At 62.9% G+C, this 109024-nt stretch carries 118 protein-coding genes, 1 tRNA gene and 1 pseudogene (1 of these 120 cut by a window edge); 57 read left to right on the forward strand and 63 right to left on the reverse strand.

The features are described 5' to 3' along the window. Window positions 1-198: 198 nt before the first annotated feature. The 3 genes from D3242_RS13770 (at window position 199) to D3242_RS33505 (ending at window position 5738) form a co-directional block, all read left to right on the forward strand. Entirely contained in the window at window positions 199-1260 is a 1062-nt protein-coding gene (locus D3242_RS13770; protein WP_064982189.1) for a YihY/virulence factor BrkB family protein, read from the forward strand. Window positions 1261-1529: 269 nt separating this feature from the next. Continuing rightward, window positions 1530-5528: a GAF domain-containing protein gene (locus tag D3242_RS13775; protein ID WP_394811848.1), complete on the forward strand. Its 3999-nt coding sequence runs from the start codon at window positions 1530-1532 to the stop codon at window positions 5526-5528. 48 nt (window positions 5529-5576) lie between these two features. Next, on the forward strand, window positions 5577-5738 hold the full coding sequence (locus tag D3242_RS33505; protein ID WP_155772687.1) for a hypothetical protein: 162 nt from the start codon (window positions 5577-5579) through the stop codon (window positions 5736-5738). A 371-nt stretch (window positions 5739-6109) separates the two neighbouring features. On the opposite strand, the gene D3242_RS34360 is transcribed toward D3242_RS33505, so the two are convergent. Next, a complete protein-coding gene (locus D3242_RS34360; protein WP_032920686.1) occupies window positions 6110-6397 on the reverse strand; it encodes a hypothetical protein in 288 nt (95 codons plus the stop codon). Between the two features lie 350 nt (window positions 6398-6747). Here D3242_RS34360 and D3242_RS13785 point away from each other — a divergent pair, with 350 nt between their 5' ends. Beyond that, the gene (locus D3242_RS13785; RefSeq protein ID WP_019859938.1) at window positions 6748-7380 is read left to right on the forward strand and encodes an outer-membrane lipoprotein carrier protein LolA; all 633 of its coding nucleotides are present in this window, start codon (window positions 6748-6750) and stop codon (window positions 7378-7380) included. Window positions 7381-7506: 126 nt separating this feature from the next. Continuing rightward, window positions 7507-8523: an ATP-dependent DNA ligase gene (locus D3242_RS13790; RefSeq protein ID WP_064982191.1), complete on the forward strand. Its 1017-nt coding sequence runs from the start codon at window positions 7507-7509 to the stop codon at window positions 8521-8523. Between the two features lie 27 nt (window positions 8524-8550). Here the strand turns inward: D3242_RS13790 and D3242_RS34265 are convergent, their stop codons facing one another. Beyond that, window positions 8551-8682: a hypothetical protein gene (locus D3242_RS34265; RefSeq protein WP_020628965.1), complete on the reverse strand. Its 132-nt coding sequence runs from the start codon at window positions 8680-8682 to the stop codon at window positions 8551-8553. A gap of 144 nt (window positions 8683-8826) precedes the next feature. Here D3242_RS34265 and D3242_RS34270 point away from each other — a divergent pair. The 4 genes and pseudogenes from D3242_RS34270 to D3242_RS33275 all read left to right on the forward strand — a co-directional run. Beyond that, window positions 8827-9036 (forward strand): annotated as a pseudogene (locus D3242_RS34270) (SOS response-associated peptidase family protein); the annotation flags it as partial. A gap of 82 nt (window positions 9037-9118) precedes the next feature. After that, a complete protein-coding gene (locus tag D3242_RS34275; protein ID WP_244748429.1) occupies window positions 9119-9310 on the forward strand; it encodes an SOS response-associated peptidase family protein in 192 nt (63 codons plus the stop codon). Window positions 9311-9494: 184 nt separating this feature from the next. After that, complete coding sequence (locus D3242_RS34365) at window positions 9495-9710, forward strand: hypothetical protein (RefSeq protein WP_064982228.1); 216 nt, start codon at window positions 9495-9497, stop codon at window positions 9708-9710. Between the two features lie 376 nt (window positions 9711-10086). After that, a complete protein-coding gene (locus D3242_RS33275) occupies window positions 10087-10287 on the forward strand; it encodes a hypothetical protein (protein ID WP_147377461.1) in 201 nt (66 codons plus the stop codon). A gap of 1042 nt (window positions 10288-11329) precedes the next feature. Here the strand turns inward: D3242_RS33275 and D3242_RS13810 are convergent. Continuing rightward, window positions 11330-11611, reverse strand: coding sequence for a hypothetical protein (locus tag D3242_RS13810; RefSeq protein WP_027047929.1), 282 nt, complete (start codon window positions 11609-11611; stop codon window positions 11330-11332). A gap of 526 nt (window positions 11612-12137) precedes the next feature. Here D3242_RS13810 and D3242_RS13815 point away from each other — a divergent pair. Next, on the forward strand, window positions 12138-12329 hold the full coding sequence (locus D3242_RS13815; RefSeq protein ID WP_064982193.1) for a hypothetical protein: 192 nt from the start codon (window positions 12138-12140) through the stop codon (window positions 12327-12329). A 632-nt stretch (window positions 12330-12961) separates the two neighbouring features. Here D3242_RS13815 and D3242_RS13820 read toward each other — a convergent pair. The 4 genes from D3242_RS13820 to D3242_RS13835 all read right to left on the reverse strand — a co-directional run bounded on the left by D3242_RS13820 (window position 12962) and on the right by D3242_RS13835 (window position 14775). Beyond that, complete coding sequence (locus tag D3242_RS13820; RefSeq protein ID WP_019859949.1) at window positions 12962-13186, reverse strand: hypothetical protein; 225 nt, start codon at window positions 13184-13186, stop codon at window positions 12962-12964. A gap of 75 nt (window positions 13187-13261) precedes the next feature. Then, entirely contained in the window at window positions 13262-13483 is a 222-nt protein-coding gene (locus D3242_RS13825; protein WP_064982195.1) for a DUF768 domain-containing protein, read from the reverse strand. Between the two features lie 69 nt (window positions 13484-13552). Beyond that, window positions 13553-14329 (reverse strand): class I SAM-dependent DNA methyltransferase, encoded by a 777-nt coding sequence (locus tag D3242_RS13830; protein WP_064982196.1) that lies wholly within the window; start codon window positions 14327-14329, stop codon window positions 13553-13555. A gap of 221 nt (window positions 14330-14550) precedes the next feature. Further along, the gene (locus D3242_RS13835; RefSeq protein ID WP_064982198.1) at window positions 14551-14775 is read right to left on the reverse strand and encodes an ATP-dependent DNA ligase; all 225 of its coding nucleotides are present in this window, start codon (window positions 14773-14775) and stop codon (window positions 14551-14553) included. A 112-nt stretch (window positions 14776-14887) separates the two neighbouring features. Here D3242_RS13835 and D3242_RS13840 point away from each other — a divergent pair, with 112 nt between their 5' ends. Then, window positions 14888-15052, forward strand: coding sequence for a hypothetical protein (locus D3242_RS13840; protein WP_019859952.1), 165 nt, complete (start codon window positions 14888-14890; stop codon window positions 15050-15052). Window positions 15053-15262: 210 nt separating this feature from the next. Here the strand turns inward: D3242_RS13840 and D3242_RS13845 are convergent, their stop codons facing one another. Then, entirely contained in the window at window positions 15263-15673 is a 411-nt protein-coding gene (locus D3242_RS13845) for a hypothetical protein (protein ID WP_019859953.1), read from the reverse strand. A gap of 645 nt (window positions 15674-16318) precedes the next feature. Here D3242_RS13845 and D3242_RS13855 point away from each other — a divergent pair. After that, entirely contained in the window at window positions 16319-16540 is a 222-nt protein-coding gene (locus tag D3242_RS13855) for a hypothetical protein (protein ID WP_019859955.1), read from the forward strand. Between the two features lie 493 nt (window positions 16541-17033). Here D3242_RS13855 and D3242_RS13860 read toward each other — a convergent pair whose 3' ends face one another. The 3 genes from D3242_RS13860 to D3242_RS13870 all read right to left on the reverse strand — a co-directional run bounded on the left by D3242_RS13860 (window position 17034) and on the right by D3242_RS13870 (window position 18529). Continuing rightward, entirely contained in the window at window positions 17034-17333 is a 300-nt protein-coding gene (locus D3242_RS13860) for a DUF982 domain-containing protein (protein WP_064982199.1), read from the reverse strand. A gap of 139 nt (window positions 17334-17472) precedes the next feature. Continuing rightward, window positions 17473-17982: an Hsp20/alpha crystallin family protein gene (locus D3242_RS13865; protein ID WP_064982201.1), complete on the reverse strand. Its 510-nt coding sequence runs from the start codon at window positions 17980-17982 to the stop codon at window positions 17473-17475. A gap of 79 nt (window positions 17983-18061) precedes the next feature. Next, window positions 18062-18529: an Hsp20 family protein gene (locus D3242_RS13870; protein ID WP_064982203.1), complete on the reverse strand. Its 468-nt coding sequence runs from the start codon at window positions 18527-18529 to the stop codon at window positions 18062-18064. Window positions 18530-18767: 238 nt separating this feature from the next. On the opposite strand from D3242_RS13870, the gene D3242_RS13875 reads away from it, so the two are divergent. After that, the gene (locus tag D3242_RS13875; RefSeq protein ID WP_120145507.1) at window positions 18768-19019 is read left to right on the forward strand and encodes a hypothetical protein; all 252 of its coding nucleotides are present in this window, start codon (window positions 18768-18770) and stop codon (window positions 19017-19019) included. A gap of 243 nt (window positions 19020-19262) precedes the next feature. On the opposite strand, the gene D3242_RS13880 is transcribed toward D3242_RS13875, so the two are convergent. The 4 genes from D3242_RS13880 to D3242_RS13895 form a co-directional block, all read right to left on the reverse strand. Further along, a complete protein-coding gene (locus D3242_RS13880; RefSeq protein WP_064982205.1) occupies window positions 19263-19484 on the reverse strand; it encodes a hypothetical protein in 222 nt (73 codons plus the stop codon). 626 nt (window positions 19485-20110) lie between these two features. After that, complete coding sequence (locus D3242_RS13885) at window positions 20111-20419, reverse strand: DUF982 domain-containing protein (RefSeq protein WP_120145502.1); 309 nt, start codon at window positions 20417-20419, stop codon at window positions 20111-20113. Between the two features lie 224 nt (window positions 20420-20643). Next, complete coding sequence (locus D3242_RS13890) at window positions 20644-20913, reverse strand: usg protein (protein ID WP_019859963.1); 270 nt, start codon at window positions 20911-20913, stop codon at window positions 20644-20646. 23 nt (window positions 20914-20936) lie between these two features. Continuing rightward, entirely contained in the window at window positions 20937-21281 is a 345-nt protein-coding gene (locus tag D3242_RS13895; protein WP_020628966.1) for a hypothetical protein, read from the reverse strand. A gap of 340 nt (window positions 21282-21621) precedes the next feature. Between D3242_RS13895 and groES the strand changes: the two genes are divergently transcribed. Genes groES through D3242_RS13920 form a run of 5 tightly spaced genes read left to right on the forward strand, consistent with a single transcriptional unit; the run spans window position 21622 to window position 24588 of the window. Further along, window positions 21622-21936: a co-chaperone GroES gene (gene groES / locus D3242_RS13900; protein WP_064982230.1), complete on the forward strand. Its 315-nt coding sequence runs from the start codon at window positions 21622-21624 to the stop codon at window positions 21934-21936. 55 nt (window positions 21937-21991) lie between these two features. Further along, window positions 21992-23620, forward strand: coding sequence for a chaperonin GroEL (groL, locus tag D3242_RS13905; RefSeq protein ID WP_064982207.1), 1629 nt, complete (start codon window positions 21992-21994; stop codon window positions 23618-23620). Window positions 23621-23678: 58 nt separating this feature from the next. Then, window positions 23679-23909 (forward strand): hypothetical protein, encoded by a 231-nt coding sequence (locus D3242_RS13910; RefSeq protein WP_019859969.1) that lies wholly within the window; start codon window positions 23679-23681, stop codon window positions 23907-23909. Window positions 23910-23942: 33 nt separating this feature from the next. Next, complete coding sequence (locus D3242_RS13915; RefSeq protein ID WP_394811847.1) at window positions 23943-24314, forward strand: DUF982 domain-containing protein; 372 nt, start codon at window positions 23943-23945, stop codon at window positions 24312-24314. Window positions 24315-24339: 25 nt separating this feature from the next. Continuing rightward, the gene (locus tag D3242_RS13920) at window positions 24340-24588 is read left to right on the forward strand and encodes a DUF982 domain-containing protein (RefSeq protein ID WP_081295965.1); all 249 of its coding nucleotides are present in this window, start codon (window positions 24340-24342) and stop codon (window positions 24586-24588) included. Here the strand turns inward: D3242_RS13920 and D3242_RS34470 are convergent. Next, window positions 24583-24987 carry a DUF6538 domain-containing protein gene (locus tag D3242_RS34470; RefSeq protein WP_425374456.1) on the reverse strand — a complete coding sequence of 135 codons (405 nt, stop codon included), beginning with the start codon at window positions 24985-24987 and terminating at the stop codon, window positions 24583-24585. The genes D3242_RS13920 and D3242_RS34470 overlap by 6 nt on opposite strands. Beyond that, window positions 24958-25033 (reverse strand) — tRNA-Ile (locus D3242_RS13930). The genes D3242_RS34470 and D3242_RS13930 overlap by 30 nt, the downstream gene beginning before the upstream one ends. Window positions 25034-25168: 135 nt before the next feature. Between D3242_RS13930 and D3242_RS13935 the strand changes: the two genes are divergently transcribed. Then, window positions 25169-25879 carry an SIMPL domain-containing protein gene (locus D3242_RS13935; RefSeq protein WP_019860435.1) on the forward strand — a complete coding sequence of 237 codons (711 nt, stop codon included), beginning with the start codon at window positions 25169-25171 and terminating at the stop codon, window positions 25877-25879. Between the two features lie 300 nt (window positions 25880-26179). Here D3242_RS13935 and D3242_RS13940 read toward each other — a convergent pair whose 3' ends face one another. Both D3242_RS13940 and D3242_RS13945 read right to left on the reverse strand, forming a co-directional pair. Next, window positions 26180-26566, reverse strand: coding sequence for a hypothetical protein (locus D3242_RS13940; RefSeq protein WP_027047253.1), 387 nt, complete (start codon window positions 26564-26566; stop codon window positions 26180-26182). Window positions 26567-26770: 204 nt separating this feature from the next. Then, window positions 26771-27217 carry a YcgN family cysteine cluster protein gene (locus tag D3242_RS13945; protein WP_019860437.1) on the reverse strand — a complete coding sequence of 149 codons (447 nt, stop codon included), beginning with the start codon at window positions 27215-27217 and terminating at the stop codon, window positions 26771-26773. A gap of 198 nt (window positions 27218-27415) precedes the next feature. Here D3242_RS13945 and D3242_RS13950 point away from each other — a divergent pair, with 198 nt between their 5' ends. Both D3242_RS13950 and D3242_RS13955 read left to right on the forward strand, forming a co-directional pair. Beyond that, window positions 27416-29683, forward strand: coding sequence for an OmpA family protein (locus D3242_RS13950; RefSeq protein ID WP_064980436.1), 2268 nt, complete (start codon window positions 27416-27418; stop codon window positions 29681-29683). A gap of 314 nt (window positions 29684-29997) precedes the next feature. After that, entirely contained in the window at window positions 29998-30516 is a 519-nt protein-coding gene (locus D3242_RS13955) for a TIGR00645 family protein (protein WP_019860440.1), read from the forward strand. Between the two features lie 81 nt (window positions 30517-30597). On the opposite strand, the gene D3242_RS13960 is transcribed toward D3242_RS13955, so the two are convergent. From D3242_RS13960 to D3242_RS13970, 3 genes are all read right to left on the reverse strand, one after another. Then, on the reverse strand, window positions 30598-31464 hold the full coding sequence (locus tag D3242_RS13960) for an SDR family oxidoreductase (protein ID WP_064980438.1): 867 nt from the start codon (window positions 31462-31464) through the stop codon (window positions 30598-30600). Between the two features lie 101 nt (window positions 31465-31565). Next, complete coding sequence (locus D3242_RS13965; RefSeq protein WP_038648811.1) at window positions 31566-32201, reverse strand: helix-turn-helix transcriptional regulator; 636 nt, start codon at window positions 32199-32201, stop codon at window positions 31566-31568. Between the two features lie 8 nt (window positions 32202-32209). After that, entirely contained in the window at window positions 32210-33082 is an 873-nt protein-coding gene (locus D3242_RS13970; protein WP_064980440.1) for a S1C family serine protease, read from the reverse strand. A 225-nt stretch (window positions 33083-33307) separates the two neighbouring features. Here D3242_RS13970 and D3242_RS13975 point away from each other — a divergent pair, with 225 nt between their 5' ends. Then, on the forward strand, window positions 33308-34258 hold the full coding sequence (locus D3242_RS13975; protein WP_064980441.1) for a S1C family serine protease: 951 nt from the start codon (window positions 33308-33310) through the stop codon (window positions 34256-34258). A gap of 3 nt (window positions 34259-34261) precedes the next feature. On the opposite strand, the gene D3242_RS13980 is transcribed toward D3242_RS13975, so the two are convergent. Continuing rightward, window positions 34262-34687 carry a VOC family protein gene (locus D3242_RS13980; protein WP_064980443.1) on the reverse strand — a complete coding sequence of 142 codons (426 nt, stop codon included), beginning with the start codon at window positions 34685-34687 and terminating at the stop codon, window positions 34262-34264. 66 nt (window positions 34688-34753) lie between these two features. Here D3242_RS13980 and D3242_RS13985 point away from each other — a divergent pair, with 66 nt between their 5' ends. After that, window positions 34754-35359 carry a TetR/AcrR family transcriptional regulator gene (locus D3242_RS13985; RefSeq protein WP_064980445.1) on the forward strand — a complete coding sequence of 202 codons (606 nt, stop codon included), beginning with the start codon at window positions 34754-34756 and terminating at the stop codon, window positions 35357-35359. Window positions 35360-35432: 73 nt separating this feature from the next. Here D3242_RS13985 and D3242_RS13990 read toward each other — a convergent pair whose 3' ends face one another. After that, complete coding sequence (locus tag D3242_RS13990; protein ID WP_064980446.1) at window positions 35433-36392, reverse strand: LysR family transcriptional regulator; 960 nt, start codon at window positions 36390-36392, stop codon at window positions 35433-35435. A 107-nt stretch (window positions 36393-36499) separates the two neighbouring features. On the opposite strand from D3242_RS13990, the gene D3242_RS13995 reads away from it, so the two are divergent. After that, a complete protein-coding gene (locus D3242_RS13995) occupies window positions 36500-37132 on the forward strand; it encodes an FMN-dependent NADH-azoreductase (protein ID WP_019860448.1) in 633 nt (210 codons plus the stop codon). 54 nt (window positions 37133-37186) lie between these two features. Here D3242_RS13995 and D3242_RS14000 read toward each other — a convergent pair whose 3' ends face one another. Beyond that, window positions 37187-37486 (reverse strand): AzlD family protein, encoded by a 300-nt coding sequence (locus tag D3242_RS14000; protein WP_038648827.1) that lies wholly within the window; start codon window positions 37484-37486, stop codon window positions 37187-37189. Then, a complete protein-coding gene (locus D3242_RS14005) occupies window positions 37483-38217 on the reverse strand; it encodes an AzlC family ABC transporter permease (protein WP_019860450.1) in 735 nt (244 codons plus the stop codon). Before D3242_RS14005 ends, D3242_RS14000 begins: the two co-directional genes overlap by 4 nt. A gap of 170 nt (window positions 38218-38387) precedes the next feature. Between D3242_RS14005 and D3242_RS14010 the strand changes: the two genes are divergently transcribed. Both D3242_RS14010 and D3242_RS14015 read left to right on the forward strand, forming a co-directional pair. After that, on the forward strand, window positions 38388-38846 hold the full coding sequence (locus D3242_RS14010; RefSeq protein WP_064980448.1) for an Lrp/AsnC family transcriptional regulator: 459 nt from the start codon (window positions 38388-38390) through the stop codon (window positions 38844-38846). A 144-nt stretch (window positions 38847-38990) separates the two neighbouring features. After that, the gene (locus D3242_RS14015) at window positions 38991-40193 is read left to right on the forward strand and encodes an MFS transporter (protein WP_064980450.1); all 1203 of its coding nucleotides are present in this window, start codon (window positions 38991-38993) and stop codon (window positions 40191-40193) included. 53 nt (window positions 40194-40246) lie between these two features. Here D3242_RS14015 and D3242_RS14020 read toward each other — a convergent pair whose 3' ends face one another. Together D3242_RS14020 and D3242_RS14025 are read right to left on the reverse strand one after the other, a co-directional pair. After that, window positions 40247-41380, reverse strand: coding sequence for an NAD(P)/FAD-dependent oxidoreductase (locus tag D3242_RS14020; protein WP_019860453.1), 1134 nt, complete (start codon window positions 41378-41380; stop codon window positions 40247-40249). Between the two features lie 37 nt (window positions 41381-41417). Beyond that, complete coding sequence (locus tag D3242_RS14025) at window positions 41418-42086, reverse strand: peroxiredoxin (protein ID WP_038648836.1); 669 nt, start codon at window positions 42084-42086, stop codon at window positions 41418-41420. Between the two features lie 146 nt (window positions 42087-42232). On the opposite strand from D3242_RS14025, the gene D3242_RS14030 reads away from it, so the two are divergent. After that, entirely contained in the window at window positions 42233-43939 is a 1707-nt protein-coding gene (locus D3242_RS14030) for an AfsR/SARP family transcriptional regulator (RefSeq protein ID WP_064980452.1), read from the forward strand. A gap of 49 nt (window positions 43940-43988) precedes the next feature. Here the strand turns inward: D3242_RS14030 and mocR are convergent, their stop codons facing one another. Next, window positions 43989-45458 (reverse strand): rhizopine catabolism transcriptional regulator MocR, encoded by a 1470-nt coding sequence (gene mocR / locus D3242_RS14035; protein ID WP_019860457.1) that lies wholly within the window; start codon window positions 45456-45458, stop codon window positions 43989-43991. A gap of 118 nt (window positions 45459-45576) precedes the next feature. Between mocR and D3242_RS14040 the strand changes: the two genes are divergently transcribed. From D3242_RS14040 to D3242_RS14070, 7 genes are all read left to right on the forward strand, one after another. After that, window positions 45577-46674, forward strand: a complete 1098-nt coding sequence (locus D3242_RS14040; protein ID WP_244748378.1) for a Gfo/Idh/MocA family protein — start codon at window positions 45577-45579, stop codon at window positions 46672-46674. Continuing rightward, a complete protein-coding gene (gene iolE, locus D3242_RS14045) occupies window positions 46671-47570 on the forward strand; it encodes a myo-inosose-2 dehydratase (protein ID WP_019860459.1) in 900 nt (299 codons plus the stop codon). The genes D3242_RS14040 and iolE overlap by 4 nt, the downstream gene beginning before the upstream one ends. A gap of 257 nt (window positions 47571-47827) precedes the next feature. Then, window positions 47828-48784 (forward strand): rhizopine catabolism ABC transporter substrate-binding protein, encoded by a 957-nt coding sequence (locus D3242_RS14050; RefSeq protein ID WP_019860460.1) that lies wholly within the window; start codon window positions 47828-47830, stop codon window positions 48782-48784. 155 nt (window positions 48785-48939) lie between these two features. Further along, window positions 48940-50037 carry an ABC transporter permease gene (locus D3242_RS14055; RefSeq protein ID WP_064980456.1) on the forward strand — a complete coding sequence of 366 codons (1098 nt, stop codon included), beginning with the start codon at window positions 48940-48942 and terminating at the stop codon, window positions 50035-50037. After that, window positions 50037-50831, forward strand: a complete 795-nt coding sequence (locus tag D3242_RS14060; RefSeq protein ID WP_019860462.1) for an ATP-binding cassette domain-containing protein — start codon at window positions 50037-50039, stop codon at window positions 50829-50831. The genes D3242_RS14055 and D3242_RS14060 overlap by 1 nt, the downstream gene beginning before the upstream one ends. A gap of 114 nt (window positions 50832-50945) precedes the next feature. Continuing rightward, window positions 50946-51179, forward strand: a complete 234-nt coding sequence (locus D3242_RS14065) for a hypothetical protein (protein ID WP_027047260.1) — start codon at window positions 50946-50948, stop codon at window positions 51177-51179. Window positions 51180-51315: 136 nt separating this feature from the next. Next, window positions 51316-52482 carry an extracellular catalytic domain type 1 short-chain-length polyhydroxyalkanoate depolymerase gene (locus tag D3242_RS14070; protein ID WP_064980458.1) on the forward strand — a complete coding sequence of 389 codons (1167 nt, stop codon included), beginning with the start codon at window positions 51316-51318 and terminating at the stop codon, window positions 52480-52482. 53 nt (window positions 52483-52535) lie between these two features. On the opposite strand, the gene D3242_RS14075 is transcribed toward D3242_RS14070, so the two are convergent. Together D3242_RS14075 and D3242_RS14080 are read right to left on the reverse strand one after the other, a co-directional pair. Then, on the reverse strand, window positions 52536-53138 hold the full coding sequence (locus D3242_RS14075; RefSeq protein WP_019860465.1) for a general stress protein: 603 nt from the start codon (window positions 53136-53138) through the stop codon (window positions 52536-52538). Between the two features lie 25 nt (window positions 53139-53163). After that, a complete protein-coding gene (locus tag D3242_RS14080) occupies window positions 53164-53913 on the reverse strand; it encodes a DUF4142 domain-containing protein (protein WP_064980460.1) in 750 nt (249 codons plus the stop codon). 429 nt (window positions 53914-54342) lie between these two features. On the opposite strand from D3242_RS14080, the gene D3242_RS14085 reads away from it, so the two are divergent. From D3242_RS14085 to D3242_RS14095, 3 genes are read left to right on the forward strand one after another with little or no spacing between them, the layout of a single operon-like run. After that, window positions 54343-54801 carry a (2Fe-2S)-binding protein gene (locus D3242_RS14085; RefSeq protein WP_019860467.1) on the forward strand — a complete coding sequence of 153 codons (459 nt, stop codon included), beginning with the start codon at window positions 54343-54345 and terminating at the stop codon, window positions 54799-54801. A 2-nt stretch (window positions 54802-54803) separates the two neighbouring features. Beyond that, window positions 54804-56168: a c-type cytochrome gene (locus tag D3242_RS14090; protein ID WP_064980462.1), complete on the forward strand. Its 1365-nt coding sequence runs from the start codon at window positions 54804-54806 to the stop codon at window positions 56166-56168. Continuing rightward, entirely contained in the window at window positions 56161-58455 is a 2295-nt protein-coding gene (locus D3242_RS14095) for a xanthine dehydrogenase family protein molybdopterin-binding subunit (protein ID WP_081295860.1), read from the forward strand. The genes D3242_RS14090 and D3242_RS14095 overlap by 8 nt, the downstream gene beginning before the upstream one ends. Window positions 58456-58481: 26 nt before the next feature. Here the strand turns inward: D3242_RS14095 and D3242_RS14100 are convergent, their stop codons facing one another. Both D3242_RS14100 and D3242_RS14105 read right to left on the reverse strand, forming a co-directional pair. After that, window positions 58482-60920, reverse strand: a complete 2439-nt coding sequence (locus D3242_RS14100) for a GcvT family protein (RefSeq protein WP_064980464.1) — start codon at window positions 60918-60920, stop codon at window positions 58482-58484. Between the two features lie 129 nt (window positions 60921-61049). Continuing rightward, window positions 61050-61340: an HlyU family transcriptional regulator gene (locus D3242_RS14105; protein ID WP_019860471.1), complete on the reverse strand. Its 291-nt coding sequence runs from the start codon at window positions 61338-61340 to the stop codon at window positions 61050-61052. A gap of 368 nt (window positions 61341-61708) precedes the next feature. Here D3242_RS14105 and D3242_RS14110 point away from each other — a divergent pair, with 368 nt between their 5' ends. Then, a complete protein-coding gene (locus D3242_RS14110; RefSeq protein WP_223217867.1) occupies window positions 61709-62362 on the forward strand; it encodes a CmcI family methyltransferase in 654 nt (217 codons plus the stop codon). A 6-nt stretch (window positions 62363-62368) separates the two neighbouring features. Here D3242_RS14110 and D3242_RS14115 read toward each other — a convergent pair whose 3' ends face one another. Next, the gene (locus tag D3242_RS14115; RefSeq protein WP_245435299.1) at window positions 62369-63199 is read right to left on the reverse strand and encodes a TylF/MycF/NovP-related O-methyltransferase; all 831 of its coding nucleotides are present in this window, start codon (window positions 63197-63199) and stop codon (window positions 62369-62371) included. Window positions 63200-63216: 17 nt separating this feature from the next. After that, on the reverse strand, window positions 63217-63855 hold the full coding sequence (locus tag D3242_RS14120) for a TetR/AcrR family transcriptional regulator (protein ID WP_038648867.1): 639 nt from the start codon (window positions 63853-63855) through the stop codon (window positions 63217-63219). A gap of 179 nt (window positions 63856-64034) precedes the next feature. Here D3242_RS14120 and D3242_RS14125 point away from each other — a divergent pair, with 179 nt between their 5' ends. Both D3242_RS14125 and D3242_RS14130 read left to right on the forward strand, forming a co-directional pair. Further along, window positions 64035-64712, forward strand: a complete 678-nt coding sequence (locus D3242_RS14125) for a PspA/IM30 family protein (protein ID WP_064980468.1) — start codon at window positions 64035-64037, stop codon at window positions 64710-64712. 61 nt (window positions 64713-64773) lie between these two features. Beyond that, window positions 64774-65034, forward strand: coding sequence for a YiaA/YiaB family inner membrane protein (locus D3242_RS14130; RefSeq protein ID WP_019860476.1), 261 nt, complete (start codon window positions 64774-64776; stop codon window positions 65032-65034). A gap of 70 nt (window positions 65035-65104) precedes the next feature. On the opposite strand, the gene D3242_RS14135 is transcribed toward D3242_RS14130, so the two are convergent. The 9 genes from D3242_RS14135 to D3242_RS14175 form a co-directional block, all read right to left on the reverse strand. Further along, window positions 65105-65779: a PadR family transcriptional regulator gene (locus D3242_RS14135; RefSeq protein WP_064980470.1), complete on the reverse strand. Its 675-nt coding sequence runs from the start codon at window positions 65777-65779 to the stop codon at window positions 65105-65107. Window positions 65780-65999: 220 nt separating this feature from the next. Beyond that, window positions 66000-66614: a GyrI-like domain-containing protein gene (locus tag D3242_RS14140; protein ID WP_064980472.1), complete on the reverse strand. Its 615-nt coding sequence runs from the start codon at window positions 66612-66614 to the stop codon at window positions 66000-66002. A gap of 101 nt (window positions 66615-66715) precedes the next feature. Next, on the reverse strand, window positions 66716-67108 hold the full coding sequence (locus D3242_RS14145; protein WP_027047266.1) for a thiol-disulfide oxidoreductase DCC family protein: 393 nt from the start codon (window positions 67106-67108) through the stop codon (window positions 66716-66718). A gap of 13 nt (window positions 67109-67121) precedes the next feature. After that, window positions 67122-68180 (reverse strand): DMT family transporter, encoded by a 1059-nt coding sequence (locus D3242_RS14150; RefSeq protein ID WP_064981625.1) that lies wholly within the window; start codon window positions 68178-68180, stop codon window positions 67122-67124. Window positions 68181-68206: 26 nt separating this feature from the next. Beyond that, entirely contained in the window at window positions 68207-68476 is a 270-nt protein-coding gene (locus tag D3242_RS14155; protein ID WP_064980474.1) for a putative hemolysin, read from the reverse strand. 102 nt (window positions 68477-68578) lie between these two features. Continuing rightward, the gene (locus tag D3242_RS14160; protein WP_027047268.1) at window positions 68579-68872 is read right to left on the reverse strand and encodes a GYD domain-containing protein; all 294 of its coding nucleotides are present in this window, start codon (window positions 68870-68872) and stop codon (window positions 68579-68581) included. 183 nt (window positions 68873-69055) lie between these two features. Beyond that, a complete protein-coding gene (gene rpoD, locus D3242_RS14165; RefSeq protein ID WP_019860483.1) occupies window positions 69056-71080 on the reverse strand; it encodes an RNA polymerase sigma factor RpoD in 2025 nt (674 codons plus the stop codon). A 366-nt stretch (window positions 71081-71446) separates the two neighbouring features. Further along, a complete protein-coding gene (gene dnaG, locus D3242_RS14170; RefSeq protein WP_027047269.1) occupies window positions 71447-73381 on the reverse strand; it encodes a DNA primase in 1935 nt (644 codons plus the stop codon). A 140-nt stretch (window positions 73382-73521) separates the two neighbouring features. Continuing rightward, window positions 73522-73890, reverse strand: coding sequence for an RcnB family protein (locus D3242_RS14175; protein WP_019860485.1), 369 nt, complete (start codon window positions 73888-73890; stop codon window positions 73522-73524). A gap of 387 nt (window positions 73891-74277) precedes the next feature. Here D3242_RS14175 and D3242_RS14180 point away from each other — a divergent pair, with 387 nt between their 5' ends. The 3 genes from D3242_RS14180 (at window position 74278) to D3242_RS14190 (ending at window position 77621) form a co-directional block, all read left to right on the forward strand. Then, window positions 74278-75942 (forward strand): Na/Pi cotransporter family protein, encoded by a 1665-nt coding sequence (locus tag D3242_RS14180; protein ID WP_064980476.1) that lies wholly within the window; start codon window positions 74278-74280, stop codon window positions 75940-75942. Window positions 75943-76073: 131 nt separating this feature from the next. Further along, on the forward strand, window positions 76074-76283 hold the full coding sequence (locus D3242_RS14185; protein ID WP_019860487.1) for a DUF2061 domain-containing protein: 210 nt from the start codon (window positions 76074-76076) through the stop codon (window positions 76281-76283). A 153-nt stretch (window positions 76284-76436) separates the two neighbouring features. Next, entirely contained in the window at window positions 76437-77621 is a 1185-nt protein-coding gene (locus D3242_RS14190; protein ID WP_019860488.1) for an MFS transporter, read from the forward strand. Between the two features lie 2 nt (window positions 77622-77623). Here D3242_RS14190 and D3242_RS14195 read toward each other — a convergent pair whose 3' ends face one another. Next, a complete protein-coding gene (locus D3242_RS14195; protein ID WP_064980477.1) occupies window positions 77624-79843 on the reverse strand; it encodes a heavy metal translocating P-type ATPase in 2220 nt (739 codons plus the stop codon). A gap of 112 nt (window positions 79844-79955) precedes the next feature. On the opposite strand from D3242_RS14195, the gene D3242_RS14200 reads away from it, so the two are divergent. Both D3242_RS14200 and D3242_RS14205 read left to right on the forward strand, forming a co-directional pair. Next, entirely contained in the window at window positions 79956-80375 is a 420-nt protein-coding gene (locus tag D3242_RS14200; protein ID WP_064980479.1) for a MerR family transcriptional regulator, read from the forward strand. Between the two features lie 62 nt (window positions 80376-80437). Then, window positions 80438-81469: a DmpA family aminopeptidase gene (locus D3242_RS14205; RefSeq protein WP_064980482.1), complete on the forward strand. Its 1032-nt coding sequence runs from the start codon at window positions 80438-80440 to the stop codon at window positions 81467-81469. Window positions 81470-81491: 22 nt separating this feature from the next. Here the strand turns inward: D3242_RS14205 and D3242_RS14210 are convergent, their stop codons facing one another. After that, window positions 81492-82049: a GNAT family N-acetyltransferase gene (locus D3242_RS14210; RefSeq protein WP_019860492.1), complete on the reverse strand. Its 558-nt coding sequence runs from the start codon at window positions 82047-82049 to the stop codon at window positions 81492-81494. Window positions 82050-82095: 46 nt separating this feature from the next. Continuing rightward, window positions 82096-82806: a DNA helicase gene (locus D3242_RS14215; protein ID WP_019860493.1), complete on the reverse strand. Its 711-nt coding sequence runs from the start codon at window positions 82804-82806 to the stop codon at window positions 82096-82098. 365 nt (window positions 82807-83171) lie between these two features. On the opposite strand from D3242_RS14215, the gene D3242_RS14220 reads away from it, so the two are divergent. Then, complete coding sequence (locus D3242_RS14220; protein ID WP_064980484.1) at window positions 83172-84170, forward strand: hypothetical protein; 999 nt, start codon at window positions 83172-83174, stop codon at window positions 84168-84170. 40 nt (window positions 84171-84210) lie between these two features. Here the strand turns inward: D3242_RS14220 and D3242_RS14225 are convergent, their stop codons facing one another. Next, window positions 84211-85002, reverse strand: a complete 792-nt coding sequence (locus tag D3242_RS14225; protein WP_064980486.1) for an alpha/beta fold hydrolase — start codon at window positions 85000-85002, stop codon at window positions 84211-84213. 101 nt (window positions 85003-85103) lie between these two features. On the opposite strand from D3242_RS14225, the gene D3242_RS14230 reads away from it, so the two are divergent. Beyond that, on the forward strand, window positions 85104-86027 hold the full coding sequence (locus D3242_RS14230) for a LysR family transcriptional regulator (RefSeq protein WP_038648900.1): 924 nt from the start codon (window positions 85104-85106) through the stop codon (window positions 86025-86027). An 83-nt stretch (window positions 86028-86110) separates the two neighbouring features. Here the strand turns inward: D3242_RS14230 and D3242_RS14235 are convergent, their stop codons facing one another. The 6 genes from D3242_RS14235 to D3242_RS14260 form a co-directional block, all read right to left on the reverse strand. Then, complete coding sequence (locus D3242_RS14235; protein ID WP_064980488.1) at window positions 86111-86818, reverse strand: GIN domain-containing protein; 708 nt, start codon at window positions 86816-86818, stop codon at window positions 86111-86113. A gap of 48 nt (window positions 86819-86866) precedes the next feature. Then, on the reverse strand, window positions 86867-87430 hold the full coding sequence (locus tag D3242_RS14240; RefSeq protein WP_038648904.1) for a DUF1700 domain-containing protein: 564 nt from the start codon (window positions 87428-87430) through the stop codon (window positions 86867-86869). After that, window positions 87427-87753: a PadR family transcriptional regulator gene (locus D3242_RS14245; RefSeq protein WP_027047270.1), complete on the reverse strand. Its 327-nt coding sequence runs from the start codon at window positions 87751-87753 to the stop codon at window positions 87427-87429. Before D3242_RS14245 ends, D3242_RS14240 begins: the two co-directional genes overlap by 4 nt. A gap of 177 nt (window positions 87754-87930) precedes the next feature. Then, a complete protein-coding gene (locus D3242_RS14250) occupies window positions 87931-88623 on the reverse strand; it encodes an SDR family oxidoreductase (RefSeq protein WP_196774162.1) in 693 nt (230 codons plus the stop codon). A gap of 160 nt (window positions 88624-88783) precedes the next feature. After that, entirely contained in the window at window positions 88784-89461 is a 678-nt protein-coding gene (locus D3242_RS14255) for a helix-turn-helix transcriptional regulator (RefSeq protein WP_064980489.1), read from the reverse strand. 180 nt (window positions 89462-89641) lie between these two features. After that, a complete protein-coding gene (locus tag D3242_RS14260; RefSeq protein ID WP_019860500.1) occupies window positions 89642-90091 on the reverse strand; it encodes a GatB/YqeY domain-containing protein in 450 nt (149 codons plus the stop codon). Window positions 90092-90362: 271 nt separating this feature from the next. Here D3242_RS14260 and carA point away from each other — a divergent pair, with 271 nt between their 5' ends. Then, complete coding sequence (carA, locus tag D3242_RS14265; RefSeq protein ID WP_064980491.1) at window positions 90363-91568, forward strand: glutamine-hydrolyzing carbamoyl-phosphate synthase small subunit; 1206 nt, start codon at window positions 90363-90365, stop codon at window positions 91566-91568. A gap of 2 nt (window positions 91569-91570) precedes the next feature. Here the strand turns inward: carA and D3242_RS14270 are convergent, their stop codons facing one another. The 3 genes from D3242_RS14270 to ypfJ form a co-directional block, all read right to left on the reverse strand. Next, on the reverse strand, window positions 91571-92491 hold the full coding sequence (locus D3242_RS14270) for an aldo/keto reductase (protein WP_064980493.1): 921 nt from the start codon (window positions 92489-92491) through the stop codon (window positions 91571-91573). Beyond that, the gene (locus tag D3242_RS14275; RefSeq protein WP_064980494.1) at window positions 92488-93753 is read right to left on the reverse strand and encodes a TCR/Tet family MFS transporter; all 1266 of its coding nucleotides are present in this window, start codon (window positions 93751-93753) and stop codon (window positions 92488-92490) included. The genes D3242_RS14270 and D3242_RS14275 overlap by 4 nt, the downstream gene beginning before the upstream one ends. 154 nt (window positions 93754-93907) lie before the next feature. Next, window positions 93908-94828, reverse strand: a complete 921-nt coding sequence (gene ypfJ / locus D3242_RS14280; RefSeq protein ID WP_019860504.1) for a KPN_02809 family neutral zinc metallopeptidase — start codon at window positions 94826-94828, stop codon at window positions 93908-93910. A 180-nt stretch (window positions 94829-95008) separates the two neighbouring features. On the opposite strand from ypfJ, the gene D3242_RS14285 reads away from it, so the two are divergent. Then, window positions 95009-97078, forward strand: coding sequence for a hypothetical protein (locus D3242_RS14285; protein WP_064980496.1), 2070 nt, complete (start codon window positions 95009-95011; stop codon window positions 97076-97078). A 128-nt stretch (window positions 97079-97206) separates the two neighbouring features. Here the strand turns inward: D3242_RS14285 and D3242_RS14290 are convergent, their stop codons facing one another. Beyond that, complete coding sequence (locus D3242_RS14290) at window positions 97207-97395, reverse strand: hypothetical protein (RefSeq protein ID WP_019860505.1); 189 nt, start codon at window positions 97393-97395, stop codon at window positions 97207-97209. A 90-nt stretch (window positions 97396-97485) separates the two neighbouring features. After that, window positions 97486-97938: a manganese-binding transcriptional regulator MntR gene (gene mntR / locus D3242_RS14295; protein WP_064980498.1), complete on the reverse strand. Its 453-nt coding sequence runs from the start codon at window positions 97936-97938 to the stop codon at window positions 97486-97488. A 229-nt stretch (window positions 97939-98167) separates the two neighbouring features. Between mntR and D3242_RS14300 the strand changes: the two genes are divergently transcribed. The 3 genes from D3242_RS14300 to D3242_RS14310 all read left to right on the forward strand — a co-directional run bounded on the left by D3242_RS14300 (window position 98168) and on the right by D3242_RS14310 (window position 101197). Beyond that, entirely contained in the window at window positions 98168-99532 is a 1365-nt protein-coding gene (locus D3242_RS14300; protein ID WP_019860507.1) for an Nramp family divalent metal transporter, read from the forward strand. Between the two features lie 54 nt (window positions 99533-99586). Beyond that, a complete protein-coding gene (locus tag D3242_RS14305; RefSeq protein WP_019860508.1) occupies window positions 99587-100429 on the forward strand; it encodes a protein-L-isoaspartate O-methyltransferase family protein in 843 nt (280 codons plus the stop codon). 117 nt (window positions 100430-100546) lie between these two features. Further along, the gene (locus D3242_RS14310) at window positions 100547-101197 is read left to right on the forward strand and encodes a dihydrofolate reductase family protein (protein ID WP_064980500.1); all 651 of its coding nucleotides are present in this window, start codon (window positions 100547-100549) and stop codon (window positions 101195-101197) included. A gap of 60 nt (window positions 101198-101257) precedes the next feature. On the opposite strand, the gene D3242_RS14315 is transcribed toward D3242_RS14310, so the two are convergent. After that, window positions 101258-102127, reverse strand: a complete 870-nt coding sequence (locus tag D3242_RS14315) for a LysR family transcriptional regulator (protein WP_081295904.1) — start codon at window positions 102125-102127, stop codon at window positions 101258-101260. 93 nt (window positions 102128-102220) lie between these two features. Here D3242_RS14315 and D3242_RS14320 point away from each other — a divergent pair, with 93 nt between their 5' ends. Continuing rightward, window positions 102221-102820, forward strand: coding sequence for a LysE family translocator (locus D3242_RS14320; RefSeq protein WP_064980504.1), 600 nt, complete (start codon window positions 102221-102223; stop codon window positions 102818-102820). Window positions 102821-103034: 214 nt separating this feature from the next. On the opposite strand, the gene D3242_RS14325 is transcribed toward D3242_RS14320, so the two are convergent. Next, the gene (locus tag D3242_RS14325; protein WP_019860513.1) at window positions 103035-103829 is read right to left on the reverse strand and encodes an SDR family NAD(P)-dependent oxidoreductase; all 795 of its coding nucleotides are present in this window, start codon (window positions 103827-103829) and stop codon (window positions 103035-103037) included. Window positions 103830-104041: 212 nt separating this feature from the next. Between D3242_RS14325 and D3242_RS14330 the strand changes: the two genes are divergently transcribed. Then, complete coding sequence (locus tag D3242_RS14330) at window positions 104042-104497, forward strand: MarR family winged helix-turn-helix transcriptional regulator (protein ID WP_038648928.1); 456 nt, start codon at window positions 104042-104044, stop codon at window positions 104495-104497. A gap of 104 nt (window positions 104498-104601) precedes the next feature. Here the strand turns inward: D3242_RS14330 and D3242_RS14335 are convergent, their stop codons facing one another. After that, entirely contained in the window at window positions 104602-105780 is a 1179-nt protein-coding gene (locus tag D3242_RS14335) for an MFS transporter (RefSeq protein ID WP_064980505.1), read from the reverse strand. 206 nt (window positions 105781-105986) lie between these two features. Here D3242_RS14335 and D3242_RS14340 point away from each other — a divergent pair, with 206 nt between their 5' ends. Next, window positions 105987-106343: an ArsR/SmtB family transcription factor gene (locus tag D3242_RS14340; RefSeq protein WP_064980507.1), complete on the forward strand. Its 357-nt coding sequence runs from the start codon at window positions 105987-105989 to the stop codon at window positions 106341-106343. A 33-nt stretch (window positions 106344-106376) separates the two neighbouring features. Here the strand turns inward: D3242_RS14340 and D3242_RS14345 are convergent, their stop codons facing one another. Next, entirely contained in the window at window positions 106377-106847 is a 471-nt protein-coding gene (locus tag D3242_RS14345) for a nucleoside deaminase (RefSeq protein ID WP_019860517.1), read from the reverse strand. Window positions 106848-107071: 224 nt separating this feature from the next. Here D3242_RS14345 and D3242_RS14350 point away from each other — a divergent pair, with 224 nt between their 5' ends. After that, window positions 107072-107830: a metallophosphoesterase family protein gene (locus D3242_RS14350; protein WP_064980509.1), complete on the forward strand. Its 759-nt coding sequence runs from the start codon at window positions 107072-107074 to the stop codon at window positions 107828-107830. Window positions 107831-108043: 213 nt separating this feature from the next. After that, window positions 108044-109024, forward strand: partial view of an SH3 domain-containing protein gene (locus tag D3242_RS14355; RefSeq protein ID WP_081295861.1) — the 5' portion only. The gene runs 21 nt beyond the window's last position; only the first 981 of its 1002 coding nucleotides appear in the window; the start codon lies at window positions 108044-108046; its stop codon lies beyond the right edge, outside the window.

The following is a 109024-nucleotide window of genomic DNA, read 5'->3' on the forward strand; positions in this document are numbered from 1 at the left end:
CAACGCTCGCCTGCCGAAAATCATTCTGCAGCCCGACGACGTGGTCGCTCTTTGAGGCGTAGCGGGAACAGCTTTGCCGCTCACGACGTTGAGGACATGAGTCAGGGCATTAGGAGGCGAATTGGTGGAAGCGCTCGACCGCAACCCAGGCCCGGGTCGTGGCAGCCCACTGGTCGCTCGCCATAGAGTTCTGGCCGAATGTGGCGCAAAGTGAGGACAGCACCCGGCAATGATGCGTCGTTGATCGACGGAGAAGCCGCAAGTCGCGCTGCATCAACAACTGAACAGAGCAAGGCGGCTCTGAGATCAGAGGATGGCGATCGCGGGCGAGACGCGGCGTGGCCATCCCAGATACCAGCCCTAGGCTGGAAGGATATTTTCTGGCGCCTGTGGGAGGAATTCAACAAGGACCGGGTTCTGCTCGTCGCGGCCGGTGCCACGTTCTACTTGCTGCTGGCGCTCTTCCCGGCTTTGGCTGCGTTCATTTCAATTTATGGCTTTGTCGCGGACCCGGTTACGGTTGCGGACCATGTCGCATATCTCGGCGGATTGCTTCCGTCAGGGGGGCTGGACCTCATTCGAGGTCAGCTGCAAGCCTTGGCCATGCAGAAGCCCGGTGCTCTTGGCATAGGCTTCTTCATCGGCCTTGCTATCGCACTGTGGAGTTCCAACAGCGGCATGAAGGCCCTCTTTGATGCGATGAACATCGCCTATGAGGAACGGGAGAAACGCAGCTTCATCACGCTCAACCTGATGTCGATTCTGTTCACCGTCGGAGCGTTGCTTATCGGCATCGTGCTGCTCCTGACCGTGGGCGTCGTTCCCGCACTTTTGCGCTATTTCTATCTTGATGCGTGGACAGAGACGCTTGTCGCAGTATCCCGGTGGCCGATCCTGGTCGCCGCGATGCTGACCGGAATATCCCTGCTTTATCGCTTCGGACCGAGCCGCGAACGCGCCAAGTGGCGCTGGCTGAGTTGGGGCGCCTTGATTGCGACCGCAGCATGGATCGCAGCGTCGTGGCTGTTCTCGTTCTATCTGCAGCATTTTGCCAACTACAACGCCACCTACGGGTCGCTCGGCGCTGTTGTCGGTTTGATGATGTGGACGTGGATTTCCGTCATCATCCTCATTGCTGGCGCAGCCATCAATGCCGAGATGGAGCACCAGACAGCGGTGGACTCGACCACCGGCCCTCCACTGCCCATGGGCAAGCGGGGTGCCGTGGTAGCGGACACTTTGGGCAAAACCGCAGACTGACTATCTAACGAACACGCACTGTCAGCGAGAATGCGTGTTCGGGTCCTGTCAGCGCCTGGTCTGCTGGGTCACCTGAGACAACGTGCTTTCAAGGAAAAATTGAACAGCGATGTCGATACCGCGTCTGCTTTCATGCGGCGCCCGCTGCCCTACCTTGCCGTGCAACCAAAACCGAGTTCCGCCGTTTTGTCCGGTTCGATATTTCGGGGGATATCTTGGGACCATCCAGCAAGGACAGGGCGAGCGCCGCGTTTCGCAGCGCCGGAGACATGGCTGAGCGTATCGGTTCGTTTGGTTGGGGCGCTACATCTATCGGGCCGGTCTCTTCATGGCCCACAGAGCTGAAGACACTCGTCGATCTCATTCTAGGCTCTGCACAACCTATGTTCGTCGTCTGGGGCCAGGACCGCATCTGGCTCTACAACGATGCCTTCATCCCTATCCTTGGCCGCAAGCACCCGACCGCTCTCGGGCTGCCCAGCCAACAGGTCTGGGCAGAGGCATGGGAGACGATCGGCCCGATGTTTGATCTGGTTTACCAGGGCCAATCTGTACATATGGACGACATTGAGATCCGAATCGACAAGCACGGTGCGCCGGAAGAGACCCATTTCGCGTTCTCCTACAACCCCATAACGCAGCCGGAGACTGGGACGACCGGCGGTCTGTTTGGCGTCTGCACGGAAACCACGGATCGATTTCTGGCCGAAAAGCGCGAACGCCTCGCTGCTGAACGTCAGATCCATCTGTTCGAACAAGCACCAGGCTTCATCATTATCATGCGCGGTCGCGACCATGTCGTTGAATTCGTGAATGACGCCCATCGCCAGGTTTTCAACAGCGGTGATTGGCTCTCGAGACCCATTCGAGATGCCGTTCCCAGCCTGGAGGGACAAGGTTTTTTTGAACGCCTCGACGACGTCTTCCGCAGCGGTACGACGTTTGAAGCGCAGGGCCTTCCGGTCCGATTTCGCCGCTCGGCGGATAGTCCGGAGGAGACGCGCCACCTGACGTTTATCTACGCTCCCCTCTACGACGGCGGGAACCTCATCACAGGGATATTCTGCGAAGGGTTTGACGTCACCGAGACATTTCGTGCGAGAAAGCGGAGTGCTGCGCTCGCTGAGCTTGGGGACCTCGTGCGGCTGGTCGAAGACCCTGACGACCTGGCCTACGCCGCAGCCGAAATCATTGGACGGGAACTGGATGTAAGCCGGGCCGGATATGGAACGATCGATCTCGCGAACGAGACCATCTCCATCGAACGCGACTGGAACGCCCCGGGGATCAAGAGTTTGGCCGGGGTGCTGCATTTCCGCGACTACGGCACGTATATCGATGACCTGAAGCGCGGCATCACTGTTGTCCTTGAGGATGCTGACACAGATCCGCGGACAAGCCAGAACCCAGAGGCACTGAAAGCGATCAGCGCTCAATCCCTGATCAACATGCCGGTCACCGAACGGGCTGGCTTTGTGGCCCTGCTCTACCTCAATCACAACAGGCCCAGATCCTGGTCGACAGAAGAGATCGAATTCGTTCGCGAGATGGCGGAGCGAACGCGTACCGCAGTCGAACGACGGCGCGCGCAGGCGGAGTTGCGACAGAATGAAGCTCGCTTGCGCTTCCTCGACGCACTGGGGAAAGAAACCTCGAAAAGTTCGGACGCGGACGCGGTGCTCGAGATCACGACTAGGATGCTTGGCGAGTATCTCGGCGTCGCAATCTGTGCCTATGCCGATATGGAGCCTGACCAGGACCACTTCACGATCCGGGGAGACTGGCACCGGCAAGGGTCTTCGAGCATCGTCGGCTACTACAGTCTTCGGGATTTTGGCCAGCTCGCCGTGGGCAAGCTCCATCAGGGCCTGCCTCTGATCGTCAACGACAATCACGTCGAGTTGCCGCTCGAAGAAGCCGCGACGTTCCAGGGCATCGGCATCGCCGCCACCATCTGCATGCCCCTTGTCAAGGAGGGGCGCCTGACCGCGCTGATGGCGATCCACGACAGCGCTCCGCGGGTCTGGACTCAGAATGAGCTTGCACTTCTCACAGAGGTAACGGAGCGGTCGTGGGCGCATATAGAAAGGGTGAGGTCGGATCAGAGCGCTGCCGAGACCGCGGAACGCTTGAGCCTGGCTACCCAGGCGGCCGCAATCGGCATCTGGGATTACGACCCGGTCGCTGACCATTTGCGGTGGGACGCACAATGCCGGGCGTTGTTCGGCATTACGTCGGACGATGAGGTTACCTATGAGGGCTCCTTCATCGCCGGCCTCCATCCAGATGACCGTATCCGGGCAGATGAGGCGGTCCGGCGAGCAATCGCTCCAGACAGTCTTGAAGGATTTAACATCGAGTACCGAACAATTGGCCTGGAGGACAGGATAGAGCGTTGGGTGGCGGCGAGCGGCCATGCCATTTTCGAAGCCAGCAAGGCCGTTCGATTTATCGGCACGGTTATCGACATTTCGGATCGCAAAAAAGCAGAGCGCCACCTCAAGATCATGAACGATACCGGCGCGGCGGTCGCTGCGGAACTCGATCTCGACAAGATCGTGCAAATCACCACCGATGCCGGCGTCGAGCTTTCCGGAGCCCAGTTTGGGGCTTTCTTCTACAACGTGCTCGACGCTCAGGGCGGCAGCTACATGCTCTATGCCCTGTCAGGCGCTCCGCGCTCGGCCTTCCAGAATTACCCCATGCCACGTGCGACCGCGGTGTTCGAACCGACTTTCCTCGGGAAAGGCGTCGTTCGGTCGGACGATATCCTCAAGGATCGGCGGTACGGCAAGAATGCGCCGCACAAGGGCATGCCGGAAGGCCATCTCCCGGTTCGCTCCTATCTGGCCGTGCCAGTCGTGTCGAACTCCGGCGAAGTGCTAGGCGGTTTGTTCTTCGGACACGCGGAGACCGGCAAGTTTGGTCCTGAACACGAAAGTGCCCTTCTGGGCATCGCCGGCCATGCCGCAACCGCGATCGACAATGCCCGCCTCTTCCAGTCAGCCGAACGCGAGCTGTCTGAAAGGCGGCGTGCCGAGGCCGCACTGCAGACGCTCAACTCCACGCTGGAACAACGCGTCATCGACGAAGTGGCGGAACGTTCGAAGGCAGAGGAACAGCTGCGGCAGGTTCAAAAGATGGATGCGGTCGGTCAGTTGACAGGTGGCATTGCGCACGACTTCAACAACATGCTTGCCGTCATCATCGGTGGGCTCAATCTGCTTCAGCGCAAATTGTCCAAAGGTGAGACAGACGTCGGTCGGTTTGTCGAAGGCGCCATGGATGGGGCCCACCGCGCCGCCGCCCTCACCCAGCGGCTGCTGGCCTTCTCACGACAACAACCGCTCAAGCCGGAGCCTATCAACGCCAACCGCCTGGTCGGCGGAATGACCGAGCTGTTGATGCGCACACTTGGGGAAACGATCAAGGTCGAGACGGCGTTCGGAGCCGGCCTCTGGCAGGTCAAGGCCGATCCCAGTCAGCTTGAAAGTGCCCTGCTCAACCTGTCGGTCAACGCACGCGACGCCATGCCCAACGGCGGTAAGCTGACCATCGAGACGTCGAACGCCTATGTCGATGAGCGATACGCTCGTGAGTCCGCCATTGCGGCCGGACAATTCGTGCTGATTGCAGTTACCGATACCGGCACTGGTATGACCACGGACGTCCTCGCCAAGGCCTTCGATCCCTTCTACACGACCAAGGGCGTTGGCAAGGGCACCGGGCTTGGCCTCAGCCAGGTTTACGGTTTTGTCCGGCAATCTGGCGGCAACGTAAGAATATACTCCGAGCCCGGCGTTGGCACGACGATCAAGATCTATCTGCCACGGCATTATGGCGGCACCGAGCAGGATTCTCCCGAGCTCAAATCAAGGTCGATAGATGGCGGCGTGCCAAGCGAAATCGTCATGGTGGTTGAAGACGAGGATCGCGTCCGCGCAGTATCGGCCGAAGCATTGCGCGAACTTGGCTATACGGTCGTCGAAGCCAGTGGTCCTAACGAAGCGATCAAGATGATTGAAGCTGGACAGCAATTGTCCCTGCTCTTCACCGACGTGGTTATGCCGGAGATGTCCGGACGTCAGTTGGTGGATATCTTGCGCAGGGGCAATCCCAAGCTCAAGGTTCTCTACACCACGGGCTACACGCGCAACGCCATCGTGCACAACGGAATCCTCGATCCTGGAACGCAGCTTTTGCCTAAGCCTTTCAGCCTTGAAGACCTTGCCGAAAAGGTGAGGACGATTCTCGACGATCCTTCATAGTGCCCACCAGCCGAGCTGATCTCGAAGCTTGACGCGCTCGGCGCTTCCATGGCCGCCGGCGATCTCCCATTGCCCGAACAGTGCCGGATCGTGACCGAGGAAGCCTGGAAGCTGAGCCAGCTTCTGGAATGTTTGCACAACAGCTTTGATGTCTTGCCACGGGCCCTTGAAGATCTCTGCAAGGCAGTCCTCGTTTCCATCAACCAGTGATCTGGCAGGAACGCCTCCGCGGCACCCCCGACGCCGAGTGCCTAATGTTGCAATATTTGAGTGGCCGGAATTGCGTGTGTGACTCGGATATAAAAGGCCGGGCTACGTGGCGGCTCTCCAACGGTTTCTGCTGAAACGGTGATCCAAACTGATTGCCCTCGCTTCGGTGGGGGAATCGACAGGAATCTTTGTCTCGGCACAGTTACCGCAGACGGACTTTCGACGCTGCTGTTCATAAGTCAGCTTGTTAAGAGGCCTCCGCGTTTTGGCTCTCCATCATGAGCATCCAAAGTTCGGCAAGAACAGCCTGCGCACGCTTTTCATGTCGGAACCAAAGCGATCGCACAATGTTAAGCTGGCGAAGGGCCGTCTTAATTAGTTGAGGATCTTAAATGAAAGCCGTCATACTTGGTGCTTTGGCACTGTGCCTTCTCGTACCGTCCGTGGCCTCGGCCGACACGATCGTAGTCCAGACTCATCGACATCACCGACACCATCACTGGAACAATGACCGCGTGGTTGTCTACCGTGAAGGACATCGTCTCCATCACCGCCGCCATGGGGATATTGCATTCTACGACCACGGCCGCCGTCATCACCGCTCCGACGCCGTCATTATCCGAGGGCCGATGGATAGATCGCACCATCGTCACCGCCACGTTGTCATTCAGCAGGAGGACAACAACGGATATTGACCGAAGCCTTTTGGCCCGGCTCTCAAACTGGAGAGCCGGGCATCACGCACGTACGATTTAGTGAGTGGAGCGGCCGCGAAAGCAGCACGAAACCGACTCCATGGCGCTGGTCACCATGTTCTTCGCCGGGAGCTTGGGTGCGCAGCAGGGCGGCGGCTCAATAGGCGGCGGTTGCTGGCGGAGCGGTCCGAGAGCCATCCAGCTGTCTTCGGCACGCCAGCGAAGCCGGGCATTGTATCGCAATCGGCAAGACCAGATTTGCGCTGGAGCCCCATCTGTTTCGATCAAGCACCCGCTTGAAGTTGGATACGTGAATGGAAAAGATCAGGAGATTGCTGGCTTTCTGCTTTGTGGTCGTCAGCGCTAGCGCGATAAATTTCGAACTTACCCCTGCGGTCTCGGCCGCGCCTGTAGATGCGGTGGCGATTGCCGACCACTTCTCATCCGTAAAATCCATGTCCGGGGACTTCGTCCAGTCTGACCCAAGAGGTGAAAAGACCAGCGGTAGATTTTTTCTCCAACGCCCGGGAAAGATTCGGTTCAATTATACCGGCCAATCAGGGATCAGCTTAATCGCAGATGGACAATCCGTCGTAATCTACAACAAAAAGCTGAAGACATCGCGCCTCTATGCTCTTTCGAAGACGCCGCTCAAGCTTCTACTGGACGACAAGGTCAAATTCTCTGGCAATCGCCTCAAAGGCATCAAAGACGATGGCGCCCAGGTTACCATCAAGCTGGCCGACAAGTCGGCCTTCGGAAACTCGAACATCACTATGGTCTTCGATAGGAAATCACTCGATCTGCGCAGATGGAGCATCACCGACGAAAGAGGACAGAGCACGACAGTCACTCTCTCGAATGTGAGGGAAGGCGTTCGTGCCCCTCCAGGCACCTTCATGATCAACTACGCTGCAAATCGTGAATTCAACACCACAACGAAATAGCTGCTAGTCTTTTGCGCTTGTCACTCCACGTCGATCGAGGAGAGGCCCGCCGAAATCGCTCGACAGCCAGTCAATGGAACGAAAAGCGGGCGTCGGCAACCTGCCCCATCGCAATACGGAAGAGCAATGGTAACGGCATCTGACGTCGAGTTTCCCTTACCCTTGAACACGCAGCCTATGGAGGCACGCACGGCGGAGGCGTTGCCGCGAGAAGACGGTCTCTGGCAGTACGAACCGAAATGGGATGGCTTCCGCTGCATCGGCTTCAAGAGCGGCAAGGCTGTCGACCTCAGGGCAAAATCCGGCAAACCGCTCGGTCGCTATTTTCCAGAACTGATGGCGGCCTTGAGTGCGCTTGCGGCAACCGAATTCGTCATCGACGGTGAAATCATAGTGGAGATCGAGGACCGTGCCTCTTTCGACGCGCTGCAGATGCGGCTTCATCCCGCAGAGAGCCGCATCCGCAAGCTCAGTCGAGAAACTCCCGCGCAGCTGGTCGTCTTCGACATGCTTGTGGCCCCGGGAGGTCGGCTGCTGGTCGAACTGCCATTGCACGATCGGCGCGCAGAAGCTGAAGACTTGGTTGCCAAGGCAAAGACCAAGACCTTGCGGCTTTCGCCGGCCACCACGAGCCTGGCGACGGCGGACAAGTGGTTGAAGGGTGCTGGTACCGGCGGTGCCACGGACGGCGTCGTGGCCAAGCTGCTCAACGATCCCTACAAGCCGGGCGAACGTGCGATGGTGAAGGTAAAGCCCCTGCGCACGGCCGACTGCGTAGTGGGTGGGTTCCGCTATCAAAAGGGCAAACGACAGGTTGGATCGCTGCTGCTCGGGCTATACAATGGCGATGGTCTGCTCGACCATGTCGGCTTCACATCAACCATCGCCAATGACGAGCGTGCGGTGCTGACGCAAAGGCTGGGACATCTGCTTGGCGGATCCGGCTTCACCGGCAAGGCGCCGGGCGGCCCGAGCCGCTGGAGCACCGAGCGTAGTGGCGAATGGGAGCCGGTCAGACCGGAGCTGGTCGTGGAGGTTCGCTTCGACCAGGTCACCGGCAACCGCTTCCGGCATGGAACGAAGCTTTTGCGCTGGCGCCCGGACAAGGAGCCAAGCCAATGTACGTTTGGGCAGATAGAATAGTCGAAGCCTACTGGTGCGCCGGGTGCACTATCGATGTGGCTGATCTTCGCGCATGGCGTTATAGACAAGCAGGCCCGCCGCTAATGACACGGCAGCGCCGACCATATCGCTGCCCGTCAGCCCTAAATAATAAACGAAAGCGAATGTCAGCTCGGCCATGGGTTCCACCAAAAGGGTTCTCCGAGACAACCCTTAAGGATCGCTAATGTTCCAATCGTTTGAGTCGAGGTCAGCGCCGTCGAAAACGGCAGCCATAGCTTGTGCGAGGGCCGCTGGTGGCTTGTTCTGTTCTGGGAAAAAGAGATGCCTAAGGCGGCCATGTTCAACGCCAGGATTGAAGGCATCGATACCGCAGCGGCCTTCCGGGACGTATTCAAGTCGAAACGCTGCCTGATCCCGGCCGATGGCTTCTACGAATGGACGATCTCGTCGGCCGGCGGCAAGAAAGATCCTTGGCACATCTACCTGCCGGACTACGCGCCTTTTTCGTTCGTCGGGCTCTGGGCGTATAACACTAATCTCGATGTCGCCAGCTGCACAATCATCCCCAGCCGGCCGGCGAGCCGAATGAAAAACCCACGACCGGCAGCCGGCAATCCTCGACCAGGCCTATTACGACGCATGGCTCGACCCGGGGACGCCGAAGGAATATCTGAAAGATATCCTCAGCCACGACATCGACGGCCAGTTGCAGTTCAACCGAGTTGGGCGCGACGTCAATTCGACCGTCATAAACAGGCAGCCGAATGATCACCCTGCCCTGGTCGGACCGATCAATCCGCTATGAGCGACCCATCAAGCTTGCCGAAGGCATGACGGCGGCGCGGCAAAGTGGACGGATCGAAAATCATGTCTGCGAGTTTGACGTGTGCGGGAAGCGCGCGCCGTTCGGATTTGCAAAGCCGACAACCATCACATTGGTCTGTTTCGAACATCGCGAACACGGCGACAGCTATTTGGCGGGGGGTGAGATGATCAGTCGACCAAGAGAAGCGAACGATTATCCAGACCGAGTCATCGACTGCCAGGAGGCGATGGAGCCCGGCTTCCAGGCCATCGTTGATTGCATGCTGCGGTCACTGAAGCGGCTGATCGCAGCGGACAATATGACTCAGAAAGAGAACGCGAGGACGGAAACACAGCTCGCAATCGCTCGGGCCATGATGCGCGCCGGCAGGCCATTTTAGGGTCCTAATCGGGATTCCGATGAATGGCGGTGGTGCTGGGGTGAGGCTTAGGAAGGAGCCGGGCCACAAGCTTCCCGACGGTGAAGCAGGCATCATCGAAAAATGCGAGATGTAGGCTCGCCGAGAATAACCCCAACGAAATCTCAGCGAGCCAGCCGCCCCGGCATGAGGGACATAACAGGGCGACTAAATTGCTTTACGAGCCCGCCCTCCAAAAAGTTGCCTGAAATCGTCAAGCGCATCCGAAAGGGAGCCTTTAGCTTACCCCCTGGAACATTTCGACGCGTGCTGGATTAACACGGCATCCGTTGGTTGGTGGCAGGACCAGAGTGTGATTTCGATAACCCCCGATGGTTCAGAAGAGAAACCCCCACGGATGGGCATCCTTCCAATCATCGCGGCTACCGTTTTTGTTATGGCGGTGGGATGGTCTGTCTTTGAATTGTTCATCGAACTGCCAAAAACGCAATGGAACAGTCAGACGGAAGAAAGCCCCGGCTCGGCGTTCAATGGCGTACCAAGCGACCAAAACCCTAAGTTCGGCAAAAGTGCCCCTTCAAGGCTGGGCGGCGATTGAAGCTCTTGCCGACGCGGGTGGCCTCGGCCGCATCAGAAACCATACGCGGCGCCGAATGTTCCATCGCGCACCGTCAACGCTTCTTCGGCGTCGGCTTGATCTCCTCGACCCGCACCTGTCGCCGATCTACTTGGCTGGTGCGAGTGCTTGTACGAAAATTCTGATTCCGATGAAACCCATCGGCTCCTCCATTCGTTTTGAGCACCGGTTTTGCCCGAGTGGAAGAGACGAAGTGCCATGCCCTTGTCCGATGAACTGCGCGATGTAGCGATCGAGTTTCACTGTCCGGTCTGTTCATATCCGACGGTGAGAAAGGGATCCTGGCTGAGAACGGTCGGCAGCTTCAAATGCGAAAGCTGCGAGACGAAGGTGAGGATTGGCTACGAAGACAAGCTGGCGATTTTTGAGCGCCACCTGAGAAAACGATAAACCGCTGGTTCGTTGAGATGTTTCTCTGGTTGATTCCTGCTGATCGAAGCCTCCGGCAGTGGTTCGTCCGTGTGGTCGATGGCGACGAAGAACTGACCCGATCATTCGAATTGGATTCGTTCGCCCTGGCGTACGCCGAAGGCCAACGACGACGCCTCGGGCTTCCTGTCTCCGATCGGCTGTAGCCAACGTTGGGGAATGGCCGGTGCGGTGGGGGCGTTGGGGCACGACGGACACCGCACCGGCCATTGCGGTGGGGGCTCGGGTTCCTCCCCGCGTAATTGACTTACCCCTACGTAAGCCATCCCGCAATTAAGCCTGTTGACCTACGCCGCAGGCGGCCGCGCCAGGTCCTGTTCCCATTCCATCGGATGAACGGAGGATCGTCGCCGGTGATACCTTAGGCCGAACCGCCTCCAAACCAGTGAATGAACTCGACTTCCTTGCCGGTCACTTCTCGCACCGTCTTCAACAGAGTCTCATGCAGAACACGCGTTGCCCGGTAGTGATCACATGTAGGCGATATCAGCGGCTTCATGATGCTCTTGTGCAGCGCTTCCTCTGCTATTACTCGAAGGCGGACCTTGGGCCCGCCTTCGACGTCCGGCTAGATTCAGCCGCCCATCTTCTTTGCCATGGCGCAGAAATCTGCGTGCGACTTGTTGAGCGTGGTATCGCCGCAATCTTTCAACACCGCTTTCTGTTCATCGGGTTTCATGGCCGCCCATGCGGTCTTGAAATCCTTTTCCGTCTTCAATGTTTTCATGCCGGCATCGGTGAAGAACGGCGACATCTTTGCCGGATCGTCGAGTGCAGATGTGTTGCCAGCGGCAAGAGCCGAACCGGTCATCATGGAAAGGGCAATCGCGCCCACTGTGAGCTTCTTGATGTTCATCTGAGTATCCTCCTGTCACGATTCAACAAGACGTGACCTATAAAAGAAACGTCCATTTGCCCGAACCGGTTCCCGGCTGCGCCCTTACGAATTGGCAATTACTAATCGCGCCAACGCTTGCCGGTTGGTCGCCGCAGACAGCCGCCTTTAGGTGTCCCCTGTCAAAATCACGCTGAGTTCACGCCAGCGGGACGAAGCTTGATCGTGAAATCGGCCGGCCGGGCCTGCCTTAGAAGCCAGAACGAGCGAGCAGGTCGGATCGAGTGCCCTCGCCAAATGTGGGGTCGTTGAAGCGCGGCGCGTTGCTGGGGTGGAAACTCGCTAAGAAGGCAAAATGGCATGGTTGTCATAGAGAAGCAGTTAACAAGGTCTGGTGTTGCGGGTTTGGTTCCGAGGCGCTGGAACATTAGACCTCGCTAAAGGTTGCCAGAGCGGGCGGCGTTCCAACACTTCAGCAAGTCCCGCGATCCTTGGCCGTCTGCCGCTGCCGTAAAATGGGCGGCGGTTCGTCAATCGGAGAGATGCGATGCCCCTGTCCAATGAACTGCGCGACGTGGCGATAGAGTTTCAATGTCCGGCCTGTTCACACTCGACGAAAAAAATGGGTTCGTGGGTAACAACGATCGCCAGTTTCAAATGCGACGGCTGCAAGGCGAAGGTGCGCATTGGCTACGAATACAAGCTGGCGATGTTCGAACGCCACCTAAGACAACGGTGATTTCACGCCGCCGGAAGATCTTACCACCGCTTAGCCTAGCACTGCCCTGGGCTTCGACGTGATCTCCTGGACCCGCACCTTGTCGCCGATCTCCTTCGCCGTATCGAACGTTGCGGCTTGTCTTGTCGTTGCAGGCTTGTCGACCATCGCTGCCCCGTAACGTCGAAAGCCCGCACTCCTCTGGCGGAGAGAGCGCGGGCCGATCGGATACCGATCTTCGGCAAGAAGGCGATTGAGGGCACCCCACCTGCCGCGCTGATCAACTTTCAGAGACAGCTAATGTTCCCGGAGACGATAGCGCGCCTCATTCGCCAATATTCGAGGGTATGTGTGCCGTGCGAGGGTTCAACCTGCGACGGCTTATTCAGACTTTCTAATTTAATATTTGACCGTCGGCGCCAAGATCGTAGGCGCCACTGTCGTGCACCGAAGGAAAAGCCCGGTTGCGCCCCCCGCGCCGGGCTTTTTCCTCTATCCCCAGAAGAGCGGTGATCTATGGGCAAGACTAAGGTCTTGCTCCTTGCCCAGCGAAGGTCTGACGTTACCACTTTGGTTCCGGTAACATTCGTTGGACGTTCCGTATTTTAGCCAAAACTGATGTATTCTGATTCAAGTGGGCGGCGCTAAAACGCTTAGGCCGAGCCGCCCCCAAACCAGCGGACAAACTCGACTTCTTTCCCAGTCACTTCTCGCACCGTCTTCAACAGCACCTCATGCAGGGTTCGCGTTGCGCGGTAGTGATCGCATGTAGGTGAGATGAGCGGCTTCACGATGCTCTTGTGCAGCGCTTCCGCTGCTACCAGGAAGCTTTCGATTTCAGCTTGGGATAACTGCTTGGAAGGTTTGGTTCTGGCCATTGGCGATCTCCGTTTGAATGAAGGGTCGCCGCAACGGGAGGATTATATTCCTCTGATCGAGCTCTCTGACAAGGGCTAGTCGGTCAGGCCGGGGTCGTAATGCACAATCGCGTCGAGGATAGTGCGGTAGAGGCTGTCGACCTCTTCGTCGATCTCTGCCCGCTTGATGCCGAGCGCCTTAGCGTCGGCGATCAGCTTATTGGTCAGTTCGTCGACCGAGATGACGTCGGCCTTGGTCGTCTCAGGGACGTTGTTGGCCAGCCATTGATCTAGGAAGTTGATTCCGCGCGAGCTCATCGAGAATTAAGCTCGCGAGCGGTCTTCGGTTCCGTTAGTCGATTTCGATGATCTTCCTGGCGCGCTTCACTATCGTTTTCTGGCGACCACTAAGAAATTCTGAGCAAAGCGTGCTGGGACGCCAGCTCTCCTGCATATCGTCTCAACAGGCCCGACCAACATTTCGCAAAGCGTCGGCAACAGCCACCCGGGTCGCGGCAAAAACCCATAACCGATGACCCGTTCGACGACAAACCCGTTGGAAACGAGCATTTGGCGATATGCGTGGATGCTCAACGTACTGCGAACCACGCGCCCCTGAAATCGGTTGAGAAAGCGGTAGACCAGCCCCATCGGCGAGGTTGCGTTCATGTGGATGTTCGAAACCAGCAACCCACCGTCGTTCAAATGCTCATGAATTGCCGACAGTGCGTCCCGCTTAAGAGTGTCTTCAGCGTTCAAGAAGAATCGAAAAGCTGTAACCACGTCGAATCTTCTCGAAAGGGGGGCAACCGTCAGATCGGCTTTCACCAGCTTGACGTTGCCCGGGACCCGCGCGCAAGCAAGCATGGATTGAGAGACGTCAACGCCAACGACCTCACCGAACAATGGACCTGCAACAGCTGCGACGCGGCCCGTGCCGCACGCGAAGTCGAGGCAGCTGCGAACCGGCCCGCCAAGAGGGCTGAGAATGCCTTCCACCAGGGGGCGTTCGATCCGCGACCACAAGGCAGCATAGTAGCCGGAACGGAAGGTTTCGGCGTAATCGGTGCCGTAGCCTGGCTTCTGATGGCTCGATCGGTAATCGGTATAAGCGCTCCCCTCGAGTGACCGCTCGGTCAATACATCACCATGAGAACCGCCCATCACAACAACCTCCGTTTTGGGCTTGCTAATAGATTTCACTCGTCCTGATCGATCGTCATCCGTTCACATGACGCAGACCTTACAAAGATGTAAGGAAAGGGAGCAGAATTCCGACTATGGATGGTGGATCATTGCTACCTCGCGTGCTCATTCCTCCCGAAAGTCCTGCAGCGAGGCGTGGCGGAGGTCGTCTTCCCCCCGCAGATGCTTCACACGGCCGATCAACCCGGCTTAACCCACTGCGTCGCTGGCCGCTTCATGGCCTTTGGCGCCGGCCCTGCGTACTCCTGGACACGTTTCCACAGCCGCTCCCGGATGGCGCGGCTGGAGTTGACGAAAGCCGAGCCAACATAGCGGCCGGTCTTGCGATCGGCCATCAGGGCAAATGCCGGCTTGCCGGCCTCACGCTCGACGCCGAGCAGCTCGTATTCGTCGAGGGTCGGCATCAACGGCGGTATGAACTTCAGACGTATGCACTGACTCGTAAAAGCCGCGATTCAATTAGCATATGCTAAAATGATTCCGGAACTTTTATTGCGACACGAGGTTCGATCGGCCATGACGAAGCTATCAGACCTTGTGCCACTCATTCCCGGCCAGCTGCACGGTGGCGTCCTCATCCGCGAAGAGGGCCATTTCTACAACTGCCCGAACTGCGGCCAGAAGGTCGATCAGCGCGACTTACGCCAAGTCTTCTGGCATGAAGAGGGCACGAGCCTCTAGACCCCGAAACCGTTGCGACGATTCTCGAGTTTTCTCGGAAAAAGTAACAAGCCGGGTACCGCCGATCACAGGGCAAAGAAAGAGCCCGCCCGCAATGGGAACCGAGGGCGGGCCAACAGCTGGCTACGGATCAACCCATCATAGGTCAACGGGCAGCGAAGGGTTGGTTGCCAAAGGGTAGCATCGTCGCTCAAGCCGCTTCTGGCGACCTCAGCGGGTGGCTGGAGATAGCCCCGACACCGATCGCACGCTCGTGCTGGAGAAAACCACAAAGGCAAATATCAGCACAGCAGTAGCCACCATCAGCGAGCCGGCAGCGACGACCGGCTCAAGCGCTGAATACCCTCCATGCAGCATCAGATACAGCGCAGGCAGCATGATCACCAGTCCGACGTTATAGAGACCGTAGTGGATCATTGCGATTTTCCGCTCCGCCTTAGCCGGGTTGAGCGCGTAGTACCCACCGAATATAGCGCTGGTGACCCATCCGAGCAGATTGATGTGAGCATGGGCCGGGAAGGAACCGTGGTCGCCGGAGATTGCCATCTGCAAGCCGGCGCCGATCCCCAGGATAAGCCACACAACAGCCGTTTTAAAAAAGAGATTCGAAACCTTAGGCATGACACTTCTCCCCAAAAAGCGCTGAAAATCAACGCGCGATATTAAGGGGCTGCTAAAATAGCAATGCAATCAAAAACAACGCCAATCCGGCGGTGCGTGCTGTTGCGCAACCGCGCCTAGGCCTGTCCAAGCCCCTTCCCTGGCTCGGATGGCTGGAGCAGAGCGCCACCATATTGCGTCCATAGATGTTCGCAGTCCCATACCCTCAAGCTAGGCGTTCCAGGTTCCCCGTACAGGACCATTGCACTGCGAACATCGTAGCCAAGCACGGACGCGTTGGCGACGAATTGGATAGCGCACCCCAAGCTGATGCCGCCGATCCGTGTTTCCTTTTTACTGGTGAGATCGATCACGCCGAAGATTTCCGCATCTGCTCCTTTGCCGGCCAATACAGCCGTCGATCTCGCGTCGTCCAAGGCAAGAAGCATCGCGGAATCCCCCGTAACTACCACCTCCTAACTTGTATGGGCGAAATTTGTTCCGCGCAGGGGTCAGGGGCATCCTCGGGCTCACTTGGTTGACCTGTTTCAGGCTCAAGTGCCACCGCTGGAAATACGCGGGTTTGAACAGCTCACAACGCCACAAATCAACGGAACTGGTTGCTCATAAGCGCGTTCCTCTGAGGGCCTAAACCGGAGCGTAAACATGGACGACGACCTGCGGCTGAAACTCAAGGACTTGAGTGCGAGCATGCAAAGCAGGGCTAGCGAACTAGCGTTGCCCGGTGGGAACACGGATATTTCCGCGCTGATGTCCGGAATCGCAGTCACATTGGAGGCGCTTGTGGTGATCGCCGAAGAAACGCGGGTTCCCCGTTCTGGGCCGAGTTTAGAGCCCGGCGAGGATGGCAAGGTGACTAAGCAATAGGACGAACACCGGTAGGGCGTCTCCTTCAAACACTATAAGCTTGGAATCGCATCCCTGATGGTTGCCGAAAGTCCGCCGATGGCGCTGCCATGAAAGCCATCGAAAGCCGATTGATTGCCGCCTAGTGCAGCCTGTACGACGCATTTCATGCAACAGATATGCAACGGATTGGCTGATTAGCGTTTAAAATCAAAGAGTATCAAAACACTCTGACTTCGTTAGTCCTGGTTCGAATCCAGGTTCCCCAGACTAAATTACACCCAGGCGGTGGTCCTTTGAAACACAAAAACCGCCCCGGTTAGACCGGGACGGTTATAGATTTATGATAGAATTGGTGGGCTCGGAGGACATATTAAGATCATTGATTTTATTGGCTTTTTCGTGGGCCAAAATCAGAAATCTTCCCGTATCGTTCCGTGTGATTCCGTTATCGACCTCGTCCAGTCTAATTTCACTGGCCTATACGCGCACTAGAAAAGTCCTGAACAGAAGGTCAGAGACTGCGCCCAGAAACGGACAGCTTTTGATCAGCCCCGGCCAGTGGCGAAAAATCGGATCTGGCCAGCACCCCGGCTATCCTGGCAAAGCTGACAAATGCCTGTCGCGCCTCTTCGGTTGTCATCTGCTCGGCGATTGCGGCGTTGCAGCTCCTCACCGCGCAGTTGTATACCGGCCCCCGACGGGCCGTCGGCCATTGATTCAAGTATACGAGCGCCTCCCGCACCGATCCGATGTCGTGTATCACGTCAGCGGTCTTAACCTGCACGGGGGCAAGGAAAGCCAGACTGGTCATTTGTTAACTCCCTGGGGTTGCAAGGTTGATTCAGCATCCCATGACGGCTCTTTCATTTGAGGCTGTTGGACGTCATTTGACGTTCCTCGCCATCTGCGAGGACCGGGGCTCATCGAGCCCCGGCCTTGCTTCGCGACCGTCATTTGTTGCCGTTGATTGCGATGCGCTTGGTGTTTGCCTGCGCCTTTTTGGACTTGGGCAATGTCACGGTGAGCACACCGTTCTTGAACGTCGCCGCCACCTTGTCGTCTTCAACCTCACGGCCGAGACTAAAGCGCCGCTCAAAACGCCCATAATAGCGTTCGCTGAACTGGCGGTCCTTGTCCTCGGTCTCCGCCTTCTTCTCGCCGCGAAGTGTCAGAACACCATCATCCAGCATGACCTCGACGTCGTTTTCATCGAGGCCAGGGATTTCGGCCGTCACCCGGATTTCCTGATCGGTTTCCGAGAACTCCACGCTTGGCCAAGTGCCGTTGAGAGGGGCCATGCGGCCCAGCGCCGAAGGCGTGTCAAAACCGCGGAACACCTCGTCGAATAGCCGGTTGACATTGCGGTGCAACGACAGGAACGGATCCATGTCGTCACCGCGATAAATGCTCGGTGCCTGGCTGCCGCCACGGCTCCAGGGAATCAAGTCACGTACGCTCATTTGATCCTTCTCCTTTCCGTGTTGGGTCGCACCCGGACCCCACCCACGACAGGACGGGGTGCGGGCCGACCGCCAAAGATCAGGCCGCCGCGCTTTCAATGCGCTTGGACGCCGCCTTCTTGTCGGTCTCGACATTGATCGCGATGCGGCGCGGCTTCATCTCCTCGGGAATTTCTTTCTTGAGGTCGATGATCAGCAGACCGTTTTCGAGCTTTGCCCCGACAATGGTCACATGATCGGCTAGTTCGAAGCGGCGCGCGAACGACCTCAACGCCAAGCCATGATGGAGGTACTGAACCTCGTCGTCCTCTGTCTTGGCGCCCTCGATCACGAGCATATTTGGCTCCTGCGTGATCGTAAGCTCATCTTCCCCGAAACCGGCGACCGCGAGGACAATGCGGTAGGTGTCTTCGCCGAGCTTGGCGATATCATAGGGCGGCCAGTTGTCCGCGTTCTGTGGCGGGCTGGCGTTTTCGAGCAGGTTGAAGATGCGGTCAAAGCCGATGCTCGACCGATAGAAGGGGGAAAAGTCCAGGTTCGTTCTCATAACTACATCCTCCTTGGAGCAACATAGGTACGAGGGAACGCCAAGAAGCATGGCGCTCCCTGACACATCGGCCCCTTGTGCGGCGACCGACGAGGAATGAGTTGGGAATTGACTTCCGCTGCGTCAAGAGGGACCGCCAAGGCAGTTTCGCGACCGCCTTCGAAATGGCTGGTGGCAAGCGCTCCATCGAATACCCATCTGCTTCGCTGGTATTTCGAACGGAGGAAAAAGGATGCCCATGACACGCCAAGACGTTGTCTCGGTTCTCGGACCCGTGGACAACGCGACGATTGCGGAAATCATCGCGTCCGGTGCCTCGCTTGAGGAGTTGAGAGAGGCATGGGCCTGGGCCTTCGGTGACGAGGCGTTGATGAGCCAGGGACGACCGCTGCCGGGAACACGGGTGGCAGCGCTAATCGACCTGATCGAGCCCGATGACGAAGGCGACGTGGCAGATCCGGCCCGGGCGCATCCGGGCGTCGGTAGTTGATCAGAGATGCATGGATCGCCACGCTATTCCAACGATTCCAAGCGCGCCGTTTAAGGTCTTGAGGATGCTCGCAGATTTGGACGGCCTCGCCCGACAACGGTGTGTCGTTGGCATGACAGTTTGCGAGGCCGTCGCTGCAAGTGTCTTGCCAGCCCTTATTCCTGAAAGACTGCGAAGACGACTATTGGCCGACAGTGTAGGCCGCCCAGGAGTAGGCCAGAGCGGCCCTCACTAGCCATCAGATCATTTGCAAGCAGCCAGTTCCTTCAATGCCTTTTCGGCATCGGCCTTGCTTGTATACGTCTTATTGCCGGCATCGGTCAGTTTTGTGCCGTCCGGTTTTTTGGTCACCACCTCACACTTCTTGGTCGCCGCATCCTTAGCCACCCAGTACTCCGTGGCTGCAAATGCAGGGATGCTGAAAATGGCGACAAGAGCACTGGCGATTGCGACTTTGCGGATCATTGCTAACCTCCATTCAATGCCAGCCCAAAAAGGGCACATTGCATTTTGATCGCCAACGATTTTGGCGCCATTTTGACATCAAGACCCGACGCATCGCGCAGGCCTCAGGGGTGACACGCCTTGGGGCAACGACCGGAACCATCATGCGCTTCAACGGGAGCGTTTCATCCGTCGCCCCTGCCGTGCTGTAGCAAGTGGCCTGCCTCGATCCGGCTGGCACTTCAGCAGCAAGCACGATCGCAAGACCAGCTACTAATCCTTGGTCGGGGGCAGCTTTGGCACACAGTCAACAGGTTCGCCGCAGCGCGAGGTATCGGGCAACGATCTGAAATTTGCCTTCTCTGTCAGTCTGCCGGACCAGTTTCGCAAACAAGAGCGCGAAACATGCCATCGTGAGGACAATGATGATCAAGCGAATAAACGGCAATGGCGTAGTCTCCGCTCGTGTTCATGAGGCGAAGCGCAAACTGCCGACGAGTTTGGCGAGTTCGCTCAGCTTTCGATGTCCAGCTTCCCTATCGATCGGAGATGCCCACAATCGTCCAGGATCCTAGTCGATTCCTCACCCCGTGGCACCGCTGACGTTATCGATCGGGTGCGCGGCACGACCGCCGCCGCACGCGAGATCAACCGCCAGCGCGACGGCCTGCACCGCCAATCTTGGGCCCTGTCATCCAAGGCGGTGCCGCGGGAACATCCTCAATGACACCAACCCTGCGTGCCCAAGTCGTAAATGTCTTGTGTGCCGCATCGACGGACTTTCGACCGTCATATGCGGAGTAGCAAGTGTCACTCGCCGCTGCGTGAAGCAGGCCGCGCCTTTCGAGCGGCCATTCCTCAAGAAACTCTATCGCATCCATGACACAAGCGATCCTTCGGAGAGCGAAGCTATCATCTCGTACGAAGATCGCCTGTTCGAACATTCCATCTTCCATGGTGACCTCCCTTCAAACAGTGTGGCAACCGATCCTGCCTCGCCTCTGCGTGGCAAGGATCCGGCAAGTCGACGAGCTTGGACGCCATAGCAAACAAGACGGAATTCGGCCCGACATCCGCCAAGCTGCGCTCGACATAGAAAGAGATTGGAAAGACCTCTTTTGGGTTCAAGGGGTGTCGGCAGCCGGACGGGGTGGCGCTGGTCGCCACGATTGGGCGCCGGCTATTGAATGGTAAAAATGCCGTCTACCGCCTGCCATTCGGAAGGCCGGATCAAGCGGTGATGGGCAACGCGCACGGAATGGAGCGCGCCTTCGAGTTCGCGCTCCCAGTAATTCAGAAACCCTTTCAGAGTGGGGAATTCCGGTGCGAGATCGTATTCCTGCCAAACGTAGAGCTGCAAAAGGCTTGGATGATCGGGGAGATGGTAGTGGATCTCCGCGGTTGTGAGACCGTAGCCCTCCATCTGCAGCCGGAATTCCCTGCTGACCATGCGTCTCTCCTTCCTTGTTGCATTCAGGCGTCAAGGTTTTGCGGGCGTTCTCGGTCCCGCCGTTCCTTGAAGTCACTGGCAAGCTCGGCGCGACTATCGTCCAGTCGGCGAAGTGCATCCATGACGGCGTCGAACGTCACCGGGCAAGGAGCACCCGGTGGCTTTCGCAGCGCGGGCATTGATTCGACAGCGCAAGCATCCGATGCCCATGAGGCAAGAATGGCGCGCTTTTCCTGAGTGTCGAGCGTGCGGTCGTCCACCACCTCATCGGGGTGATTAAAGTGCCGCGCCGGAAACAGCAGGCGGTCAAGCGAAGGATCAGAGGCCTCAGGGGCGATCAAGGGCATTTTCGACAAGGTTCGTTCCATCGATGGTCTCCGTTTCCTGACAATCTCCTTGGCACCGTTGGTGTTGCAGTGATCCCTTTCGGGACTCCAACCGCAAAAAATTTCGATGAGTTCGGGTCGAATTTCAAGACCTGGAATCGCGCGTCCCAGCGAAAATAGCTTCATGAATTCATGTCCCTAGCACTCTCGAATGCAGAGCGCCAAAATTTTTCTGGCGAGCCCTTGAAACTCGAAAATTCCAAAACTAGCTCGATATGCGCGCGATGCCTGAGAAAGGGGTCGCGACGCCCTGCACCGGTCCGATATTGCCGGTCCGGTGTGGAGGAACCTCAAAAATCTGTTTGTCCTGAAGGAGAACGACATGACGTTCCGTCCATTGCACGATCGTATCCTGGTTCGCCGCATCGAGGCCGAAGAGAAGACGGCCGGCGGTATCATCATCCCCGACACTGCCAAGGAGAAGCCGCAGGAGGGCGAAGTCATCGCCGTCGGCCCGGGTGCGCGCGACGAGAGCGGCAAGCTCACGCCGCTCGATGTCAAGGCCGGCGACCGCATCTTGTTCGGCAAATGGTCCGGCACCGAGATCAAGCTCAATGGCGAGGACCTGCTGATCATGAAGGAAAGCGACGTGATGGGCGTGATCGAGCAGATCTCGGCGGTCAAGAAGGCCGCCTGACCGAGGCTTCAACCGCAATCCAGTCAATGAAGCTGCCTATTGAAGGAGTGATCCAATGGCTGCCAAGGAAGTGAAATTTCATTCCGACGCCCGTGAGCGCATGCTGCGCGGCGTCAACATCCTCGCCGACGCGGTGAAGGTGACGCTCGGCCCCAAGGGCCGCAACGTCGTCATCGACAAGTCGTTCGGCGCCCCGCGCATCACCAAGGACGGCGTCACCGTCGCCAAGGAAATCGAGCTTGAGGACAAGTTCGAGAACATGGGCGCGCAGATGGTCCGCGAAGTCGCTTCGAAGACCAACGACATCGCCGGGGACGGCACCACGACCGCGACCGTTCTCGCGCAGGCGATCGTCAAGGAAGGCGCCAAGGCCGTTGCCTCGGGGATGAACCCGATGGACCTGAAGCGAGGCATCGACAAGGCCGTCGAGGCGATTGTCCAGGAGTTGAAGACCAACGCCCGCAAGGTGACCAGAAATGATGAGATCGCCCAGGTTGGCACCATCTCGGCCAATGGCGATGCCGAGATCGGCCGCTTCCTTGCGGAAGCGATGCAGAAGGTCGGCAATGAGGGCGTCATCACCGTCGAGGAAGCGAAAACCGCGGAAACGGAGCTGGAAGTCGTCGAAGGCATGCAGTTCGACCGTGGCTACCTCAGCCCCTACTTCATCACCAACCAGGACAAGATGCGCGTGGAGCTGGAAGAGCCCTATGTGCTGATCCACGAAAAGAAGCTGTCCAATCTGCAGGCGCTGCTTCCGGTGCTGGAGGCTGTTGTGCAGTCGTCCAAACCGCTGCTGATCATCGCCGAGGATGTCGAGGGCGAGGCGTTGGCGACGCTGGTCGTCAATAAGCTGCGCGGTGGCCTCAAAGTCGCCGCCGTCAAGGCGCCCGGCTTCGGCGACCGCCGCAAGGCGATGCTGGAGGACATTGCCATCCTAACCGGCGGCACCGCGATCTCGGAAGATCTCGGCATCAAGCTTGAGAATGTCACGCTCAACATGCTGGGCCGCGCCAAGAAGGTGTCGATCGAGAAGGAGAACACCACCATCGTCGACGGCGCCGGTTCGAAGGACGAGATCCAGGGCCGCGTCAGTCAGATCAAGGCGCAGATCGAGGAGACCACCTCCGACTACGACAAGGAAAAGCTGCAGGAGCGGCTGGCAAAGCTCGCCGGCGGCGTCGCCGTCATCCGCGTCGGCGGCTCGACCGAGGTCGAGGTCAAGGAACGCAAGGATCGCGTCGACGATGCCATGCATGCGACGCGCGCTGCGGTCGAGGAAGGTGTGTTGCCAGGTGGCGGCGTGGCGCTTCTGCGCGCCGCCAAGGCACTGGACGGCGTGCAGGCCGAGAATGAGGACCAGAAACACGGTATCGAGATCGTGCGCCGCGCGATCGAGGCGCCGGTGCGCCAGATCGCCGAGAACGCCGGCGCGGAAGGCTCGATCATCGTCGGCAAGCTGCGTGAGAAACCGGAGTTCGGCTGGGGCTGGAACGCGCAGACCAACGCCTTCGGTGACCTCTACAACGAGGGCGTCATCGATCCGGTGAAGGTGGTGCGGACCGCACTCCAGGATGCGGCATCGGTTGCCGGCCTGCTGGTAACCACGGAAGCGATGGTTGCCGAGAAGCCGAAGAAGGAACCCGCCGTTCCGGCAATGCCGGCTGGTGGCATGGACTTCTGATGGTAACGGCTGTGTCCGCGCCCGGTGGGCGCGGACACCCTGACAAATGGGTAGAGCCATGAACGTGATGAACTTGAACGTAATCCCCCCGCCGTCGCGTGCGGCCACCGATCTGAACTACGAAGCAGACCTGAAGGTTGCGCTTGACCCGATACTGGTCGAGTTGCTCGACAGAGCAGAGGCCGCGGGTTGGGACCGGCGCAAAGCGGCATACACGGTGATGTTTCTGGCTGCGCGGAATCTTACCGACAGCAAAGGCCCTCCTGGAAACGGGAGTTCGGCAGGCTAAGGCGCGACGCACGCAATCTATCGCGCACGCGCCGTGGGAACGGCTTCCGATCGACTGAGCCAATCACGTGAAACGGAGGAAAGCATGGAACACAATCAATTTCAGCATCCCGTGAGGGTGCTCGTGGGTCTTGGGTTTCCGACCAACATTCAAAGCGTAAAAGACGCCTTTGTCCTGCTGGATGAATGGCCGCCATCGAAGCGAAACCCTGCTCATGGCGTGGCGCTCAATGCCTGTCGGGCAGCCCTCGCCGGCGAGGTGGATGCCGAAACCGCTCGCAGCACTTTTATTGCCTTCGCCCGCCGCATGGATCTGCTTGTACCGGACGCAGGCGACATCGTCGCGGCCAAGGCAGTCGGCGCTTTCGGAGCCGCTTCGACAGGCCCCTACAACAAGCCGATGTAATCTGTCCGTGGGAACGGAGAAAGCTATGAGGGATATTCGATTTTCCGAACCAGTGAGACTGCGCGTGAGACCCTCAAGGGAGCGGGTGGTTGCCAGCAGTTGGGAAGCACTTGAGTGCCTTCATGACCAATGGCCAGAATGGGCGAGAGGACCAAGCTATCGAGCTGCCTGCCGCACTTGCCGCGACTCCTTGGACGGATGGCGGGCTCCGCAACAAGCAAGAAGGGCATTTTTGAAAGCGGCCCGTCGTGCAGGTTTGGTCCAGGCCTCATAGGTGCAGCCGGGCAGCATCGAAAAGCTGTTCGCGCGTGACGCGACGGCTTGCCGCCGCGCTTGGCGCTTTGCCCAGACGCGCATCAGCGAAAACCTTGTCCGTTTCCGCTGCCTTCCTCCTCGCCCTATCGGAAGCGACACGAAAGTCCGTGGTGTTGAGGCTCCGGGTTACCTGTTGCTTGCCGCCAAGCAGCGAGCGGACCTCTTCGGGTATCCTGCGCACGTAAAAATAGGCGCTTTTCTTTCGTACAAGACCAGCGACTTTGCCACGCAAACCACCAAAATGTTGGAGCCGATGTTGGAACCATACAGGGCGGAAAGCGCTTTGGAAACAGCAGTTTGTAGGATTTACACAGGGTCTAGAGGACGATGGTGGGCCCGGAGGGACTCGAACCCCCAACCAAGCGGTTATGAGCCGCCGGCTCTAACCATTGAGCTACAGGCCCCACGTGGGCTGGATTAATGTCTTTCGCTTTCCGGCACAAGGCTTTCCCGACGGGCTTTCGCGGAACGCCCAAATCAACCCATAATCGCGCCCTACGCGACCTCTTGCGACTGGATCGCAGACCAAGGAGATTTTCATGACCAGACATCTTTTGCCCCTCGCGCTCGCCGCTGCAATCGCTTTTCCGGCGATGGCTGGAGCCGCCGATTCGCCGACGCCCGCCCGCATCATTGTTTCGGGTGAAGGCGAAGCGACCACCCCTCCCGACCTGGCTTTGCTATCGCTCAGCGTGATGCGCGAAGCCAAGACGGCGCGGGCCGCACTCGATGCCAACAACGACGCCATGGCCGCCGTGATCGCGGCGATGAAGGCGGCAGGCATCAAGGATCGCGACCTGCAGACGGCGGGCATCCAGATCAACCCGCGCTACAACTACACCAACAAACCCGATGGCAGCCAGGAAGGCGAGCTCGTCGCCTACCAGGTGACCAACACGCTTTCGGTCCGCGTGCGCGACATCGACAAGACGGGCGAGATCCTCGACAAGGCTGTTTCGCTCGGTGTCAACCAGGGCGGCGGCATCGCCTTCACCAATGACGATCCGGCGGCCACCGTCACCGAGGCGCGCAAGAAAGCGGTGGCCGACGCCGTGGCCAAGGCCAAGACGCTTGCCGCGGCGGCCGGCGTCAGCCTCGGCAAGGTGCTCGAGATCACGGATCAGAACATCAGGCCGGCACCGATGCCGATCAACGCCAAGGCTTTCGACGCCGCGGCAGGCGCCGCGCCGGTGCAGGCCGGCGAGAACGCCTATAACGTCCAGGTGACCGTCACCTTCGAACTGAAGTAACCAGCTCCGACAATCCCTGGCCGGGCTCTTCGCCCAGCCATGGATTGTCGGCCGGCGCATCCATGAAAAACCCCGCGGGATCGCTCCCGCGGGGGTTTTTCGAGCCGCACCCGCCCGATGGGACAGGGGCTCCGCTAGTCCAGACTGACCCCGTAGGGGTCATGTCTCCAGGCTCATCTTCGAAGAAGATGATGCCTCCAGACCGACCTTCATAGAAGGTCGTGTCTCCAGACTGACCCCGTAGGGATCACGTCTCCAGGCTCACCTTCGAAGAAGATGATGCCACTCCGATTTGCAGCCTCAGCGATAGATAACCGGGCAACCGCGTTGGTTGGCGAACACGACGACGACGCGGTCGCCGTCCTGGCGGCCCATGACCTTGACCACGCGGCGGTTGACGTCGACGATGCGGGCTCGGTAGAGGCCCATGCGCTCCGCCTTGTCGAGGGCGCGATCCGGCGAACAGCCGCGGCGCCAGCCGTCGCGGCGCCAATCGTCACCGCGCCAGTCGTCACGGCGCTCATCGCGGCGATGCCGATAGCCGTCGTCGCCGGCGTAGACGCCGAAGCGCGGATCCTGGTTGTTGCCGAAGCCGAGATAGAGGCTGTCGGCATGGGCGGGAATGGCTGTCAGCGCGCCGAGGCCGACCAGGGCCGAGAGGGCTGCCGTTTTCACCGTGTTGAACATGGTCTTCTCTCCTTGTTGCGGGCTTGTGCCCGTCCTCTTGAAAGCGATGATGGGAGAATGCACCAGCCTGTCTGAACTGTTTACGAACCCGCCGTTCATCTGCGGTTCATATGGCGGGAAAGGAAATCTTCGCCAGGTTTCGAGCAATGCGCGCTCAAAACGTTGTTGCTCGTATTCCTTGTTCGGAGCTGTGCGGAACGGACCTCAAGGCTCGTGGTCGAGCATATAATCAAAATAATCTTCAGGCTCGGCCAGGTCGGTCTCGCTCGCCTTCACCCGGCCGCGCATCGAGATGCCGGCCTCGTGTACGGTCTCGGCGCTGCCCGACACCAGCCGGTGCCACCAATAGAGATCGCGGCCCTCGGCCACCAGCCGGTAGGCGCAGGTGCTTGGCAACCAGCTGATGGTGCGCACATTCTGCGGCGTCAGCCCAACGCAATCGGGGACGCGCGCCAGCCGGTTGGCGTAGTCTGAACAGCGGCAGGTCTGCGCGTCGAACAGCCGGCAGCCGACGCTGGTCCAGTAAATCTCGCCGGTGTCCTCGTCCTCGAGCTTCGACAGGCAGCATTTGCCGCAGCCATCGCACAGCGATTCCCACTCGGCCGGGCTCATCTGCTCCAGCGTCTTTGTTTTCCAGAACGGCGTTTCCATTTTGGGGATGTGGCCCCAGCCATCGCCAAGGTCAAGCGCGACAACGGTTGAAATGCGGCCGCAACCGGGCCGAATGACACGAAGTTGCCTTCAAAAGGCCGGCCAAACGCCCTTTACGGCGTCTATCCCCGCCAAACTGGAACCAATCGGGCTAAGATCGGTTTCGGCAAGGATGGGACCCCACAAGGAGAGTTTTCGATGAAACGCCAACCACGGATTCTGGCAGGCACCGCACTTGGCCTGTTGATGGCATCCGCGCCGTTGGGCGCGTTCCCGCTTCAGGGAAGTGCCGCGTTCGACCCCACGCAAGGCGGTGGAACGCCGCTGATCCTGGCACAGGACGCACCGACCGACGAGGCACAGCCGACCGACCAGGAGCAGCCGCGCAAGAAGAAGCGCGATCAGCAGGCCCAACAGGCGCCGGCCGAGCAGGCAGCCCCGGCTGCCGAACAGCCTGCTCCACCCGCCGAGGAGCAGCAGCCCCGCAAGAAGAAGCACGAACAGCAGCAACAGGCCGAACAGGCGCCGGCCGAACAGGCAGCCCCCGCCGAAGAGCAGCAGCCACGCAGGAAGAAGCGCGACCAGCAGCAGCAGACAGAGCAGGCGCCGGCCGAACAGGCAGCCCCCGCCGAAGAGCAGCAGCCACGCAGGAAGAAGCGCGACCAGCAGCAGCAGACAGAGCAGGCGCCGGCCGAACAGGCGGCACCCGCAGAAGAGCAGCAGCCGCGCAAGAAGAAGCGCGACCAGCAGCAACAGACCGAGCAGGCGCCGGCCGAACAGGCGGCACCCGCAGAAGAGCAGCAGCCGCGCAAGAAGAAGCGCGATCAGCAGCAGCAGACCGAGCAGGCGCCAGCCGAACAGGCTCCGGCTGGTGAGACACAGCCCGCCAACGACAACCAGCCAGTCAAGCCCGGCAAGAAACACAAGCAGGAGCAGCAGAAGGAGGCGCCTACTGCCCCGGCGGTGACGCCGGAAGCCGCACCCACGCCGAAGGAAGCTCCGGCCGGCCAAGCCGTGACGCCGAAGGTTGAACCCGCGCCTGCCGGCGAACAGCCCGCGACCCAGGGCGAGCAGCCCCAGGACAAGACAAAGAAGCACGGCAGGAAGCCCGCGGGCGAACAGCCCGCCAATGGCGAGCAGCCGGCGACAGGCGAACAACCGCAGACGGGCAAGCAGCCCGCGACGGGCGAGCAACCGGCCAATGGCGTGAAGCCGGCAACCGGTGAACAGCCCGCCAATGGCAACACGGCCGCGCCTGCCCAGGGGGAAAACCCCGTGCAGGGCGAAGCGCCCGCCGACAAGAACGCTGCACCCATCCTCGACAGCCAGAAGGATGCCCAGCGCAAGGGCGGCGGCCGCAAGCATGGCGACCAGAACGGCCAGCAGAATGGCGAACAGCAGAATGGTGGCCAGAACGCCCAGCAAGGCGGCGACCAGGGCCAGAAGCCGGTGGTTGCTCCTGTCGACCAGGGTCCGCCTCCAACCGACGACAAGGCAGCCCAGCAGGAGATCAAGCCTGAAAAGCTCGTCCCGGTAACGGAAGAGAAGGGCAAGCGCCTCGACCGGGCGCCCGACGAGAACATCCGCGACCGCCGTCGTCCCAAGGGCGTCGACGTGCTCAAGGAGATTGGCGACCGCGTCATCATCCAGCTCGGCGGCCAGACGATCGTCCAGAGCAATGAGGGCTCGCGGATGAACCGCGGCGCCAAGGACGTCTATTACGAGGATCTGTCGCAGGGCCGTACACGCGAGACGGTCCAACGCGACAATGGCGTCCAGATCGTCACCATCCGCAACCGTTACGGCGATGTCATCCAGCGTTCGCGCATCACGCCGGATGGGCGCGAATATGTGCTGAGCTATGTCGACGAGCGGAACTATCAGGATGACGGCGACTGGCGCGATCCCGGCGACGACCTGCCGCCGATGCGGCTCAACATCCCACGCCGGCAGTACATCCTCGATTCCGAGGATGTCCAAAGCGATGACGACTACTACACCTTCCTCGACCAGCCGCCAGTGGAGAGGGTCCAGCGTCTCTATTCGATCGACGAGGTCAAGCGTTCGGCCCGCGTGCGCGACATCGCACGCCGCGTCGACCTCGACACGCTGAACTTCGAATTCGGCTCCTCCTCGATCTCCGACACCGAGGTGCAGAAGCTCGAGGGCGTCGCTAGCGCCATGGAGAAACTGCTGAAGAAGAACCCGGCCGAGACCTTCCTGATCGAGGGCCACACCGACGCCGTCGGCACGCCGGAAGCCAACCTTGCCCTGTCGGACCGCCGCGCCGAAGCGGTTGCCGAAGCGCTGACCAATGCCTTCGGCATCCCACCGGAGAACCTGACGACGCAGGGCTATGGCGAGCAGTATCTGAAGGTCAACACCTCGGCGCCCAACCGCGAGAACCGGCGCGTCGCCATCCGCCGCATCACCTCGCTGGTGGCACCGGTCGCCAGCAACAATTAGGTCATGATTTCAAAACCATGACCTGGTTTGCGGACTCAAGGCGAGAAGCACCCATCCCCGACTCGATCGGGGATGGGAGAGCTTCGGATCCCGGCACCGGGCTCAAGAAGATTTGTACCGGCATCGGAACCGGCTCATTGAATCACAGGCTTGCTGACCCCAGATTCAGGGCTGGGCGTTCCCTGCCCCGTCCCGACTCCAGCGGGACGCATTGAGCCCCGCCGGCCCTCTCCGGCGGGGTTTTTTGCTATCTTGCAAAAAGCATCGGCCTGGCCGAAATACAGCCACCGACCAGGGAACAACCGGAACCATTCATGAAGCGTCTCGAACTCGCCATCGAATCGATCATCCTTGCCTCGCGCTGGCTGCTGGTCGCCTTCTATATCGGGCTCGGCCTGGCACTGGCCGTCTATGCCTTGTCCTTCGGCAAGAAGCTCTACGAATTCATCACCACGGTATTCATGCTCGGCGACACCGACACCATCCTGAAGATGCTCGGCCTGATCGATGCCGCCCTGGTCGCCTCGCTGGTGGTGATGGTCATCATCTCGGGCTACGAAAACTTCGTCAGCCGCTTCGACGACCAGGACGGCGGCGGCGTGCACTGGCTGGGCACGATCGATGTCGGCTCGCTGAAGGTCAAGGTCGCCTCGACCATCGTCGCGATCTCCTCCATTCACCTCCTGCAGGTGTTCCTCAACTCATCCTCCTATTCGACCGACCAGCTGATGTGGCTGACCATCATCCACCTTGCCTTCGTCGTCTCGGCGCTGATGCTGGCCTATATCGACAGGCTGATGGGTTTGAGCAAAGGCAAGAAGGAAGAGGTGTGAGGCTCCCTTCTCGCCCGTCACTATACGGAGAGAAGGTGCCGGCAGGCGGATGAAGGGCAGCGCCGGCGGGCGTGGTTCCAGTCAGTAAATGCTTCTGACCTTCGTCTCCGAATTCGCAAACACCTCGTCCGGCACGAAAAAGTCGCCGGCCAGCGGTCCGGTCGCGCCGGGCGCATAGATTGCAAAGTCGCTGACGCCCTCGGCGCGCAGCACCTCTTCGTCGATGTAGAAATTGCCTGATGTCTCACGCGAGGGCCGCATGAAGATGGCATGCGCGGCGTCGGCCATAATGTCGGGCGAACGGCTCATCGCCGCGACCGTCGCACCGCCGAGCAGGTTGCGCACCGCCGCCGTGTCGATGGTCGAGATCGGCCACAGCGAATTGACCGCGATGCCGTCCTTGGCGAACTCCGCACTCATCCCGAGCGTGCACATCGACATGCCGAACTTGGCCATGGTGTAGGCGACATGGTTCTTGAACCACTTGGCCTTCATGTCGAGCGGCGGCGCCAGATTCAGGATGTGAGGATTATTGGCTAACTTCAGGTGTGGAATGCATATTTTGGAGACCAGGAAGGTGCCGCGCGTGTTGATCTGGTGCATCAGGTCGTAGCGCTTCATGTCGGTCTCCAGCGTGCCGGTGAGCTGGATGGCGCTGGCATTGTTGACGCAGATATCGATGCCGCCGAATTTCTCGACCGTCTTTGCAACAGCCTCGGCCACCTGCGCCTCCTCGCGGATGTCGCAAAGCACAGGCAGCGCCTTGCCGCCGGCCTGCTCGATCTCCTGCGCCGCGCTGTAGATCGTGCCCGGCAGCTTGGGATGCGGTTCGGCGGTCTTGGCGGCGATCGTCACATTGGCGCCGTCGCGCGCCGCCCGCAGCGCGATCGCCAGCCCGATGCCGCGCGACCCGCCGGAGATGAACAGCGTCTTTCCCTTGAGCGACATTCCTTGCGCCTCCCTTGCTACATGGCAGGCGCGAACCTTTGCGCGGCGGGCGACCACAGCGCAAGGCCCGAGATGCCCGGATGTGGGTTACGCAGCGGAGGCTAAACCAGCACCAGCCCCTGCCGCATCGCAATGGCGATGGCGTCGGTGCGGTTGGCCGCCCCCAGCTTGATCAGGATCGCCGCGACATGGAATTTCGCCGTGTGCACGGAAATGTTGAGCCGCCGAGCGATCACCTTGTTGGGCGCGCCTTCGGCGAGCAACGCCAGCACTTCGGCCTCGCGCGGCGACAGCGCTGGACGGGCGGCATGCTCGTCCAGGACCTCATCCTCGAACGGCTCGTCCTGGCCGGCATGGAAATCCTCATGGCGCCCGCTTCTGCCCTCGCCCGTGACGCGATAGCCGGCCGCCGCCAGCCGCACCGCCGCGGCGATCAGCAGATCGTCGGCGCTCGCGGGCATGACCGCGAACACCTCGCCGGCGGGCCGCTCGCCGCCGGTGCGTCCTGACAGCAGCACGCGCGGTATGGAGGCCGGCGCGGCATCTCCGCTCCTGTCATCGATGATGGCGACATCGGCCCTGCCGCCGCCGGCCACCACTGGCAGCAGGTCGTCGCTGGCGGCAAGCGTGGCGGCCAGGCGCTCGGCGCGCGCGGCATCGCCGAGCGCAACCAGCACCACCAGCCGCCGCGAAGCGGCGCTGTTGCTCACGATCCGGTCGCCGGCGAGCGTTTCCATCGATCCTCTCAGCTCAGCGGCTTTTCGCCGATGGTCAATGTCACATCGCGCTGTTCACCGCCACGCACAACGCCAAGCGTCACGGAAGCACCGGCGCTGTCAGGGCCGAGCCGACGGATCAGGTCGCGCGGGCCATGCACGGCCTCGCCGTTCCATGCCACGATGATGTCGCCCAGCGACAGGCCGGCGGCCTTGGCCGGACCGGCGTCGTCTAGGCTCATCACCATCGCACCATGGGCGTCGCGGTCGCGCACCGGATGCAGGCCGGCGCCGAGATAGCCGCGCGCGACATGGCCCTTTTCGCGCAATGTCGCCACTGCCCGCTCGATCGTCTCATAGGGCATGACCAGCGCACGGCCGCGCGGCCCGAACAACAGCATGCCGATCAGCGCGCCCTTGGCGTCCAGCACCGGGCCGCCCTCGAAGCGGCCGCCGGCGCCGACAGCCAGATGGATGCGGCGGTCGATCGTGCCGCCGCGCATCGAGCGCCAGGCCGGACCGACTTCGCCGACCGAGCCCGACACCGCCAGCGCCGAACCCTGGCTGTTGCCGATGGCGATGGCGATATTGCCAGGTCGAACGGCATCGGCCCTGGCAAGGACAGGCGCGCCAGCCGCATCCGCGGGCTTCAACAAGGCAACGCCCGTCGACGGATCGCGGCCGACCAGTTCGGCCTTCACCGTCACGCCCGAAGCCAGCATCAGCTCGATCTCCTCGCCGGCCTCGACAGCCTCCTCGGCGGTGACGAAATAGCCGTCGCTCCAGTGGAAGGCGCTTGCCGTGCGATGGTGATGGGTGGCGAAGCTAGCCATTGCCGGCGCAGCCTTCCCGGCAAGGTCGGCAACGGCTTGCGAAAACGCATTCAGATTGAAATCACTCATCGATGTCTCCTGGGGTTCGTCATGTCCCAGATATCGCCCGACGGCGCCCCTGGAGGTACTCGCCTGACGGCTAGTTGGCGGTTTGACTGGCCATCTGGTCAGGTCGCGGCCGTTCCAGCCGCTCCGCACATATAGTGCGTGCCGCCCAAAAGTGCTCAGCGGTTTCGGGATAACGGCACGAACAGGAAAAAATCACGATCAAGCCTGAAAACACGGAGCCCATCCATGGCCCTCGCCGCCGCCAAATTCCAATCTGACGAGACGTTGCTCGACGCCTATTCGATGACGGTCGCCGATGCGGTCGACCGCATCGGTCCGGCCGTCTGCCGCATCGAGCGCATTGGCGGCCAGGGTGGACATGGCTCGGGCTTCGTCATCGCGCCGGACGGGCTGGTCGTCACCAATTTCCATGTCGTCGGAGATGCCAGGACGGTGCGCGTGTCGATGCCGGACGGCGCCTCAAGCGAGGGCCGCGTGCTAGGCCGCGATCCCGACACCGATATCGCGCTGGTGCGCGCCGACGGCAGCTTCACTGATGTCGCGCCGCTCGGCGATTCCAAGCGGCTGCGGCGCGGCCAGATCGCCATCGCCATCGGCAATCCGCTCGGTTTCGAATGGACGGTCACCTCGGGTGTCGTCTCGGCGCTCGGCCGCTCGATGCGCGCTTCGACGGGCCGGCTGATAGACGACGTCATCCAGACCGATGCCGCGCTCAATCCTGGCAATTCCGGCGGGCCGCTGGTGTCGTCGGCAGGCGAGGTCATCGGCGTCAACACCGCCATGATCCACGGTGCGCAAGGCATTGCCTTCGCGGTCGCCTCCAACACCGCCAATTTCGTCATTTCGGAGATCATCCGCTTCGGCCGCGTGCGGCGCGCCTTCATCGGCGTCTCGGCCGATACAACCAATCTGCCGCGCCGCGCGGCGCTCTTGTCGCAAGTGTCGACCAGCACCGCCGTGCGGCTGCGCAGCGTCGAAAAGACCGGCCCGGCGGCCAAGGCGGGGCTGAAAGAGGGCGACATCATCGCGGCTATCGACGGGCGCCCGGTCACCGGCGTCGACGACCTCGTGCGGATGCTCGACGCCGAGCGCATCGGCCGCGAGACGCTGTGCACGGTGGTACGCCGCACCGGCGTCAGCCAGGTGGCGGTGACGCCGGTGGCAAGGGCGGGCTGAGGGTCAAACCCCCGCTGCGCCCTCGGCATATTGCGCCAGAAATTCCTCGCTGGGCGGGATCGGCTTGATGACATCGATCAGCACGCCGTTGGGGTCCCGGGTGATGAAATGGCGCTGGCCGAAGGGCTCGTCACGCAGCGCTCGCAGGATCGGCAGACCAGCGGCGAGGATCCGCTCATAGACCGGATCGGGGTCGCGGACCTCGAAATTGATCAACAGGCCCGAACTGCGCCCCCGCCCCTCCTCCGGGATCGTCTCGTGGTCGCCCTGGACGATGCCGAGATTGACGCGTTTATTATCCACCGATTGCAGGTGCACATACCAGTCGCTTTCGAACAACGGCCGGAAGCCGAAATGCTCGACATAGAAGGCCGCCGTCCCGGCGACGTCGCCGGTCATCAGCACGGGGTAATAGCTCGTGGTCTTCATCTTTCCTTCTCCCTGGACATAACATACAGTCTGCATGTAAATCGAATTAACATACAGGCTGCATGTATGCAACAGGAATCCGCGCGCCGTTCCAACCGCGACCGCACTGAGGCGACTCGCGCCGAATTGATCGCGGCGGCGCGAAAGCTGTTCACGGAAAAATCCTATGCCGAGACCGGCACGCCGGAGATCGTCACCGCTGCCGGCGTGACGCGCGGCGCGCTCTACCATCACTTCGCCGACAAGCAGGCGCTGTTCGCCGCCGTGGTCGAGCAGGAGGCGCAGGCGGTGGCGCAAGAGATCGAGCGCGCTTCGCCACCCTCGCTCGAGGCCCGCGATGCGCTGATCGCCGGCTCCGACGCCTATCTCGCCGCCATGCGCGCGCCCGGCCGCACGCGGCTGTTGCTGCTTGACGGCCCCGCCGTGCTTGGCCGCGCCGCCATGGATGCGATCGACAACCGCCACGGCAACCGCTCGCTGCGCGAGGGCCTGGTCGCGGCGATGCGGGCCAACGCGATGACGAGACTGCCGGTGGATGCATTGACCGCGCTGCTTGCCTCCGCCTTCGACCGCGCCGCACTTGCCATCGAGGCCGGCGCTTCGGCGCAGGATTACCGCGCCGTGCTCATGGCGCTGATTGACGGATTGTCTCCGACTCGTCCCAGCGCATGACCCCGAACCAAAGGTTCGCATCAGCAAAAATCGGAATCGACGTTCGCTGGAGATCATGCGCAAAATCAAGGTTCTACAGCGTCCTTTGCGCGTCCCCAGGGACGCGCGGCGCTGTAGGCACCTCGCCCGGCTTGAACTCGTTGAAGCAGCCGAGTTCGCTTTTGAACCGTTCGATCAGCCAGGCGGCGGCCGGTTTCGGGCTGCGATCGTTGCGATGCATGGCAAACAGTGGCGAACTGATTTCCTCGTAGGGTTCGAGATCAAGTTCCACCAAACGGCCGGTGGCCAGATCGTCGGCGATCAGCCAGCGCGGCAGCCCACCCCAGCCCAGCCCCTCGCGCATCAGCGTATGCTTGGTGCGCATGTCCGAAAGCCGCCAGGTGCGGTAGGCAAAGACGCCATAGTCGCGCCCCTTGGTGCGTTCGGACTGATCGGTGACGACAAGTTGCGTGTGCTCGCGCACATCCCCGATCTTCACCGGCTTCGGCAGCAGCGCCAGGGGATGGCCGGGGGCCGCCGCCGGCACCATCGACATGAAGCCGATGCGCACGAGATGGACGTCGACCTCGCCCAGCAGACCGCCAATGCCAAGATCGGCCTGTCCATTGACGACGTGGTCCGGGATCAATCCAAGCGAGCCTATATGCAGGCGCAGCATCACGGTCGAAAACTGCGCCTCGAACGCCTTCAGCACCCGCACCAGCACGGGCGACGGCAACGTCGCGTCGACCGACAGCGCCACTTCGGCCTCCAGTCCATGATGATGGCCATCGACGCGCGACCGCATACGCTGCAGGACCCCGATCATGCGCCTTGCATCCTCAAGCATCGACCGGCCGATCTCGGTCAGTTGCGGCTCGCGCGTGCCCTCGCGTTCGAACAGCTTCAGCCCCAGCTGCGCCTCGAGATTGGCGATGCCATAACTTATGACGGATTGCGCCCGGTTGAGCCTGCGGCCGGCCGCCGAGAAACTCCCGCTGTCGGCGACGGCAACGAATATCTGAAGCTGGTCGAGTGTCGGGTTGGGCTGCATCGCTGTATCTATTTTGTGGATGGATCGTATATAAAATATACCAGTTTATCTGATGGATGGATATCCCATATCTAGCGGGACAATTCATTCCACTGGAGAAACCCGCTATGTCCATTCTTCTCGTTACCTCGAGCCCGCGCGGCGCCGCCTCGCACTCGACCCGCATCGCCACCGAATTCGCCGAAAAGCTCCTCGCCGCCGATCCGTCGAACACGCTTGTCGTGCGTGACCTCGTCGCCAACCCGCTGCCGCATATCGATGCCGACTACGCGACCGGCATCTACACGCCGGTTGAAGCGCGCACCCCGCGCCAGGCGGAAGTCGTCGGCGTCTCCGACGTCGTGCTCGACGAACTGTTCGCCGCCGACACGGTGATCCTCGCCACCGGCTTCATCAACTTCAACATCTCCTCGACGCTGAAGTCCTGGGTCGACCACATCGCCCGCTCCGGCCGGAGCTTTGCCTATGGCGAGAACGGCCCCAAGGGCCTCGTCACCGGCAAGAAGGTCTATATCGTGCTGGCTTCGGGCGGCATCTATTCGGAAGGTGCGGCCGTTCAGTTCGATCACGCCATTCCCTATCTGCGCGGCGTGCTCGGCTTCCTCGGCATGACCGATGTCGACGTCATCCGCATCGAAGGCGTCGGCATGGGTCCTGACGCGGTCACCGCGGCGCTCGCCAAGGCGACCGCCAAGGTCGACGCCGTGGTCGCCAGCCAGCAGGCCGCAGTTGCCGCGTAAGGCTCTCGATCATTTGAACTCGAAAGGCAGGCGTTCGCGCCTGCCTTTTTCATTTTAGCCGATGAAATGCCTGAGCAGCCCCGCCGAAGCGATGCCGATCAGCACGGTCGGCAGCATGGGAAGCCGCGTCGCCGCGATGAAGGTGATGGCCAGCGCCAGAAGGTCGGCGGGATTGCGCGACACGAAGGCCGGCGCGATGACCGAGATCAGCACGCAACCGGGCGCCGCCTCCATCACCGCGGTCGCACGCGCGCTGAGCACGCGGTTGCGCAGCACGACATAGCCGCCGATCCGCGTGAGATAGGTGACGCCGGCCATCAGCACGATGGTGAGAAGGGTCGCCGTGTCGATCATGCGTCACCTGCCATCAGCCAGGCGGCAAGCAGCCCCGACACCGCGCCCGCCGCGACATACCAGGCACCAGGAATGAAGAGATAGACAAGGGCAGCAATGACCAGGCTGACCAGCCAGGGCCGCGCCGCCGAAACACTTTTCCACATGCCGCGCATCAGCACCAGGAAGACGGCTGGAAACGCCATGTCGAAACCATAGGTCTCGACATGACCGAGCATCGGGCCGAGCAAGGCGCCAAGCGTGGTGAAGGAAAACCATGTCAGGTACATCGCCAGTGCCGCGCCCATATAGTAGCGCGGGCTGAAGGCCGGCGTGATGCCCGCCGCGGCGCGCTGTTTGGCATCGGCCAGGCCCAGCGCCCAGCTTTCGTCGCACAGGACGAAAAGTGCTGGAAACACCTTGCGTCGCGGCAGATCGCGCAGGAACGGCGCAAGTGCTGCTCCCATCAGCAGATGGCGGCTGTTGACCAGGAAGGTGATGGCGACGATGAGCAGGATATGCGGCGGCGCTGTCCACAACTGGATCGCAGCGAATTCCGAGCCGCCAGCGAAGTTCAGCCCCGTCATCATGGACAGTTCGAGCGTGCTCAACCCTTTCTGGGTTGCCTGCGCGCCAAGCACGAGCGCATAGGGGATGGTGCCCAACAGCACCGGCGCGCAGGACGCCACGCCCCGGCGGAACTCGGATCCCGAACCATCGCCCGCCGCTTCGACTGCCTGTGAAATGCTCATGCTCTGCCGCGGCCGGCCTCGCGGCCGCCGCTTCCCTGGGTTTTGAACTCTCATGATACCGGCGGCAAACATACCCCCACCTCTCCGCAATTTGGTTGCGAAGATTGTTGCAATTCATCCATTTTTGGCACTGAATGTCACATATTATCAAAAATATGGAATCTAGAGCCATGAAACTCGACGACATCGACAGGCGCATCCTGCGGGCGCTGCAACGCAACGGCCGCATGGCCAACAACGATTTGGCCAACGAGGTTGGCCTGTCGCCCTCGCCTTGCCTGCGTCGTGTCAAGCTGCTGGAGGAGGCAGGCGTCATCGACCGCTATGTCGCCGTGCTCAACCCGGCCAGCATCGACAAGGGCCTCACCTTCTTCACCCGCATCTGGCTGAAGACGCAGGACGAGGACACGATCCAGCACTTCGCCACCGAAGTGGCCAAGCTGCCGCAGGTCATGGAATGCTACCTGATGCTCGGCGACTGCGATGCCCTGGTGCGCGTGGTGGCGGCCGACGTCAACGACTATCGCCGCTTCCAGTCGGAGCATCTGAGCCGCATCAAGGGCGTCCAGAACGTCAAGACCGACGTGCCGAGCTGGACGATCAAGTACACGTCGGAACTGCCGATCTGACTGGTGCCACAGAGCGGCCCGCATGCCTGGAGCAGCGTTTCGGACTGGATAAAAAATGCAACCAGATTGTAGGATCGGTTTCGGTGCCATCGTCCTTCGGACGCAAGCAGCGCGCAGCGCTGCCCTCTGGCATGGGAGATTTGCATGGAACTTTCCTATCGTTGGGTCATCGTCGCGGCAGGAGCGCTGATGTCCTGTGTCGCCATCGGCACGATGTTTTCGCTGGCGATCTTTCTCGAACCGATGGCGATCGACACGCAGTGGTCGCGCGCCGGCATTTCGAGCGCCATGACGCTCAACTTCCTGGTCATGGGCCTCGGCGGTTTCGCCTGGGGCGCGCTGTCCGACCGCTTCGGCGCCCGCATCGTCGTGGCGATCGGTGCCGTGCTGCTCGGCCTGGCACTTGTGGTGGCGAGCCGCGCCGGCTCGCTGCTGACCTTCCAGATCAGCTATGGCGTCCTCGTCGGGCTTGCCGCCAGCGCCTTCTTCGCACCGATGATCGCGCTGACCACGGCCTGGTTCGACACCAACCGCGGCCTTGCGGTTTCGCTGGTCTCGGCCGGCATGGGCGTTGCCCCGATGACGATCTCGCCTTTCGCCCGCTGGCTGATCTCGGCCTATGAATGGCGCACCGCCATGTTCGACATCGGCATCATGGCCTGGGTGCTGCTGCTGCCGGCGGTGCTTCTGGTGCGTCAGCCGCCAAAGCCCGCTGTGGCGGGCGGGGCTTCCGCGCCGGTCGCCGAGGGCACCGGCATGAGCGTGGCCCAGGCACTGCGCTCGCCGCAATTCATCGTGCTCGGGCTGACCTTTTTTGCCTGTTGTGCCGCCCATTCCGGGCCGATCTTCCACATGGTCAGCTACGCCATGCTGTGCGGCGTCGCCCCCATGGCGGCCGTCACAATCTATAGTGTCGAGGGCCTCGCTGGCTTGGGCGGCCGGCTTCTCTACGGCGTGCTGGCCGATAGGCTCGGCGTCAAGCCGGTGCTGATCGCGGGTCTGGTAATCCAGGCGATCGTCATTGCCGCCTATCTCTCGGTCAGCCAGCTCGACCAGTTCTATGTGCTGGCCGTCATCTTCGGCGCCACCTATGGCGGCGTCATGCCGCTCTATGCCGTGCTGGCGCGCGAATATTTCGGCCAGCGCATCCTCGGCACCGTGTTCGGCGCCGCCACCATGCTGTCCAGCCTCGGCATGGCGCTCGGCCCGCTCGCCGGCGGCATGGTGTTCGACGCCTATGCCAGCTACCATTGGCTGTTCATCGGCTCGGCCCTTATCGGCCTGGGCGCCGCGGGCATAGCGATCGCCTTCCCACCCCTGCCGCGCAGGCAGTTGCAGTTGGCCTGAAGCGGATGGACGGGCGCTGGTGACAATTCATCGGCGCCCGCTTTTGTCGAAGCTCAATGCCCGAACCAGCGGGCCTTGCGGCTGGAGCCGAAATTCACCTTGTCGACCCGCAAAGCCTCAGACGGTTCATAGAAAGCACCGGTGGGTTTTGGGCCGGAGAAGAAATCCACATCCACCCTGGCGATCCGGTTGGCACCAAACTCGATGTAGCAGGATCCTGCCCCCGGGTTCTTGGCCGTCGGTTCCTCATGGCGGAGCCTGGCGATCAGGTTCGCAGCAACGGTGCGTGCGGCGCCCTCGGCAAAGACGCCCGCCTTCGGCGCACCCGTATTGGCCAGATCCCCCAGCGCGTAGACGCCGGGAAAGCGGGTTTCGAGTGTGCGCGGATCGATTGTGACCCAGCCACCCTCCGTGATGCCGGCCTCGACGACGACATCGGGCGCGCGGTTCCGGGGCACGCCCAGGAACAGATCGCAGGGCAGTTCGCCGCCATTGTCGAGCGTCACAACCTTGCGGCCCTCGTCCACGGAAACCACCCGGGTGCTGGGGATGAAGGTGATGGCGCGCTCGGCGAAGGCGGCCAGAAGCGCCTTCGACGTTTCGGGAGAAGGCGGCACCGGGCTCGACATTGAGTTCACATAGGTGATCTGGCAGTCGCCCCGGACGCCCCTCTCGGTCAGGTAGTCATGCAGCATCAAGGCGCATTCGCTGGGCGCGGGCGGGCATTTGTAAGGCGCGCCGCAGACGCCGATCACGGCATGACCGTGGGTGAAACCGGGCAGCACCTTGGCCATATGGGCGGCGCCCGGAACCGAGTAGAATTCGTTGCGGCCGAGCGTGATGCCTGGTGTGGCCGAGACATCATAGTCGGCGCCGAGAGCGATCACCAATATGTCCGCCTCATGCACACCTTTATCCGTCGTCACGCGCCGCCGTTCCGGGTCGATGGCGGTGACGGTCTCGCGCTTCATCGTGACGCCGGCCTTGGCATAGTCGGCGTAGGGCAGCCGCACAGCCGCTTCGGTTGCGCGGCCGAACATCAGGTCAAGCTTGGCAAAGCCGAACACGAAGGAATCCGACTTGTCGATCAGGGTGACAGCAATGCTGTCACCCAAAGCTTCGGACAAGGACGTGCTGAGCTCGAGCCCGCCGAAACCGGCGCCGAGGATAAGGATACGGGTTTTCATACTGTCACCTCCTGTTGCCTGATGTCTTCGGGAACGCTCAGGCGTTGCTGTGAGGCTGCGGCACGATGCGGATATAAGGCTTGGGCTGCTTCCAACCCTCGGGATAGAGCACCTTGGCTTCGTCGTTCGATACCGAACCTGCGATGATCACGTCGTCGCCTTGCCGCCAGTTCACCGGCGTGGCGACGCGATGCTTGGCGGTCAGTTGCATGGAATCCACCACACGCAGGATCTCGTCGAAGTTCCGGCCGGTGGTCATCGGATAGGCGATCATCAGCTTGATCTTCTTGTCGGGCCCGATGACGTAGACATGGCGCACCGTCTGGTTGTCGGCCGCCGTACGCCCCTCGGCGCTGTCGCCGGCCGTGGCGGGCAGCATATCGTAGAGCTTGGCAATGGCCAGCATTGGGTCGCCGATCATCGGGAAATTCGGCGCGTGTCCCTGGGTCTCGGCAATGTCATCAGCCCATCCGGCATGACGCTCGACCGGATCGACGGAAAGCCCAATGATCTTGACGTTACGCTTGTCGAACTCGGGCTTTAGCTTGGCCATGTAACCGAGTTCAGTGGTGCAGACGGGGGTAAAATCCTTGGGATGAGAAAACAGGATGCCCCATGAATTGCCCAGCCAGTCGTGGAAGCTGATTGGGCCGTGGGTGGTTTCGGCGGTGAAGTCGGGCGCGATGTCGGCGATACGAAGAGACATTTGATCCTCCTGTGAGAGACGGTTGGAATTGACTACGGGTGCAGACTAGGCAACCTATGTTCCGCCAGCGTTCCCCGCCGCGCAGGTGTTTGTGACGGCCGGATTTCGGGCACGCGCGGGCCTCGCATCCTGAAAGGGCCTTTCGATTGCGTGTCCGAATTCAATTGCTTGGCGGCTTCAGCGTCAGTCTGGACGATCAGGTCGTAGCGGCCGCGGCGTGGCGCCGGGATCGAGGCGCCGCGCTGGTGAAGCTGCTGGCCGTCGCCCGCTCCCACCGTATCCACCGCGAACAGGTCATGGAGGCCTTTTGGCCCGATCTCGATCCGGAGGCCGCGGGCGCCAATCTGCGCAAGGCCATCCACTTTGCCCGCCGCGCGCTGGGCGCCCATGGCCTCATCGAGCACGCGGCCGATATCATTGCCCTCGCCCCGGCCGCCGACATCGAGATCGACGTCGAGACCTTCGAGGCCGCCGCCAGGCTTGCCTTGCGCGGCGAAGATCCCGCCGCCTGTGAAGCGGCCGCCGATCTCTACACGGGAGACCTGCTGCCGGACGACCCCTATGTCGACTGGTTCGAAACGCCCCGCCAGTCCCTGCGGCAGCGCTATGCCGAGGTGCTGCGGGCCGGCAAGCTCTGGCAGCGCCTGATCGCGCTGGACCCGGCCGACGAGCAGGCACAATGCGCCCTGATGCAATCGGCGCTCGACGCCGGCAACCGCGCCGAGGCGATCCGGCTGTTCAACCAGCTGAGCGAAAGCCTGCGGATCGACCTCGGCGTCGGCCCGGGCGCCGAAACCGTGAAGCTCTATGAAAAGGCGCTGGCCGTGCCCTCTATCGACCCCGTCGGTTTGAGCGACCGCATCCGCGCCTCGCTGGCCTGGGGCCTGCTGCACCTGCAAAGCGGCGACTTCGCCAAGGCCGGCCAGGTTGGCCGGGAAACCCGCGAACTTGCCATGGGCGCGGGGTTGGCTCGCGAGGTTGGCGAGGCCAGCGCCCTGATCGGCCTGGTGGCGCACATGCAGGGCCAGTGGCGCGAACTGTTCAGGGCGGAGTTCATCGAATGGGTCCGCTCCAAGCCAGCCTTCGTCTCCAACGTTTTTGACGGGCATCTGTGCCTGGCCGAATTCTGCCTCTGCAGTGCCAAGGGCCACCACGACATAGCCGCCTCTGCACGAGAGCTCCTGTCGGTGGCCGAAGGCGCCGGCTCGGTCGCCGGGCGCGGCCTGGCCTCGCTCGTGCTGGGCGAGGCAGCGCTCTTCTCGGGCCAGCTGGCCGAGGCCGAACGCATGTTGACCGACGCTGAAAGACTCTACGCGCAGGTGGGAACCGTGGCCGGCCGCGTACTGGCGCTCCAGCGCCTGACGGAACTCGCGCTTGCCCGCCACCAGAAATGGCAGGCAGGACGGTTGATCCACCGCGCCACCACCCTTGCCCGTTCTTCCTGGCTGGCGCCGCACCTGCTGATCAGCCTGAAAGGGCTTGAGGTGCGCGCCGCCGCCACCTCCGAGAGGATCGCCGAGACCATTCGCGAAGGTGACCGCATGCTGTCATCGGGCTGCAATTGCCAGCCTTGCTCGATGACCTTCCGTACGGCGGCCGCCGTTGCCCTGGCCGAGGCGGGCGAGATCGAACAGGTCAATCGCCGGCTCGACGAGGCTGAGCGGGTCGCCGGCATGTGGAACGGCGGCCCCTGGGTGGCGGCCGTGTGGGAAGCACGCGGCGTGCAGCGCCGGGCCGAGCGTAACAAAACCCGGGCGGTCGCGGCGTTCGAGGAAGCAGCCACACGCTTCGCTGCGCTTGGCAGGCCGATCGACGAGGTGCGCTGTCGGGAACGGATGGCAGATCTAGGCTAGCACCGCCAGCAGCACGATGCAGGCTTAAAAAGCACATAATCTCAATTTCTTATCTTGAATTGTTCATTCGCGAAAAATGGCTTTGCAGCACGGTGCGAAACTTTTGCATCGTCTTTTCGGTCGTCTGCGCATCGGCGGCCGCGAAGCCCATGACAAGGCCGTTCTGCTGCGTGCCGTGGCGGTACTGGATCGACAGCGCCGACACGTTGATGCCTTGCTGGAGCGCCGCCTCGGCAACCGCCCTGTCGCTGCATGTGTCGCGGAAAATGCCGACGACCTGGATGCCGGATTCGGTCGCGTGGAAATCCAGCCATTCTCCGAGGTGCCGTTGCGCGCTTTCCAGGAAGAACTGCCGTCTCTCCGCATAGAGCCGCCGCATCCGCCTGAGATGGCGGGTGAAGTGCCCCTCATTCATGAAGTCCGCCAGCGCGGCCTGGGTCAGCAAGGGGGCGAACTGGCCGCTCACGCTCAGCGCCGAGACGATCGTATGGTCGATCGCCTTGGGCGCCACCATGAAGCCCAGACGCATGGCCGGGAAAAGGATCTTGGCGAAAGTGCCGACATAGACCACGCGGTTCGACGCGCCGATGCCCTGCAGTGCCGGAATGGGCTGGCCCTGAAAACGATATTCGCCGTCGTAATCATCCTCGATGATCCACGAGCGCCAGGTCTCGGCCATGTGCAGCAGGTTGAGCCGCTGCTCCATCGGCATGGTTATGCCGAGCGGGTGATGGCAGGAGGGCGTCACGAAGATCATGCGGGGCACGACATCAGGCGGATCGAGATCCCAGCCGGCATTGCTGACACGCAGCGGCGCCAGTTTCGCCCCGGCTGAGACGAAGGCCGAGCCGGCGCCGTAGTAGCCAGGCTCCTCCATCCACACCGTGTCGCCATCATCGATCAGCAGCCGGGCCAGGAGATCGAAAGCCGACTGTGCGCCATTGGTCACGACGATCTGCTCGGCGGTGCACTTCACGCCGCGCGAGGCGGTGAGATAGCGCGCTATGGCTTCGCAAAGCGGCGGATAGCCCTTGACGTGATAGGTGCCGAAAAGATCGATATGGGCGAACTTGGCGCGGCGGCTGAGCAGTTTCGACCAGGTGTTGAACGGAAAATTGTCCGGATCCGGCATGCCGGGATGGAAGGCAAGCATACCCGGCCGGCCATGATGATAGGGTTGGGCAAGCATGGTCTGCCCGCGCCGCGATAGCGGATTGGCGTCCTCGACCGACATTTGTTCCGCAACTGCCGAACGCGTCGGTAGGTCCATCACCACTGAGGGTCTGCGCGGACGTATCGCCAGATAGCCCTCCAGCGCCAGTTGGTCGCAAGCGGCAATCACCGTGTTACGCCCGACATTCAGATCCCGCGCCATGACCCGTGTCGAGGGCAGTGCGTGGCCGCTCGGCAGCACGCGCCGTTCGATCAGGCCGCGTAACTGGACATAGAGCTGCCGGTGCAGATTGGCGGGGCTGTCGCGATCCAGGGCGATGCCGTCGACGGGAAAGCTGGTCTTCATCTGGTTCCCGAAAATCAATAGAATCTGGTTCTAACAATGGAACCAAAGGAGGCCTACCCTCAAGAAAAAAGCGTTCGGGTTCAGATGGGGCTGGCCGATGCAGTGCATAAGGGTGGGAGTGATCGGGGCAGGCGGCGTCGCCCAGGTCGAGCACATTCCGAACCTGCTCAAGCTGCACCGGCAGTTCAAGATCCTTGGCGTCTACGATCCGTCGCGAAAAGTCCGCGCTTTCGTCGCACAGGAATTCGGCCTCGAAACATTTTCCGATCTCGACGCGCTGCTCGCCATGCCGCTTGACGCCGTGGTCATCGCCTCGCCGGATGCGCTGCACCGCGAACAGAGCCTCGCTGCCTTTGCCAGGGGCCTGCATGTCTTCTGCGAAAAGCCGCTTTGCTACGGCGCGCAGGACATCGACGAATTGATCGCCGCGAGGGATCGCGCCGGAAAGGTCCTCCAGGTCGGCTATATGAAGCGTTTCGACCCGAGCTACGAGGCGGCGCTGACCATGCTGCCTGGCACGGCGCGGACACTTCGCTCCGTTTCGGTCGAGGTCAACGATCCCGACGCCTGGCCCTTCATCCGGCACGCCTCCACTTGCCGGGGTGACGACGTCGCGCCGGAACTGATTGCCTCGACCGAAGCCAGGCAGCGCGAGCAGGTCGACCGCGCGGTGCCCGGGATCGACGATCCCCACGCCTTTCGCGGCTTTGTCGGCGCCTATTCCTCGTCGATCGTGCACGACGTCAACGCCGTCCATGGCTTGCTCGATGCGCTCGGCGTCGCCGATGGCGAAATCGTCGGTGCCTCGCTCTTCGCCAAAGGCGAAGCTGGCCAGGGCACTGTCCGGCTGCTCGGCGGCCAGGCATTGTGGACCATGGTGCATATCGCCACTCCGGGCCTGCCCGATTACCGCGAGCGCATCACGCTCCATTTCGACGACGCCTCGCTCGAACTGGAATTTCCCTCGCCCTATCTCAACCACCAGCCGACGCGGCTGACCGTCCGCACCGGCGACGGCCACACGCTTTCCAGCCGCGACATCCGCAGCGGCTATGAAGAGGCTTTCGTCGAGGAGCTGAAGGGTTTCTGGTCGGCAATCGTCGAGGGTACGCCGGTGCGCAACACCGCCGAGCATGCGCGCCGCGACATGACGCTGCTGGCTGGGCTGACCCGCCACCACCTCGCCCAATCGAAGCAATCAGGAGTTCGCCCGTGACGGTTCGCATCGGCATCAATCCGATCACCTGGACCAATGACGACGTGCCGGAACTCGGCGGCGATACGCCGCTTGAAGTCTGCCTCAGCGAAACCAGGCAGGCCGGCTATGCCGGCACCGAACTTGGCGGCAAGTTTCCGCGCCGCTCGGCCGAGCTGAAGCCGATCATGGACCGCTATGGCCTCGCGGTGATTTCCGGCTGGTATGATGGCCGCTGCGACGAGAAGGACGTCAGCGCGGAAATGGATGCGATCACGCCGCATCTCCAGCTCTTGAAGGATATGGGCTCTACCCATGTCGTCTATGCCGACACCTCGCGCGGGCGCCACAACGCCATCTGGGGACCGATCTCGCAACGCCCGGCCCTGAGCCCGGAAGAATGGCCGGCCTATGGCCGCAAGCTGACGGCACTCGCCGAAAGGATGGCGGATTTCGGCGTGCGCATGGCCTTTCATCATCATATGGGAACCATCGTCGAGACCGATGCCGAGGTTGGCCTGCTGATGCGGCATACCGGCGAGGCGGTCGGTCTGCTCTACGACACCGGCCATTCGATCTTCTCGGGCGGCGACCCGCTCGCCCTGATCAAGGCGCAGGTCAAACGCGTCGTGCATGTGCATTGCAAGGACGCGCGCAAACCCGTGCTCGAGCGTGCCCGCGCCGAGGACATGAGTTTCATGGGCGCCGTCATGGAAGGGATCTTCACCGTCCCTGGCGACGGCTTCATCGACTATCCCGCCATTTTGCGCGTGCTGGCCGATAATGGTTACAGCGGCTGGCTGGTCGTCGAGGCCGAGCAGGACCCCAACAAGGCCAACCCGCTGACCTATGCGACGATGGGATTTAAGAACCTGTCGCGCATGGCGAGGCAAGCCGGATTTACCGTCATGGAATGATCGAGGCCACTGTTCGGCCTCCAGGGAACCAGTGCTGAGGAATGAAACTGGAAAAGGTGTGTTGAGATTCAGGTCAGGTCGAGCCGAAAATGACGGCTTTCGAGAACCGGAGCGGAGCGGACATTAGGTCCGTGAGCACCGGAAGCGGAGAAAGCTGCCATTTGCAGGCCGGCATCAGCTGAATATCAACACAGCTTAAAGGGGCAACTGGACTGCCGACCGTAATTGCGGCGGCGGAAAACAAACAGGAGGTTGTTATGTCTGTGCTTGCGAAATTAATAAAGCCTGCGCTCGGCCTGCTGGCCGGCTTCACGATGATGGCGGCGGCCACGACCCTTGCGGCCGCCGACCAAACGCGGGTGGTGTTCGTCACCCATGGCCAGAGCGGCGATCCCTACTGGTCGGTCGTCAAGAACGGCATGGACGATGCCGCCAAGACGCTCGGCGTCAAGGCCGAATATCTGGCGCCCGAAACCTTCGACATGGCCAAGATGGGGCAAATGATCGACGCCATCGCGGCCTCGAAGCCCGACGGCTTGGTCGTCTCGATCCCCGACGCGGCCGCCCTTACAACTCCGGTCAAGAACGCCGTCGCCGCCGGCATCCCGGTGATCGTCATCGATTCCGGCGGCTCGAAGCTCACCCACGACCTTGGCGGCCTGCTGTTCATGGGGCAGGATGAATTCCAGGCGGGCGTCATGGCTGGCGAGCGCATCAAGGCGCTCGGCCTCACCAAGGCGGTCTGCGCCAACCACGAGGTCGGCAATTCGAGCCTCGACGACCGCTGCGCCGGCTTCGCCAAGGGTCTGGGCGTCGACGTGCCGGTGATGAACGGCGTCATCGACCCGACCGAAATGAAGAACCGCGTGATCGCCTACATGACCGCTCATGCCGATACACAATTCATCCTCGCCGTCGGCGCCAGCGGCGCCGAACCGACGCTGGCCGCGCTTGATGAATTGGGCCTGTCGGGCAAGGTGAAGACCGGCACGTTCGATCTTTCGCCCACGATCCTGCAGGCCGTCGTCGGCGGCAAGATGGAATGGGGCATCGACGCCCAGCAATATGCCATGGGCTATATCCCGGTCGCGATGTTCGATCTCTGGAAGAAGTACAAGATCATGCCGATCGCCGACTATCCGACCGGCCCAGGCTTCGTCACGAAGGACACCGCCGCCTCGGTCATCGAGCTGTCGAAACAAGGCAAGCGCTAACACAGACGGCCGGGTCCCGCCCCGGCCGTTTCATCAGAGCAATTCCAGGAAAAGTGTGAACGGTTTTCCGTCCGGAATTGCGTCAAGGCAAGGAGATAGTCCTGTTCGGCGTTTCCGTGAAACGGTGAACGGCTCTATGTGAAGGGCAAGCAGCCATGGTTTCAGAGATTCGCGACGAGCGGGTCCGGTCCGTCTCACGCCTCAGCCGCCTGCTGAGCAGGCCGGAGCTTGGCGCGGCCGCCGGCACCGTGCTGGTCTTCGTGTTCTTCGCCATCACGGCGGGAAACACGGGACTGTTCAGCGCCAAGGGCATCGTCAACTTCCTCGAAGTCTCGGCCCAGCTTGGCATTCTCGCCGCACCCGTGGCCTTGCTGATGATCGCCGGCGAGTTCGATCTGTCGGTCGGCTCGATGATCGGTTTTGCCGGCATCCTCATCGCCATCCCCGCCGTGTTCTGGGGCTGGCCGATCTGGCTTTCGCTGCTGTTCACCTTCGCCGTCTGCGGCGGCATTGGCGCTCTGAACGGACTCGCCGTCGTCAGGACCGGACTGCCCTCCTTCATCGTGACGCTTGGCAGCCTGTTCATGCTGCGCGGCCTCACTCTTGGCCTCACGCGCGGCATTTCAGGGCGGACCCAGGTGTCGGGCGTGCACGAGCTGGCGCAGAACGATCCGCTCAACAGCCTGTTCTCTGGCCAGGTCTTCTCAGGCGTGATCGCCTGGTTGGCCGACCTCGGCCTGATCGGCAAGCGGGCGGACGGAATGCCGTCGATATCAGGCATTCCGGTGTCGATCGTGTGGTGGATCGTGCTGACACTGGCCTGCACCTGGCTCTTGACGCGGAGCCGCTTCGGCAACTGGATTTTCGCCGCCGGCGGCGAAGCCAATGCCGCGCGCAATCTCGGCGTGCCGGTGGCGCGCACCAAGATCACGCTGTTCGTCATGACGGCACTCGCGGCCGCCCTGTTCGCGGCGATCCAGGTACTGGTCACCGGCTCCGCCGACACGCTGCGCGGCACGCAAAAGGAATTCGAGGCCATCATCGCCGTCGTCATCGGCGGCACGCTGCTCACCGGTGGCTACGGGTCAGCCATCGGCGCCATGTTCGGCGCCCTCATCTTCGGCGTGGTTCAGATGGGCATCTTCTACACCGGCATCGACACCGACTGGTTCAAGCTGTTCATGGGCGCCATGATGGTCATCGCGGTACTGTTCAACAGCTATGTGCGCAACCGCGCCATGAGGAGCCGGTGATGGCCGAGCCCTATGTCGAACTGAAATCGGTCAGCAAATATTTCGGCTCAGTCGTGGCGCTGAAGGACGTGTCCTTCGATGTCTGCCCCGGCGAGGTGCATTGCCTGCTCGGCGACAATGGCGCCGGCAAGTCGACGCTGATCAAGACCCTGTCGGGCGTCTACACGCCGGACGAAGGCGAAATCCGCGTGCAGGGCAAGCCGACGCGGTTCGCCTCGCCCGCCGATACGCGCGACAGCGGCATCGCGACCGTCTACCAGGACCTGGCGCTGGTGCCGCTGATGAGCGTGGCGCGCAACTTCTTCCTCGGGCGAGAGCCGATGCGCAAATTCGGGCCGATCAGCCAGTTCGACGCCGAATTCGCCAACCGCACCGCCTATGACGAAATGTCGGCGATGGGCATCCAACTGCGCGACCCCGAACAGCCGGTCGGCACGCTGTCGGGCGGTGAACGGCAATGCCTGGCTATAGCGCGCGCCGTCTATTTCGGCGCCAAGGTGCTGATCCTGGACGAGCCGACCTCGGCGCTGGGTGTCCACCAGGCATCGGTGGTGCTGAAGCTCATCGTGCAGTCCAAGGCGCGCGGCATCGGCGTCATCTTCATTTCCCACAACGTCCATCACGCCTATGTCGTCGGCGACCGCTTCACGCTGTTGAAGCGAGGTCGGAGCACCGGCACCTACGCCAAGGGCGAAATCACCCGCGACCAGCTGCTCAACCTGATGGCAGGCGGCAAGGAACTGGTGGATCTTGAGCAGGAACTGGCCAAATCGGCCAGGAGCAGCCCGGCCTAGGGCGCGGCGCCGATCGGATCCGTGTGGCTGACCAGTCTGGCCGCTACGCATCGGTATCGGCGGCGCCGCGAATCTGTGCTAAGCCGCCGCCCAATCAACAAGAGGACGACAGCAGTGAGCGAACTGACCGTGGCCGAGGCGACCGAGAATATCTATGCATCGCTTCGGGCGGACAATGCCGACATCGACGCACATATCGCGACACTCAAGGCCGCGCTGACACGCGAGGGGATGAAACAGGCTGTGTTCGATCCGGCCAAATTGGCGCAAAATAACCGCTCGGGCCGCAAATTGATGCAGGCCTATTTTCGCCAGCGCGGCGTGAGCGTGAGTTTTTCGGACCAGTAGAATCGGAACGGCCTCGAACGGAGCATCCGCCTCTCACCTACCCCTGCGTAAGCTTGTTATTGTGCAGTGCAGCAACGATGTTGCTGCAAGTGCATTGTGCTCGGGCTTCCGCCACTCCGGCGGCTAGGATTTCGATTTGCGGAATATCTCAGATACGATCGCTCGCCTTTCGGCCATGCGAGGCAGGACGGCATTTTCCCAACAAAACCACCCCGACAGTCTGTCCGATCTCGCCGAGTTCGGATCCAATCCGGGTGCCCTGCGGGCGCGTTTGTACGCACCCGAGGACTTGCCGAGGGGAGCAGCCTTGGTTGTCGTCCTGCACGGCTGCACGCAGACCGCGGCGGGCTACGATCACAGCGCTGGCTGGTCGCGCCTGGCGGCCGAAGAAGGGTTTGCGGTGTTGTTCCCCGAACAGCAGCGAGCCAACAATGCCAATCTCTGCTTCAACTGGTTCGTGCCCGAAGATGTAACCCGCGATCGCGGTGAAGCGCTTTCCATCCGCCGGATGATCGAAGCCATGGTGACGAAGCATGGCCTGGACCGAGAGCGCATTTTCATCACCGGTCTTTCAGCGGGCGGCGCCATGGCAGCGGCAATGCTGGCAACCTATCCGGACGTGTTCGCCGGCGGCGCGATCATTGCGGGCCTTGCCTATGGCAGCGCATCGACGATTCCGGAAGCGTTCGATCGCATGCGCGGGCATGGTGGCCCGACTAAGTCGGAACTCCAGCGGCGCCTGGCGCAGGCGTCATCGCACAAAGGGCGTTGGCCGAAGATTTCGATCTGGCAGGGCACGGCCGATCGCACGGTGGCGCCGTCCAACGCGGATGCCCTTGTCGCCCAATGGCAAGGCGTTCACCGCGTCGATGCGGGCCATGGTCGAACGGAGACTGTCGACGGGCAAACGCGGCAGGTCTGGTGCGACGCCGATGGCAATGAGGTGATCGAAAAATACACCATTGCCGGCATGGGCCATGGCACCCCCTTGAACACGGTGGGACCGGACGGTTTGGGCCACGCAGCGCCGTTCATGCTGGATGTTGGAATATCGTCGACGAGACGCATGGCGGCTTTTTGGAATCTCGCAGGCGCCGATGCCCGAAGCGAGGCGACGGTTGACGCTACGGCGACGCATGCCACGGCAGCTGCGGCCTTGCGCACCTATGTTGCGCCGGAAAGGCCGAGGCCAGCGCGTGTGGAACCTGTCGAACAACCGGAGGCCGATGGTTCACGCGCCTCTGCTACAGGCGTTGGCAAGGTCATTGAAGATGCGCTTCGTGCGGCCGGCTTGATGCGCTAACCCAAGCTTCGGCAGAAAGGCCCCGCCGCCTTTCGGCAGCGAGGCCCTGTCGATCAAACTCGGTTCACGTCGCGAGCGCCGTCGCGGCCGATTTCATTCGAGCGGTAATTCTCCGCGTCCGGATCGAAGCCGGTCCAACCGTCGGCCTGGTATTCGCCACGCCGTTCCTGGAGGTTGACGGATTTAGCCTGGCCCAGGATCCTTTCGGCCGCCGGCACCAGCTGATCATCGACCCTGGCAGTGACCAGCGTGCCGCCGCGACGCACGCCCTCGGCGTAGACGTGGGCATCATTCTCGGGGATACCGGAATCGGTGAGCGCTCCGACGATGCCGCCAGCCGCGCCGCCAACCACCGCGCCGCCAACGGCTCCAACCGCAGTGGCAGCCAGCCATCCGGCAGCCACCACGGGACCAACGCCGGGAATAGCCATCAGGCCAAGTCCGGCGAGCAGTCCACCGGCACCGCCGATCGCTGCTCCCAGTCCTGCGCCGCCGGCGGCGTCATCCGCGGCCTTGGAGCCGTCATCGTCGTGCTGATTGTCGGCATTGCTGGAAACAATGCTGATATCGTCATGCGGCACACCGCTGGCTTCCAATTCACCGACGGCGTCGGAAGCATCGTCATAATTGTCGAACAGTCCGGTTACGGTCTTCATGATTTCGATCTCCTGGATCTTAGTTTCAGTTGGTGCCGGCAACGACGTTGCCCTTGTAGTCCAGCGCCACGGTGGTGTTCTTGCCGTCCTTGTTGGCCTGGCCACGCCAGATGCCCTGGTCGTCCTTGGTCAGCTTTGACACATCGGCGAAACCGGCATCCTGGATGCGGCCCTTCGCCTGGTCTTCGGTGAAGCTGTTTGCACCGGGAAGCGGAGGAGCTTGCTCGGGCTTGTCACCAACCGTGACCTTTGGCGTCTGCGAGCTTGACGACTGGGTGCCCATGGTCGCCGCGATCTTTTCGATCATCTCCTGGTGCATCTTGAGCGTCGGCACGGTCTGCTGGGCGAATGTCTTCAGCTCGACGTTGTCGCCGTCCTTGGCGTAACTCTCGAACAGCTTGACGGCATCGGCATGCGCGTCGCGCTGCATCTGCACATAGGGGCCGTCGATCGGATCCTTGCCGTTCTGCAGAGTGTCGACGTCACCCTTGTGCTTGGCATCCAGCTCCTTCGGAACCGTCAGCTTCTGCTCGCCGGCGATTGTTTCCAACTTTGCGTTGGCGGTGCCGTGATCGTCGATCATCTTGCGGGCGAAATCCTTGACGCTCTTATCCTGCACCTTGCTTTCGGCAAGCTTGCTGGAATCGACCTCGAACATGCCGCCGGCCGCGGCCTTGTCGACGAAGTCCTGTGCGCTGTCGGCGGCAAGCGCGGGCAAGGCAAAAGCCATGGCTGTAGCTGTGGCCAGTGAGGCCAGAAGTATGCGCGTTTTCATGGGAAGGATCCTTTCATGCACACATGTGCTGGGGACCTAACCTGCGCCAGTCAGCTTTGTTCCGGGCGACCGGAGATTATCCGGCGGTGGCCGGCTTTGGTTTTATCTAACGAGGGCGCGGGGCACTGAAATTGACGTGTGCGAAACTGGTTGGCGCACGATTTTTACTAACGGTCCCCTTCTTGCATTGGTATCAGCTCTGGTGGGCCTGGACCGGGAACTGGCGAAGTGGGCCGGAGACGCGCGGCACGGGATAGCAAAAGAACCGCCACTGACGAAGCCAACCCTCTGCTTCTGCTCGGCCGCCCGGCAGCGGCGATGCCGGAAATGTGTACGATCCGTTCCCTACTTGCCGGCCATCCCTCCCCTATCATTTTGACGAGCAAATCTGTCGTTCGATCGATTACGCCGTCAGCCAGGGATGGACACATGCTCACGCTTACAATCAACGGACAGTCGCGAGACGTCGATGTGCCGGAAGACATGCCGCTTCTGTGGGTGCTGCGCGACCATCTTAGCCTCGTCGGCACCAAATATGGCTGCGGCATCGCCCAATGCGGCGTGTGCACGGTGCATGTGGCCGGCAAGCCGGTCCGCTCCTGCCAGTTGACCGTCGGCGATGTCGGCACCCGCGCCATCGTCACGATAGAAGGGATCGGCAGCACGCCCAACGGCGCCAAGGTGCAGAAGGCCTGGATGGAGGCCGCGGTTCCGCAATGCGGCTATTGCCAGGCCGGCCAGATCATGTCGGCCACGGCGCTGCTGGACGCGAACCCGCAGCCCGACGATGCCGACATCGACGCCGCCATGGCGGGCAATCTCTGCCGCTGCGGGACCTATATCCGCATCCGCCGGGCCATCAAGAACGCCGCCGCCAAATCGGCCTGACCATGAAGAAAATCATCGGCATCGTCGTTGCGGTCATCGTCGTCGTCGCACTTGGTTTCGCGGGCTGGCTTTATCTCGGCCGCGATCCGATGTCCTTTGCCGGCGGCTCGACCGTGGCGTTGGCGGACTACCATGGCGCCGATGTCACCGGCGTCCCGGCTCAGCTTGCCAGCGCCGATCTGGTGAAGCGCGGCGAATATCTGACTCATGCGGCGGACTGCCAGGCCTGCCATACCGCTCCGGGCGGCGCGCCCTTTGCGGGCGGGTTCGCCTTCAACATGCCGTTCGGCACGATCTATTCGACCAACATCACGCCGGACAAGCAGACCGGCATCGGCAAGTATACTGACACCCAGTTTCTCGCGGCCGTGCACAAGGGCATTCGCGCCGACGGCGCGAAACTCTATCCCGCCATGCCCTACAGCTCCTACACCTACATGACGGATGCCGACGCGCTGGCCATCAAGGCCTATCTCTTCACGCTGGCGCCGGTGAATGCCCCGGCCAGGCAAAACCAGCTTTCCTGGCCCTTCAGCCAGCGCAGCCTGCTGGCGCTCTGGAACGTCATGTTCAATCCCGATGAACGCTTCCGCCCCAACACCAGTGAGAGCCCGCAATGGAACCGGGGCGCCTATCTTGCCGAAGCGATGGGCCATTGCGGCGACTGCCATACTCCGCGCAATTTGGCCTTTGCGCTGGACAATCATGGCAAATTCGCCGGCACCCTTACCGCCGGCTGGCGCGCTTACAACATCACCGGCGACAACGTTTCCGGCCTCGGCGACTGGAGCGACGAGGATCTCACTTCCTATCTGTCCACCGGTCATGCCAATGGTCATGGCGGCGCCGCCGGCCCGATGGGTGAAGCCGCCGACGACAGTCTGAGCTATCTCGTGCCGGACGACACCCGTGCCCTGGCGACCTATCTGCGCAGCATCCCCGCCCATGCGAGCGACCTGCCGCGCACCGTCACCACCGCAGCACCTGCCTCGTACAGGGAAGGCGTGGCGGCGGATGCCAATTCGCGGGGCGAAAAGATCTTCGCCGGCGCCTGCGCCTCCTGCCACGACTGGACCGGTGTCAGCCCGGTCACCGGCTTTGCCACGCTGACCGGCGTGCGCGCGGTGAACGACCCCAGCGCCACCAATGTGGCGCAGACCGTCATCAACGGCGTCAACCGCAAGACCACCGACGGCAGGATCTTCATGCCGGCCTTTGGCGCTGGCTATTCGGACGACGACATCGCGGCGGTGGCCAACTACGTCACCGCTCGGTTCGGCGCCAAAGGCGCTGACTTAACAGGCAAGGATGTGAGCGCTTTGCGACAGCAGGCGGCGCAGCAATCCAAGGAGGCACCCAATGGCTGACACACAGTTTGCCCAATCCGACGCCTACCTCTCGGCACTGATACGCGAGGTCCGTTCGGTGCCGCCAGCCGGGGTGTCGCTGACCATGGGACGGCGCACCTTCTTCAAGCTGGCCGGCGCAAGCGCCGCAGGGCTGGTGCTGGGGTTCCGTCTGGGAGGTACAGCGTTCGCCGCCGAAACGGCGAACGTCGATGAGCCTGATGGCAAGGACCAGGCGATGAACGCCTTCATCCGTATCGCTCCGGACAACACGATCACCATCTATTCCAAATGCCCGGAGATCGGCCAGGGCATCAAGACCTCTTTCGGCGTGATCATTGCCGACGAACTCGACGCCGACTGGAACCATGTCGTCATGGAACAGGCCGATATCAATCCCAAGGTCTATGGCAGCCAGGGCGCTGGCGGCTCGACCTCCATCCCGCATGCATGGGACCAGCTGCGCCAGGCCGGTGCCGGTGCCAAGGCGATGCTGGTCGCCGTGGCCGCCGGGCAATGGGCGGTGGATTCCTCGCAGATTACCGCCAGGGATTCCGTCTTGACCCATGCCGCCAGCGGCAGGTCCGCGACCTATGGGTCGCTTGCCGTCGCCGCCGCGAAAATGCCCGTGCCCGATCCCAAGAGCCTGAAGCTTAAGAGCCGCGCCGACTACCGCCTGATCGGCAAGCGCTATCGCGGCGTCGACGATCCCAAGGTGGTCAGCGGCCAGCCGTTGTTCGGTATCGATGTCCAGCTTCCCGGCATGGTCTATGCCACCTACACCAAATGTCCGGCTGCCGGCGGCAAGGTCAGGTCCTTCAATGCGAACGAGATCAAGGCCCTGCACGGCGTCCTCGACGCTTTCGCTGTGGACGGCACCGGCATGATGGTCGAAGTGATGCCGGGCGTCGCCATCATCGCCAGGGATACCTGGAGCGCGTTCCAGGCCAAGGACAAGCTTCAGGTGGATTGGGATCTGAGCGAAGCTTCAAGGGACTCAACGTCGCAATTCTCTGCCGAGGCCAGAAAGCAGGCGGCCAATTTCCCGCAAAAGCCCGACGACAACATCGGTGACGTCGACAAATCCTTCGCCAATGCCGCCAAGACCGTGGAGGCCTACTACGAATATCCCTTCGCCGCGCATGTGCCTCTGGAGCCGATGAACACCACCGCGCATTGGCATGACGGGGTGATGGAAATGTGGGTGCCCACCCAGCAACCCGATCGGGGCTTGCCGATAGTCGCCAAGGTGGCAGGCATTGCGCCGGAAAAAGTGGTGATGCACCAGACCCGGGTCGGTGGCGGTTTCGGGCGGCGGCTGGTCAACGACTATGCCTGCGAGGCAGCAGCCATCGCCAAAAGGGTCAAGGACCCGGTCAAGCTGCAGTGGACCCGGGAAGACGATTTCGCCCACGACTTCTACCGGCCCGCCGGTTACCACCAGTTCAAGGGCGCGATCGACAAGGGGGGCAGGCTCGACGCCTGGCAGGAACACTTCATCACCTTCACCGCCGACGGGAAGAAAGAGGCTTCAGGCGCCAACCTTACCGACAATCTGAGATACTCGATCAAGGCGCCGAACCTGCGCCGCGCCAAGACCATGTTCCCGCTGAGGATCCCCACCGGCGCCTGGCGCGCGCCGGGCGACAATGCCCAGGTCTTCGCCGCGCAAAGCTTCATGCATGAACTGTCGCTTGCATCGGGTCGCGACCATGTCGAATTCCTTCTCGACGCGGTGAACCGCGACGTGCCTGAACTGGTGCCCAAGGACAGAACCGTCAACTTCAGCCCCAGCCGGGCCACCGGCGTGATCAAGATGTGCGCCGACAAGGCTGGCTGGGGCAAGACGCTGCCGAAGGGCAGCGGACTGGGCCTGGCCTGGTGTTATTCCCATGCCGGCCATGTCGCGCAGGCGGTCGAACTCAGCGTGGACGCCAACAAGCGGATCAAGATCGCACGCATCCTGGTGGTGCTCGATGTCGGCCCGATCATCGACATGGCCGGATCCCAAGCCCAGGCGCAGGGCGCGTCGACCGACGCGCTCTCTACCGCCATGGGGCTCAAGATCAACATCGAAAATGGCCTGATACAGGAGCAGAACTACAACGCCTATCCGATCCTGCGCATGCCCTTCGCGCCGATGACCATCGATCCTTATTTCATCCAGTCGGACAATCCGCCGACCGGCATGGGCGAACCCGCCTTCCCGGCGCTGGCGCCAGCCCTTGGCAACGCCATCTTCGCCGCCACCGGAGAACGCGTGCGCCAGCTGCCATTGCGCGATCTGGGCTATTCGCTGGCGGTTTGAGGCATCAACGCTTCATGGCGGGCGCGCTACATCCGCGCCCTGGCCGAGGTGGGATCATAGGGCGAATCCGCGATGACCTCAGCGGTCTTCCATTCTCCCAGGATCGCGACGTCGAGCCTCGTGCCGGGCGTGCCGAGACGTTCCGGCAGCAGCGCCAGCGCCACATCATGTCCGAGCGTGTAGCCATAGCCGCCCGACGTGATGCGCCCGACCAGCTCGCCGCCGATGTACAGACCTTCGGAAGCGAGCGTGCTGGCGCCGTCGGTCTCTATTCTGAGCGTCACCGATCTGCGCTGATCGTTCCTCGCCTTGTATTTCAGGACCGCGTCGCGGCCGACGAAATCGCCCTTGTCGAGACGGATGAAGCGTTCAAGCCCGCTCTCCAGCGCGTTGAGCTCGGGATTCATGTCGCGATACATGGCGCGGTAGGATTTCTCCAGCCGCAGCGATTCCAGCGCATGCAGGCCGACGAGGCGCATGCCATGCTTCTCGCCCTCTCCCAGCATCGCGTCGAGCAATTGCCGCTGGTAGGCCATGGGATGATAGAGTTCCCAGCCGAGCTCGCCTTCGTAGTTGACGCGCAACAGCCGCACGTCGCTGGCAAGCGCCACGCTGCCGCTCTTCACGCCGAACCAGGGAAAGCCCGCATTCGACAGGTCGATCTCGGTCAGCGGCTGTAGAACTTCGCGTGCCTTTGGCCCAACGACCGTGAAGCAGCCGCGCTCGTTGGTGACGTTCTTCAGGCTGACGCTGCCATCGGCGGGAAGCAGTTTTGTGAGATCGTCGAAATTCCAGCGCTCGGCGCGCGGCGTCGAAATCAGGTAGAAACTATCGTCGCTAAGCCGCGCCACCATATATTCCGCCTGCACGCCACCGGCGGCGGTGAGGTGATGCGCCAGAACGGCCCGTCCGGTCGCAGGCAACCGGTTGGCGAGAATCCTGTCGAGCCAGGCGGCCGCACCTGGCCCCGACACTTCGAACTTGGTCATCGGCGTCATCTCGACCAGGCCGACGGCGTTGCGCACGGCCTGCACCTCCTCGCCGACGAACACGCCCTTTTCGGTCCAGCGCCAGCTGTACTGGTCCTTGGCCTCGACGCCCTTGGGCGCGAACCAGTTGGGCATTTCCCAGCCGTTGAGCACGCCCCAGACCGCACCCAGTTCGGTCAGCCGCGCATAGGACGGTGCGGTCTTCTGCGGTCGGGCGGCGGGCATGTCCTGTCCCGGATATTTCTGCTCCGCATGCGTGCCCCAGGCCTCGCGCACCTTTTCGCGCGTCCAGGCCTTGTTGGCGTAGTCGCCGAAGCGGCGCGGATCGAGATCGGAGATGTCGAGGCTGTTGCCGCCCTCGACGATCCGCTCCGACAGATAATAACCGATCGTGCCGCCCCACAATATGCCGCCCGGCACGCCCTCGGCCAGCCAGACATTGGGCAGGCCCCAGGCCGGTCCCATCAGGGGAAGCTCATCCGCCGTCATCTGGAAGGGGCCACGGACATTGGCCTTGATCCCGGCGCGTCCCAGCGCCGGCACGAGCTGCGTTGCCTGCTCCCAGTTCCACGACACCGCCTCGAAATCCTCTTCGACGAGATCGGCGCCGAACCAGGCTGGAACGCCATCCTCTGCAAACAGCTTGAGGTGTTCGGTGCGCTCGTAGGGCCCGAACATGAAGCCGTCGCCCTCCTCGCGCAGATAGCCTTCGAAACCCTCGTCGCGCAGGATCGGCATTTCCGCGCGTCCCTGCTTTTTGCGCTCGACGATCTCCGGCACGGGCTCGGTGATCCAGTACTGGTGCAGGATCGGGATGGCGGGGATGTCGAGGCCGAGCAGCGCGCCGGTCTGGCGCGCGTAATTGCCGGTCGCGCAGACCACATGCTCGCAGATGATGTCGCCCTTGTTCGTCTGGACCCGCCATTCGCCGCCGGCGGTTCGCTGAAAGCCGGTGACCTCGGTGTTCAGGTAAATCTTGGCGCCCAGATCCCGCGCGCCCTTGGCCATGGCATGGGTCACGTCGACCGGCGCGATGTGGCCGTCATCGGGATGATAGAGCGCGCCCAGCATCTGCTTGTTGTCGAGAAGCGGGCAGAGCGCCCTCGCCTCCGCCGGCGACAGCAAATGCGCCCGCATGCCCTGAACCTCGGCCACGCTCATATAGCTCTTGTATTCGTCGAGCCGGTCCCTGGAATTGGCAATGCGCAGCTGGCCGCATTTGTGCCAGCCGACCGGCTGCCCGGTCTCGGCCTCGAGCCCTTCATAGATCTCGATGGTCTTGTTGATCATCCGGCCAATATTGATGTTGCGGGCATAGGACGGGACGAGGCCGGCCGCATGCCAGGTCGAGCCGGCCGTCAGCTGCGTGCGTTCGAGCAGCGCGATGTCGGTCCAGCCGCGCTTCGCCAGACCGTAGAGGATGCCCGCGCCGACGCACCCGCCGCCAACAATCACCACCCGCGCATGTGTCTGCATCGACCCACCAAATCCCAGTCATTTCCCATCTGTAGCGTCGAAGCTACAGATGGCGAAAGACACTGTAACGTCTTCAAAAACTAGGGGTGATGATAAGCTGGATTTATGCTGGCGGCACGTGGCCGAGCCCTAGCCGAACATCCGCTCGCCCTGTTCATCGACCAGCTGGATGCCCTTCTTGATCGAGATGTCGACGGCGTCGTCGAGGCCGGCGAAGCGGTCGGCGCGGATGAATTTGTGCTCTTTCACCACGCCGTCGATCTCCTTGGAGACGATGCCGCACGTCTGGTACTGGCCATCGTTCTTGTAGGGCGTGGCGCTGATCAGGAAACCCTTGTGCTCGACCTGCTTGGCGGGTGCCGCACTCTTGGGCTCGGCCGCTTCACCGCCGCCGCCGAAAAGACGTTTCAAAAAAGACATCGCTCAAATCTCCTTGTTCGCCCTGCAATCGCGGCCTGCCCAGTTCGCGATTCACGGCGCTGTTGTTCCAGCATGCGCGAATGTGCCGCCGCGTTCCAGCCCCCTCTCACTGTTCCGCCCCTGTCTTGGTGACCGGTGTGGGTTGCGGGGGGCGCATGGGAATTCAATCGCGATCGGCAATATACCGCTGCCTGCCATGAATGTCCTTGAATATGGGTGACGATATTTCGTACCAGTAGGCCGTTCATGGCCAACGAGTTTCTTCCGCAACTGCCTTCTGAACCGCCAATCGAAGAGTGTCCCGCTCACGCTTTTTCTCGGCGGCATACCGGATAATCGGGTTTGACGTCGGCTTGAAGGACAACCGTATGAGTGAACGTCTTGCCACCGGAAGTGCATTGCTTGGTGCACCGCTTGCGCGCATTCAAGACGGCGCGATGCGCTACACTTACAAGGGCGTGCCCACCTACAAAAATCCATTCGATCTGGCGCTGTACCAAATGCTGCTTTGGCAGCAGAAGCCCCGGACATTGATCGAGATCGGCTCCAAATGGGGCGGCAGCGCGCTCTGGTTTGCCGATATCCTGCGCAGCTTCGGGGTCGACTGCGTCATTCACTCGATCGACATCACGCCGCCCTCGATCAGCGTGCAGGACGTGACGTTTCATCGTGGCGACGGTCGCAACCTGGCGGCAACCTTACCGGCGGATCTGATGGAGAACCTCCCCAGACCGATGTTCGTCATCGAGGACGCGGACCATCATTGCGAGACGACGCTCGCCGTGCTCCGCTTCTTCGATCGTTGGTTGGTTGCCGGAGAGTATATTGTCGTCGAGGACGGTATTGTCGACGATCTTTATGGCCCTGAATATGTCGCCAGGCTGATGGGCGGCCCGCGCCGTGCGGTCGAGCTGTTCTTGCGCGATCGTGGACAGGACTATGAAATCGATACCGGCCTTTGCGACCACTTCGGCACCAATGTGACGTGGAACGTCAACGGCTATCTCCGTCGCGTTCGCTAACAACTTTCATTCCTTGCGCCACCAGGATCCGGTCCAGTCGACCTCCTGCATCGGTGCCGTGATGCCGTGTCGATCGCGAAAATCGATCACCGCGCGTTGGCATGGATCGAGGGCGCGATCGTCGATGATGACAACACCGCCCCGGGACAATTTGGGGTAAAGGGAATTCAGCGCCACAATGGTCGACTCGTACAGATCGCCATCGAGCCGCAGCAGCGCGAACGGCCCGGCCGACAGCGACGGCAGCGTGTCGCTGAACATCCCTTCCACGAACACGACCTGCTCGTCGAGCAGCCCATAACGTGAGAAATTGTCCTTGACCGTCTCCAGCGAGACTGCCAGCTCCTTGAACACGTTAAGGTTCCATCCGGCATCCCGGGGATAGAGCTCTTCGTTTGGCGCCGGCAGGCCGGCGAACGAGTCCGCGACATAGACCTTGCGGTCATGGATCTGGTTCGCGGCAAGAACCCCGCGCATCAGGATGCAGCAGCCACCGCGCCAGACGCCCGTTTCGATGAAGTCGCCAACGATGCCGTCGTCCAGCACCTGCTGCGATAGATTGCGCAAGCTCTCGAGGCGAGCCTGGCCGACCATCGTGTGAGCCTGGGTTGGCCAATCCTTGCCGATCGCGCGGGTTTTCGGGTTGAACGGCTCGACCACCATCGGACGGACCCCCGGGTTGATGGCGGGATCCCGGTAAATGGTGTTGAGCAATATCCTGACCAGGAGATCAAGATATAATTCCCGCGCTGCTGGAGTAGAATCGTTGACTGTCGTCATCATCCGGCTCTTCATTGCCCCGCTCTGCCACGTTCGCGAATCCGAGCGACGCGTCAACCCTCGACGTCAAGCCACTACGCTGTTGTCCCAGCATGCGCGAATGCGCCGCCGTGCTCCAGCCCCCTGATGAAGACGGCGACCAGCAGCTCGATCTGCTGGTCGATCTCGTCGGCCTGCCGGCGAACGGACCTGCCGGCATAGCCGCTGGTGACGATGCCATGCACGCTTGACCACAATGTGCGGGCCGCGATCCGGCGCGTGTGGTCGTCGAGGTCGAAGTCGCCGCCGGCGAGCACGCCGGCGATGATCTCGAACAGCTGGTCGAGCCGCGCCTCATAGGCATCCGGCTCGGTCAGCGTCGGACGGCGCCTGTTGAAGGCGAGCAGCGCCGGCCAGCTGCCCGGATGCGCCTCGACGAAACGCACATAGGCGCTGGCCAGTGCCAGCAGGCGCTGGCGCACATCGGTGATGCCGCGCTGGGAAAGATCGGCCATCGCCGCCGCCCCTGCCGCGCCCAACCGTTCGAGTAGCCGCATGTTGACGGCACGATGCACCCCGTCGAGGTCGGAAAACAGATTGTAGACCGAGCCGACCGAAATGCCCGCCTGCTCGGCGATGGTCCTGGCCTTCAGATTGTCCATGCCGCCCTCGTTGAGCAGCACCTCGGCAATCGCCAGCACCCGCTCGCCTATTTCTTCCCTGTCCAGAGCCATGTTTGTCCTTATGGATGCCCTTGCCCTCGACCCGGGCTGTTCGAACCACGATCGCCCCTCCGTTTACCACATCCGGGATTTCGTGAACAGCGTTCAAAAATCCTGTTGAACAATGTTCATTTCCTGCTATGTTGGCTTCGTGAACATTGTTCACGGCAACACTGGAAGGGAGAAGACCCATGCTTAGCCTGATCAGAACATTGCTCGACGGCGCCAGCGCACGGGCCGAGGACGGCTTGAAGGATCGCTTCGCCATCGACCTTCTGGCGCAACGCATCCGCGACGCCGAGACGGGCCTTGCCGCCGCCAAGCAGACACTCGCCACGCTGATCGTTCGCCAGCGCGCCGAGCAGGCCGGTCTCGACCAGCTCGAACGACGCCACGCCGATCTCGAAAGCCGCACGCTCAGCGCGCTGGCCGCCGGCAACACCGGGCTTGCCGAAAGCGGTGCCGCCGCCATCGCCGAACTGGAGAATGAGCGCGAAGTCCGCCGCGCCACGGTGCAGAGCCTTGGCGAAAAGACGTTACGGATGCGCGTTTCGGTGGAGCGGGCGCATCGCCGCATCATCGACTTGAACCAGGGTATGATCTCGGCCCGCGCCATCGATGCCGAGCGCAAGGCGCAGTCACGCCTCGTCAGGTCGATCGGCCATTCGGCAAGCCTCAACGACGCCGAGGAATTGCTCGCCCGCATCAAGGCAGCCAGCGATCCGTTCGAGGAGGCAGGCATTCTCGACGAGATCGACGGCGAACTGCGTCACGAAGCGATCCGCGATCGCCTTGCCGATGCTGGACACGGTCCGGCGGTGAGGGTGCGCGCCAGGGACGTGCTCGAGCGCCTGAAGACCATCAACTGAAACCGGTCTTTGCAGACCTGACTCCATCAACCCAACACCATCGAACCCACGGACAACTCCAATGAACGCCAATCAGACCTACATCATGTTCAACACCGCCTCGGTCGGAGCCGCCTATTTCATGCTCGGCCTGTCGCTGTGGCTGGCGCCAGTCGACCTGTCGACCAAGGGCTACTGGGCCATGGGCATCCTTCTGCTCACGGGCAGCCTCGTGAACCTGGTCAAGTACCGCACCGATGAGCGCCTGTCGGCCGAGATGACCGCCAAGATCGAGAAGGCCCGCAACGAAAAGCTGATCAGCGAATATGTCGGCAAGGAATGATCCGCATCTGCGCTGACGCAAAAAAGCCCGGGTCGCCCCGGGCTTTTTTCATGCGTTTGTTGCGCCTGGATCAGCGGTGCGTCAGCGCTTCCAGCGCTTCCGCCGCGGCTTCGAGAATGGCGATCGCCTCGGCCTGCTTTTCGGCCGGGGCATCGACGATGTCGCCCAGCGCAGCGCGCAGGCGGTGGCGGATGGCGCGGAATTCGTCGCGCGTCTCCGAACGCTCGCCACGGCCGCCCCGGCCGCCGCGGCGGTCCTCGCCATCATCGTTCCAGCCGAACCAATCGCGCGCCTTGGCCATCTTGCGGCCAAAGCGCTCGAGGTGGTCGAGCACGCCGTCGATCATCTCGCGATTGTCGGCAAGATGCGCCTGTCCGGCCTCGGTGATGGAAAACACCTTCTTGTTGCCTTCGCTCGACGAGACGGCATAGCCGGCCTCTTCCAGGAAGGTTAGCGTCGGGTAGACCACGCCCGGGCTCGGGCTGTAGATGCCGCTGGTGCGCTCTTCCAGTGCCTTGATGATGTCGTAGCCATGGCGCGGCGCCTCGGCCAGCAGCGACAGCGTGATCAGCTTGAGGTCGCCGTCGGCCAGCATGCGGCCGGCGCGGAACATGTCGCCCGGACCACCGCGTCCGCCGCCACGACCGCCATGGCCGAACGGACCAAAGCCGCCGCCCCCTCTGCCACCGAATTTGCCGGCCATGTGCATGAACATGCGTTCGCCGAAATGACTATGTCTGTGCATGTTTGCTCCTTGAGTTCTATCTTACGATATATCTTAATTAAGCAGCTTCCCTTTCGGAGTCAAGATATATCTTACGATGTATCGAGGCATGGAACCAGAGGCTTGCTTTCGCCGGACACGCGGCTAGAAGGCGCTTCGCGGGTCGACGACCATTGCGCGAGCGTCTGACATCGGGCTCGAAGGTACCTTCAGGCCCCTTCGACCTGCGGTGTCGTCAGGTCTATCGTTTCGTGACCGGCTGGCGGATCACCGTTTTCAGTTTTTCTGGTGCCGCCTTGCGGGGGTCACCCAGGTAGATCTCGTGGTGCTTCCCGCTTTCGACGAGACCGTTGGCGGGCAGGAATTCCTCATGCAGGCGCAGGATCGTAGGCCCTTCCGCGCTATAGGGTCCGATATGCATGATCTGCACCGCCAGCCCTTCGTGAAAGGACTGCAATCTGAGACTTTCGGGCGGCTGGCCGAGCTTCGCGCGCGCCTTTTCGAGAGCCGCCTCGAACATTTCGGCTGGGATCCAGTCCGGCTGCATGATCATCATGGTCCACGACCAGAGATCCTTGTCGCCCGTCAGGAAGCTCGACATGTCCTCGGCCCACCAGAGGCCTTCCAACGGAGCCACGCCATAATCCTTGCCGAGTTCCTTTTTCGACATGAACTTCAGTGGATAGCTCACCGAGTAGAGCCATTCGATCGCATGCCGGTATTCTTCGGAGGTATTCGGGTCACCCTTGCCGTCGATCATCGCAAACTGCAGCTTGGGAACATCGACCAGGGAAAACACACCGGCAGGAGGCTGCCAGAACGCCTTCATGATTTTTTTGAAGTCGATCTTCTCCATCCCAGACCCTCATCAAAAGTGATGGTTCCATAGTCGGTGCTATCGAGCGGGGCAGCATTGATTGAAGTCAACGCTGCGAGAGGCGACAGGCAAGACAAGGATTACCAGCGGCCCTTGCGCCGGTTCCAGGCGTAGAGCAGGTCGGCGAAGCGATCATAGGCAAGGCGTGTCAGCGGCAAGGCCATCGGATTGCCGAAAAGCGTGGCCAGCCAGCCCTCGCCCGGTGTCGCCCGCCATATGGCAATCGCGACATCGGCGCCGACCAGCAGCCGGCCGGCCGCGTCGGTGGCGTGCAGCCGGCGGCGGATGTCTTCCAGCGAGGCGCCAAAACGGCCAAGCGCCGCCGGCTCCAGATTGATGTCGCGAAACTCGATCCGCCCGGCCTTGACCGCTTCGATCAGCCGCCGCTTTTGCCAGATGATGCCCGCATCGCAGACAGGGCAACGCGTGTTGTACCAGACGGTCAGTTCAGGCTTGGGTGTTTGCTTGAGCATGATCTTGGCATGCTCAGCCGTGGCTATGCCGATGATGCAGGTCCGGATAATGCGGATGCCGGTGGCGCATCGGCGCATGCCGGTGCCAATGCGAATGCGGCTCACTCACAGGCCCGTCATGATCGTGCTGGTGGTGCTCGTCATGCACATGGCTGTGCTCGTGTTCTAGCGCCTCATGGTCATGCTCATGGTCGTGGCGTTCCGACAGATGCAGCCACAGGCCGACGCCCATCAGAAGCCCCGCGATCCCCAGCTTGAGTGTGACGGCATCGCCCAGCATGGCGATGGCCAGCAGCGCACCAATGAACGGAGCCAGCGAATAATAGGCGCCTGTGCGCGCCGTCCCGAGATGGCGCAGCGCCAGGATGAACATCACCAGGCTGACGCCGATGCCGAGGAAGCCGACCGCGGCCGTGGCCGCGACAATGGGCGTCGTGGGAAACGACGCCCCGGAAGCCAGCCCCAACCCGACATTGGCTGCACCCGCCACCAGGCCTTTCAGCATGGCGATCACCACGGGGTCGGTGGCTGAAATCCTACGCGTGAAATTGTTGTCCAGCCCCCAGGCCACGCAAGCCCCCGCCACCAGCAGGGCGCCCGGGTTGAAGGCAACGCCGCCGCCGTCCCACGACAACAGCACCGCGCCCGCCAGGATGGCGAAGGCGCCGAAAAGCAGGCGCCGGTCGACATTCTCGCGGTAGACGAGCCAGGCGATCGCCATCGTCGCCAACCCTTCCAGGTTGAGCAGCAGCGCTGAACTGGATGCCGTGTTGAGGCTGAGGCCGAACATCAACAGCACCGGCGCGAGGATGCCACCCATGCCGATTGCAAGCGCCAGCCAAGGGATATCCCGGGCGGCCAGTTGCGGTTCGCCAGCCGCCGCCTGCTTGCCGCGAAGCAAGCGATAGAGAGCGAGGCCGAGACCGGCGCCGAGATAGAGCAGGCCAGCCAGCATGAAGGGGTTCACGGCATCGAGCAGCAGCTTGGAAAGCGGCGGCGTCGCGCCGAACAGAGCGGCCGAGCCAAGGGCGAGCGGCACGCCGGGCCAAAGATGCGAATGTGTTTCGGACATCATCTCACCCTATGACAGCGCGCATTTCATTTGCCGCCCATCGCCGCCTTTGGCCCGATGCATTTGTTGTCGCGAAACAGCGCCCACTCTTCGCACAGGCGCCCTTTGGGCAGCCGGCAAAACCCGTATTCGTTGCCGGCTCTGTCCTTCCTGATCACCAGGCGCCCGCCGATCTCGCCGCAATGGGCGGATGCCGGATTGGCCATGCCGACCGGTTTTTGCGCGGCAGCACCTGCGGCGAAAGGCATCGACGATATCAAGGCAAGGCTGGCAGCCAGTATCGAGACTTTCTTCATCGCGTTCCCCTGGCCGCAGTCTATCACGGCGAAGCGTCCTGTCCTGCGGCAAAGCGCCGTCAGGCCGGATACCCTTGTCATCGCCTTCAAACCTGCCGCTTGCTATCCAAGCGACGAGATGATCTCGCGGTAGGCGAATTCGGGAAAGGCTTTCAGCGTCCGCGTCCGTATGTTGCCGGCCGCCGCAAGCATCAGCGAGAAACGTGCCAGGACGGCATCGTCGGGTGCTTCGACCACCGCCACCATGTCGTATTCACCCATCGTCAGGTAGAACGCCTTGAACGAGCCGCCCATGTCGCCCAGCTGCTTCCTGGCGGCATCGAGCCGCTTCGGCGAGTCGCGCACGTTCTTCGCGCCCTGCTCCGTCCAGTTCATCAGCACGATGTAGCTTGTCATGGCACACCTCCCTCCGGGGCCACGGAGCACGGCATCTTCGCCGGGGCGGGCATCCGGGTTGTCGCCCAGAAAATGCATCCGACCTGGAAATTATCCTCCCGAAGGCTGCGAGCTGCAAGAGCGCGCGCCACAAACGAAAAAGGGCGCCAGTGGCGCCCTTCTAGATTTTGCTGTCGGTCTGTCTCAGCTGTCGAGGAAGCTGCGCAGCTTGCGCGACCGGCTCGGGTGCTTGAGCTTGCGCAGCGCCTTGGCTTCGATCTGGCGGATACGCTCGCGGGTGACCGAGAACTGCTGGCCGACTTCTTCCAGCGTGTGGTCGGTGTTCATGCCGATGCCGAAGCGCATGCGCAGCACACGCTCCTCGCGCGGTGTCAGCGAGGCGAGAACCCGCGTGGTGGTCTCGCGCAGATTGGCCTGAATCGCCGCGTCGATCGGGAGGATCGCCATCTTGTCCTCGATGAAATCGCCCAGATGCGAATCCTCCTCGTCGCCGACCGGCGTTTCGAGCGAGATCGGCTCCTTGGCGATCTTCAGCACCTTGCGCACTTTTTCGAGCGGCATGGCGAGCTTTTCGGCCAGCTCTTCCGGCGTAGGCTCGCGGCCGATCTCGTGCAGCATCTGGCGCGAGGTGCGCACGATCTTGTTGATCGTCTCGATCATATGCACCGGGATGCGGATGGTGCGCGCCTGGTCGGCGATCGAACGCGTGATCGCCTGCCGGATCCACCATGTCGCGTAGGTCGAGAACTTGTAGCCGCGGCGGTATTCGAACTTATCGACCGCCTTCATCAGGCCGATATTGCCTTCCTGGATCAGGTCGAGGAACTGCAGGCCGCGATTGGTGTATTTCTTGGCGATGGAGATGACGAGGCGCAGATTGGCCTCGACCATTTCCTTCTTGGCGATCGCGGCTTCGCGCTCGCCCTTCTGCACCTGGTTGACGATCTTGCGGAATTCCAGGATCGAGATCGCCGTTTCGGTGGCCAGGTGCTGGATCTCGGCGCGCAGGTCCTTGATCGCATCCTTCTCGTTCTTGGTGAATTCCTTCCAGCCGCGCGAGGTCAGATTGCCGATCGCGCGCGTCCAGTTGGGATCGAGCTCGGAACCCTGGTATTCCTTCAGGAACTCCTCGCGGCGCACGCCATAGCTTTCGGCGAGGCGCAACAGCTTGCCCTCGTTCTGCACCAGGCGTTTGTTGATGTCGTAAAGCTGCTCGACCAGCGCCTCGATGCGCGCCGTGTTGAGCGACAGCGACTTCACCGCCTTGATCAGCTGGTCCTTCAGCTCCTTCAGCCGGCGGTCCTGGCTGGGCGACAGCGTGCCGGCGGCGGCCAGACGGTTCTCGACCTGCTGGTCCTGCAGCTTGCGCAGCTTCTTGTAGGTGTCGGCGATGACGTCGAGCGTCTCCATCACCTGCGGACGCAGTTCGGCTTCCATCGCCGCCAGTGACAGGCTCGCCTCGTCCTCGTCTTCCTCGTCATCGTCCCCGATGCCGCGCGTATCGGCGCCGACATTGGTGATGTCGTCTTCATCGTCACGCCCGCGGCGCGGCTTTTCCTCGGCCTTCGGCGCTTCCTCGATGCGCTCGACCACCGGCGCCTGCTTGGCTTCCGGGCCGGCATAGGTCGCTTCGAGATCGATGATCTCGCGCAGCAGGATCTTGGATTCGTTGAGCTCGTCGCGCCAGATGATGATGGCCTGGAAGGTCAGCGGGCTTTCGCACAGGCCCGCGATCATCGTCTCGCGACCGGCCTCGATGCGCTTGGCAATGGCGATTTCGCCCTCGCGCGACAGCAGCTCGACCGAGCCCATTTCGCGCAGATACATGCGCACCGGATCGTCGGTGCGGTCGGTCGGCTCTTTCTTGGTGGTGGTGGCGGCGACCGCCGTGCCGGTCTGTTCGGCCAGCTCGTTGGCGTCTTCCTCGGCGTCCGCCGCGGTGTCGCCGGCCTCGGCCTCTTCGCCCTGCTCGTCATCCTCGACGACGTTGATGCCCATGTCGGACAGCATCGCCATCGTGTCCTCGATCTGCTCGGAGGTCACTTCCTCGGAAGGCAGCACCGAATTCAGCTCGTCCATCGTGACATAGCCGCGCTTCTTGGCGGCCTTGATCATCTTCTTGACAGCATCATCGGAAAGGTCGAGCAGAGGGCCATCGGTGGCGCCTTCGCGTTCGGTCTCGACCTCTTCCTTTTCCTTAGTCGCCATAATTTTTATCTTCTCCTAGCGGCCGGGCATCGGGGCCGCGTAAGCTGTCGGACCAGTCAAATCGGATAGGCTCGTTTCGAAACGCGCTTCACCGGGCCACTAACTTCATTGATCGTTAAGTCCAGATTAACCCTGATATCTGTGGCAGGCGGCCTGCCTGTCCAGTGACCAGTACCTCACATCGCTCATTTCCCGTCGGCGCGGGTGCGGGTTAACGTTTCGAATCGTCCTGATTCCGCCATTCTGTCTGAAGGTCAAGCGCCTCTGGCATGATTCGCATGAAAAAAGCGAATCAATTACCCGACTTAGCGCGCCTTGCTCCCCTGGGAAGCCCGGCCACGCTCTCATTCCTGCACTCGGTTGCACTTAGGCTCGCCCAGCCCTGCCCGACGAAACGCCGAATCCTTCGATCAGCGCTTCCGTCGCCTGTACATCCTGAAATTGCGCCTGAATTTCGATCAGATGGCGGAAGTTTTCGTCCGATGGATCTGCTTCGAGCGCCGCTTCCGCCTGTTTCAGCTCCTTATGTAAGGTGCGCGCGCTGCGCTGCAAGTGCAGCGCCTGGTTCAGAGCGTCGCGGGCGTCGTCGAGTGCTGCCGTCTCCAGCGCCGGCCATTGCCGTGCCCGCCGGATCAGGCCGACGGCGCGCTCCCAGATCTCGGCGCAGCCGGCACGCTCGATCGTCGCCACCACGGCGTGGCGGTCATTGGCCATGTCATGCGCCATCGCGTCGAGGATGGCGGCGTGCAGCCGCTGCAGCTCGGAATTGGCGAGGTCGAGAAATTCGACATGGGCGAAATTCTCGTCGATCAGCGCCGGATGGTTGACCAGCGCCACGATGATCGTCGCCTCGCGCACCGACATGCCCTCGCTGCCGCGCTTGACCAGCGCCGACTGGCCGAGGCTTTCGGTGATCGCCATGCGGCCGCCACCAGGCTTGGCGAACTGCCCACCGGGTGCGGCTGCCTTGCCCTGCCCCGGTTTCCAGTCCTGGCGCCCTTGCCGTGTATCGCGCTGCGAGCCGAAGAAGCTCTTTTCCCGCTCACGCATTTCCTGCTGATAGTGATAGCGCGTGCTTTCGTCGCGGATGCGGCTGGTCAACTCCCGCAGCGTCTTTCCCAGTTCCGCCCGGCGCTCCGGCGTGTCGAAGACACCGCCCGCAGTCTCCCGCATCCACAACAGGTCGACCAGCGGCCGCGCGTCGGCGAGCACGGCGCGGAACGCGTCCGGCCCTTCGGCCTTGACCAGGTCGTCGGGATCCTTGCCCTCCGGCAGCAGCGCAAAACGTGCCGAGCGCCCGGCCTGCACCGACGGTAATGCCAGATCTGCGGCACGCCATGCCGCCTTCAGCCCGGCCTTGTCGCCGTCGAAGCACAGCATCGGCTCCGGCGCCATGCGCCACAACAGTTCGAGCTGGTTTTCGGTGAGCGCGGTGCCGAGCGGCGCCACGGCATTCTCGAACCCGGCCTGCGCCAGCGCGATGACGTCCATATAGCCTTCGACGGCAATGACCGTGCCATCCTTGGCGAGCGCCTTGCGCGCCCGGGCGAAATTGTAAAGCACGTTGCCCTTGTGGAAGAGCTCGGTATCGGGCGAGTTCATGTACTTGGCCAGCGCATCGGGCGCCAGCGCCCGGCCGCCAAAAGCGATGATCTTGCCGCGCGAATCCGGGATCGGGAACATGATGCGGTCGCGGAACCAGTCATAGGAGACCGGAATGTCGTCGCCGTGCCGCACCAGCCCACAGGCTTCGATATCGGCCTTCGGCACGCCCTTGGCGGCAAGATGTTCCTTGAGCGCGTTGCGGCTGTCCGGGGCGTAGCCCAGCCGGAACGACTGCTGCGTCGCCGGCGTCAGCCCGCGGTCCCTGAGATAGGCGCGGGCCTTTGCCCCCTCAGGCCCCTGCAGCCGCTCCTGGAAGAAGGTGGTCGCCATCTCCATGACGTCGGTCAGGCTGGCGCGTTCCTTCTCGCGCCGCTCTTCCTGGGCGTCGCGCACCGGCATCGGCACGCCTGCCATGTCGGCGATCTTCTCGACCGCTTCGGGGAAACTCATTCCGTCGAGTTCGGTCAGGAATTTGAAATGATCGCCCGAGACCGAGCAGCCGAAACAATGGTAGCGGCCCTTCTTGTCCTCGCAGTGGAAAGACGGGCTCTTCTCGCCATGGAACGGGCAGCAGGCCCAAAAGTCGCCACGCGACGCGTTGGTCTTCCTGCGATCCCACGCGACGCGCTGGCCGATAACCGATGAAATCGGCACGCGGTCGCGGATCTCGTCGAGAAAGGCGGGCGGAAAGCGCATTGAGGGAACTCGTTTCCCCACCATATAATCATGCCAGCGAAATCCGACGACCCCCAATACCGGCCATACCCGGTTTCCACAGGGCAAAAAGAAAGGCGGCCGTTGCGGGCCGCCCTCTTTTCCAGGCCAATGCTGGAAGCTTAATGCGCGGCGATCGCGCCGAAGATGATGCCGGATAGGACACTCACCAGCACATAGTCGTTGCCGACGCGGATCCATTCCTGGCCGCGGCCGGGACGATGCAGGCCGTAGCGGCCATAGTCGCGGATCGGCTGGTGCTGCCTCCAGCCCGAATATTTCTGGCCGTTGCGCCAGTGGTTCCGCTTCACGACGACCTTCTTCTTGAAGACGCGCTTCCTCACATCATTGTGGTGGCCCGGCTTCTGCCAGTCGACCTTGGTGTAATTCGACTGCGGCGCGACCGGCGCGTTCATCGGCGCGGCCTGGCCGGCAAGTGAGGTGGCGGCCAGCATCGAGACGGCGAGGACAGAAAGAACAATGCGCTTCATGAGAAATCTCCTTGGTTGTCGATGCCCGAGGAATAGCGGCCGACGGATGAACTGAAACTGAACGCCGGCATTACAATTGTGTAATGAAATCTTCTGCTTATTGCAGATATTTGAACATCATCGCAAAGACGAGTGTCGGCCACTCGGCAAAAGCAGCCGTTCTCCGGATCGGCCAAAGCCCGGCTGTGCAACCATTTGCGTACCCGTCCATTTCCCGACACGGCCTGTCGCCACGCGGCGGCCTCTTGAAATCGACAAAGTTTTATTATCCGGCTAAAATATTCCCGCTATTATTCACAGTGTCATGATCATGATTCGAACCCTTGCTTTTCCGCCTGTTCGCCGCGCCGCCCGCACTGCGTGCCCTGTCCTCATGCAGGCGCCGAAATGAGCGGCTCCGTCGTCCTTCTGCATCTGGCCGGCGCCGTGGCGCTGATGCTGTTTGCCACCCGCATGGTGAAGACCGGCGTCGAGCGCGCCTATGGCGATGTGCTGCGCCACAGGCTGCGCGCCACCATGCGCAATCCGATCATGGCGGTGCTGGCCGGCACCGGCCTTGCCATCGCCCTGCAGAGTTCGACTGCCGTGACGCTTTTGGTCGGCTCCTTCGCCGGTTCTGGTATCGTCTCGGGCGCCGCCGGCCAATTGGCCGTGCGCGGCGCCGAGATCGGCTCGGCGCTGGTGGTCAAGCTACTGACTTTCGACCTCACGCTGCTGGTGCCGCTCTGCCTGATCACCGGCACGGTGATGTTTATGGCCACCGAGCGTCGCGACTGGCGCCAGACCGGCCGCATCCTGGTCGGCATCGGCCTCTTGATCCTGTCGCTGGAAATGATCGGCCAGGCGTCGGAGCCGCTGCGCAACAGCCAGCTCATGCCGGTCATCATCAATTACTTCTCCAGCGATTCCATCACCGCCTATCTCTTGGCGGCGCTGATCACCTGGCTGTTCCAGTCCAGCATCGCCGCGGTGCTTTTGATGGCGACCCTGGCCGGCCGCGGCCTGATCAGCCCTGAACTCGGCGTCGTCCTCATCCTCGGCGTCAATCTCGGCTCTTCCATCATCGCCCCGATGCTGACCCGGTCAGCCGGGCCCGCCGTGCGCGTCGTGCCGATCGGCAATCTGCTGATGCGCGGGCTGGGCTCGCTGGTCATGCTGGTCCTGTTCATGATCGTCCGGCCGCATGTCGGCTTCCTCGGCGCGACGGCGGCCGACCAGATAGTCAACGCCCACATCCTGTTCAACGTCATCATCCTGCTGGCCGGCCTACCGCTGGCCGGCTTCGTCTACCGCGCCTCGGAGAAGATCGTCGCGCTCGGCACCAAGGCACCGCCGGCCGCCTCGCTCGACGTCATCGAATTGTCCGCGCTCAACGAGAGCGCGCTGGATGTGCCGAGCCAGGCGCTGGCCAATGCGACGCGCGAGGTGGTGCGGGTCTGCGAGACAGTCGAGATCATGCTGAAGCGCATCATCGAGCTCTACGAGAGTGCCGACACCGACAAGATCAAGGCGTTGGCCGCCCTCGACGACCGTGTCGACCGCAAGCATGCGGCAATCAAACTCTACCTCGCCAAGGTCACCAAGAACCCGCTGACCGAGGACGAGGCGCTGCGCTGCCAGGAACTGATCGGCGCCTGCGTCAAGCTCGAGCAGGTCGGCGACATCATCGTGCGCAACATGCTAGTGCACGTGAAGAAGAAGGTCGATCGCGGGCTGGAGTTCACCGACGAGGGCTGGAGCGAATTGTGCGCCTTCCACGGCTCGGTGCTGGCCAATGCAAGGCTTGCCTTCAACGTGCTGGTCTCGCGCGACCCCGAAACGGCGCGTCAGCTGGTGCTGGAGAAGGACCAACTGCGCGACCGCGAGAAGGAAACCAGCGCCAGCCATTTCCTGCGGCTGCGCGAAGGCACCGCCAAAAGCGTCGAGACCAGCTCGATCCACCTCGACACCATCCGCGACCTGAAGCAGATCAATTCACTGCTGGCCTCGATGGCCTATCCGGTGCTCGAAGAGCGCGGCCTTCTCACAGGATCACGACTGAAGGCCAGCTAACGAGAAGGGATTTGCCACGGCGGCGTCAATTTGGGAACAAGCTTGCGTCGTTCCGGCTCGAACGGCAAAATTAGTCTTTGCTCACCCTCCCGCCCGTCGGCTAAGCATCTGATGCCCCCGGGAGGAAATCGATGGACACCCATTCGCGCAGTTTCGCCAAGGCGCTTTCCTGGCGCATAACCGGCACCATCGACACGATGATCATCTCGCTTGTGGTGACTGGCAGCATCAAGCTGGCGGCCGCCATCGGCGTGACGGAGGTCTTCACCAAGTCGCTGCTCTACTATTTTCATGAGCGCGCATGGCTGAAGATCCCTTACGGGCGCAGGACCCCGGTCTAGCAGCTTGCCCACTGCCGGCATGCACTGCCGATTGCCAAGCCAGCGGCTGACGCGAGGGAATTCGGTCAAGAAAACCTAAAGTCGCGACAAAAATTTCTGGATTGCCCGCGCCGCCCATCCGTGGTTTGACGCCGTTCCAGCCAAGGCTTTCCCATGTCGCTTCCGCTCATTGCCCTGTTCATCGCCGCTTTCGCTTTCGGCACCACCGAATTCGTCATTGCCGGCGTGCTGCCGCAAGTGGCGGAAGGGCTCGGCGTTTCGGTTCCATCCGCCGGCTATCTCGTCTCCGGCTATGCCTGCGGCATCGCCATTGGCGGCCCGCTGCTGGCGCTCGCCACCAAATCCCTGCCGCGCAAGACCTTGCTGCTCGGCCTCGCCATCGTCTTCACCATCGGCCAGGCGGCCTGCGCGCTGGCGCCCGACTTTACCTCGATGCTGCTGCTGCGCATCGCCGTGGCAGTCGCGCACGGCGCCTATTTCGGCGTCGCCATGGTGGTCGCCGTCGGCCTGGTTCCCGAGGACAAACGCGGCATGGCGGTCGCGGTCATCCTGTCCGGCCTCACCGTCTCCAACGTCATCGGCGTGCCGGCGGGCACCGCCATCGGCAACATCTGGGGCTGGCGCGCCACCTTCTGGGTGATGTGTGCGCTCGGCGTGGCGGCAACGCTCGCGATGACTGCCCTTCTGCCGCGCACCGCCGGGTATCAGGCCAAGCCCGCCGGCCTGGCGCGTGAGGTCCGCGTGCTGGCGCGCCAGCAGGTCTGGACCTCGCTGATCCTGATGCTCATGCTGATGCTCGGCCAGTTCTGCCTGTTCACCTACATCACGCCGACCTTGCTTGAGGTCACCGGGCTCGACGAAGACCTGGTGCCCTGGGTGCTGCTGCTCAACGGCGTCGGCGCGACGCTTGGCGTCTTCCTCGGCGGCAAGCTGTCGGACTGGAAGCTGATGCCGTCGCTCATCACCATGCTGGCCCTGCAAGCGGTGACGCTGGCGGTCATCTATGCCGTCAGCCCCTACCCCGTGCCGATGATCGTGGCGATCGTCATCTGGGGCGGCCTCAACTTCGCCATCGGCACGCCGATCCAGACCCGCATCCTGGCCTGGACGGCCGACGCGTCCAATCTTGCCTCATCACTGATCCCGTCCGGCTTCAATGTCGGCATCGCGCTGGCCGCGTCGCTGGGCGCCGCCATGCTCAATGCCGGCTACGGCTACCGCAGCTTGCCCGTGGTGGGCGCTTTCGCCATGCTGGTCGCCGTGGTGGTGGCTGCCATCTCCCAGGTCTGGGAAGCGCGCAGCAACGCCACGCCGCCGCTGACGGCACCGGCGGAGTAGCCTCACCCGCGCCAGCGCAACAGGCGCATGGCGTTGGCGGTGACCAGCACGGTGGCGCCGGTGTCGGCCAGGATCGCCGGCCACAGGCCGGTAATGCCTGAAATGGTGGTGACCAGGAACACCGCCTTCAGTCCCAGCGCCACGGTGATGTTCTGGCCGATATTGGCCATCACCGCCCGCGACAGCCGCACCATGCGGGCAACGTCCAGGACGCGGCCATGCAGGATCGCCGCGTCCGCCGTCTCCAGCGCCACGTCGGTGCCGCCGCCCATGGCGATGCCGATGTCGGCTGCGGCGAGCGCCGGCGCGTCGTTGATGCCATCACCGACCTTGGCCACCTTCAGCCCCTCGCGCTGCAATTCGCCGACGATGCGCTGCTTGTCCTGCGGCAGCAGTTCCGTCCGCGCCTCGATGCCGAGCGAAGCGGCGATGGCTTGCGCCGTGCGGCGATTGTCGCCGGTCAGCATCACCGCGCGGATGCCCTCCGCCTTGAGCGCCGCAATGCCAGCCGCCGCATCTGGCCGTGGCTCGTCACGCATGGCGATCAGCCCGGCCACCACGCCATCGGCGACCAGCACCGACACGGTCTTGCCCTGGCCGTTGAGGCTGTCGATGGCAAGGCGCTGTGCTTCCGTAATATCTGCGCGTTCGCCCGCCGCCGGGCCGGATCCGAGGAAGACAGCCACGCCGCCAACACTGCCCTCGACACCCCTACCGGAGATCGCCTTCGCTGCCAGCGCCGGCGGCACCGGCGCCTTGTCGGCCCTGGCCCTGTCCAGGATCGCCACAGCCAGGGGATGGCTAGAGCCTTGTTCGAGCGCCGCCGCCAGCGCCAGCACGCTGCGTTCGTCGCGGCCATAGGCGACGATGTCGGTGACTTCCGGCTTGCCCGCGGTCAGCGTGCCGGTCTTGTCGAAGGCCACCGCCGTGATCCGGCGAAAGCCTTCCAGCACCGCGCCGCCCTTCATCAGCAGGCCGCGCCGCGCCCCGGTCGCCAGACCGGCGGCGATCGCGGCGGGCGTCGAGATGACCAGCGCGCAGGGGCAGCCGATTAAGAGGATCGCCAGGCCCTTGTAGATCCATTCGCTCCAGTCGCCGCCGGCGATGAGCGGCGGCAGCACGGCCACCAACGCGCCGACCGCCAGCACGCCCGGGGTATAGTATCGCGAGAAGCGATCGATGAAGCGCTCGGTCGGCGCCTTGGCCTCCTGCGCCTCCTCGACCAGGCGCACGACGCGGGCGATGGTGTTGTCGGAAGCCGCCGCTGTCACGCGCACTTTCAGCACGCCATCGCTGTTGATCGTGCCGGCGAAGACGGGTTCCGCGACACCCTTGCGCTTCGGCGTGCTTTCGCCGGTCACCGGCGCCTCGTCAATGTCGCTCGAGCCTTCCACAACCTCGCCATCGGCCGGGATGCGGTCGCCCGGCCGCACCACGATGACGTGGCCCACGGCGAGCTGTTCGGCGGGAACTTCGACCGTGCCGCCTCCCCGCTCGACCAGCGCCGTCTTCGGCACCAGATCGGCCAGGCCCTGGATGCTGGCCCGCGCCCGGCCGGCGGCGACCCCTTCCAGAAGCTCGCCGATCAGGAACAGCACCACCACGGCAGCGGCTTCTTCCGTTGCATTGATCATCACCGCACCAGCAGCGGCAATGGTCATCAGCATCTCGATCGAGAACGGCGTTCCGGCCAAGGCAGCCATCAGCGCGCGCCGCGCGATCGGCACGAGACCGACCAGCAACGCCGCCAGGAAAGCCCAGCGCTCGGCCGAAGGAAACAGATGGCCTATGCCATAGGCGGCGAGCACCGCTGCGGCACAAGCCAGCGTCAGCGCCGCACGGCGGGTACGCCACCACGCCTGCCCCGGTGCGGGGTGGCTGTGCAGATGGGACGACCCGGCGGCCTCTTTGGTGATTTGTTGGCCGCCGCCATGGTCATGGCCTTCGTGATCATGAGCGGCATGATCATGCGCCCTGGTCTCCGGCCCATCGGTCCTGGCCTCCGCCTTGACGATGCCGTAGCCCAGCCGCGCCACCTGCCGCAGCACCTTGTCGTCGCTGAGCGGCCCGCCATGGCTGACCGTCATGCTGGCGCCGGTCACCGAAACCGAGACATCCGCGACACCGTCGAGACGGCGCACCGCCGTGTCGATCTTGGCCGCGCAGGACGCGCAATCCATGCCGCCGATCTTGAACCGTGTCTGCGTTAGAGGAGAAGTCATGCCATCACCCGTCTGCTTTCTCACCCACGCGGCGTGCCGCCGCACGGGTCTTGAACCCTGATGCCAGCCACTGTAATTGCTCTAGTCACTAGAGCTTCAAGAGGCAAAATGCATGTTTTCGATCGGTGATCTCTCCCGCCGCACCGGGGTCAAGGTGCCGACCATCCGCTATTACGAGCAGATGGGCCTGGTCGCGGCGGCCGAGCGCTCGGAAGGCAACCAGCGCCGCTATTCCCGGCAGGAGCTGGAACGCCTGGCCTTCATCCGCCACGCCCGCGATCTCGGCTTCGCCGTCGAGGACATCCGCGCCCTGATCGATCTCAGCGGTCATCCCGAGCAGCCCTGCGGCCATGCCGACAAGATCGCGCAGGAACAGCTGATTTCGGTGCGCGAAAAGATCGCCCAACTGAAGCGGCTGGAAACCGAGCTGGAGCGCATCGCCTCCTGCTGCGACGGCAAGACGGTCGGCGACTGCTACGTCATTCGCGCGCTGTCCGACCATGCGCTGTGTGCGGACGAGCACGTCTCATAGCGAAATCCGGTCCGGCGCGGACCTCGGCTTGGGCGCGTGCGCTCGTGAGACCAGGAGCAGACATGGCGAGCACTGTCAGCGATTTCGGCCTGAGCTGCGGCATCTTGCCGGGGGGCGCGCGCAATGCGATCACCGATGTGCCCGGTATACGCGTCGGCCATTGCACGCTGCGCAACGGCGACACCAACACCGGCGTGACCGCGATCCTGCCGCATGGCGGAAATCTGTTTCGCAAGAAGGTGACGGCGGCAAGCCATGTCATCAACGGCTTCGGCAAGACCATCGGCCTGACGCAAGTGCAGGAGCTTGGCACCATCGAAACGCCTGTTCTCTTGACCAACACGCTCTCGGTCGGCACCTGCGCCACGGCGCTGATCCGCGACGCCATCCGCCAGAACCCGGATATCGGCCGCTCCGCCGGAACCGTCAATCCGCTGGTCGGCGAATGCAATGACGGTCCGCTGAACGACATCCAGGCTCTGGCGATATCAGAGGAACACGTCCTCGCCGCGCTGGCGGACGCGCATGAGGGCGAAGTCGAACAAGGCAATGTCGGCGCCGGAACGGGAATGACTTGCTTCGGCTTCAAGGGCGGCATCGGCTCGGCGTCCAGAAGAATCGCGCTCGGCGGCGGCCATCACCTCGGTGTTCTCGTTCTATCGAATTTCGGCAGACCCGGAGACCTCGTTCTGCCCGATGGGCGCCGGCCGGACCCCGGACAACCGGCCGGGGTCGAGCGCGGTTCGGTCATGATCGTGCTGGCAACCGATGTGCCGCTCGAACACCGCCAGCTTGAAAGAGTGGCGCGCCGCGCCGGAGCCGGCATCGCCAGGCTCGGCTCCTTCTGGGGCCATGGCAGTGGTGACATCGCCATCGCCTTCAGCACCGGCAATCTGGTCGACCACGATGAAAGCCGCGATCTGGTGCCCCTGCTCGCGCTCAATGAGGCGCGCATCGACATCCTTTTTCGCGCGGCGGCGGAAGCCACGCACGAGGCGGTGTTGAACTCCATGCTGTCCGCCGGGGCCTTCACCGGCAGGGCCGGCAAGCATCGCGCATCGCTGGCCGACTGGCTGCGCGATCAGCAACGCTAGCTAATGTCGCCCAGAAGGCGACCTACAGCTCGATCCGGAACCGCAAACTCTCCACCCCACCATAGGCGGCGTCCTCGAAGAAGCGCTCGACCAGCCTGCCGCCATTGGCCAGGATCACCTTGTGCGACGCCGGATTGCCCGGCTTGGCGGTGATCTCGACATAGGGCAGGCCGACCGACCTCGCCTCGTCCAGCATCTGCCGCAAGGCTTCGGTGGCATAGCCGCGCCGTCGCTTCCACGGCACCACCGCATAGCCAATATGGCCAAGCACATGCGAGGGCAGTTCCGCCGTGCCCTTCTGCCAGCGAAAGCCGATCGAGCCCGATGCCTCGCCATCCCAGATCCAGCGGCGGAAGCCCGGCAGGCGCGGCACTTGCGTGCCGTCGGGCAAGGTGATCGGGCCACCCCTGGCCTCGGCATCGTCGAGGCTGGCCAGAAAGGCGACCGGATCCTGCTCTATCGCCGCCAACTGCTCGCGCACCGCCTCCTGGAGCCGGACATTGTCCGGCGACCAGCCGCGCTCGAGCGCCGCCTTGTAGGACGGCAGATGTTCAAGCGCGGGTTTGACGATCTCGATCATGGTCCATACTCCCTGGCGGCAGGCATAGCCGTGGCCAGCGCTGTGCTCAAGCCGCCTGAAAGCGGATCTCGCCCTTGTTCAGGAAGCAGGTCTTGTCGAACAGCGACAGATCGAGCGGGTTGGGCAACCTGATGTCGCCGATATCGGGAACCGGCTTGGTCTCGGGATTGTAGGATCGGTCGATCTGCGAGATGAAAACCAGGATGACGCCGCTGTCGCGCGCGAAAGCCTTCAGTGTGCACACCTGTTCCATCAGGCCGGGGTTCTCACGTCTTTGGTCGAGCAATTGCAGGTAGTCGATGACCGCCAGCGTGCCGCGTGGCGCCGATCGCAATATCCTGACGATGTAGTCGGCGCTGATGGCATCGGAAGTGTCGAATTCGAACAACTGGTCGAACCGGGCCGGCTCGACGCCGATGGCGCGAAACCGGTCCAGCACATCGCGTTGCGTATATTCCAGCGTGAAGAACACGCTGCGATGGCCTGACTTCATCGCCTCGACCGCGAGTTCGAGGCTCATCAGCGTTTTGCCGTGGCCGGGTCGCGCGCCGACCAGGACCAGGTCGCCGGGTCTCAGTTGCTCGAACAATCTGCCGGCGGGCGCTGCCTCGGACAGTTTGGCCGCCAACAGGCTCCAGCTGGTAAAACCTTGCTGCGCGGCAACGCGATCAAGCGCCTGGTGGAGCGGAATTCCTGCCTGGCGCGACAACAGCCTGGCCTGACGTTTCAGATGGTAGATGGGCGCGGATAGTTTCATGGCAAACCTCCCGGTGCGAGCCGTTTTCGCAACCCCTCCTTATGCCTTGCGCTCGAACAGTCGGTTCGGTGATGAGAGTGCCCCGCATGAACAGATGCTTCCCATTGGAGGGAGGAGGCGTGGGCCACGCCAGAATCACATCATAGCTCAACCCTTGCGGATCGAAAATCGCGCATGTCGGTGGAGCCGCAAGCCTTGGACCAGCATCCCGGCCTATGGGCGGTGCGCGCCGGCCCCGGTTCTTCGTGCGGACTTGCGGCGCGCTAAACAAGATGTGTTTCGCCGATTGCCGCGAGACATTTTATGATGGATTGCGGATATAACACCGCAGGGATTCGCATGGCCTCGGCAGGAGACTTGAACCGGTGCGGTTGAGATTTTTCCCTCTGGGTGTGGTCGTCACCCTCAGCTTTCTCGTCATCGTCATTGCCCTGACCGCGACGGCCCGGTCCATTGCCGCGCCCTCGGCCATCCCGGCCTGGCTGCAGGCCCATGTCGGCGACAGCGATGGCCAGATCTCGACCGTGGTGCTGGAGCGGGCGCGCGCGCTCTACCTGAAAAAGGTGGCGCAAGGCGCGGTCAGGAATCCCTGTTACTTCGCCATGGATGCGACGCGTCCCGGCGACATGGGCAATGGCGTGCTCGGACGCCGGTACTACGTCATTTGCGAGGCCAGCCAGTCGTTTCACGCCATCTCGTCGGGTCACGGCGGCGGCCGGAATCTGAAAGGCACGGTCGACTTTTCAAACGGCAGGCGGTGCTCCAAGAATTTCGGCAATGCCATGGATTCCGAGCTGACCGCCGGCGGCGCCTACATGACCAGCGAGGCGAAAACATCCTTCAAGGGTTTTTATCGCACCGGTGCGAAACAGGACGTGGCTTTCCAGCGCACCTTCATCCAGTTCGACGGCGAAGGCGAAGCCGCCAATGCCAGGCAGCGGGTGATCGGCGGCCATGCGGCGCAGGTGCTGCGCGGCATGTGCATGCGCAAAAGCCCCAACAGCTCCTACGCCGACCATGACGGCCTGGTGCCGTTCGGCAAGCTGGTGGACTATGCCGGCGGCCGCAGCAATGGCTGCACCAGCTGGTCACCGACGGATGCGCAGCAGATCATCGCGATGGTCAAGGACAATCCGACGACGCTCTACATCTATCCGGAATCGCGTGACATCGCCGCCGTCGCGCAGGCGGCAAAAAGCCATTCGCGGTCCGGCGAGGCACCCTATTGGAACGCATCCTGCCTGAAGGAAATCGGCACGCCGAAATTCTGGCCGCGAAAAACCCTCGAACCGATCATCGCCCAATACAAGCAGGACCACCCGGCACCGCCACCGCAGCCGGTGCCGATGTGCAAGGGGCCGTGAGGTCCGCTCCACAGCAGACCCCACGGGAGTAGACTCTCGGTCAGCGCAGAAAACCGAGCACGGCCTCCATGAACTCCGCCGGATACTCCACATTCGACAGGTGGACCGCCGGCAGCACAATCAGCTTCGCCCCGGGCACGGCCGCTGCGATCAGTTCGCTGTGGCTGGCGGCCGTCACCGTGTCATGCTCGCCGGCGATCACCAGCGTCGGCCGGTTGATCAGCGCCACCGTGCGGCGAAGGTCGGCATCGCGAACGGCGGCGAACAGGCCAGCCAGGCCTTGCCGGTCGATAGCGAGCAGCATCGTGCGAAATTCCTCGATGACCGGTTCGTTGGCCGCCACCATCCGCGCGGGGAACCAGTTGTTGAGGAACATTTCGGCGGTTTCAGCCATGTCGGGCGCCTGTCGGACAACGGCAATCCGCTCGTCGAAATAGCTTGCCGGCGCCAGATGCGACGAGGTGTTGCTCAGGATCAGCCTGTCGATCCGCTCCGGCGCATGGACGCCAAGCCACTGCCCGACGAAGCCGCCGAGCGACAGTCCGAGGAAATGCACCCGCCCAAGACCGAGCGCGTCGAGCAGTTCGATCACGTCGCGGCCAAGCCGGTCGAGCGAATAGGCACCAACCGGGGCGCTTGACCCGCCATGGCCGCGAAAGTCGTAGCGCAGAAGACGGAAATGTTTTGAAAGCTCGCCGGCCTGCCCGTCCCACATGTGCAGCGTGGTGCCGATGGAGTTTGACAGCACCAGCACCGGCTTTGCGGCATCGCCATCGAAGCGATAGGCGATGCGCGTGCCGTCGCCGACAGTCACGAAATTCAGCTCACTCATGATGAAGAGTCCTTCTGGAAGGTTGAATGAGGCGGAACGCAGTCGTGGCGGGCTTTTGTTGATATTACAAAGATGGGACAAACTCTGTAGTTGAATCTGACATGGCCGAATTCACCTTGCACGATTTGCAGTGCTTCGATGCGGTGATCCGCACCGGCGGCTTTCAGCCTGCGGCGGCACTGCTGCATCGCTCGCACCCGGCGGTGTTCGCCGCCGTCGCCAAGCTCGAACGACAGCTCGACCTCGTTCTGCTCGATCGCACCGGCTATCGCGTGCGCCCGACCGAGGCGGGACTGTCGTTCCACCGCCGGGCGCAATCGCTGCTGCGCGAACTGGAAGGCCTGCGCGTCCATGCCGCCCAGCTCTCGATGGGCGAGGAAAGCGAGATCCATGTCGTGATCGGCGACCTCTGCCCGCGGCCGCAGGTGCTGGGCATGCTCGGACGGTTCTTCGCCCAATGCCCGGGCACGCGGCTGCATCTGCATTTCGAAGCCGTCGGCGGCCCTTGGGAGCGGCTTTTCGATGACGAGGCCGATCTGATCCTGCACTGGATCGACAAGGGCGACGCGCGGGTGGAATGGATCGATCTGTGCAAGGTGCCGTTCATTCCGGTGGTGGCGCCGGGCTTCCTGCCCGAGCGCCTCACGCAGCCGATCACACTGGACCAGATGCGGGCGCTCACCCAATGCGTCATGCGCGACACCGCCCGCCATTCGCCACGGCAGGACTACTTCATGGTCGAAGGCGCGCCGCAATGCCTGGTGCCTGACCAGGGCATGAAGAAGGAGATTATCCTGCAGGGCCTTGGCTGGGGCCACTTGCCCCGCTTCCTGATCGAGGACGAATTACACGACGGACGCCTGCGCTCCATTGCCGGCCGCCATATGCCGGGCCGCACCGACGAACTGGTGGTGGCGCGCCGCCGCGACCGGCCGCACGGGCCGGTCGCCAACCGGCTATGGGATCACATCCAGCAGGAAGCGCCGGCCTTGCGCCGCGCATTGGAGCCTCGGAAAATCCCCTGAGAGATGCCGAGCGCTCCCCGGGCCGGGCCCGCAAGCCCTAAAGCCTGTCACGATCCAGCCTTTCGAGGATTGCAGGCCGCCGGCTACGGCACCTGCGTGATGCTGCCGCTGCCTCTGACCTGCGACCGCCGCATGGTCGGGTGCCCATAGAGATCGACGTCACCGCTGCCGGAAATCGAGACATCCGCATCCGCCTGTGCGGTAACCTCCGCGTCGCCGCTGCCGCGGATCTCGACCTGCGCGGATTGGGCGATCAGGTCCTTGAGCCGCCCCGAGCCCGAACCGGAGATCTCAAGATCGACCGCTTGGGTGCTGCCATTGGCAACCACGCTGCCGCTGCCGCGAATTTTCAGCCGCAGCTCGGGCTGGTTGACCTGCGACAGGGTTAGCTCGCCACTGCCGACCAGCCGCCAGTCCGAAATCGCCGGTCCCGAAACGGTGACGTCGAGCCGGGGCGAAAACCAGCCCGTCTCACAATCCAGGCTGAGCTGGCTGCCCTCCATGCGCACATGATCGATCAGCGTGGAATCGCCGCTGACGACAGCTTCGGCCTTGTCGCCCAGCTGGTAGCGGACCGAAGCCGGCAAGGCGATGGTGAAGCTGTCATTGGCGCTGAACGGCAGCGTAACTTGCTTTCTGACGGACGTGATCGCGCCGCAGGTGGATTGGCCGCTGATCCACGATCCTCCCGCGTTGACGCAATCCGGTCCTGCAAGCCCGATGCCAACGGCCAAGAACAGGGCTGCGCCGACCAACCCGGCAGTTGCGACAAGTGCCAGTTTTCCAGTCATGATCCGTTTCCTTCAACGTGATGACGAATTGCAAGCGCTTGGCGGCGCTCAAACGGAGCGGTCTGGCTGGACAATGCGGGAATGCAGCCGGGCGTAGCGCCCGACAACCCGTATGCCCGCGCCCATGCCCTCCAGCAGCAAGGCGCCGCCGCCAAGGAAGCCGCTCACCAGTCCAGCGCCGATGAAGAGGCGTCCCAGTGTGAGCGAGAAGGCAGTGCCCGGCTCGAACATCAGCGTGGTGAGAATGATCTTGATGCCGAGCACGCCGATGGCAACGAGCGTGATACCAAGCCCGAGCGCAAGCACGACCGCCGTGATGAGCAACGGCAACAGGAAGACGATGTCGACGAAGGCAAGGCCGGCCAGGGCGATTGTCGCCGCCAGCATGTTCGACACGCTCCAATGCGCTTCGAAACGGCGCAGGCCGGCCTCGGCGCGCAGCTCGCGGGCGATCCTTGTCGGATCACCCAGGGCCGCCGCGACCTCCGCTTCGCCGCGGCCCGAAGCATCGGCGAAATGGGCGGCATAGTCCCCAACGATATCCTCGATCTCCTGCGGCGGCAGGCCGGCGAGTCCCTGTCTCAGCGTGCGCAAGAAGGCATCCCTGGTCATGGCAAATCCTCGAGAAGTTTGTCGACGGCCCCCGCGAAGGATCGCCAGTCGCGGCGGTGAGCTTCGAAAGCCTGCTGGCCGAGTAGCGTGAGCCGGTAATATTTGCGCGGCGGCCCGCTGCTCGACTCGACGATGCGGGTGGCGACCAGCCCGTCATTCTGCATCCGGCGCATCAGGGGATAGATCGTGCCTTCCCCCATGTTCACCGCGGCAACCAGCGTGCTGGCGATTTCATAGCCATAGCTCTCACCCCGCGACAGCACGGCCAGGACGCACAGATCAAGCGCGCCTTTTCGCAACTGGACGAGGATGGAGTCGGTCATGGCAGGCCTCGAATTCGCGACCTGTATATAGCACGCTACCTGTTTATGCAAGGTAGCGCGAAAACACCTATTTGGCCCCGCAACCCTTGTGTGAGGCGGCGAGAGCCAAAGTCATGGTAAGGACAGTCCCTATCGCCGCCGGCGCGGCCGGACAGTACCCATTTCGGCCTGCTGACCCTATCGGGCCAGGTAACCGCCATGGATGTAAAGGGTCTGCGCTGTGATCCATTGCGATTGCGGCGAAGCCAGGAACTCGATCACCGGAACAATGTCTTCGATATGCCCCAGCCGGCCGGCGACGCTGGCGGTCGTTGCCCGTGCAACCGACTCCGGCGTTTCGGCACCGTGATAGAAGGGATCGTTGATCGGCCCGGGCGCGACCACATTGACGGTGACGCCACGCCCGCCGATTTCCCTGGCCAGCGCACGGGTGAAATCTTCGAGCGCGGCCTTCGCCCCGGCATAGACCGAATAGAAAGGGAATGGTCGCGTCGTGCCCATGTTGATGATGCGGCCATTATCGGCGATGCAGCGTGCTGCCTCCTGCATGACGAAGAAGGCGGCCTTGGCGTTGATGCCGAAGGAGCGGTCGAATTCGGCCTCGCTGATGTCGGTGAACGGCTTCTTGATCACCAGCCCGGCATTGTTGATGACGATATCGACGCGGCCAAACGCGCCAAGGGTCGCCTCGAACAAGTGCTTGACGACCTTGGTGTCGGTCAGGTCCCCGTCGACGATGATGGTGCGCGTGCCGTGTTCGCGCACCAGCCGTGCCGTTTCCTCGGCATCGCTCTTTGAAGCGGTCCCATGATGATGGACTGAGATGTCTGCACCGAGCCGCGCCAGCGCGACGGCGAAAGCGCGCCCCATATTTATTGCGCGCGCTGCCGGTGATAACAGCCACCTTGCCTGAAAGGGGAACATTTGTCGTTGCCATGAGCCAACCCCGGTTCGCGTTGCCAGAATGAATTGCAAGGCACGGTAGGGCGATCGGGCGGACGGCGAACAGGTCGAATCTTGCTGTTTTGAACTAGCTCACGACCTCACTGGGCAGGACGCCCAACCGCGAGCGCATCAGCCCTCGGAAATGGCTGAGATTGGTGAAGCCGCAGCGGTAGGCGATGGACTCCACCGTCGACCTGTTCCCTTCCAACAACAGCGCCCGTGCATGCTCGAGCCGTCTGGCCATCACAAATTGGTGCGGCGACCATCCCGTCGTCAGCCTGAACGAGCGCGCGAAGTGAAACGGGCTGTAGGCGGCAACGGCGGCGAGCGCTGCTATGCTCAAGCTCGCATCGACATGCGCCTCGATGAATTGCAGCGTGCGGCCGAGCCGGCGGCCGTCCAGCGGCGATCCGCGCCAGGCGTCGGCGCGACCGCCAAACTTCGCGCAGTAGACCCTGTTATAAAGCTGCCGCACAAGGCCATCGCGCACGACATCGGACAAGGCCAGCCGACTTCGTGCAGCGGCGCGAAACCGGTCGAGGATCGCCCATGCATGATGGTCCGCCCAGCCGTGCATGTCGGCAAGATCGGCATGGTTGCCGACACCCAACGCCGTCGCGATCTCGCACCGCAACTCCGGCGATGCGCTGATCTCCAGGATTTCCGCGGACCGCTGCGTTCGCAGCCAGTAGATGGGCTCTGCGCCCGTCAGCCCGATCGTGCCGCGCGGTTTTGTGCGGGCGACGGTCCTGCCGTTGGCCAATTGGACCACCGCCTGGCGCTGGCCATTGTAGCCTGTCGCTATCGCGCCCGGCCCCGAAGCCGGAACGAGTTCATGCGCCTGCGAAGGCGGCAGCCGGCAATGCGCACACCGTCCCAGTTCAGGCGGGCGATGTCGACCTCTTTGAACATGGTTCGACGGTTGGATCGTGTCGGCGACGCCCTACTGCAGCAGCCCTTTGACAATGCCGCTGGCCTTGCCGAAATCCATCTGGCCGGCATATTTCTGCTTCAGCGCGGCGATCACCTTGCCCATGTCTTTCTGGCTGGCGGCACCCGTCGCCGCGATCGCCTCTCGGGCCGCGGCCGTGATCGCTGCATCGTCAAGCTGCGTCGGCAGGAAGCCGCGGATGATCTCCATCTCGCCACGCTCCTGTGCGGCCAGTTCCGGGCGCTTGCCGTCCTCGAATGCCTTCGCCGATTCCTCGCGCTGCTTCACCATCTTGGCCAGGATCTGCAGGATCTCCTCATCGCTGGCGGGATCCTTGCCCGACCCGCGATTGGCGATGTCGCGGTCGTGGATGGCGGCCTGGATCAGCCGCAATGTCGGCAGCCGGTGCTTGTCCTGCGCCTTCATCGCGCTCTTCAGGGATTCGGCGATCTTTCCGCGCATCGTGCTCTTTTCCTACAAACGGCGCGGACCATAACCTCGCCGGGAGCACAAGGCAAATCTTGAACTGACCGACAAACCACTGATATTGTTCGACGAAATAAATCGATGCGGGGCCTTGGCTGCATTATTGACCGTTCTGGCACCTTCCCCTATGTACTCGGCCTTGCATAAGACAATGAATTGACGTGCTGAGGCTCGAGAAATCGCTGCCACGCCGTTTGCTGCGCGGATGGTCCGTCATCGAAGCGCACAGCCAGATAGGAGTGCCGCCATGGCCGAGATGACGCCCGCCTGGGCCACCGAAAAGCCGACCGCCCTTCTGGTGCTGGCCGACGGCACCGTCATCGAGGGCCGCGGCCTGGGCGCCACCGGCTCCGCCGTCGCCGAAGTCTGCTTCAACACCGCGCTCACCGGCTACCAGGAAATCCTCACCGATCCGTCCTATGCCGGCCAGATCGTCACCTTCACCTTCCCGCATATCGGCAATATCGGCACCAATGGCGAGGACATCGAGGACCTCAATCCGGCCGCCCGCGCCGGCGCAGTCGGGGCCGTGTTCAAGGCCGATGTCACCAACCCGTCCAACTACCGCGCCGCCGGCCACCTCGACCAGTCGCTGAAGAAGCGCGGCATCGTCGCGCTCTCGGGCATCGACACCCGCGCGCTGACCGCGCTGATCCGCGAAAAGGGCATGCCCAATGCCGTCATCGCGCATGCGCCGGACGGCGTGTTCGACCTCGACGATCTGAAGCAACGCGCCGCCGCATGGTCGGGCCTGATCGGGCTCGACCTCGCCAAGGAAGTCACCTCGGGCCAGTCCTCGGTCTGGCGCGAGACGCCTTGGGTGTGGAACGAAGGCTTTGGCGAACAGGCCGAGCCATCGCTGCACGTCGTGGCCATCGACTACGGCGTCAAGCGCAACATATTGCGCCTGCTTGCCGGCCTCGGCGCCAAGGTGACTGTCGTTCCGGCAAACACCGGTTCGGAAGAAATCCTCGCGATGCAGCCGGACGGCATCTTCCTCTCCAACGGCCCCGGCGATCCGGAAGCCACCGGCGACTATGCCGTGCCGGTCATCCAGGATCTGCTGAAGACCGACATTCCGGTGTTCGGCATCTGCCTCGGCCACCAGATGCTGGCGCTGGCGCTCGGCGGCAGGACCGCCAAGATGCACCAGGGCCATCACGGCGCCAACCATCCGGTCAAGGACCACACCACCGGCAAGGTCGAGATCGTCTCGATGAACCACGGTTTTGCCGTCGACGCGGACTCGCTGCCCGAGGGCGTCGAGGAAACCCACGTCTCGCTGTTCGACGGCTCGAACTGCGGCATCGCACTCACCGGCCGTCCGGTGTTCTCGGTCCAGCATCATCCGGAAGCCTCGCCCGGCCCGCAGGACTCGCACTATCTGTTCCGCCGCTTCGTCAACCTGATCCGGCAAAAGCGCGGCGAGGAATTGCTGGCCGAACGGGCCTGATCCTAAGCCACCGGCCGCCCCTCGCTCGCCTTCAATATGGCGAACCATTGCTGGCGGTCGAGATTGATCTCCAGCGCCTTGACCATGGCCGCCAGCCGTTCCGGCTTCATCGACCCCAGCACCGGCACCAGCCGGGCCGGATGCCGCAGCAGCCAGGCGATGGCGACGGCGGCTAGATCGCCGGCGCCGACCTCGGCGGCGACCGCCGCGAGCGCCGCCCGCACCCTTGCCTCCCGGCCTTCCTTGCCGGTGAACAGCGAGCCGCCGCCGAGCGGCGACCAGATCATCGGCGCGTAGGCCAGGCGCTGCGCGTGGTCGAGGCTGCCGTCGGCCAGTGCGGACGTCTTCAGCACCGACATCTCGATCTGGTTGGTGGCGAGCGCGAACGGCAGCCGCGAGGCTAGGAGATCGAATTGCGACGGCGTGAAATTGGAAACGCCGACCGCCCTCGCCTTGCCTGATTTGACCAGCCCGGCCAATGCCGCCGCCGTCTCATCGGCATCCATCAGCGGATCCGGCCGATGCAGCAGCAACAGGTCGAGATAATCGGTGCCGAGATTGGCGAGCGAGCGGTCGACCGAGGCATCTATGTGGGCGGCGCTGGTGTCGTAGTGCTTCAGCCGGTTCTGCGGCCGGTTGGCCGAGGCCAGCATGATGTCGCATTTCGAGATCAGCTCGATCTGATCGCGCTTGCCCTTCCAGCGCGACAGCCCGGCGCCGAACGCCGCCTCCACCTCGTAGTTCCCATAGATATCGGCATGGTCGAAACTGGTCAGGCCGAGATCGACGGCGGTGCCGATCAGCCGCGCGACCTGATCGGCATCCGGGCGGGCGCCGCCGTCGAGCAGGCGCCAGGCGCCGAAGACCAGCCGCGACAGCGATACCCCGTCCCTGGTCAGCGCGATGCGGCTGCCATGGCTCATGCCTGTGCTCCGTCTTCCGCGACGTCGGTGGTGGCGCTTGCGACCGTCACCGGTCTCGCCACCTTGGTGACGAAGACGATGAGCGCCAGCACCAGGAAGCACGCACCGACCAGATAGGGCGCGCCGCCGAAGGTCACGGGCGCGCTTGGCCCGGTGAACCAGGAAAAGATCGCCGTGTAGAGCAGCGGCGTGATGATCGAGGTGATCGAGAAGAGCGAGGTCATCGCGCCCTGCAGCTCGCCTTGCGCCGAAGGCGGAACTTTCGCGGCGGCGAGGCTCCTCAGCGGCGGGTCGGCCAGCGCCTCCAGGCAGCCGACGACGATCACCGCATAGATCATCCATCCCTGCGAAGCGAAGGCATAGCCGAAGGCACTCACCGCCGTGAAGGTCAGGCCGATGACCGCCGTCTTCCACTCGCCGAGCCTCGGGATCACACGCGGCAACACGGTAGCCATGACGATCGCGCCGCACAGGCCGAAGGCGCCTAGCGAAAAACCGATCTGCTGCTCACTCCAGCCGTAGCGATAGCTGGAAACGAACGACCAGACCGCCGGATACATCATGTGCCCGAGCGTCATCAGGAAGAAGACCAGGCCGATCCAGCCGATGCCTTTGTATTGGCGCATCTGCAGCAGCGTGCCGACCGGGTTGGCACGTTTCCACTCGAAGCGGCGGCGATGCTTTTCATCCAGCGTTTCGGGCAGGAAGACCATCGCGATCAGGAAGTTCACTAAAGCGAGCCCGGCGGCGAAATAGAACGGCACGCGCGGCCCGAACGTTCCGAGCAACCCGCCCAGGACCGGGCCGATGACGAAGCCGACGCCAAAGGCGATGCCGAGCAGGCCGAAATTCTTCGCCCGGTTCTCATCGTTCGAGATATCGGCGATGAAGGCCGACGTCGTCGAATAGCTGGCGCCCGAAATGCCGGCCAGCACACGGCCGATGAAAAGCATCGGATAGGACCAGGCGACGGCACAGATCAGATTGTCGATGGAGAAGGTCAGCACCGAGGCAAGCAGGATCGGCCGCCGCCCGAACCGGTCGCTCAACCCGCCCATGATTGGCGCGAAGAAGAACTGCATGGCCGCATAGACGAAGAACAGCCAACCGCCTTCGATCGCCGCGCCGCTGATGCTGACACCGGACAATTCCTGCAAATAGGCCGGCAGCACCGGCATGATGATGCCGAAGCCGATAATATCCAGCAGCAGCGTGGTGAAAACCAGCGCGAGGCCCCGCCTGGCGGTTTTGGGGTCGATCATGATGGGTCAGGCTCCTCTGGTCGCCCGGGGCGCAGGCGGACGAACCTTATAGGCGAGCGCGCAAAAAGGAACAATGCGAGAACAGCCAGGAATCGTTGATCCTGACTCTCCCTGACGACGACTTCGTCGTCAGGCCAGCCCGTGAGGCGAGTGCTTAGATCGGGCCGCTCAGCGTGTTGCAGTCCGAGAGCTTGCCGCTCTTGTAGCCGCGCGCCAGCCAGGTCTGGCGCTGCTGCGAGGTGCCGTGGTTGAAGCTTTCAGGCACGACATAGCCCTGCGTCCTCTTCTGCAGCGTGTCGTCGCCGATCTGCTTGGCGGCGTTGAGCGCGCTTTCGATGTCGCCCTGCTCCAATATGCCCTTCTGCGCGGTGTAATGCGCCCACACGCCGGCGAAGCAGTCGGCCTGCAGTTCGATGCGCACCGACAGCTGGTTGGCATCGGCCTCGCTCATGCCTTGCCGCATCTGGTTGAACTTGGACATGATGCCGGTGAGGTTCTGCACGTGGTGACCGACCTCATGCGCGACGACATAGGCCCGCGCGAACTCGCCCGAGGCACCGAACTGCTGGTCGAGTTGCTGGAAGAAGGTCATGTCGAGATAGACCTTGTGGTCGCCCGGACAATAGAACGGCCCGGCCGCCGCCGAGGCAAAGCCGCAGGCCGAGCGAACCTGGCCGGAAAACAGCACCAGCTTGGGATCCTCATAGGTCAGGCCCTGCGACTTGAAGATACCGGTCCAGGTGTCCTCGGTTTCGGCAAGCACCGTCGCGACGAACTGCTTCATCTCGTCATTGGCGGGTGCCGTGCCGCTGCCCTGGCCGCCGCTATTGTCTGATATCTGGCCACCGCCACCCGGCAGCAAGCCGCCATCGCCACCGCCCAGGATCGCCGAGGGATCGAAGCCGAAATACCATCCCGCGATCACCACCAGGATGACGAGGAGGATGCTGCCGCCGCCACCGGTCCGGCCGCCGATAGGAATTTGGAACCCGCCGCCGCCGCCGATCCCACCACCGCCGCTGTCGCTGCGGTCGTCCTCGATATTGTCACTCTGACGACGGCCTCTCCAGAGCATGGCAACTCCCCGTGATGAACTTCCTCGTTGCTCCGGCAAGGCCGGCTCAACCCAACAAACAATTATCCCAATGGTTGCGCCAAGTCACAGTGTTTTTCGATGCCGGTACCACGTGGACATCGCTCTGGCCCCGCGCGCTTAAGGTCTGTAGCATCGTCCACATGGGGGGATGAGCGAGACTTGAAGACGATCGGCCAATTCCTGTCGCTGCTTGCATCGCTGCTTTGCCTTGGCCTCGGGCCGGCCGGCGCTGTGACGCTTGATTCCAGCGTCGCCGTCACCGATCCGGCCACCTTGCAGGCGCTGGAGCGCGGCGGGCTGTCGATCAGCCGCCTGCTCGGCCCCGCGCTCGGCCTCACCCGCGACGTCGACAATCGCGGCCTGTTTTCCGTGCCGGCGCTGGCCACGGTGCGCGACACGGTCAAGCAGGAGATATTGGACGAGCCGAAGACCAGTCCCGACCCCTATGTCGCTGATATGGCGAAGTCGAACGACACCAGCCAGAAATTCAACCCGAAATACATCGACGATGACGGCTCGACGCTGGACCTGACCGGCGTTGTCAACCGCATGGATCGCGGCTATCTCGGCCACACCGAATGCGGCGAGATCAGGCTGATCTACCGCTTCCACTATTCGGTCACCGAAAAGCCGGCCAAGGGCAAGGTGGCGCAGCGCATCTCCTCGCGCCTGCCTCTGACCATGAGCCTGGTCTTCAACGCCAAGCCGAGGCGTGTGCAGGCGCGCGCCTCGAAGGATCTGCCAAGTGCCACCGACGTATCCTGCGCCGACGTCGCCCAACGCTGGCTCGCCGCCGGCCAGAAGGACCTGCCGCCCGAGCAACTGGCCGCCTGGCTGCGCTCCGACGAAGGCCCGCTGTCCGGCGCCATGCTCAATTCCTCGCAGATCATGCGGCTCGAACTCAACATGCAGGTGCTGCGGCTGTCGGCTTCGACACGGCGCGATTTCGGCGGCCATGCCGAATATCTCCTGAAGATCTTCAAATGGGATCCGGCGACCTCGAGCTTCTACGAAGCGAAGATGGAGAACCAGATCGACCGCGCCACGGTGCTGGCCGACGGCAAGTCCTTCGCCAAATGGCTGCTCACCGACCGCAACATCTACGATCTCGACCATGGCCGGCTCGTCATTGACGAAAAATTCCTGGCCAAGAACGCCGTTTCCGTCGCGCCCGGCGGCCTGAGCCGCTCGCAGAACAACATCGCCTATGGGCTGCTCGACGACGCCGACATCGACAAGGCGCTGAAGGACTATGTCGCCAAGGGCAATACCCTGGCCACCATCAAGTCGGTCGCCGGCTTCAATTTGCGGCTGAACGAAATGAGCTGCACCGGCTGCCATCAGACGCATGGCATTGCCGGCTTCCACTACACCGGCGCCGACCCGGCCAGCGAACCGCGCCGCAACGCCGTCTTCGTGCCGGGCTCGGCTGTGTTCTTCGCCGACCTGCCGCGCCGCCGCGCCATCGTCGAACAATTCGCCGCCGGCGGCCATCCCGATTTCACCAGAGGTTTCGCCGCCCGCCCGGACCAGAAATATGCTGAAGCGCTGAACGGCACGGATCTCTACAATGGCTGGGGCTCGATCTGCTATCGCGGTGACGACGCAAGCTTCAAGGACTGGACCTGCGGTGCCGGCCTGCGTTGCGCCGGCGTCCACGAAAGCGCCATCCATCCGGGCTTCGGCACCTGCGTCAGCGAGAAGGGCACCGCGGTCGGCGATCCCGTCGAATTCGGCGAGATCAAAATGTCGACATGGGGCAACGACCAGTATTGCCGCCTGTCGCCGGCCACCGCAAAGGCCTGCGCCATTGACCCCGCGCGCGACAAGAAGCCGGTGGTGAAACTCGCCGGCTATGGCGCGGCGCGCCAGCGCTACGACAACCCCGAGCAGAAGACCGGCGGCTTCCCCGGCGGTATGCTTCGCAAGGCGAGCTGCGACAAGCTTCCCGATGAGGCCACCTGCGGCCGTCTGGCCAAGACCGGCTTCAACGACTGCATCGCCTCGGGCAAGGACCACAAATTCTGCACCAGGGAATTCACCAAGACCGCCGGTCTGCGCGCCTGCGACAAGGCGCATCCCTGCCGCGAGGACTATATCTGCACCGCCGGCTATGACGATTTACCCCAGGCCAAGCCTGGCGAAGGCACCTGCATCCCGCCCTATTTCATCTTCCAGTTCCGCGTCGACGGCCACCCAAGGAGCTGGGTGCAGGACGTCCGCGAGTGAAAGAACGGTTGCCGCAGGCAAATTGAAAGGTCCGGCGGACCTTTGAAAGGGCTCGAACGCCCGGAGCCATAGGAGGGCAACCGGCAGCTGAACAGACAACTCCGCCTGCCGCCGACGTCGGCGCGGCCTCAGCTTTTCTGCTTGGCGCCGGCGCTCTTGCCATCGGAGCTTTTCGAGCGCTCCTCGAAACGCGCCGCACCCTTCTTCAGGGGATGGCCGGTCTCGGCTTCGGTCTTGCGCTCGTCCTTCGCCGCGGCCTGCTTCAATCCCTTGGCGGCCTGCTTGCCCTTAGCGGTTGGTGCTTGTTCGACGCCCATTGCTTCCTCCCTTGGTGCGATATCGCGCTATGTCAGGAGCAACGTGCGCAAGGGGCTGCGGTTCCACCTTCCCAGGAACGATCGGGCGCCTCAGCGCAGCGCCGTCATCGCCTTGCGGAACGCTTCCAGCGTCTCGGCACTGACATGGTGCTCGATGCCCTCGGCATCGATGCGCGCGGTCTCGGCGCTGACGCCGAGCGAGCGCAGGAAAGCCTCCACCGTCTGGTGACGGATGCGGCTTTCCTCCGCGACCTTGCGGCCGGCCTCGGTCAGGAACACGCCGCGATAGGGTTTTCTCGACACCAGCCCGTCGGCGCAAAGGCGCGTCAGCATCTTGGCCACCGTCGGCTGCGCGACGCCGAGACGCGCTGCGATGTCGACCTGGCGTGCCTCGTTGCCGTCCTCGATCAAATCGGCGATCAGCTCGACATAATCTTCGACCAGCGCGCTGCGGCGCGCTTGGCGCTGCTGCCGGAACCCTTCCGAATGGACATCGGCGTCGGGCAATGGCTCACGCGGGACAGGTCTGTTCTTCGGCGCCAATGCGCTCCTCCTCGGGAGTTTAGCCGTTCCTGCTTTATAGCACGGGCTCTGATTCTTCAGGCCGTTTATTTGCATTCCCCCACAGGCGCAACCGGCGTTTCCGATTGCGGTTTCGCAAACCCGGCCGAACGTCCGGCAAAAAGCACAAACAATGAAATATAGCATATTGCATAATGTTGAGCCATGGCATAGCTTATGGATATCCCCGGAAGTCTCGGAAAGCCTTTTCATGTCAGACGCAGAAGCCACAGCCCCTCGATCCTCATGGCGGTTCGCCGGACGGGACGAGGACGATCAGCCCAGCCTGCGCGAAGTCAATTCCACCATCGCCGTGCCGAGCTCGGGCGTCTGGTTCCGCCGGCTGTTCGCCTTCATGGGCCCGGGCTACATGGTTTCGGTCGGCTATATGGACCCGGGCAACTGGGCGACCGACCTCGCCGGCGGCGCCCAGTTCGGCTACACGCTGCTGTTCATCATCATGCTGTCCAACCTGATGGCGATCCTGCTGCAGGCGCTGGCCGCCCGGCTTGGCATCGCCACCGGCCGCGACCTCGCCCAGGCCTGCCGCGCCTATTATCCGCGCCCGGTCAATTTCGTGCTGTGGATCGCCTGCGAACTCGCCATCATCGCCTGCGACCTCGCCGAAGTCATCGGCACCGCGATCGCATTGAAGCTTCTGTTCGGCATTCCGCTGATCGGCGGCGCGATCCTCACCGCGCTCGACGCGTTCCTGGTGCTCATGTTGATGAACAAGGGGTTCCGCTATCTCGAAGCCTTCGTCATCGCGCTTTTGATCATCATCTTCAGCTGCTTTGCCATCCAGATCTTCGTTGCCGCGCCGCCGGCCGGCACGATCCTGCACTCGATGTTCGTGCCGTCCTCGGAGATCGTCACCAATCCGGCGATGCTCTACATCGCCATCGGCATCATCGGCGCCACGGTCATGCCGCACAATCTCTATCTGCACTCCTCGATCGTGCAGACCCGCGCCTATGAGCGCACCGAAAAGGGCAAGCGCGACGCCATCAAATGGGCGACGACGGACTCCACCATCGCCCTGATGCTGGCTCTGTTCGTCAACGCCGCTATCCTGATCGTCTCGGCTGTCGCCTTCCACAACACCGGCCACCAGGATGTGGCCGAGATCGACCAGGCCTTCGAGCTGCTGTCACCGCTGCTCGGCCTCAGCATTGCCTCGATCCTGTTTGCCGTGGCGCTGCTCGCTTCCGGCCTGAATTCGACAGTGACGGCGACGCTTGCCGGCCAGATCGTCATGGAAGGGTTCCTGCGCCTGCGCATCCCCAACTGGGCGCGCCGGCTTCTGACGCGCGGCCTCGCCATCATTCCCGTGGTGGTTGTGACCGCGCTCTATGGCGAGAAGGGTACCGGCCAGCTGCTGGTGTTCAGCCAGGTGATCCTGTCGATGCAATTGCCCTTCGCGGTGGTGCCGCTGGTGCAGTTCGTCTCCGACAAGAAGAAGATGGGCAACCTCGCCATTCCGCGCGGCGTGGCCGCACTCGCCTGGGTGGTCGCGGCGATCATCCTCGTGCTCAACTTCAAGCTACTCTACGACACGTTGTTCGGGGTCAGCTAGAATTCCGCCAGACAGCGCGACAAACCGCCAAATCGCGCTATCTTTGCTGGCGTCATGAGCAGCATTGAAGACATCAGGAAATTCTACGCCCGGCTGATGGCGGCCAATGCCGCCTCATCGGATCCACGCCTGGAGGAGGTCTTCGCCACTGTTCCGCGCGAAGCCTTTCTTGGCCCGGGACCATGGACGATCGTCGCCGGGAGCGGCAAGGTCACCACGCCGAGCGCCGACCCGGCGCATATCTACCAGAACGTGCTCGTGGCGCTCGATGCCGACAAGGGCATCAACAATGGCGAGCCGTTCCTGCACGCCATGTGGATCGGGAAACTGGCGCCGAAACCCGGCGAGGCCGTCACGCATATCGGCGCTGGCACCGGCTACTACTCCGCCGTGCTGGCCAGGCTGGTTTCACCTCGCGGCACCGTCACCGCCTTCGAACTCGACGGCAGGCTGGCCGAGCTGGCGCGCAAGAATCTCGAAATCTACGGCAATGCGACGGTGGTCCATGGCGACGCCGTGACCACGCCCTTGCCGCCATCCGACATCATCTATGTCAACGCCGGCGTCGTCGCCCCGCCGGTCGGATGGCTGAAGGCGTTGCGCCCCGGCGGTCGCATGATCTTCCCCTGGCGCCCGTCCGAACGCGTCCCGCTGGCGGTGATGGTGACCCGCACCGAGAAGGGCTTTGCCTGTGATCCCTTCATGCGCTCCTGGTTCATCCCCTGCATCGGTGCCTCGGTTGCGGATCTTGCGGCAAAGATCCCGACGCGCGAGCAGGCCATGCGCAGCCGCTCGATCTGGCTTACGCAGCACAAGGCGCCGGATCGCACCGCCACGGCGATCTTCGGCGACGTCTGGTTCTCGACGAAAGACGTCCGTGCCAAACCCGGCAGCTGAGGCATCGATGCGCGGATTTGGCCAAAATTTCTCAGGCCCTGTCGGGGTGGGTGCGGGCCAGCCGTCCTTGGGCCACAATCCGCCCGCGACGGCGTGGATGGAACAAGGGAGAGACCCATGAGAAAGATCATCGCCGCCACCTTCGTCAGCCTCGACGGTGTTATGCAGGCCCCCGGCGGACCGGAAGAGGATCCGGTCGGCGGCTTCAAGTTCGGCGGCTGGACCTTCCATTACTTTGACGAGGTGGGCGGCGCGGCAATGGACGAACTCTTCTCCAAACCTTTCGCCCTGCTGCTCGGCCGCAGAACCTACGACATCTTCAACGCCTATTGGCCGTACCAGAAGGATCCTATCGCCGATGCCTTCAACCCCGCGACCAAATATGTGGCCACGCATCGGCCTGACACGCTCACCTGGCAGAACACGCAATGGCTTGGGGAAGATATCGTCGCGGCGTTGCGCCGCCTCAAGCAGCAGGATGGACCCGACCTGCTCATCCAGGGATCGGCCAACCTGATCCAGACCTTGCTCGCCAACGGGCTGATCGACGAGATCCGGCTGATGATCTTCCCGCTGTTGCTGGGCAAGGGCAAGCGGCTGTTCGGCGATGACGCGATGCCGGCCGCATTCAAGCTCGTGAAGTCGCAGACGTCCAGCACCGGCATCATCATCGCAACCTACGAACGATCTGGCGAAATCGAGGTCGGCTCCTTTGTCACGGGCGAGCCGTCCGACGCCGAACTCGAGCGGCGCAGGAACTGGAAGTAGCGGACGGCCTTGGGACCTTTCCTCTCCCTCCGGAGGGAGGAACCCAAGTTCCGCACGGTCTCAAGCCGCCGCCGGCCGCCGCGCCAGCCCATCCCTGATATGCCGCGCGAACTCCTGCGCGGCCGGGCCGACGCCGTGGCGCGGCAGATGCAAATTAATGGCAAAATTCGGCAGTGGCGGCAGCCCGACATCGAACGGCAAGATGTCGAGATCGGCCGGCACGGTGGAGGCCAGCCAGGTGGTGACGGCAAGATCGGAGCGCACCGTCGCCGTCGTGGCGTCGATGTTGCCGTTCTCGAACACGGTGCGCCATTCCATCCCATGCTCGTTGAGCGCCGCAAGCACCACCGGGCGGAAGGCGCAGGTGTCGGCGACGATCGACACCGGCAGCGGGCGCTTGGCGCGGGCAGTGCCGCCTCGGGCGCCGACCCAGACCAGCCGGTCGATGGCCAGGCATTCGCCCGATGTTGGGCCGACCCGCTCCTCGATCACCGCAAGGTCGATGGTTCCGGCCGCAAGCGCTGACGCCAATTCCGGCGATGACGCGCAGACCAGCGAGATCTCGACCGGCGGATAGGTTTCCGCATAGGTCTTCAGCACCGGCGCCAGCAAGGTGCCGACCAGATCGTACGGCACGCCGAGCCGCACCTGGCCGGCCACGGCCGAGCCCGCCATCTCGGCCCAGATCTCGTCATTCAGGCTGAGCAGGCGCCTTGCCTTGTCGAACAGCCGCTCGCCGGACCGCGTCAGGCGCAGGCCGCGCCGGTCACGCTCGAACAGGCCACAGCCAAGCGTCTCCTCCAGCCTTTTGACCTGCTGGCTGACGGCGCCTTGCGTCAGATGCAGCGCGTTGGCGGCCGCCGTCATGCTGGCCTTGTCGGCGACGGTGACAAAGGTGCGCAGCAGCGCCGTATCGAGATTGCGGATCATCTCAGCATTATAGATGCTAATGCCGAATATCGCAAACATTGCATTTACTGATGCCAGAACGGGCCTACCATGGAGCTACGACAAGGACGCCCCATGCTCCAGCCTATCCTGCCGCTCATCCTGTTTGCCTTCGTGGCCACCGCCACGCCCGGCATCGCCACGACCTTGTCGACCGCCTCGGGCGCGCAGTTCGGCTTTCGCCGTTCGGTTCCGCTGATGATCGGCAGCGCCGCCGGCCTCGCTACGGTGACGGCTGCCGCCGCGGCCGGGCTTGCGGGCCTGCTGCTTGCGGTGCCGTCGCTGCAACTGGCGATGAAGGTGATTGGCTCGCTCTATCTCCTGTGGCTGGCCGTAAAGATCGGCCGTGCCGGGCCACCCAATCTCGACGTGGCGATGGCCAAACCGAACAGCTTTCTCGGCGGCGCCGGCATCCAGTGGATGAACCCCAAGGGTTGGGCGATGGGGCTGGGCGCGGCGGCGTCGTTCGCCGCACTGGCCGACGGCCCGGGACAACTCGCTCTGCTGCTCGGCTCGACCTTCGGCCTCACCGCCGCCATCTCCCTGTCCTTCTGGTGCATGGCCGGCATGGTCCTGGCCCGGCTGCTGAAGACCGAATGGCAATGGCGCGCCCTCAACATCGTGCTGGCGCTGGTGCTGGCCGCGTCGATCATCCCGATGTGGCGGTCGGCTTAGAACACCGTCCTAGCAGGACCTGGGCTCCTCGCCCCCGCTAGAGCGGGGAAGAGGTGGCCGCGAAGCGGTCGGAGAGGGGGCGCCAGCGGCTGGAAGGGGCTTCTTGAAGCCAATTCACGGACAGGATTGCGCCAATCCCCCTCTCCGTCTCGGCTTCGCCGAGCCACCTCTCCCCCACATTCGTGGGGGCGAGGAACCCAAGCATGGATAGCCCTCAAGCCGCGTAGCGCGCCGCCGGCTTGTCGGCGTGCAGGCTGCCGTAGAAGGCTTGGCGGGCGCCGAGGAACGTGTCCAGCTTGGCGGCATCGGCAAGTGCCGGTACGGTCACGGCTTCGCCCCTGGCCAGGCCGACAAGCGCGGCATCGACCATATCGTCGGCGGACATGACGATTTCCTTGGGAAGCTGGTCGATATCGCTGCCGGCCAGTTCCCAGAAATCGGTCCGGGTCGCGCCCGGCAGCACCACCTGCACCTTCACACCCGTGCCCGCGACCTCGCGCTGCAGCGCTTCGGTGAAGTTGACGACATAGGCCTTGGTGCCGCTGTAGATGCCGCCGAACGACGTTTCATAGGCGAGCACCGAGGCTATGTTGACGATGGCGCCGCGGTTGCGCGCGAGAAGCCCCGGCAGCACGGCACGGGTCAGGCGGGTCAAGGCGATGACATTGACCTTGATCATGCGTTCGGCCGCATCGGCGTCGGCCGTTGCCACCACCTGCTGGCCACCAAGGCCGGCATTGTTGACCAGCAGCGTCACGCTGTCGTCGGCAGATATCATCCGCTCGACACGGCGCACATCGTCGTCGTCGGACAGATCGGCTGCGATGAAGCTGACCTTGCGATCGTAGGCGTAGCGCAGCTTCTCGGCCAGTTCCTCGAGCCGGTCGGCGCGCCGCGCCACCAGAACCAGATCATAGCCCTGCCCGGCCAGCCGGTCCGCATAGACCGCGCCGATGCCCGATGAGGCGCCTGTGACGACCGCCGTGCCCTTGTTTGCCTGTCCACTCATTGTCCTGTTCCTTCTATCTCTGTTCGCTTCGACCTGGCCGCCGGCACCGCAGGCCATTCGCCTCGGCGCGCCGACATGCCGCCTGATTGATTTAGTGGCATATACCACTTTCGACGAAATAGGCATATGCCACTATCTTGTCAATGAGTGCGTTCGGGATTATTTGTCGGGCAGCGACCGGACAGGATTTTCTCCGGCGCCGAGGAACCACCATGCCGAAAGACACCCTGCCCGGGCTGACAGCCTGCAACTACGCCATGCTGCGGCGAGCAACGCGCAAGCTCGGCCAGTTCTATGATGACGTGCAGGCCCCATCCGGCCTCAAGGCCACGCAGCAGGGCCTGCTCTACCAGATCCATATCGGCGACGAACCGGCCATGGGCGCCATTGCCGCTGCCCTGGTCATGGACCTTTCGGCGCTCGGCCACACGCTGAAGCCGCTGATCCGCGACGGTTTTGTCGAGACCTTCGCCGATCCGGACGACCGCCGCATCAAGCGGGTGCGGCTGACCCAGCAAGGGCGGACCAAGCTCGATGAGGCGATGAAGCTGTGGCAGACCGCCCAGCAGCGCTTCGAGGATGTGGTGGGCAAGGAAAAGGCGGAACGCCTGCGCGCGGTGCTGGATGACATCAGCGCGCTGGATTTTGATTTGCCGCCGGCTACCTAAGCAATTCCAGGAAAAGTGTGAAACGGTTTTCCCGGGAAAGCGCGTAGCGCTTTCCCTTGGGAATTGCGTCAAAATGGATTGGCCGCCGACGGCTTTCGAAGAGACTATTCGGCCGGCATCGCGACCGGCCGTGCCGCCCAGCGGCCGGCCAGCACGATACCCAGCCCGAAGATCGGGAAGGCCGCGGCAACCAGGCCGAGATCGACCGGCGAGCCGTAGCGCAGCACGCCACCGCCCACCACCGCGCCCAGCGCCACGCCGAGATAGAGCGCCGAACCGTTGAGCGACAGCACGATCGGCGCGGCATCGGGCGCCAGCTTGATGATGCGGCTGGCCTGCGCCGGCGGGAACGCCCAACCGACGATGCCCCACGGCACCATCATCGCCATCAGCGCTGGACCGGCAATATGCTGCGGCAGGAAGGCCGGCACGACCGACAGCATCACCAGCATGGCGGCGCTCAGCGTCAGCGACCAGCCGACGGTGCGGGTGGCGCCGAAGCGGTCGGCCGCCTGGCCGCCGGCAATGTTGCCGATGACGGCGCCGACGCCGAAGGCGAGCAGCATGCCGGGCAGCGCGATCTGGCTGAGCCCGGCGCCCTCGATGGCGAGCGGCGCGACATAGGCAAAGACGGTGAACGCGCCGGTCAGCGCCAGCAATGTCGTCACCAGGATCGGCATCACGCCGGGCCGCATGGCGGCCGCCAGCCGGCGCTTCAGCGGCAGCCTTGTGCCGACGATGCCGCGCGGCAGCCGGTACCACAGGATGGCGCCGGCGAGCGCGCCGAGCCCGGCAATGGCATAGAAGGTGCCGCGCCAGCCGGCGATCGTCGCGACCAGCGCGCCGAGCGGCGCCCCGACGGCGACGGCCACCGTGGTGCCGCCGACGACGACGGCGATGGCGCGTGCCCGGTGATGGTCATCGACCAGCGCCACCGCAGTGCCCTGCGCGGTCGCGGCGAACAGCCCCGACGACAGCGCCATGATGATGCGCGCGATCAGAAGCACTTCGAAGGAGGAACTCAGGGCGGCGGCGATGTTGCCGATGACGAAGAACACCAGCGTCCACAGGATGACGCGGCGGCGGTCCCATTCACCGGTCAGCGTCGCCAGGATCGGCGTGCCGATGGCGTAGGCGAGCGCGAAGGCGGTGATCAGCGTGCCGGCGAGTGGAATGGAAATGCCGGCATCCCTGGCGATGTCGGGCAGAAGGCTGGAGATGACGAAGCCTTCGGTCGAGATCGCAAACGATCCGAGCGCAAGCCAAAAGATCCGCTTGTCCATGGCATGTGTCCTTAGTTCAAAAGTTATTGAACAATTGGACATAGCAGGGCATGATGTCAATGAAGCCAGGGCAAAATAGCTGAACCATCCTGACAGCCCTGTGTCAGCACGGTCGTTCGGCACGGATCGAAATGGAGAAACAGTGTGTACGGGCCAGCGAGGACGGATGCGTTGAAATCGGCCCGAACTGCGCTTAGGTTCCAGCCATGACGCTACCTCATCCCAATACGGACCAGATCAGCCTGCCGATCGTGCTTGGCGTGCTCGGCGATCCGACGCGGCTCGCCATCGTGCGCTATCTCGCCAGCAAGGAAGGCGCGGCGCTGAACTGCAGCCAGTTCCTCGATCTCGGCTCCAAGACCAATCTCAGCTACCACCTCGCCAAGTTGCGCGAGGCCGGCGTCACCCGCGCCGAAGTGGTCGGCACCAACCGCATGATCACGCTGCGCCGCGCCGACCTCGACGCCCGCTTCCCCGGCCTGCTCGACAGCGTCATCGCCGCCGCCGTCGACGACCCCGCTCTGCCGGCGGTCGGCGGCCACGATATTGAGGTGCCGGCCTAGATCTGCAGGTTCCAAGCTAAAGCTCTGTCGCCGCTAGCGCTGCCAGAAACCGATATGCGGCGCGAGAAGTTCCTCCTCCATCTCCGGGATGGGGCCGTGGACCTCGACCGGCTTCTGCCCGGAGCCGAGGACCGTGCGTGACGAGAGGTTCATCGTCGGATTCTCGGCGTGGTCGCCAGTCAGCGCGAGAAGCTTGGTCTCTTCGAAGCCGTAGACCAGCCGGCCGATATTTGCCCAGTAGAGCGTTCCGGTGCACATCGCGCAGGGCTCGCCAGTTGTGACCAACGTGCAGGACCAGAGGAAATCCGGCGGATAGGCGTCCGCGGCACGCCGGCTGAGCTCGGTTTCGGCGTGGCGCACGGTGTTGATGTTGCCTTGCCGCATCAGGATGCGATCATCGGGGCCGACGAGCACACAGCCGAAAGGATGGTGCCCGTGCGCGGCGGCCTCGCGCGCCACGTCATTGGCGGCGCGGAGGTGAGCGAACATCTGGTCACGGGTCATCGCCTGTGCCTTCCGAAGCTGTCTACGTAGATAGATGAACTGGGACGGCGTGGACGGTAGCAGATGGAGTGCTACCGCGATAGCCGTGGGCGGGCCGCGCAGTGCCCCGCTTGCCCCGAACTCAACGACTGATGACGAAAGCGGGGACTTGATAACAAAGGCGGCGGGTTGATAACGAAGACGGGCCGGAGTCCCGATGGGGCCGCACCATGGGAGCACGCCGCATGCGCATAGCCGTCCTCGCCGATATCCACGGCAACGTCCTGGCACTCGACGCCGTGCTCGAGGATCTGCGTGAGCGCGGCGGCGCTGAGCTCACCATCAATCTCGGCGACAGCGTTTCAGGCCCGCTCTGGCCGCGCGAGACTTTTGAGCGCCTGGAAGCGCTGAACCTGCCGACGGTGCGCGGCAACCATGACCGCCGCGTCGCCATCGATCCGGCTGACGAGACCATGTGGGCGTCCGACGTCTATGCGCAGGAGCGCCTGACGCAGGCGCAGCGCCAGGTGCTGTCCGCCCAGCCGCTGACGCTGGAGATCGCGCCCGGCATCGTCGCCTTCCATGCCCGACCCGACCATGACGAGAAATACCTGCTCGACGCGATCGTCGATGGCCAGCTGGTGCGCGCGCCGCTGGCGGCGATCAGGCGCCGGCTGAAGGCGCTCGATCCAGCCTGCCGCATCGCGCTGTGCGGCCACAGCCACCGCCCGGAACTGATCCGCATCCCCGACGGTCCCGTCATCTTCAATCCGGGCAGCATCGGTTGCCCCGCCTATGACGATTCCTCCCCGCCGGCACATGTTTCCGAACAGGGTTCGCCGCATGCGCGCTACGGCATCGTTACCTTGGGCGGCGAAGGCCGGCCCGATCGTTTCGAGACGATCGCCGTCGACTACGACCACGAGGCGGCTGCGCGCCAGGCCGAACAGGCGGGAAGGCCGGAATGGGCTCACGGGCTCAGGACCGGCTTCATGCCGGGCTGAAGCTTGCTTCATGCCGGGCTGAAGCTTGCTTCATGCCGGGCTGAGCGAAGCTCGTGCCCCAGCGGAATGCCTTGCATGCAGCTCCCCGGCTGAGGGCCGGCTGAAACGCCTTCGCGGCCACACTCAAGGCGTAGACATCTCGCTTGTAGACACGGCGGCGCAGCGTCGCTTATAAAACCGGCTTCGCGTGCGGCAGCGTTTTGGGTTCGGGCGGTGCCTTTGGGAATGCAATTGATCGCCGACAGCCAAGTGACGAGGCGCCGAATTACGCTGCGGACAACGCTCTTGGCGCTGATGGCCGCTCCGTCGCTGCTGACGGCGCTTGTTGCCGTTGTCCCGGCCCATGCCGAAGAGACGCCCTTCATCTCCGTCGTCACCGGTCTCGCGCCTGACGACCTGCTCAATATCCGCGCCAAGCCATCGGCGACCGGCAAGACCGAGGCGCGTCTGGCCGCCGGCGCCAGCGTCAGGAACCTCGGCTGCAACGACATTGACGGACACCCCTGGTGCAAGGTCGAGTCTGACAATCCCAAAGCCAGCGGCTGGGCCCCGGCGCGCTACCTCGTTCCCTTCAACCCGGCGACGGTGCCCCTCGACCAGGCGGCGGACGCAGGCGCGGCGCCCGATGCGGCAACGCCGCCGCCGGCGGCACAGCCCGACCTGACGGCGCGGCTCGGCGGCGCGGCCCATCCCGTCACGCCGGAAGCCCCGGTCAAGTCAACCGCCGAAATCGCCATGCAGGACGCTTACGGCCTGGCGCTGGCGGCGAACGAAACCCCGTCGACCGGAGAAATCCCCGCCCTCGCCCAGGATGCGGCTGCCGATAGCGGCTCGGCGGCGGGATCGGTTCCCGTTCCCACGCCGCGCCCTCAAGCCGCCGCGTCCGCCGTCGGCACGCAGACCTTTGCGGAAGTGCCGCCGCAGCCGACCTTCATTGCCACGGGCGGTGGCGTCGAGATCCCCTGCGCCCGCTATGTCGGCCAGCCGATGCAGCGTTGCGCGGCTGCCATCGTGCACAAGGGCGCCGACAAGGCCGAAATCACCGTGACCTGGCCCGATGGCGGCACGCGCCTCATCTCCTTCTATGCCGGCCTGCCGGCCGGCTCGGACACCAACGGCGATTTCCGCTTCACCCGCGAGGGCAGCCTGAGCATGATCCGCATCGGCGTCTCCGAGCGCTTCGAGATCACCGAC

It is taken from the genome of Mesorhizobium jarvisii, assembly GCF_003601985.1.
GTDB classification, from domain to species: domain Bacteria; phylum Pseudomonadota; class Alphaproteobacteria; order Rhizobiales; family Rhizobiaceae; genus Mesorhizobium; species Mesorhizobium jarvisii.

What these genes read in the sequence shown, in the direction of transcription:
- D3242_RS13770 (WP_064982189.1), top strand. Translation starts at nt 199, where the DNA reads ATGTGGCGCAAAGTGAGGACAGCACCCGGCAATGATGCGTCGTTGATC.
- D3242_RS13775 (WP_394811848.1), top strand. Translation starts at nt 1,530, where the DNA reads ATGGCTGAGCGTATCGGTTCGTTTGGTTGGGGCGCTACATCTATCGGG.
- D3242_RS33505 (WP_155772687.1), top strand. Translation starts at nt 5,577, where the DNA reads ATGGCCGCCGGCGATCTCCCATTGCCCGAACAGTGCCGGATCGTGACC.
- D3242_RS13785 (WP_019859938.1), top strand. Translation starts at nt 6,748, where the DNA reads ATGGAAAAGATCAGGAGATTGCTGGCTTTCTGCTTTGTGGTCGTCAGC.
- D3242_RS13790 (WP_064982191.1), top strand. Translation starts at nt 7,507, where the DNA reads ATGGTAACGGCATCTGACGTCGAGTTTCCCTTACCCTTGAACACGCAG.
- D3242_RS34265 (WP_020628965.1), bottom strand. Translation starts at nt 8,682, where the DNA reads ATGGCCGAGCTGACATTCGCTTTCGTTTATTATTTAGGGCTGACGGGC.
- D3242_RS34365 (WP_064982228.1), top strand. Translation starts at nt 9,495, where the DNA reads ATGATCAGTCGACCAAGAGAAGCGAACGATTATCCAGACCGAGTCATC.
- D3242_RS33275 (WP_147377461.1), top strand. Translation starts at nt 10,087, where the DNA reads ATGGGCATCCTTCCAATCATCGCGGCTACCGTTTTTGTTATGGCGGTG.
- D3242_RS13810 (WP_027047929.1), bottom strand. Translation starts at nt 11,611, where the DNA reads ATGAACATCAAGAAGCTCACAGTGGGCGCGATTGCCCTTTCCATGATG.
- D3242_RS13815 (WP_064982193.1), top strand. Translation starts at nt 12,138, where the DNA reads ATGCCCCTGTCCAATGAACTGCGCGACGTGGCGATAGAGTTTCAATGT.
- D3242_RS13820 (WP_019859949.1), bottom strand. Translation starts at nt 13,186, where the DNA reads ATGGCCAGAACCAAACCTTCCAAGCAGTTATCCCAAGCTGAAATCGAA.
- D3242_RS13825 (WP_064982195.1), bottom strand. Translation starts at nt 13,483, where the DNA reads ATGAGCTCGCGCGGAATCAACTTCCTAGATCAATGGCTGGCCAACAAC.
- D3242_RS13830 (WP_064982196.1), bottom strand. Translation starts at nt 14,329, where the DNA reads ATGGGCGGTTCTCATGGTGATGTATTGACCGAGCGGTCACTCGAGGGG.
- D3242_RS13835 (WP_064982198.1), bottom strand. Translation starts at nt 14,775, where the DNA reads ATGCCGACCCTCGACGAATACGAGCTGCTCGGCGTCGAGCGTGAGGCC.
- D3242_RS13840 (WP_019859952.1), top strand. Translation starts at nt 14,888, where the DNA reads ATGACGAAGCTATCAGACCTTGTGCCACTCATTCCCGGCCAGCTGCAC.
- D3242_RS13845 (WP_019859953.1), bottom strand. Translation starts at nt 15,673, where the DNA reads ATGCCTAAGGTTTCGAATCTCTTTTTTAAAACGGCTGTTGTGTGGCTT.
- D3242_RS13855 (WP_019859955.1), top strand. Translation starts at nt 16,319, where the DNA reads ATGGACGACGACCTGCGGCTGAAACTCAAGGACTTGAGTGCGAGCATG.
- D3242_RS13860 (WP_064982199.1), bottom strand. Translation starts at nt 17,333, where the DNA reads ATGACCAGTCTGGCTTTCCTTGCCCCCGTGCAGGTTAAGACCGCTGAC.
- D3242_RS13865 (WP_064982201.1), bottom strand. Translation starts at nt 17,982, where the DNA reads ATGAGCGTACGTGACTTGATTCCCTGGAGCCGTGGCGGCAGCCAGGCA.
- D3242_RS13870 (WP_064982203.1), bottom strand. Translation starts at nt 18,529, where the DNA reads ATGAGAACGAACCTGGACTTTTCCCCCTTCTATCGGTCGAGCATCGGC.
- D3242_RS13875 (WP_120145507.1), top strand. Translation starts at nt 18,768, where the DNA reads ATGACACGCCAAGACGTTGTCTCGGTTCTCGGACCCGTGGACAACGCG.
- D3242_RS13880 (WP_064982205.1), bottom strand. Translation starts at nt 19,484, where the DNA reads ATGATCCGCAAAGTCGCAATCGCCAGTGCTCTTGTCGCCATTTTCAGC.
- D3242_RS13885 (WP_120145502.1), bottom strand. Translation starts at nt 20,419, where the DNA reads ATGGAAGATGGAATGTTCGAACAGGCGATCTTCGTACGAGATGATAGC.
- D3242_RS13890 (WP_019859963.1), bottom strand. Translation starts at nt 20,913, where the DNA reads ATGGTCAGCAGGGAATTCCGGCTGCAGATGGAGGGCTACGGTCTCACA.
- D3242_RS13895 (WP_020628966.1), bottom strand. Translation starts at nt 21,281, where the DNA reads ATGGAACGAACCTTGTCGAAAATGCCCTTGATCGCCCCTGAGGCCTCT.
- groES (WP_064982230.1), top strand. Translation starts at nt 21,622, where the DNA reads ATGACGTTCCGTCCATTGCACGATCGTATCCTGGTTCGCCGCATCGAG.
- groL (WP_064982207.1), top strand. Translation starts at nt 21,992, where the DNA reads ATGGCTGCCAAGGAAGTGAAATTTCATTCCGACGCCCGTGAGCGCATG.
- D3242_RS13910 (WP_019859969.1), top strand. Translation starts at nt 23,679, where the DNA reads ATGAACGTGATGAACTTGAACGTAATCCCCCCGCCGTCGCGTGCGGCC.
- D3242_RS13920 (WP_081295965.1), top strand. Translation starts at nt 24,340, where the DNA reads ATGAGGGATATTCGATTTTCCGAACCAGTGAGACTGCGCGTGAGACCC.
- D3242_RS13935 (WP_019860435.1), top strand. Translation starts at nt 25,169, where the DNA reads ATGACCAGACATCTTTTGCCCCTCGCGCTCGCCGCTGCAATCGCTTTT.
- D3242_RS13940 (WP_027047253.1), bottom strand. Translation starts at nt 26,566, where the DNA reads ATGTTCAACACGGTGAAAACGGCAGCCCTCTCGGCCCTGGTCGGCCTC.
- D3242_RS13945 (WP_019860437.1), bottom strand. Translation starts at nt 27,217, where the DNA reads ATGGAAACGCCGTTCTGGAAAACAAAGACGCTGGAGCAGATGAGCCCG.
- D3242_RS13950 (WP_064980436.1), top strand. Translation starts at nt 27,416, where the DNA reads ATGAAACGCCAACCACGGATTCTGGCAGGCACCGCACTTGGCCTGTTG.
- D3242_RS13955 (WP_019860440.1), top strand. Translation starts at nt 29,998, where the DNA reads ATGAAGCGTCTCGAACTCGCCATCGAATCGATCATCCTTGCCTCGCGC.
- D3242_RS13960 (WP_064980438.1), bottom strand. Translation starts at nt 31,464, where the DNA reads ATGTCGCTCAAGGGAAAGACGCTGTTCATCTCCGGCGGGTCGCGCGGC.
- D3242_RS13965 (WP_038648811.1), bottom strand. Translation starts at nt 32,201, where the DNA reads ATGGAAACGCTCGCCGGCGACCGGATCGTGAGCAACAGCGCCGCTTCG.
- D3242_RS13970 (WP_064980440.1), bottom strand. Translation starts at nt 33,082, where the DNA reads ATGAGTGATTTCAATCTGAATGCGTTTTCGCAAGCCGTTGCCGACCTT.
- D3242_RS13975 (WP_064980441.1), top strand. Translation starts at nt 33,308, where the DNA reads ATGGCCCTCGCCGCCGCCAAATTCCAATCTGACGAGACGTTGCTCGAC.
- D3242_RS13980 (WP_064980443.1), bottom strand. Translation starts at nt 34,687, where the DNA reads ATGAAGACCACGAGCTATTACCCCGTGCTGATGACCGGCGACGTCGCC.
- D3242_RS13985 (WP_064980445.1), top strand. Translation starts at nt 34,754, where the DNA reads ATGCAACAGGAATCCGCGCGCCGTTCCAACCGCGACCGCACTGAGGCG.
- D3242_RS13990 (WP_064980446.1), bottom strand. Translation starts at nt 36,392, where the DNA reads ATGCAGCCCAACCCGACACTCGACCAGCTTCAGATATTCGTTGCCGTC.
- D3242_RS13995 (WP_019860448.1), top strand. Translation starts at nt 36,500, where the DNA reads ATGTCCATTCTTCTCGTTACCTCGAGCCCGCGCGGCGCCGCCTCGCAC.
- D3242_RS14000 (WP_038648827.1), bottom strand. Translation starts at nt 37,486, where the DNA reads ATGATCGACACGGCGACCCTTCTCACCATCGTGCTGATGGCCGGCGTC.
- D3242_RS14005 (WP_019860450.1), bottom strand. Translation starts at nt 38,217, where the DNA reads ATGAGCATTTCACAGGCAGTCGAAGCGGCGGGCGATGGTTCGGGATCC.
- D3242_RS14010 (WP_064980448.1), top strand. Translation starts at nt 38,388, where the DNA reads ATGAAACTCGACGACATCGACAGGCGCATCCTGCGGGCGCTGCAACGC.
- D3242_RS14015 (WP_064980450.1), top strand. Translation starts at nt 38,991, where the DNA reads ATGGAACTTTCCTATCGTTGGGTCATCGTCGCGGCAGGAGCGCTGATG.
- D3242_RS14020 (WP_019860453.1), bottom strand. Translation starts at nt 41,380, where the DNA reads ATGAAAACCCGTATCCTTATCCTCGGCGCCGGTTTCGGCGGGCTCGAG.
- D3242_RS14025 (WP_038648836.1), bottom strand. Translation starts at nt 42,086, where the DNA reads ATGTCTCTTCGTATCGCCGACATCGCGCCCGACTTCACCGCCGAAACC.
- mocR (WP_019860457.1), bottom strand. Translation starts at nt 45,458, where the DNA reads ATGAAGACCAGCTTTCCCGTCGACGGCATCGCCCTGGATCGCGACAGC.
- D3242_RS14050 (WP_019860460.1), top strand. Translation starts at nt 47,828, where the DNA reads ATGTCTGTGCTTGCGAAATTAATAAAGCCTGCGCTCGGCCTGCTGGCC.
- D3242_RS14055 (WP_064980456.1), top strand. Translation starts at nt 48,940, where the DNA reads ATGGTTTCAGAGATTCGCGACGAGCGGGTCCGGTCCGTCTCACGCCTC.
- D3242_RS14060 (WP_019860462.1), top strand. Translation starts at nt 50,037, where the DNA reads ATGGCCGAGCCCTATGTCGAACTGAAATCGGTCAGCAAATATTTCGGC.
- D3242_RS14075 (WP_019860465.1), bottom strand. Translation starts at nt 53,138, where the DNA reads ATGAAGACCGTAACCGGACTGTTCGACAATTATGACGATGCTTCCGAC.
- D3242_RS14080 (WP_064980460.1), bottom strand. Translation starts at nt 53,913, where the DNA reads ATGAAAACGCGCATACTTCTGGCCTCACTGGCCACAGCTACAGCCATG.
- D3242_RS14085 (WP_019860467.1), top strand. Translation starts at nt 54,343, where the DNA reads ATGCTCACGCTTACAATCAACGGACAGTCGCGAGACGTCGATGTGCCG.
- D3242_RS14090 (WP_064980462.1), top strand. Translation starts at nt 54,804, where the DNA reads ATGAAGAAAATCATCGGCATCGTCGTTGCGGTCATCGTCGTCGTCGCA.
- D3242_RS14095 (WP_081295860.1), top strand. Translation starts at nt 56,161, where the DNA reads ATGGCTGACACACAGTTTGCCCAATCCGACGCCTACCTCTCGGCACTG.
- D3242_RS14100 (WP_064980464.1), bottom strand. Translation starts at nt 60,920, where the DNA reads ATGCAGACACATGCGCGGGTGGTGATTGTTGGCGGCGGGTGCGTCGGC.
- D3242_RS14105 (WP_019860471.1), bottom strand. Translation starts at nt 61,340, where the DNA reads ATGTCTTTTTTGAAACGTCTTTTCGGCGGCGGCGGTGAAGCGGCCGAG.
- D3242_RS14110 (WP_223217867.1), top strand. Translation starts at nt 61,709, where the DNA reads ATGAGTGAACGTCTTGCCACCGGAAGTGCATTGCTTGGTGCACCGCTT.
- D3242_RS14120 (WP_038648867.1), bottom strand. Translation starts at nt 63,855, where the DNA reads ATGGCTCTGGACAGGGAAGAAATAGGCGAGCGGGTGCTGGCGATTGCC.
- D3242_RS14125 (WP_064980468.1), top strand. Translation starts at nt 64,035, where the DNA reads ATGCTTAGCCTGATCAGAACATTGCTCGACGGCGCCAGCGCACGGGCC.
- D3242_RS14130 (WP_019860476.1), top strand. Translation starts at nt 64,774, where the DNA reads ATGAACGCCAATCAGACCTACATCATGTTCAACACCGCCTCGGTCGGA.
- D3242_RS14135 (WP_064980470.1), bottom strand. Translation starts at nt 65,779, where the DNA reads ATGCACAGACATAGTCATTTCGGCGAACGCATGTTCATGCACATGGCC.
- D3242_RS14140 (WP_064980472.1), bottom strand. Translation starts at nt 66,614, where the DNA reads ATGGAGAAGATCGACTTCAAAAAAATCATGAAGGCGTTCTGGCAGCCT.
- D3242_RS14145 (WP_027047266.1), bottom strand. Translation starts at nt 67,108, where the DNA reads ATGCTCAAGCAAACACCCAAGCCTGAACTGACCGTCTGGTACAACACG.
- D3242_RS14150 (WP_064981625.1), bottom strand. Translation starts at nt 68,180, where the DNA reads ATGTCCGAAACACATTCGCATCTTTGGCCCGGCGTGCCGCTCGCCCTT.
- D3242_RS14155 (WP_064980474.1), bottom strand. Translation starts at nt 68,476, where the DNA reads ATGAAGAAAGTCTCGATACTGGCTGCCAGCCTTGCCTTGATATCGTCG.
- D3242_RS14160 (WP_027047268.1), bottom strand. Translation starts at nt 68,872, where the DNA reads ATGACAAGCTACATCGTGCTGATGAACTGGACGGAGCAGGGCGCGAAG.
- rpoD (WP_019860483.1), bottom strand. Translation starts at nt 71,080, where the DNA reads ATGGCGACTAAGGAAAAGGAAGAGGTCGAGACCGAACGCGAAGGCGCC.
- dnaG (WP_027047269.1), bottom strand. Translation starts at nt 73,381, where the DNA reads ATGCGCTTTCCGCCCGCCTTTCTCGACGAGATCCGCGACCGCGTGCCG.
- D3242_RS14175 (WP_019860485.1), bottom strand. Translation starts at nt 73,890, where the DNA reads ATGAAGCGCATTGTTCTTTCTGTCCTCGCCGTCTCGATGCTGGCCGCC.
- D3242_RS14180 (WP_064980476.1), top strand. Translation starts at nt 74,278, where the DNA reads ATGAGCGGCTCCGTCGTCCTTCTGCATCTGGCCGGCGCCGTGGCGCTG.
- D3242_RS14185 (WP_019860487.1), top strand. Translation starts at nt 76,074, where the DNA reads ATGGACACCCATTCGCGCAGTTTCGCCAAGGCGCTTTCCTGGCGCATA.
- D3242_RS14190 (WP_019860488.1), top strand. Translation starts at nt 76,437, where the DNA reads ATGTCGCTTCCGCTCATTGCCCTGTTCATCGCCGCTTTCGCTTTCGGC.
- D3242_RS14195 (WP_064980477.1), bottom strand. Translation starts at nt 79,843, where the DNA reads ATGACTTCTCCTCTAACGCAGACACGGTTCAAGATCGGCGGCATGGAT.
- D3242_RS14200 (WP_064980479.1), top strand. Translation starts at nt 79,956, where the DNA reads ATGTTTTCGATCGGTGATCTCTCCCGCCGCACCGGGGTCAAGGTGCCG.
- D3242_RS14205 (WP_064980482.1), top strand. Translation starts at nt 80,438, where the DNA reads ATGGCGAGCACTGTCAGCGATTTCGGCCTGAGCTGCGGCATCTTGCCG.
- D3242_RS14210 (WP_019860492.1), bottom strand. Translation starts at nt 82,049, where the DNA reads ATGATCGAGATCGTCAAACCCGCGCTTGAACATCTGCCGTCCTACAAG.
- D3242_RS14215 (WP_019860493.1), bottom strand. Translation starts at nt 82,806, where the DNA reads ATGAAACTATCCGCGCCCATCTACCATCTGAAACGTCAGGCCAGGCTG.
- D3242_RS14225 (WP_064980486.1), bottom strand. Translation starts at nt 85,002, where the DNA reads ATGAGTGAGCTGAATTTCGTGACTGTCGGCGACGGCACGCGCATCGCC.
- D3242_RS14230 (WP_038648900.1), top strand. Translation starts at nt 85,104, where the DNA reads ATGGCCGAATTCACCTTGCACGATTTGCAGTGCTTCGATGCGGTGATC.
- D3242_RS14235 (WP_064980488.1), bottom strand. Translation starts at nt 86,818, where the DNA reads ATGACTGGAAAACTGGCACTTGTCGCAACTGCCGGGTTGGTCGGCGCA.
- D3242_RS14240 (WP_038648904.1), bottom strand. Translation starts at nt 87,430, where the DNA reads ATGACCAGGGATGCCTTCTTGCGCACGCTGAGACAGGGACTCGCCGGC.
- D3242_RS14245 (WP_027047270.1), bottom strand. Translation starts at nt 87,753, where the DNA reads ATGACCGACTCCATCCTCGTCCAGTTGCGAAAAGGCGCGCTTGATCTG.
- D3242_RS14250 (WP_196774162.1), bottom strand. Translation starts at nt 88,623, where the DNA reads ATGGGGCGCGCTTTCGCCGTCGCGCTGGCGCGGCTCGGTGCAGACATC.
- D3242_RS14260 (WP_019860500.1), bottom strand. Translation starts at nt 90,091, where the DNA reads ATGCGCGGAAAGATCGCCGAATCCCTGAAGAGCGCGATGAAGGCGCAG.
- carA (WP_064980491.1), top strand. Translation starts at nt 90,363, where the DNA reads ATGGCCGAGATGACGCCCGCCTGGGCCACCGAAAAGCCGACCGCCCTT.
- D3242_RS14270 (WP_064980493.1), bottom strand. Translation starts at nt 92,491, where the DNA reads ATGAGCCATGGCAGCCGCATCGCGCTGACCAGGGACGGGGTATCGCTG.
- D3242_RS14275 (WP_064980494.1), bottom strand. Translation starts at nt 93,753, where the DNA reads ATGATCGACCCCAAAACCGCCAGGCGGGGCCTCGCGCTGGTTTTCACC.
- ypfJ (WP_019860504.1), bottom strand. Translation starts at nt 94,828, where the DNA reads ATGCTCTGGAGAGGCCGTCGTCAGAGTGACAATATCGAGGACGACCGC.
- D3242_RS14290 (WP_019860505.1), bottom strand. Translation starts at nt 97,395, where the DNA reads ATGGGCGTCGAACAAGCACCAACCGCTAAGGGCAAGCAGGCCGCCAAG.
- D3242_RS14300 (WP_019860507.1), top strand. Translation starts at nt 98,168, where the DNA reads ATGTCAGACGCAGAAGCCACAGCCCCTCGATCCTCATGGCGGTTCGCC.
- D3242_RS14305 (WP_019860508.1), top strand. Translation starts at nt 99,587, where the DNA reads ATGAGCAGCATTGAAGACATCAGGAAATTCTACGCCCGGCTGATGGCG.
- D3242_RS14310 (WP_064980500.1), top strand. Translation starts at nt 100,547, where the DNA reads ATGAGAAAGATCATCGCCGCCACCTTCGTCAGCCTCGACGGTGTTATG.
- D3242_RS14315 (WP_081295904.1), bottom strand. Translation starts at nt 102,127, where the DNA reads ATGATCCGCAATCTCGATACGGCGCTGCTGCGCACCTTTGTCACCGTC.
- D3242_RS14320 (WP_064980504.1), top strand. Translation starts at nt 102,221, where the DNA reads ATGCTCCAGCCTATCCTGCCGCTCATCCTGTTTGCCTTCGTGGCCACC.
- D3242_RS14325 (WP_019860513.1), bottom strand. Translation starts at nt 103,829, where the DNA reads ATGAGTGGACAGGCAAACAAGGGCACGGCGGTCGTCACAGGCGCCTCA.
- D3242_RS14330 (WP_038648928.1), top strand. Translation starts at nt 104,042, where the DNA reads ATGCCGAAAGACACCCTGCCCGGGCTGACAGCCTGCAACTACGCCATG.
- D3242_RS14335 (WP_064980505.1), bottom strand. Translation starts at nt 105,780, where the DNA reads ATGGACAAGCGGATCTTTTGGCTTGCGCTCGGATCGTTTGCGATCTCG.
- D3242_RS14340 (WP_064980507.1), top strand. Translation starts at nt 105,987, where the DNA reads ATGACGCTACCTCATCCCAATACGGACCAGATCAGCCTGCCGATCGTG.
- D3242_RS14345 (WP_019860517.1), bottom strand. Translation starts at nt 106,847, where the DNA reads ATGACCCGTGACCAGATGTTCGCTCACCTCCGCGCCGCCAATGACGTG.
- D3242_RS14350 (WP_064980509.1), top strand. Translation starts at nt 107,072, where the DNA reads ATGCGCATAGCCGTCCTCGCCGATATCCACGGCAACGTCCTGGCACTC.